The sequence below is a fragment of the Spirosoma humi genome (genome assembly GCF_054776575.1).
In genome coordinates this window covers 908,039-1,023,381 of record NZ_BAAHBR010000015.1, presented here as the reverse complement: position 1 = coordinate 1,023,381, position 115,343 = coordinate 908,039, and the positions used below count along the sequence as shown (strand labels likewise).

The window sequence follows — 115,343 nt, the reverse complement described above, 5'->3', positions numbered from 1 at the left end:
GTCATTATGGATTGTCTGGCTAAGGCAGTTTCAGGGTAAAATTGGTCCTACTCCGTGGTCCGGCAGGGCAAAGAACGCCGATCGTACGGACCACGGAGAGGGTACCTAACTGGACTTATTTCGTGATCGTTACCGTTTGACCAGCTCGGCCAGTGGCGTTGAACACTTTAAATTTGACGGGACCACTGCCGGCAACGGGTTCAGCATAGATCGGGCTCTGGGCCGTCGGCTCCGTGCCATCCGTCGTGTATCGGATCGTTAATCCCGGATATTGAACATTGGCGGCCACCTTCCCATTGATCACTTTGGCGCCAACCGGCGGGATACGGTACTCATAGCCGCCTGCGTAAACATCCAGGCGGGGAAGTTCGTGCTTACCTACTTTACCGATGAATTCAGACCAGGCCTGGTCATATAGCTGTTCGCTTTTTGCTTCGTTCGTCTCCGTTGCCCAGGCCGGGTCCTTGGCCCAGGCCCGCTCGGCAACTGCCAGCAATTTAGGAAACATCTTGTATTCAAACTGCTGCGGTGTTCGGTTCGTTTCTGACCAAAGGGGTGATTCAATGCCCACAATATTGGCTTTCCCTTTAGCTGTCAGAACTTCCCGGCTTTTGATAAGGGACGGGTTGATGCGGTTGCCCGTATTGTCGTCTTTCAAATTCCTCAGGTAATCGTACGGAATGAAATAAAAGGGTTTGTCGATGTCTACATAGCCACCCCAATATTGACCAGGCTCCTGCGACAGTTGGTTGTAGGCCAGGTCCAGATATAGATGGGTAACGCCGGTCAGAATCACCTTATACCCGGCGTTGGCCATGCGATAGGCGAGGTCTTCGGCACCCGATCCGGGACTGTTCTTCCAGACATTCACCCGGAAGTTTTCGCCTGCAAACGTCTCGTTCGGCACCCACGTTACGCGGCCGTTCTGCTTTACTTTCTTGAGCCCGATTTCTTCCCAGCCTGAGAGAAATAATTTACGGGTTTTGAGCAGTTGGTTGACTTTCCCGAAGTAATAGTACCATAAATCGTCCGTGTTTTTAACCGAAGGGTTGCTGGCCATCAGCTTCTGAACGGAAGGCGACTTTTCCCAAACACCACCTGGTACTTCATCGCCACCAAAATGAATCGTTTGCAGGGGCGCATCCGCTTCTTTGTACATACCTCTCAGGTCATCGACTACGCGCTCCAAAAAGGTGTAAGCCGACGGAAGCGACACGTCAATGACGTTATCATCCCAGCCCTGCACCGACCGATATACGGACTTGTCGGCGACGTCTTGTAATAAATACCGCTCCGCTTCGGCTTTGTTGCCGGCTTTCATGAAGCGCTGATAGCGGGCGTTCATGGCTTTGATCGCTGCCCGAGCATGTCCCGGCGATTCAATTTCGGGAATCACGACAATATGCCGCTCCTTGGCATATTTCAGAATCTCGATAAAATCGGCTTTGCTGTAGAAGCCTGTGCCGGAGGGGTTTGATAAATCCGGGCCGGAACCATAAGACGGGATAAGGTTTTTGGTGGGGTCGGTGGTGTGGGCTCGTTTGGCTCCAATATCGGTCAGTTCGGGTAACGAGGGCATCTCTACCCGCCAGCCTTCGTCTTCGCTAAAGTGAAAGTGCAGGGTATTGAGCTTGTACAACGCCATCGCGTTCAGCACTTTGAAGACTTCCGATTTTGGCTGGAAGTTCCGGGCCATGTCCATCATGAACGCCCGGTAGGGGAAACGGGGGGCGTCGGTTACATCCACCCCCGGTACGCTGACCGATCCAACTTTACCGGCCAGAGCAGCCGCCGGAAGCAACGTCTGCAGCGATTGAATCCCGTAGAAAACACCCGCGCCCGATGAGGCTGTCAGCACTATGCCATCGGCACCCACGTGCAACGAATACCCTTCGGCCGCGAGCGATGGGTTTTTGCGGAGAGTAATTGTTTTTCCGCTCCCCTTCGCCTGAATGACCGGTTTTTTACCCAGTACGGGTTTCAGGCTGTTGGCTAAATAGTCCGCTTCCTGATCAAAGGCCTGGTCGGCGATAATCACTACCTGATTGTCCAGCAGAAAGGGCGCTCCTTTCTCCTGATACGAAACGGGCGTCGGGAATACTTTGGGCAGCTTATCATCAGGAATAGCCTTGATTTTCTCGTTCTGGTCGAACATCTTTTCGGCTAACAGACGATCTGATTTCTCGTAGATCGTGCCCGATTTTATGGCCACCTCAACCGGGTAGGCTTGCTCCGGGTTCTTGTCCAGCACCAGATAGAATCCAACCGGAAAATCGGTCTTGTTCCGAATTTTTCCCGCCAGAACCTGTATGGTTGTCGACTTGCCGGGTGCCAGTTCCGGAAACTTCGGTCCCGGACTAATGTAGTGTAGATCGCCGTTGAAGAGCTTCACCTGAGCTACCGAAGCATCCAGACTGCTGGGATTGCCGCCATTAAAATATAGTTTCCAGCCGGTAGCGGGCAGGGCTTCGCTACCGGTATTGGTGAGCGTCAGCACGGAAAGGGACCGTCCTTTATTCTGGTAGTTGTTGTCGGTCAGTTCCAGCGTGATCGTCAACGGCTTCGTGGCAGTCGTCGGCGTTTCACGGGTTTGTGTCTGCGAGCAATTGATGAAGAAGGGTAAGCTAAATAAGAGCAACCGGAAAGAATACGTTCTCATTTTTCTGGAACAGGAAGTGAAGGCAAGCGGAAATGGTCTGTAGTCTACAAGTTATCGTCCTGGCGGAGAGCTGCAACGATAACCTGTAAACTATAACCGTATACTGGATTACTTATAGAAGTCCCTTCTTCATTTCTTTCACGGCATGATCGGCTGCGCGTGCCGTAATGGCCATGAACGTAAGCGAAGGATTTTGGGTAGACGTGGAGGTCATGCAGGCTCCATCCGTGACAAACACGTTTTTGCAGGTGTGCAGTTGGTTCCACTTGTTTAGCATGGACGTTTTAGGGTCGCGTCCCATCCGAACACCGCCCATTTCGTGGATGTCGAGACCCGGCGCTTTATCCGGTTTGTCGTGGGTTCTGATGTTTGTGAAGCCAGCCACTGTCAGCATTTCCGTCATCTGCTCATGGAAGTCGGCGATCATCTTCTCATCATTATCATCGTACCCGACCGAAATTTTTAGCTGTGGAACTCCCCAGGCATCGGTGAGGGCGGAATCGAGCGCTACGTAATTGCTTTCTTTCGGAATAGTTTCGCCCATCATGTGCGAACTCACCCGCCAGTTACCGTATTTGGGCTGCATCAGGCTCGTCTTCAGGTCCTCGCCCATGGCTGAGGTGTCGACGCTGGTAGCCCGGCTGGAGCCAAAACCCGCTGCGTAGCCGCGCAGAAAGTCGGTTTCCTGTTTCGCTACATTGCGGAAGCGGGGAATGTAGCTGCCATTGGGCCGAATGCCTTCCGTGGTTGTATCCTGGAAGCCTTCGTGTTCGGCAGAGATCGTTGTGCGGAAGTTGTGGAAGGCTACGTATTTGCCCAGCAATCCATTATCATTGCCCAATCCGTTCGGGAAACGGTTGGATTTGGAGTTCAACAGAACCAGGTTGGTATTCAGGCAGGCCGCATTCAGGAAGATGATCTTGGCATAATACTCCGTCATCTCTTTCGTATGCGCATCAACCACGCGGACACCCGACGCCTTGCCGAGTTTTTCGTCGTAGATGATCGAATGCACGACCGAATCGGGTCGGAGGGTCATTTTACCGGTTTTTGCGGCCCAGGGTAGCGTCGAGGAGTTGCTGCTGAAATAACCGCCGTAGGGACAGCCCCGCTGGCATAACGACCGATTCTGACACTGAGCGCGGCCCTGCTGGTAGTGGATGGGCTGCGGCTTGGTCAGGTGGGCACAGCGGCCGATGATAACCGGACGGGTGCCGTTATACCGTTGTGCCATCTGATCCGAGAAGTGTTTTTCCACGCAGGATTGCTCGTGCGGAGGCAGAAATTCGCCATCGGGTAAGGTGGCCAGTCCATCTTTATTACCCGAAATACCCGCAAACTTTTCGACGTAGCTGTACCAGGGGGCGAGGTCGGCGTAGCGAATGGGCCAGTCTACGGCAAATCCATCGCGGGCGGGGCCGTCGAAGTCATAGTCTGACCAGCGTTGGGTTCCCCGCGCCCACATGAGTGATTTACCCCCGACATGATAGCCCCGAATCCAGTCGAAGGGTTTTTCCTGTACGTACGGATGTTCGGCATCTTTGACGAAAAAATGCGTAGCGTCTTCCCGGTTAGCGTAACACCGGCTGGCAACCGGATTGGCGTCGATGTATTCTTTTGATAATTGGCCGAGGTGCGCAAACTCCCAGGGCTGCATCATCGTCGTAGGGTAATCGGTAATGTGCTTCACATCCCGGCCGCGTTCCAAAACGAGGGTGCGTAATCCTTTGCCGGTCAGTTCTTTGGCCGCCCAGCCGCCACTAATGCCAGAACCGACGACAATGGCGTCGAAGGTGCGGTCTTTAATGGAATCTATAGTTAAAAAAGACATGCGATAACGTGAATAAGGGTACGTAAGAAACGAACAATTAGGTTATTTGCTGCCGCTGATCGCCAGCTTGGAAACGGGAACGCAGCCATGATAAAAACCAGGAGCCATGTTGAACTTCTCGACATTGACCAGGTAATATTCGGAGTTCATGTAGCCCTGAATAGTCAGTTTCTTGATCATGTCCACAAAAGCTTTACCCGTTGGGTCTGCCAATGCACTTACTTTGGTCAGCACATCCATGCGTTGGGCGGCATCACCAGCCGAAAAGGGTTTGTTATAGGTTTGCTGCGCTGTGGTGTCTGCCAGCGCGATTCCCTTCAGAAGCGTTGTTTGGGCAACTTCGCCGTAACAATCGTTGATCATTCGCATAGCATACTTGTGTACGTTGAGCGATTTGGCACCGGGGGTGGTTGTTTCCGGAATAAAGGTTTCCACGATATCAGCCAAAAGGGTTTCGTTATCGACGGACAAGGTAGAAACATAGCCCAGTGAATCGGGCGTCCAGCCAGAGGCCCAGGCAGGTAAACTGACCAGCCCACCAATGGTCATGGCCAGGTTCTTTAACACAGAACGTCTTTGCATAATTGGAGTAAGAAGTAGTTCAGGATTTATAGGCGAAAACTCCTGAGTAAAGGGTAATCATTAACCGGAATAGGTTAATCAAATGTTAGTCAAAGATACTGCATTATACAAAGCGGATTAGTAAAATTATTTACTAACTGCTGCTCAGGAAACTAAAAAACCGAATTTCCTTTGGGTGAAATTCGGCTTGGGGGTGGAATTTATTGGTAGCAGCGGACGCCGAACAATTTCTGATTGGTTAGCCTTCCTTGTAGTGTCTGACATCCAGAAGGGTCACTGTTTCGTACCAATAGGCTTTGAGGTTATTTAAATAGGTTTTCCAGTCGGTATAGCTGAACGGCTTAAGCGTAAACGACGAGGCTCCAAATGAATAAGCCCGCTCGACCAGGCTAGGTGTCTTACTCGCTGACAGCATCACCACGGGTAACACGCGCCCCTTGGGATGAGCCCTCAACAACGCCAGAAAATCCAGTCCATCCACTTTGTCCTGCAAATCAATATCCAGCAAGACTATTTTCGGTCCTCTCCCTTCCAGTTCTTCAATATATGTCTTGGCATCCTCAAAACTACTTACATGCGTGAAAGTTGCTTCTGGAAAGCTGCTCACCGAAGCTCTCTGCAAAACTTCAGCAATCAATGGATCGTCGTCTACTAATAAAATTGGAAATTGCTGCGACATGAATTTTTCTAGGGCAGTTTTACGGCTATACCTGGATTCGTGAAGTACTTGGATACAACGCCAAGTAAAAGGATTAACTAAGCAGGTGTTATTTTAAATAAAAATAGACACCTAGGTGTTACCGGTTCGCCGAAGGTCTGCAACAGCACTGGGTCAATGTACTGATACTGAGCACGAAAAAGCTATACGGAGTTAACCGAATGTATGGATTCGACGCTAAATAAATTTTGCCTGATTAATTAGAAATGCACAACGAATACCGTCCGAGGATAATACTTTTCCAAGGCTGCCTAACTAAAATTCAGGGTAGCTTTTCAGAGTAGAATTTACATGCCAAAGGTAACATCTGTTCCGCAAATATCATTGTGAATTTGCGAATTTACCGCTCTGGTTTGCCTTCATCTGGTCGAAAATGGCAGGTACACGGCCACCTGGTCATTTCTACCCAGGCTGATCCGAAAAATGGCTATTCATGACCAATGGATAACCTGACTAAATACCAAATTCAACGTTATTCCCGATAGCCGATGATGTCAGGGCATCGGCACAACGGCCTGGTCAAGGTAGTGGGCCTGTATCTCTTCTGTTAACGCAAGGATTCGGTTTCGAAGCATGTCTGGCTGTTCGATTGTTGCTGATTTTCCGTACATCAGCAGCCAACGGGCTAATCCTTCTACGTACGGTGTCTGAAAATACATCCGGACATGGTCGCCTAGATCTTCCTGGCGCTGATAACCGAAGGAATGCTTCTCCCGTTGCAGAAACCGGGTCGAAGCTTTGCGAAACAAAACGGTTACGGCCACTGTCGGCATGTCGGTTGTGCCCATCCGATCAAGGTATTCCTGAAGCGTTAGCCGGTTACGTCGCGAGTAGTACTCGGCTGAGTTGGTCAGTTGCCGAATGCGGTCGACGCGGAAATCGCGATAGTCCTGGCGTGTCCGGCAAAACGCAATCAGGTGCCAGCCCAAATTGTAATGGTAAAGACCTACCGGTTCAACATCGCGCTGCGTTTCGGCATCGTTGTACTGCGAATGATACCGGAGCGTCAGCACCTGATGCCGGGCAATGGCCTGTTGTATGTCGTCGAGCAGTTCATCGGAATAGGGGACCTGAGCAGGCGGTTTGGCCACATCGATATGGGCGTCGAGATCGTCCAGATGTTCCTGATCGGTGCGTTTGAGAACCGACTTTATCTTGAAAAGGGCCGATTCAAATTTTTTCTTTATCGATTGGTCGGCCAATTTTTCTACTAACTTGCCACCCATCAACAGGGCGCTGGCTTCGGCCGTCGTAAACATCACGGGGGGCAGGTGGTAGTCCGTTAGAAAATATCCGACACCCGCTTCTGCGCCAATCGGCACACCCGCTTCTTCCAGTGACCGAACATCACGGTAAACGGTTCGAAGGCTGATACCGAAGCGGTCGGCCAACTCCTGAGCCCGAACCACGCGCTTGGTTTGCAGATGAATCAGGATGGCGGTCAGGCGGTCGAGACGGGTCATAGCAGGAATAGAAAGAAGTCGTTTGCAATTTACACCCCTTGGCGTGAACAAGGAGGTATTTTTTTGCGTAAAAGAAGGATAACCGTTTAACGAACATGAACGAAACCTCCATCAAAAATAATACCCATCGGCATCGCTTCGAGCTGGAGACGGATGGGAAACTTTCCATTGTAGAATACCAACAGGTTGATGACGAAACCCTCGCGTTGACGCATACTGAAGTGGATCCTAGTCTGGAAGGGCATGGTGTCGGCTCCGCCCTGGTAGAAGGTGTCCTGACGTACATCGAGCAGCATGATCAGAAAATCGTGCCCCTTTGTCCATTCGTCAGCGTTTTTCTGAAGCGCCATCCCGACTGGAATCGATTGGTGTCAACAGCTTATTCGATCAACGATTTCTGATACGCACGTGCCCCGCCTTTTACTTTTAGGAATGCTGGCTAGCTGGGCGAATGCAGTCGCATTTGCCCAGCTAACGGCCTATCGGGTATTTTTCGGTATCACAACCCGGCCGCCCCAACAGGTTGTGCTGCGCCAGTGGCGTCAGGCCGGTCAGACTTGTTACCTGACGTTAAATCCGAAAACCCTCGAAACGGCGATTGCCAAGTTTCCAGCGAACCAGGTGAAAGCTTTACCCTGGTCCGCTGTGCTGCAAGCCGTGGGGCAGACTCCCTATGGCCGTGCCTTACGCATGGAAAAACAGCGGGACGCTCATTTGCAGGATGCCGGTATTGAACGTACCGACACCACCGAACGGGGCTTCAGTTTGACCATCGATTTGTGTCCGTCGACCAAGCCCCTGACGCGGTCGGTATTTGAGCAGTTGATCAGTGCCTTCGAGCCGGAAGAGAAACCCATTCCGGTAACGATTACAATTACCGGACTCTGGATGGAAAACCATGCTCAGGATTTAGCTTACCTGAAGAACCTGGTCAATCGGGGCGATCTGGCTATTACGTGGGTCAACCATTCGTTTCATCACCGCTACAATCCACAACTGCCATTGCCGATCAATTTCATGCTCGAAGCCGCTACCAACGTCAGCGATGAGGTTTTGTTGAATGAGCAGGCTATGCTAAAAAATGGGCTGAAACCATCTATTTTCTTCCGGTTCCCCGGTTTGGTTTCCGATAAAGGGGTCTTTGATCGAATCCTGGCGTTCGGGCTGCTGCCCATTGGTAGTGATGCCTGGTTAGCTAAAAACCAGCAGCCCCGACAAGGAAGCCTGGTGCTGATTCATGCCAACGGAAATGAACCGGTGGGGATCGCCGATTTTATTACGTTGATTCAGAAAAAGTCTTCGTTTATCCGCAACAAAACTTGGCTGCTCTACGACCTTCCTGAAAGCGTAGCCAGCGAGAAGTAAGGGGTGGCTAAATGCTAGAGTACAACGTTGGCTATAGGAAACAAAGGATTGGGTTAATTACAACCGGAGTACGTGTTAATACCGTTTAAATGAATTTCATACATTTTGTATAATTAATTGTACTTTTATGTTATAACTGAACATGACATCAGTGGCTGTTGCAAAAGTCCATCAGTCATGTTTTTAAGCAATTTGACCTGCCCATTTAGGACCGAAAACTACCCGTCATCAGGCAGGATAGCGGCTCAAGCAAGTTGACCGAAGACTTTTGCAACAACCACATCACTTATATAACAACAATAAAATAGCTTACAGACCCCATGTCTCAGACGGTTTCAATAGGACCTGATAAAGAAATGAAGTTGCTTGACTTTGACTGTAAAACCAGTTCTATATTAGAATTGGATGAACTTTTAGGTAATTCAAGTGATGCCATAGTCAAGTTCATAGACGCTGAAAATTCGTTAAGACAGTTCTGGAATAAACTAGAGAATAATTGTGTAGCGGGCTGCTGTGGTATTGACGCTTTCGCGTTTTGGCCTGAAGATATCGCTATAGCTGTCAAAGAACTTGGTAGGGAAGATTTGCTAGAGCAACTGGGACAATTAAGAAGTCGAGTACTAGCTACCAATGAGCAAGTTGTCTGCTATCACCGATTTAATTACCTCTTTGTTAAGCAGTCCTTTTTGGAACTACTTGATTATTTAATAACAGAGGTTAAGAAGTAACCACTAAATTGAACGATTTCATTATTGGCTATTAGCTTAATGAAGTTGTTCTCAAAAATAATCTTTTTACATAACGTTAGTGGCTGTTTCAAAAGTCGGAATAAAGTATGGAAGGCCCTTTCGAATACCCAATTTTGGACGAAAGAAGTAGTCTGTATCGCCCCTTTGTTGGCTTTACTCGTGGCCTACATGACTTTTGCAACAGCCACATTAGTTATACCACAGAAACAGGAAAATTCATACAACAAGCTTGAGGACGCGTTTATCCAAAGTGTACTTTACTGAGAAATCAAATAGCTTTCGCTCCCTGCTTCTTCTGCTAATACTCTTCGTTGGAACAGGGGCCAGAGTGGCCCATAAAGAAATCAGGTTAGTCTGGTCGCAAGCCATAATTAATGAGGATTTACTTAAGAGGAAACAGCCTCAACCGTTGCTGCGATCTATATTTTGGTGCTATTCGCAGTCCTGGCCCTTACGTCAGGCATGAGTAAGTGATTGATTATAAGTATTATAGTTTTAACTTGGGGAAGCCCTAAGGTATTCTCTTTTCCATTTCCTCAATTTTATGCCGTAGCTGCCGAACTTCGCCAATGAGCGTCTGCATGTCATTTTCGGTTTGTTCCTGCTCATCTTCGACGAAAAAATTGGCGACGTAGCCGGTAAATGTACCGAACAGGCCTACACCAGCAATCATCAGGACGGCCGCAATCAGGCGACCGAAATTCGTAACCGGAAAGCGGTCGCCGTAGCCAACCGTTGTGATGGTCACGAATGCCCACCAAAGGGCGTCCGACGGGGTTTTGATGTTGGCGTCCGGCACGCGTTCGACGTAAAGAATGGCTATGGCACCGAAAATCATTAATAAAACGGAGCTGAGCAGAACGACGGCCAGCGTACCGTTTGCCCGGTCGCGGAAGAGATAATGCAGAAAGTCGCGGATAGACCGAAACGACCGCACCATGCGCAATATCCGAATGACCCGCACCAGCTGACCCAGCCGGAACCAGTCAAAGGCGGGAATGCTGGCCAGTAAGTCAATCCAGCCCCATTGCAGAAACTTCCATTTATCGTCGGCCTGGTAAAGCCGTAAGAAGAAATCGTACAAAAAATACAGGCAAATGCCGGTGTCGATCTGGTCGAGTAATTGCCGGTTCTGTTCGTACATGGGGACTAACTCCCGAATCAGCAGCGCGATGACGACATACACCGACAAGACCAGCATGATGAGTTGATGCAGGGTTAACTTTGGCGGACCATTCGCTTTCATGGAGTGACCAACGGACGAGGTTTAGGTGGGTGAATCGGCGAAATACGATCTCCTTTTCGCACCCATCGCCAGATGTCGACGGGGAGCGCCGGGTAAATAGACACGCCGATGCTGTAGTAACTTCCGTTGAAATTCTGGTTAATATCGGTCTGAAAAATGGAAATACGATAACCGATCTGCGCCGACAGACCCACCCAGCGTGTTGCTTTCCACTGCGCATACACCCCTAGCTGAAGGGGGGCAAAGAAGCTCCGGTGCGTTCGGTCGATTGGGTTGTCCTGAGCCAGATCCCTCGGCAGGGCATAAGCAATACCACCACCAATGTCGACAGGCACGCTAATCATCCAGCGCCGGTTGTTGGTCATGTTCCACCAATACTGAATGTTCATAAACCACAAATCAGTACGGGTATAGTAATTAAGATTGATTCGCTGGGCCGCATTTCGTCGCCAGTCGATCAGGCGCAGGTACGTGGCATAACCGATCCAGTAATAGCCCAGTGTTAGTTGATGACGTTTAACGCCGTAGGTAATTCCCGCATTGATTCCCCAAACGTTTACATGCTGGCGTTCCAGAAAAGAATCACGGAAGTCGAGGTTAAAAGCCGGCCGGATCGTTGAGCGAACCGAACGAATCGTATCCGTCGGAACCAGGGAATCGGGCCGGACCGTCAGGAGGGAACAGGCGAGTAGGCAAACAGCAACCATAATACAATACTAACCCAAAACCCGCCTAAGAGGTTAGAAGGGAGGTGTGATGCAAGCTCTATCATACTGCCCAGGCAGTATAGTGTTTCAGTTTGCTGACCGCAATAAGTAGCCTACGCCCATTGCCGTATGAATGAGTTTATGGTCGAAGTCCCGGTCAATTTTCTTTCGTAAAAAGTTGATGTATACCTCTACTTTGTTGGTACTGCTGATCGGCGTGTTGTCCCAGACTTTTTCGAGAATCTGTGCTTTGGTGACCACCCGACCTGCATTCTTGATTAAAAATTCGAGTAGTTGAAACTCACGGGCGGTCAACTTTATTCGTTGGTTGGCGCGGTAAGCCACTTTTTCGGCTACGTTGAGTTCGAGGTTATCGATGCTCAGAATGGAAGGGGCGTTAAAACCACCCGTCCGCCGGCGGTGCAGCGCATAAATACGGGCCAGCAGTTCGTCGGAGTCGCACGGCCTTACCAAATAGTCATCGGCTCCGGCATAAAGGGCTTTGGCTTTATCGGCCGATTCGTTTGAATCAGAGAGCAGTAAAACGGGTGTTGAGTCATTCTCCTGCCGAAGTCGCCGGATAACATCCAGCCCATCCATGCGGGGCAAGTGTGCGTCAAGAACAATCAGGTCAAAACGGGCATGGAGGCCCATGGCAAGTCCGGTGTAGCCGTCTGACGCTATCTCGAGCGTATACTGGCGTTCGGCCAGGGTTCGATATAGGAACTCAAGGTAACTGGCGTCACTTTGAATAAGGAGAATTTTCATGTTCTCGTATACAGTTAATTGAAAATCAACTGCAAAGGTGTCAGCCCGACTTTAAAGCTAGTTTAAAGCTTAATTAAAACTTCTTTAAAATTTCACCCGTATATACACGTACTTGCCTATATACAGGGTAGGACAGCGAGAAATCCTACGCTTGTTTGCCGGATTTAACGCCTGGAGGGCTTCCCGGCAGCCGAATAAGGGTACGATTGTTGCCCGAATATTCCTTAAGGAAACTACTTATTTTTTAAGAACTTATTAATAATGGTTTAACCACGCCTTAACAACCTGTTCTGTACTTGCCGCCCAAATCAGCCGGGTTTATTTCCGTCACTTTTTATTATGAATCGGTTTCGCTCATTGAATCAATTGGCACTTTGGCTACTTCTGGGGTGGCTGGGGAGCATTTCCCCCGTATGGGCCCAACGGCCAACGGCCGCGCCTGACACGATCCGGCAAAGCCTTCCTCAACTCGAACAGCTATTTCTGGATCGTAACTTTCAGTTACTGGCCCAGCGTTACCAGATCGATATTGCCGACGCAGCTATTACGCAGGCCGGGTTGCGGCCAAACCCGAATCTGTGGTTCCAGGGAAACCTGTACAACCCGAATACGGGAAAATTTCTGCAATATGGTCCGCCCTCGCAGGTTGATAAAGATGCCGGAAACTACAACAGCGGCTACTACGCCATTCAACTGCAACAGGTGATTTTACTGGCGGGTAAGCGGAGTAAACTAGTGGCACTGGCCGAAAGCAACAAATCACTGTCGCGGCTGGCGTTTAAAGACCTGATGCGTATTCTGCACTATCAGCTCTATACGACTTACACGAATCTATACTATGACTTACAGGGGCTACGGTTATTTGAGGATGAACTGGTGCGCCAGCAACGGCTGATCGAATCGTACCGAATTGCCCTTCGGACGGGGGGCGTGGCCCCTTACGAAGTGACCCGGCTGGAGGTCGCTGTTCGGGATTTGCAAGCCAACAGTGCCAATTATCGGACGCAGATCGCCGACGAACAGGCCACGCTTCGGGTGTTGCTGCGGCAGTCGGCACCAACGTTTATTCTGCCTACTGACCTCCCCCCGTTGAAAACAACGCTGCCTACGGTGGCAACGGCCATTGATTCGGCTTTGACCAATCGGCCGGATGTTAGTCTGTCGCAGGAGCAGATTAACAATGCAGAACGAAGTCTGGCGCTGGAAAAGGCCCGCCGAACCCCGGATTTGACCACAGGTATTTTGTTCGAGAAATACGGGAACGCCTACAATAACTTCACCGGGTTTCAACTATCTATGGATTTGCCGGTTCGCAACCGCAATCAGGGCGCTATTCGGTCGGCCGAAACAACCCTGAAAAGTGTAACCGGGGGGCTGGAAAACCAGCAGACCATCGTGCAAAGCGATGTACTGAATGCATTCGACAAACTGAATACGTTTTATGATCAGTTGAATAGCCGGCCCGACGGGTACCTGGATCGGATCCAAAATATCTCGGTAGAGGCCACTAAAGCGTATAATGCCCGAACGATTGGGTTGCTGGATTATCTGGATAAAATCCGGACGTATCAGCAGGCGCAACTGAATAACATCAACCTGCTGAATAATCTGTACAATACCCAGCAGCTATTAAATTTCACGACCAACACCCGGTTTTTTTAAGTTATGAAGAAGACGTTGTTACCGCTACTGGTTGGCCTGGTGCTGGCTGCCTGTGGACACAAAAAGGAAGAAACAGACAAAGTGCCAACGTCTAATGCCGATTCGAGCAGTAGTTACCTGACTGACTCCGTCCGGCTGATGAATCCTGAAGACGAACTAACTCTGAACGGTACCGTTACCTTCGATCAGGACAATGTGGTGCGGGTGTTTCCGCTGGTGAGTGGTAATGTCGAGAAAACTACGGCATCCTTAGGCGCTTATGTACAGAAAGGGCAGGACCTGGCCCTGATTCGTTCGGGCGACATTTCCACCTATACCAACGATTACCAGTCGGATAAATCAGATCTGGAGGTGGCCCAGCAGCAGTTGAAAAACGTTTCGGCACAATACAAATCAGGTTTCGCGTCAGAAACCGACTTTTTGACCGCCAAAAACAATGTTAAAAAGGCGCAGGATGAATTGAGCAAATCGGCCAATATTCTGCGGATATACGGCGGCAGCACAGCCGGAACCGGGCAACCTTATTTTTCGGTGAAAGCCCCGATTTCGGGCTATATCGTTGAGAAAAACGTAAATACCGGTCAGGATTTGCGGGCCGACAACCAGGATCCGCTCTATACCATATCGAGTCTGCAGCAAATCTGGGTGCTGGCGAATGTGTATGAACAGGATATTCCGGAAATAAAACAGGGCCAGCCCGTTGACCTTCAGGTACTGGCTTATCCTGATAAAACATTCCGGGGTGTTATCAGCAATGTAAGTAGCGTACTCGATGAACAGGCTCGGGTATTGAAAGTGCGCATTGTACTGAGCAATAAAGATGGGTTGCTAAAGCCCGATATGTTTGCCACCATTCACGTGCACCTGCCGAACACCAGTACCGGTGAAGGGGCTGAATCACTGGCCGTTCCGCAGAAAGCCGTTGTCTTCGACCGCGACCATTATTACGTGATCGTCCAGACGGGAAAAGACAAGTACGAAGTTCGTGAAGTGCAGGTGATGAAAAATACGACACGCTTTGCCTTCGTGAAGGGCGGTAATCTGAAACCGGGCGATATCGTCGTGACGGAAGGTAGCCTGCTGGTATACAATGATTTAACGGACTAAATACTAAAGAGCGAAAGAATGAAAGAGTGAAAGAGTGGCTTTCAGTTCGTGCTCCTCTTACGAGTTGGAATCACTCTTTCATTCTTTCGCTCTTTCACTCTTTGATTTTCCCATGAATAAGTTCATCCGTAGTGTTATCACGTTTGCCCTGACAAATCGCTTTGCTGTATTTTTTGGCATTGGCCTGATCGTTGTCGGGGGCGTTGCTGCTTTCCTGAATACACCCGTCGAGACATTTCCCGACGTGACGAATACCAACGTCATTGTGATTACCCAATGGCCCGGCCGCTCGGCCGAAGAAGTAGAACGATTTGTTACGCTGCCCCTCGAAACTGAACTTAATTCGGTGCCCCGCAAGAGTACGCTCCGCTCCGTTTCGTTATTCGGCCTGTCGGTCGTAACGATGATTTTTGAGGATGGTGTCGACAATTTTACCGCGCAGACCAACGTGGCCAACCGCATTGCCAGCGTTGATCTGCCCGACGGCGTAAGTGCTGAAGTTGAGCCTCCTTACGGCCCAACGGGTGAGATTTACCGCTTCACCCTCGAAAGCAAAACGAAAGATATCACCGAGTTGAAAACCCTGCAGGACTGGGTTATTGAGCGACAGATCAAGAGCGTGCCGGGGATCGCCGATGTGGTTAGCTTTGGGGGAAAGGTTAAAACGATTGAGGTTAGCCTGAATCCGACGTTGCTGGCTAATTACGGGTTCACCGCCCTGGATGTGGATCAGGCCATTCAGCAAAGCAACATCAATGTTGGGGGCGATGTGATCAAACAGGGAAACCAGGCGCTGGTGGTGCGCGGCATTGGCTTGCTGACAAAGCCCGACGATGTAGCGGGCATCATCATTGACAACGTAAACGGCGTGCCGATCAAAGTGCGCGACGTGGCTACGGTAAAAGAAGCTTTTCAGCCGCGCCTGGGTATCGTTGGGCGCGACAAGCAGGACGACGTTGTGGAGTGTATTGTTGTGATGCGCAAGGGTGAAAATCCCAACGACGTTATTCCGGCCCTGAAGGCTAAAATCGATGAACTGAACAACCAGATCCTCCCTAAAGATGTCCGCATCAAAACATTCTACGACCGTACGACGCTGAATAATTACACCCTGCACACGGTGGGCGAAAACGTATTGACGGGGATTTTTCTGGTAACGCTTATCCTGTTGATTTTTCTGGCCGACTGGCGTACCACCCTCACCGTTGCCATTGTTATTCCGCTGGCGCTGCTGTTTGCCTTCATCTGTCTTCGGCTGAAGGGAATGACGGCCAACTTGCTGAGTATCGGTGCCTTAGATTTTGGTATCATCATCGACGGAGCCGTTGTGATGGTAGAAGGCTTGTTTGTTATGCTGGCACACCGGGCCGAACAGATGGGCATGATGAAGTTCAATCGCCGGGCTAAATTAAGCTGGATTGCCCAGAATGCTACGGAGTTGGGTAAGTCGATCTTCACGTCGAAAATCATCATTATCACCGCCTTACTGCCAATTTTTACGTTCCAGAAAGTAGAAGGGAAACTATTTAGCCCCTTAGCCTGGACCATCGGTTTTGCCCTCATGGGGTCACTTATCGTTAGCCTTACGCTGATACCGCTTTTATGCAGTCTACTGCTGAACAAGAATGTCCGTGAGCGGCACAATCCGGTTGTATCGGGTGTTGAGAAAGCCTATGTCCCGGCGCTGAACTGGGCCATTCGGCAACCTGCCTCTATCATTGCCATTGCCCTGGGCTCACTGGGCTTTTCGGTTTACCTGTTCCTGTTTCACATTGGCTCGGAGTTCCTGCCGCAGTTGAACGAAGGGTCTATTTACGTCCGCGCCAGCCTGCCTTATTCCGTGTCGCTGGATGAAAGTTATGCCTACACGCGGAAGTTTCGGGCCATATTCGATGAGTTTCCGGAAGTACGGGGTGTTATATCGCAGACGGGGCGGCCGAATGATGGAACGGACCCAACCGGATTTTTTAATAATGAGTTTTTCGTTGATCTCTATCCGAAAGAAGACTGGAAGCGGGACATCACGAAAGACGAATTGGTGGCCCAGATGCAGCAGAAGCTGGCCCGTTTTCGGGGTGTTTCTTTCAACTTCTCACAGCCTATTTCCGACAATGTTGAAGAAGCCGTTTCGGGTGTAAAGGGCTCGATGGCGATCAAGATCATCGGGCAGGATCTGAACGTGCTGGACAAGGAAGCAACGAACGTGTTTAACGTCATGAAGAATGTACCGGGCGTCAGTGACCTCGGCGTATTTCGAAATCTGGGCCAGCCGGAATTCCGGATTCAGCTTGACCCCCAGAAAATGGCCCGCTACAACGTGCCAACCGATGTGGCGCAGTCGGTCATCGAAACGGCCATTGGCGGTAAAACCGTTACCCAATTTTATGAGGGCGAACGCCGGTTCGATATCAAGGTACGGTACGACGAACGATTTCGGTATTCGCCCGATCTGATTGAGAATCTGATGGTTCCTACCCGCTCGGGCTCCAAAATCCCGCTGAAAGAACTGGCTGATATTGGTACCCGGTCTGGTCCGGCGTTCGTGTACCGTGAAAACAACGCCCGCTTTATCGCCATCAAATTTTCGGTGCGGAACCGTGACCTCGGCAGTACCATTGCCGATGCGCAACAGCGGGTAAAACAGCAGGTTAAACTCCCCGACGGATTTCAGATGCGCTGGGCGGGTGAATTTGAGAACCAAACCCGAGCCGAGCGCCAATTGGCCATCGTGGTGCCGATCAGTATTACCATTATTTTCCTGATTTTGCTCTTTACGTTCGGTAGCGCGCTCGATGCCGCGCTCATTATCCTGAACGTACCTTTTGCCCTGATCGGGGGTATGCTGGCACTCTGGCTTACAGGTATCAATTTTAGTATATCCGCTGGGGTAGGATTCATTTGCCTTTTCGGCGTGTCTGTTCAGGATGGGGTTATTCTCATCAACCGATTTAAGGAAAACCTGCATAACAAACTGCCGATTAGCGAAGCCATTCGGGAGGGTGCCCTCACGAGGGTGCGTCCCGTTGTGATGACGGCTCTCATGGCTTCCCTCGGTTTATTGCCTGCGGCTCTTTCGACCGGCATCGGCTCTGAAACGCAGAAACCACTGGCCACCGTTATGATTGGCGGCCTGATGACCTGTACGGTCTTGTCGTTGCTCATTCTGCCCGTTACGTACGAGCTTATTCATAGCCGCCGGGCGCGCAAAGAGCTAGCCCGCAAAGAAGCGAAAGCCGTTAATATGCCGCATCATTCATAGAAAGTAAGCAACCCGTGGGGTAGTAACTTGTCTCCACGGGTTGCTTATTTCTTGCCACTACCCAGCCAGAGAAGTCCGTTAAGAATGAGCTTGTCCTGGACTTTATTACCGAAGGTGAACGACAATTCCTTGTCGGTCTTATGGTCGTAATCAATGTCATTGTGCCCCATGTTCACATATAGCATCCGGTGATTTTTGTTTGTCCAGACCACCGGGTAATAGCCGCTATGCCAGATTTCGTGGGGTTTTGGACCCGTTCCCAGCGGAAAACTAGTTGAATCGATCGATAGCAGAATCTTAATTGCCGGGTTGGTACGCAGATCGTTGGTCCATCGATACCATTCATTGGGAGAGGATTTGAAGGTAGCCGGTAAGTGCTTGGTGGCCGGATGGTTGCGATCTTCTACGCGCAAAATGGCCGACGTAGGATGCCAGGTATTACTGGCATAGGAGCCAGAGCCCAAAAACTCGTTATGATACCAGTCCCAGTTTTGGGGGTAGGCCGATGGCGTGAGGGCAAATGCTGCGAAATGAAATCCCATCCAGGCTCCCCCATTTGCCATGTACTTTTCGAAGGCTTTGCGCTGGTCGGGTGCTTCGGGACGGGTATCTAGAAATAAAACAACCTGATAGCGTGACAGGAAGTCTAGATTGAGATTAGCCCAGTTCGTTGTTGAATCGTACGCGAAATTGTACTGGGTCCCCATTTTGGCGAACCATTTGTTAGCCTCGTGAACGTAGCTGATATGGGCTTTATCGTTCTTAGCGGTATAGAAGGCAATGACCCTGAACGCCGGGTCTTTACTCCTGGCCGTCTGGATAGAACCGATGATCAGAAGAACGAATAGGATAAGTTTGGGGAATTTCTTTACAAACAGAAACATTAGGTCAAGGAGAAGCTAAAGGCTGAGTTGGGGCGATTCTCTCCTTCTTTGGGCCCTTAGGGCATTGGAGACGAGCGAACACCTCTTCTGCCAAAGTTAAAGGATGCCTGCTTCTTACTTACGTTCTTCTGTTAATTTGTAGAAACTAGGTTTGTGGTGCCGATTTCGAAACGTTTGGCTGTTTCGTTCGCAGTTGCCGGGTCGTTTTCCGGGAACCGTCGTGGCTCCAGCCCGGTGGCCCGAAAATATACCCCAAAGCCACCTTCACGGATGGTGCCTTGCGAATGTCCTGCCCGATGGCCACCCACTCGTGAAACGCAATGCGTACGGGATTGTGCGAGTTTACGTTCGTCGTCAGACCATACGTTGGCCGTTGTTTTTCGGGTTCGAAGGTGCCAAATAGCCGATCCCAGATAATGAGAACGCCCGCGTGATTTTTATCCAGATAAGCAAGGTCCGAGCCATGATGTACCCGGTGATGCGAAGGCGTATTGAAAAGAAATTCGATAGGAGCGGGAAACTTGTTGATGTGCTCGGTATGAATCCAGAATTGGTACAACAAACTAATGGACTGCATGGTCATAACGGCCACGGGCGAAAACCCGATCAGGGGTAGCCAGATCCAGAAAATAAAGGCTCCCGACAAATTGCCCGTCCAGGTTTGGCGCAGCGCCGTCCCCAGATTATACTTCATGGAGGAGTGATGCACCACGTGTGACGCCCAGAAATACCGACTGCTGTGGCTGATCCGATGGAACCAGTAATAGCTAAAGTCATCGGCAAAAAAAAGGACTGCCCATGCCCACCACTGGGTCATATCAATCGTGAACAGCCTGAATTGATAAACCAGCGAATAGGTGCCGAAAACAAGCGCTTTCCCCACAAAGCCGATAATGACATTGCCAATACCCATGCTTAGGCTACTGGCCGTATCTTTTGTATCGTAGTAGTCTTTATGCTGAATGGCCGTTACGATTACCTCCACAACGAGCAGCAGAACAAAGCCGGGAATCGCGTATTGGATGAGATCTCTCATAGTTATTCTAACTATTGTGAAAGTTAGAAAGTTATCGGACGCCTTATAACTACTATGTCAACTAGTAAGTCATTAAACAAACAACAGGGAGCATACAGAATAATCATTCCATACACTCCCTGTTGTTTATGGGTTGAGAAGCTTATCGATTCATCGAAATGAGAAACTCTTCATTACTCCGGGTGCCTTTCATATGGCCGAGTAGGAAGTCCATGCCTTCCATGGCATTCATGTCGGCCATGTGTTTACGCAGAATCCAGACTCGTTGGAGCGTTTCTTTATCCAGCAGTAGATCTTCCCGACGAGTGCCCGACGCCATAACGTCGATAGCCGGGTAAACCCGTTTGTTCGCCAGTTTGCGATCGAGCTGGAGTTCCATGTTACCGGTACCTTTAAATTCTTCGAAAATTACTTCGTCCATTTTCGAACCCGTATCGATCAGGGCCGTAGCAATAATGGTCAGTGAGCCGCCATTTTCAACATTCCGGGCGGCTCCGAAGAAGCGCTTTGGCCGGTGTAACGCATTGGCGTCTACACCACCCGACAGAATTTTACCCGATGAAGGAACAACCGTATTATAGGCTCTGGCCAGACGCGTAATCGAATCCAGCAAAATAACCACATCGTGACCGCATTCGACCATTCGTTTGGCCTTTTCGAGTACCATACTCGATACTTTAACGTGGCGATCAGCCTGCTCATCGAACGTCGAGGAAATGACTTCGGCATTCACCGAGCGGGCCATATCCGTTACCTCTTCAGGACGTTCGTCGATCAGCAGCACGATCAGGTAAACCTCGGGGTGGTTCTTGGTGATCGCGTTGGCGATTTCCTTCAGCAGAACGGTTTTCCCGGTTTTTGGCTGAGCCACGATCATACCACGCTGGCCTTTACCAATCGGTGCGAACAGGTCCAATACCCGCGACGAATAATTTTCAGGCCGGTTACTCAGGTGAAGCTGTTCTTCGGGGAAAAGAGGAGTGAGGTACTCAAACGGAATCCGATCGCGGATTTCTTCCGTTGTTTTGCCATTAACCGTCGAGACGCGCAGCAGGGCAAAATATTTTTCGCCTTCTTTGGGCGGGCGGATGGCACCACGCACGGTGTCGCCGGTTTTTAAACCAAATAGTTTAATCTGTGACGGGGATACGTAAATATCATCGGGACTGGCCAAGTAATTATAGTCAGCTGAACGCAGAAAGCCATAGCCGCCATCCTGCATGATCTCCAGAACGCCTTCGTTGTCGATAATGCCATCGAATTCGCGGATGTGCTGGTTATACTGACGGCGAATTCGGTTCTGGTATTCCTGTGCTTCCCGCGAGGCCTGTGGAACCTGAGGCTGAGCCGGTTGATCCGTTTGGCCTGATTCCGATTGAGGCTGCTGGCCTTCCTGCGTTTCAGCAGGTGCGCTGGCTGGCTGGGCCACAGCAACGGTATCAACGGTTGAGTCTGCGCTGGCCGTTTGCATATTAGCCGCGTTATCGTCTGTAACAACGGTAGGCGTCATGAACTCTTCGTCGGGCTGGCCACCGTAGTTGAGCCCGGCCTCGTCCGTCACGACGCGTTGGGTGCGTGGCCGCTGATCCCGACGCTGGTTGTTATCCCGCGTGCCCTCCGTACGGTCGCGATTGGTCTCAAACCGTGGGCGTGCGTCCCGCGGGTTGGATTGCGAACCGTCCGAACGCTGATTTCGCTGCTGGTTTAAATCCTGCCGACCATTGCGGTCGTTGCGCTCATTACGGATATTATTTGTCCGGAAATTACGGTCATTTGGTGTCGACGTGCCATCGCTGTCACTACGATTCCGGGCAGATTGCCCAAACGTATTCGTACGCTGGCCTGGTACTGTCCGTTCGCGGTTTTCGCGGGGCTGGCGAACGATTGGTTGTTCATTTACAGCGTCGGCAACGGGTTCGGCTGGTGTGCTTTCATTAACGACCGGTGCTGACTCAGTGGTTGTTGTGTTGTTCTCTGGCGTAGCGCTGCTTTCATACAACACTGGACTTTCGCTAACGGCGGAAACGGGTGCTTCTACAGGCGCTACTGTTTCAGTTGGGGCTGTTGGCTGTGTCACAGCATCCCGATCCCGGCGGCTACGTAACCGGGGTTTCGTTGTCTCTGGCGTTGTTGTTGCGGCAGGTGACGCTACTGTATCGTCAGCCGGTTGAATAGCCGGCGTATTGGTTACGGCTGAACTAACGGGTTGTACGTCGGGAGTAGTAACCGCTTTAGTGCGACGTCCGCGCTTAGGTGCTTCTTCTGCGGGGACTGTTTCTTCGGCAGCCGGGCCTGGGCGCTCGGATTGCTGCTTTATAATTTCGTAAACTAGTTTTTCTTTGTTGAATTTGCCAATGTTACGAATCCCGAATTGCTCGGCAATGGGGTGAAGCTCCGAGAGAAGCTTCATGTCTAATTCTTCTTTCTTGAACATAAAGGTCAGGTTAGCAATAAACCTTGAAAGGACCGCTGTTGCGGTAGTAATGAAAGTTGGGAGTTGTTATACGAATGTAATGGCCGTTCTGACGGTCAAGCTGGCCCGTTAAAAAGAGCCTATAGAAAAGTTAATTGATGTAAAAGACCCAATTAACCTCAACAAATTCAAGTAATTACGTGATGAAATAAATCAAAAATATGAATTGGAGTGATTTGCTTGATCCAAACACAACCACCTGGTGGGGCCAGATGTGGAGGTTGTCAAAACGTTTGGAAAACGGAGGTCTGCCGTAGCTACAGATTGCTGCTTTGGTAGAAGCACTACTTGCCGACCAGATTGATGGTGGCAAAGATAGTATCTTGTTCCGATTTTATCAACATAACGTTGGTGACTAACAAATGTTTCCATTTCGTCTATATTATTCGAAATTCACCAAAATATAATCTGTCGTTAAAAAAACTTAAAACGGAGCCGCCCGACAAATTTTGTCGTCTAAAGAAGCGTTGACTCTACCAGATACGGATGGAAACGGAACAACTGCATATCAATTCTTCGTCAGAATTGAACCTGGTTATCGACTGGGGGAATTCAAGCCTTAAAACAGGGTGGTTTCGGGGGCAAGAATTGATTGAGGTTAACCGGTATGAATCGCCCGATGCCTTGATGGCTGAGTTCAGGAAACGGCCCGCCAGACACGTACTGGTTTCGTCGACAAGTCGTCCGGGGACCGACATTCGTCGGCAGCTAATTGAGCTGGGTTCCGATTTTTGGGTGTTGGATAGCCAAACGTCTGTACCCATACGTAAAGGCTACGATACGCCAGCTACCCTGGGGGCCGATCGAGTGGCGGCTGCGGTAGGCGCCGTAACCCTATTTCCGGATCAGGCTTGTCTGGTGCTTGATCTGGGTACTTGTCTGACTGCCGATCTTGTCGATCAGGACGCAGTTTTTCAGGGCGGACTGATTTCACCTGGTCTGCGCATGCGTTTTCGGGCTATGCACGATCAAACCGCCCGTCTTCCAGTAGTGGAGCTTCCGGCAAATGTAGATCAGCTCTGGCCCGCGCTGACGGAGAAGAATACGATACAGGCCATGCAGAGTGGCGTACTGAACGGATTGACGTTTGAAATGAACGGTATAATTGAAAACTATCGTCGGGAACGACCGGGGATTGTGGTTCTGGTGTGCGGGGGTGATGCGCCTTCCTTTGAAAGTCGTCTTAAACCGCCGATATTTGTGGTACCTGAATTGGTTCTGATTGGGTTGAATCGAATTTTAAGCTATAATGTTGAGAATTTACAAGCGGATACGCCAGACGTTAACGCATAGTTTGCTGGCTGTTGCCGCGACATCGCCGATGGTATTGGCGCAGGGGTTGGGTAACTCTCCTTATTCTGCCCAGGGCATTGGTGAATTATACAGCCCCGGTAATATAACCAATATGGGCATGGGTGATGTAGGCATCAGTAACGCCAACCCATTCTATCTGAATTTGCAAAATCCTGCCCTGCTGGCCCGTCGGTCACGTTTTACGGTATTTGAGGTAGGCCTGATGAGCCAATCGAAAACCATTAAGCAAAACATCAGCAACGACCTGAAGACCCAGAGTAATTTCGCGGGTAATCTGGGTTATTTAGCCTTGTCTTTTCCGGCCAATAGTCGCTGGAACATCTCGCTGAACTTAAAACCATACACGTACGTAAACTATAACATTGAACGCGTGGAGGCTGTGCCCGGCACACCCTATAGTGCTATCTATAAATACGAGGGCAAAGGGGGGCTGAACAAGGCGACATTTGCCAACGGATTTCGGCTGACAAAAAATATTTATGCGGGCGTAGAGGCTTCCTTTCTGTTTGGGAACATTACAAACTCGTCATCTGCACAGGCAGCTCTCAATAGTTCCGACATTCTCGTAACCCATTTGAACAGAACGAACTACAGTGATATTGTCTATAAGCTAGGCGCTGCCTGGCGGCCCAAGCTGAATGATACATGGACGCTCAACGTCGGCGCTACCTACGATCCTCAAATACGGGTTAAGGCATCCCAAACCGACATTTATCAGCAGACAACCTCATCTGGACAGGCCATCTCCGCTCCGGATACCCTACGGCTTAACTCCAACGCGCTATCGACATTACCGCAGCAAATGCATTTTGGCGCAAGCATTGAAAAGGGCAATACGCTCCTGGTCGGGGTTGACGTTGGTTTTCAGAAATGGAGTGAATACCGCACCGCTGATAACAAACCGGGCAATCTGGCCGATGCTATGAATGTTGCGGCTGGGCTAGAGTATACGCCTAAGCCCACATCGAACCGTTACCGGGATTTGATCACCTATCGGGCTGGTTTTCAGTATAACAAACTTCCTTATCAGACAAACGGCACGCAGCTTACGGATGTGAATGGTAGTCTGGGCATATCCATTCCCCTGGGCGCGTATTATGTCAATCACGTAACGCTCTCACTGGTTGGAGGGCAGCGGGGCGTGCTGACTGGCACACAAATCAAGGAGCAATACGTGCGAATAGGCATTGGCTTCTCTTTAAATGACGTCTGGTTCCGGAAAACAGTTATTGACTAATTGTCCGGTTGCCGGTTGTGAGGGCATACTCGTTCTTGCCAATAAAAAGCAGATGTACGTAGATCATTTTCTGCGGACATCTGCTTTTTGTCTGTGGGCTGGCAAGTAAACAACGGCGAAGCAGGACCGGTTTTGGGTAAAAGATAGTTTATCTGACTGCATCAACTACTTAAATGGAAAACGTAGAAGCCAAAAAGAAAAACAGACGTACTAACGGGTGGGTCGCTGTTTTCTACGCCTTGTTTATTCTATTTCAGGTACTGTCTTTATCGGCCTGCGAGGAAAAAAAACAGGCAAAAAAGGTGAACCCCTATTCAGGGCCAATTGAAGAAATTAATGATGTGAAATTGCTGTATAGTGAAGCGGCTAAACTAAAAGTTAAACTGACTACAGCCAAGCAGTTTCGGTACACGAACGAAAATCGTCGTTATCCAAAACCAGTCTACATTTCTTTTTATAGTCCAACGGGGGAAGAAATAACGACCATCCGATCCGATTCGGGTCAGTATGACAAGGCTAAAGACCTGTACACGGTCATGGGTAACGTGATCGTCGTTAATAAGCAGAAGCAGGAAAAACTGCTCACACCTGAGCTAAACTGGAAACCACAAACCAAAAAGGTGTTCACAGACAAGCGGGTGACTATTTTAAGTCAGTTGACCGGCGAGAAACTCTACGGAATCGGCCTGGATGCCAATCAGGACTTTAGTCAGTATTCGATCCGAAAGCCAACGGGTATCTTCAACATGGAAGGCGGAATTTGAGTTGGCTACTGCCTACTTTTTACATTCATTCAGAATGGGTGTTACCGTCTTAACGTCAGTTAGTTTCGTTTCTCCGGCCCATTCATTATAAATATAGGTAGTTAGCTCGGCTACTTCCAGGTCACTGAGTTGAGGTTGTGCGGGCATTGGCCGATTATACGGCTTGCCATTGACTACAATACGACCTTGCTGACCATACCGGATCAAACAGATTACGCTGTTTTTATTCGCCAAATAATCTGATCCGGCAATGGGTGGATAAAGGGAAGCAACGCCCTGTCCCTTATCCTGATGGCAGTTGGCGCAGTTGTTCTTAAAAAGAAAAATACCTTCTGTAATATACCGTTGCCGCTTAATTTCTTCGTCTGTTTGGCATGAAAGAATAATCACAAAGACAAAAAGGATGCTGACAAATCCGCTCAGGCGTTTGTTCATTGTTTGTACTCGGCTAGCAACCGATTCATGTCGTTCATTAATTTATCGACTCCCGCTTCAGTTGTGCCATCATAAATGCCCCGGATATGCTTGGCTTTGTCGACTAAAATAAAGGCACCACTATGAACAACGCCCCCCGGCGCTGTTGAATCAGCCTGAGCCGTTACCATATAGCTATTCTGACCGATATCGTAAATTTTATCGCGATCGCCGGTAACAAACAACCATTGCCGACTCGTTACGCCCAGGTTTTGCGCAAACTCTTTAAGCACAGGTACCGAATCGTGAGCCGGATCGATGGTGTGCGAAAGCAGCATTACGTCTGGATTTTCCTTGAACTTTTCATACACCCGTTTCAATTGCACCTTCATTTTAGGGCAAATTGTCGGACAACTCGTGAAGAAAAAATCGGCTACGTAAATTTTATTGTCGAGGGTTCTGGCTGTAACCGTATCACCGTATTGGCTAACGAATTTGAAATCTGGAATCGACTGGTAAACGGAATCGGTTACTGATTTGCCATCAACTGTTTTGGTGACGACCTCCCGTTGCCCTAAAATGGGTAGTTTACCATCCGTCGAATCGCATGAAGTAAGGGTAATAAATAAACCGACGATGATGAGCCAATGGTTATTTTTTACCCAAAAACTGGCGAGCCTGTTCAATACTGGTATTAACTTTTGTTTTGACATCGGTAATTTGGTCTTTCTGACCGTTTAAATAGCGTAGTGCATCATCAGATGATAGTTTCGTGAGTGTATCCCCGTTGTATCGGCTCATCCAATCCATCATCAAACTATCGGCAACATCCAGATTGCGGTGCAATCGGCTGGCTTGTTCTTTTTCTTCATCGGTACGGAGGGTAGCCGCTGCTGAGCCGCTGGCTTTAAGGCTGTCGAGCGATGTGATGCGTATTTTTAGCTGTTTTCGTAGCTTCATTATGTCATCAATCTTGGGCATTACCTCGTCGTGAATGGCAAAGACTTCGTTTTCTGTTTCTTTAACCGTTTCATCACCGGAATGGCAAGCGCTCAGAAAAACGGAAAAAGCAGCGAGACTGGCCAGAAGAAATACGCGTGTATGCATTGTGAATAAGGGATTTACTTAATGCGATAGTGTACGATGCGCCGGAATTAAAGGCACCTCGTACATTATCTGGCTGTGGAAGTCGCTCGTTGTTTCAGAATTTCACGAGCATTTTTAAGCGCGCTGGCTGATGGATTCTTGCCACCGATCATCTGCGCAATTTCATTAACGCGCTCATCCAGGGTTAATTTTTTTATGCGGCTGACTGTCTTAGCCGCTGAGTGGTCTTTATAAACAAAATAGTGAGCTGTGCCCTGACCCGCTATCTGATGAAGGTGCGTAATGGCTATGATCTGGTGGTTATGCGCCATATCGCGCATCATGTTGCCCATTTTAATCGCAATTTCGCCCGATACACCCGCGTCTATTTCATCGAAGACGATGGTGGGTAGAGAGCGTTTGCTCGCCAGTATGTATTTAATGGCCATCATCAGACGGGAAAATTCACCGCCCGATGCCACATTTTTCAACTGCTGGGGTTTTACACCTTTGTTGGCGCTGAACAAAAAAGAAATCGTGTCGACGCCCGTGGGGGTAGGCTTGCCGGTTTCTGCATGAATTTTTAAGGATGCATTGGGCATGCCGAGGTCATTCAGCAACTGGCCGATCTGGGTTTCTATCGGATGCAAAACAACGCTTCTGGATTCCGATAAGGCATTGGCACTGGTTTGAAGCTGGGCACGGGCTGCGTCGGCCTGCGCTTTCGCATCTGCCAGGGCATCGTCCAGATTCAACACTTTACTCACCTTCAGGCCAAGCTCATCCCGCAAAGCAATCAGAGCGGCTACGTTTTTGGCCTGGTGTTTGGTCTGGAGTTGATACATCAGATTCAGCCGTTCGCGAATGGTTTCGGCCCGGGTATCATCGATATCGACGCGATCCTGTTCAACACTGATTTCGTCCGCCAAGTCGCGCAATTCAATCAGGCTGCTTTGCGCCCGTTGCAGTAATTGCTCGTACTGATTTGACAGTTTACTGATGTAAGCCAGATTGCTGACGGTTCCTTTCAAAAAATCAATAACCGATTGTTCCGTATTATCCAGGTATTCATACGCAACCTGCAGACGTTCCTTGATATCTTCGGCATTTTCGAGGATCGTCAACTCCTGTTCGAGCGACTCCTGTTCATCGGGTACTAATTGTGCTTTGACAAGTTCTTCGTACAAGAAATTGTTGTAGTCAAACTCCTTGCGCATCGCCGACGCTTCAGTCTGTAACTGATCGTAATGTGATTTTTTGGCCCGGTAGGATTGATAATCAGCTCGGTAGGTACGGAGTTGTCCCTCGTTTTGCGCGTAGGTATCGACAATCTCTAACTGATATTCGTTAGAACCGAGCAATACGGAATCGTGCTGCGAGTGGATATCCATCATCCGGCTGGTGACGCGCCGAAGCGTTTCCAGATTGACAGGCGTGTCGTTGACAAACGCACGTGATTTTCCACTCACGCCAATCTCGCGCCGGACGATGCAGGAATCCGAATAATCCAGCTCCTCTTCCTCAAAGATTCGTTCGATCTGGTAGCCGGAAACTCCAATCGTTCCCTCAATGATACATTTCTGCTCGGGGTTATAAAGCACGCGCGTATCGGCCCGATTGCCAAGCAGCAATCCGATAGCCCCTAAGATAATTGACTTCCCGGCTCCTGTTTCGCCCGTAACGATGTTGAGTTCACGGTCGGGCGAAAGTTCGAGTTCGTCAATTAATGCATAGTTTTTTATGAGTAAATGCGAAAGCAAAATCAGTAATGGTTAGCAGTAAATAGGTAACAGTGGTAAACGCAAATTTACTCCCTGATAACGCTTTACTGGATTAATTTCCGGTAGTTTTCGGTCTTACCTGGATCAAGATAAGAAAGTAAATCGAACGCCTGTTTCCGCTCGGAAGGTGTTCCTTCATACAGTATGTTGTACAACTCCTGCGATTTGGCCTCGAAGAACGAACTGATCAGAACGGAGTTTGGCAACTGCAGGCCAATCGTACGGATAGTAGACAGCAACGTAAGCGTTTGTTTACGTGCCTGTACTGGATTCGCGGCAAAAACGTCCAGCCCTTGTCGGTGGTACGTGTAAAGTCCATCCCGAAAAGGAATCAACTGTTGGTTTTGCATATTCTCGATCAGCCAATACCGGTTTCGGCGATCACCGCCATTCTGCCAGGCACCATTGGCCGATCCTTGCTGGGCCAGGTTGGTGATCGTATAAGCTCGTTGCACGTACGGGTTACCACCCTGCCTGCTAAACGTGTCATAATCGACCGCCAAGATTACATTGGCATAAAAGGCCAGGAGGGAAGTCAAATCGTCCGAAAACTGATTGTCCCGGAAATAGACCGGCGTTGTTGGTAGGTAAACAAAGTTAAAGGCCCGGTCAACATACGTAAAGGTGGTTGTTTCGTAATTGGTGCCATATACGGGCCGCGTAACCGTAATTTGAGCGGTGGCTTCAAACACCCCCTGCGTCAACGATTTCAGCAGGTTTATGTTCATCGAACAGTTAATGCGTTCCGAAACGCCAAACTGATCGTTGCTCCAGCGCCGGTTGTTCATGAATTCACTTATAATACCTTTCAGTTGGTTCAGATAAGCGAAATCAGTTTTTTGTTGAGCAAATAACTGATCGGAGTTGACCGTAACCTGACAATTCAGTTCCTGAGCGTGGACCGAACCAATCAGACAACCCAACAGCAGGAAGATTCGTATTGCTTTCATTATCGCTAGCCTTGTGTGGCTGTGTATCTGTTTATCAGAGTGCTTTGATCACTAATCTCACTAAGTCTTGTGCCACGTCATCTTTCGATTTCAGCGCAAATTCATGGATTTGTTCGTCTTTATCAATGACGGTAATCTTGTTGGTGTCGTGCCCGAAGCCGGCTCCTGAATCGCGAAGTGAATTTAACACAATCCAGTCTAAGTTTTTAGCGTAAAGTTTTTTCAGCGCATTCTCGCGTTCATTATCTGTTTCCAGAGCAAACCCCATCATCAGTTGGTCAGGCCGTTTGCGGGAGCCAAGTGTAGCGGCAATGTCAGTAGTTTTAGTCAGCTCAAGCGAAAAGAACGTTTCTTTTTTCTTTATTTTCCGATCAGCGGGGTGTGCAGGTGTATAATCGGCAACGGCCGCGCTCAGCACGACTATGTCAGCTACGGCAAAGGCCGTTTCCGTAGCTTCGAACATCTCCTGCGCCGTGCGCACATTCACCCGCTGAATAGACGCATTGGGTAGGGGCAAGGCTGTCGGCCCACTCACCAGGACAACCGATGCACCCGCTTTGGAAAAAGCATTGGCTAGGGCATAGCCCATTTTCCCGGTTGAGTGATTGCTAATGTACCGCACTGGGTCAATGGGTTCCTGGGTTGGACCAGCCGTTATTAGTACCCGCTTGCCGGACAAACCGGCTTGTGGAGGAGCCACTGCCCAAAAGTCATCGAGCTTTTTCAGAATATTTTCCGGTTCAGCTAGCCGGCCCTCCCCAACCAGCCCACTGGCCAACTCACCGTGTTCTGCCCGTATAATGTGATTGCCGAATGATTCGAGCCGACGCAAATTGTCAGTCGTCGTTTGATGGTGGTACATATCGACATCCATGGCCGGGGCAAAAAAGACCGGACAGCGGGCCGACAGATAGATGGCGGATAGTAAATCACTGCAAAGACCGGTAGCGCAGCGGGCCAATGTATGGGCTGACGCGGGTGCTATCACGAGAGCATCGGCCCATAAGCCAAGCTCAACGTGGTTATTCCAGCTGCCATCGCCAGGGCGATCACTATGGGCATTCACAAACGTTGATAGAACGGGCCGCTTCGACAAGGTAGCCAGCGTTAGCGGTGTTATAAATTGTTGGGCTGAATCAGTCATGACGACCTGTACCTCAGCACCTGCTTTTACCAGCAGCCGGATGAGTAAGGCCGACTTATAGGCTGAAATGCTGCCTGTAACACCCAACAGAATTCGCTTACCCGTTACTGACATGATGAAGTCCTAATAAAATATGTACTAAGTACTCGGCTGATGGCTTAGAAACCAGCCTGTTAAAACATCAATGACCGCACAGCAAATACCGTGCGGTCATTGAAAAGACTATACAATACGTATTATTGTTGAGCGTCTTCGTCGCTATAACGCCAGTAAACTTTGCCCTCCAGAAACTCATCCGTCGCAATGGAGGTTGGTTTCGGCATACGCTCGTAAAATTTCGAAATTTCGATTTGTTCGCGGTTTTCAAAAACTTCTTCGAGATTATCAACCGCCGAAACAAATTCTGACAATTTGTTGCTTAACTCCTCTTTGTTCTTCGTTGCAATCTGACGAGCGCGTTTCGAGATGATCGATACCGATTCGTATAGATTCCCGGTTTGACCCGCGATTTTATCGCTATTGCGGGTAATAATCGATGGATTTGTTGCCATAATGATTAAATCTCGGTATTTAGTTTAAAGTGTACGGGACTTGTGTTGCTGAGGTTGATTACGCAAAGCCTCGCACCGTACCTTGTGTTAATTAGCTGCCGTCACCTTTGCCGGGCGGTTGGCATCTTTTAAGCGTTCTTTTTCCTTTTCTCGTTCTTGTTCCAGCTTATCCAGACGGTCAATTTCTTTCTGGCTGGTTTCAAACATCTTTTCCGACTGCTTCAGGAACTGGCTGTTGGGATATTTATCAATAAATGCCTGGTGATAACTGATCGCTTCCTGATAACGTTCCTTCTGCTTGGTTTCCAGACTGTTTTGAGCCAGGCTGAATTCCGCATCAACTTTTAAAAATGCCAGCTCTTCGTTGTATTCCGAATCCGGAAACTCCTTCTGGAAGTTATTAATGGCAATAACGGATGACTTGTAGGAAGCAATGTTAAAACCGCTGGTTTTGTAATATAGCTTCGCTTTTTCGTATGCTTTCCGCTCCAGCTTTCCACGTAGTTCAAGAATCAGTTTGGTCGATTCTTCTTTGTACTTGCTATCGGGATACGCATTGATAAAGTCCTGAAGAGCCGATGTTGCCGTTAAGGTATTCGATTGATCAAGGTTAAACGAGGGCGTGTCTTTATACAGTGAGTAAGCGTACATGTACATAGCTTCCTGAGCGTAATCAGACCGGGCAAACGTTTCATAAAATTTCTTGAACAGCGTAGCGCTAAGCAAATACTGCTGTTGCTGATACTGTGTGTAGGCATAGTAGAACTGAGCCATTTCTGACTCGGTGCTGCCTTTTAATACGGGAATTAATTCTTCGAACAGCAGCCCTGCCCGGTACCAATCTCCTTTTTTATAGTATTGTATGGCACCTTTGTACTTTTCGTCATCGCTCCCACTTTTCTGCAGTTTTGAAAACGGGCTACATGATCCAAGCAGAAACGCTACCCAGATCCCCAACAGAATCTTACCAATATGACGGTGTTGCATATGTTTGCAAAGATACAAAAAAAATAAGGGCTACACCGTTAAAACGACGATGTAGCCTGGTATAGTCTTAAAATGAGCGCTGACCTGGTCCGTTTAGGCTATTTTAACATAATCAGCCTACTTATTGGTGACGAACGAGCAGTCGTTTCGTGGCAACTTTTTTGCCATCTACCGAGAGTTGGTACAAATAATAGCCTGTATCCAGCAAACGCGTCCCAATCCGAACTCTATTGGCATTTCGCTCAAGTTCATATTCTGCGATCGGTGCGCCCAGTACATTTAACAGAACCAGTTTTGCGTCGCCCGGTCCGGTAAACTGATAATCCAGTTCAGCAACGTCGTCTGCAGGATTCGGATAGGCGTTGGATACCCATAGCTTGTCAGCCGTATATAACCTGTTTTCTGCTTTTCCTTCTTGCACTGAAGCCGCTGGTCGCGCTGCACTCTCAACCGCTGGCGTATTATCGATAGTTGCTGCTTTTGTACCCGAATGAGCCATCAACAGGGAACGGTAATGCTCATTGATCGCGCTGTTTTTGTGCAACGTCATTGATCGGTCAAGCCCTGATAAGGTTGGAGCCGGGCTTGGCGCAATCGAAAAACGTTGTGCTGGCAAACCCGCCGTTGTTTTGCGTACTGACGAGGTACGACCCAATTCGAGTCGGCTTCCTTTACGAGCATCCGAATCTCGCTGGGCGACTTGCGCCTGGAGCGGGATCGTTGCCGTTAGCAAGCCCATCAATACACCAATAAGTATAGTTTGTTTCATGTAAGTCTACTTCATGTACGCATGTATTCACCACAAACCTATTCATCTTGAAAGACAAAGTCAACGGGCAATTATCTAAAAAATTGTTAAATAGGTCAATTAATAGTCTTTTGAACCAATTTCTGAGCTAAAGGTTTAATTAGCCCTTTGTTTTTTAATGGTTTTCTAATTACCGGTTGTTCAACGGGTGGTTTTTCAAGCCACAAAACCTGATTTTTTGTTGGTTTTTCCTGCTCGCGCCAACGGAATCCATCCAGTTGCTGAACCTCCGGCGTTAATTCTTTTGGTGGAATCAACTGTGAATCCGGATGGCCATAAAACCGAATCTTACCAACTTTGTTATCGTTGAATTCAATGTTCATTCGGCTCGATTCAACGTGATTCAGCCCGATTAATTTATTCTTTTCATCGACCGCGTAATAAAGGCTCTGCCCGTTTCCTTCGACAAGAACCCGATCCAGCACGGTTTGCTCCTGCTTCAAAACGGTAGTCGATGCTGGTGATCCCTCTTTTGGAGTTGATACGCGTTTAAGGGGCTGTTTCGTTGCAACGGATGAAGCAGACCGCGGAACAGTGCCCGAAGCGTTCGTCGTTGAGACGGGCAATTCAGCCGCGGTAACGGTTGTTGATACAATTTTTGTGGCGAAAAAAGCGGTCACTGTTCGCCCTTTGACCTGGTTGTAATTCTTAAGCGTGTCGAGAGAAATAACGAATGATTTTGTCTTCAAGAACAGCGTATGAATTTTATTATTTTTCATAACGGCCCGCATTGAATCGGCTTCCATCTGGTATTTATTCTGGCTCCAGACAATTGGTTTTTTATAGAAATAAATAGTCGAATCGGCGGTGTCGTAAATGAGCGAATCACATTTGCTCTGAAGGTCCGATTTATAAAGAAAAACATTTTTCTGGCCTAGTAACCGGCGGGTATTGGTTACTTTATTATCGAACGAAAATAAGGTATCGGCCCGCAAATAGAGGGTGTCTTTTGTGGTTTCGTTCGCTAGGCTTTTAGCCACCGGGTGGCCTGTTGCCCGCGAAATACCCGCTTTCCCATTGTACCGAACATGGTCGCCCAGAATCACCGCCTTGCGGTCTTTGGCAACCATAATGACGTTGCCTTTGGCAATGCCCAGCTCTGTAATGTTATCATAGTAAAGGCTGTCGCCCGTGAGCCGGTATTTAGGCGTTTCGACGGTTGCCCGGCGCTGGAAATTTGAAATACCCGTGGTTGTATTGTATTGGCCCTCAACGGCCGTCAGGACCCCATCTTTATTGGTAATGCGGGTTGGCCCCTGAAAGATGGCCATTCTGGTCAGGGAGTTGTAGAGCAGCGAGTCAGCCGTGAGTGTACCTTTGGGATTCACCAGCCGGACGTTCTGACGGAACGTGAACAGCTTGCTGCGGGTGTCGTAATACCCTTCCCGGCTAGTCAACACATTTTCTTTATCCACAATGCGACCAGGCGTTGGGTAATGAGCAATGCCTGATAGCATGTCGTAATCGAGCTGAGCGGTGGTTAGCGTCATTTTTCGGTCACGCATACTGACGCGGCCACGCATATTTGCTTGACGGACATTGCCATAATAAAACATGGTGTCACCCTGAACCGTAATTGTATCGCCTTGTACGATCTTTACATGACCATAGGCCTCGATGACGTTGGTGGTTGCGTTTTGAATGGCGAGGTCACAGAACATGAGCACCCCTTTTTGCCGAAACCTGACGTTGTTGTATATTTTACGAACAACCTGTCCGGGAACAGTCATTCCCACTAAACTGTCCGCTCCTGGTAGTAGCTCAACTTTGTCGGCTACACTACCCGTCGCTACCGGACGACCGGGCGCTGGAGGTCTGACCTGCGCCAGCGAATCAACTGAAACAAGCCATAAACAGAGGAGAAGAAAAGCGGCAAACAAACGAATCATACTGACAAAACTACGGCTTAGCGCCGACTCCATATGGTTGAAACGGATTTTTTAGGATTTATTAACGACAACGGCCTGTTCGAAGTTACGGATCAGGTGTTGCTGGCCGTCAGTGGTGGACTGGACTCCGTAGTGATGGCGGAGCTTTTCCATCGAGTTAATCAACCGTTTGCGATTGCTCACGTTAATTTTACTTTACGGGCCTCAGATTCCGACGAGGATGCGCTTTTCGTTGAAAACATGGCAAAACGCTACGGGGTTCCGTTTCATCTGGTTCGTTTCGATACCGCGACTTTTGCGCAGCAGCGAGGAGTATCTATTCAAATGGCTGCCCGCGAACTGCGCTATACGTGGTTTGATCAACTGCTTCAGCAACATGCGTACGCCTGCCTTGCCACGGCGCATCACAAAAATGATGTCCTCGAAACGCTGTTAATCAACCTGACGCGTGGAACGGGCCTGGCAGGTTTACACGGGATTTTGCCTCGTCAAAACCAGATCGTTCGCCCCTTGTTATTTGCTACCCGTGAACAGTTAGCGGCTTTTGTAAACGAAGCGGGTTTACTGTATCGGGAAGACAGCTCGAATGCAAACGATACGTACGCCCGTAATCGGATTCGTCACCATGTGGTTCCCGTACTCCATGAACTGAATCCGGGTTTATGGCAAACAGTACCCCGCACGATTGATCGGCTTCGATCGGCAGAAGTGCTTATGCGTGCCGAACTCGACCGATCCTGGCAGGCCGTTGCTGAGGTCCAGGACGAAGGAATACTGCTGCCAACCGAAAAGTTGTTGGCCTTGCCTGAGTTAGGGTTTCGGTTGATGGAATGGTTGAAGCCGATGGGTTTTACGACCGATCAGGCACGGCAGGTAGCCAGTATGACAGGCAAACCCACTGGGCAAGTGATACAATCGAAGACGTATCGTGTTGTGCATGAACGGGATGGTCTGCTTATTGAGGCTATCCAGGAAACGGTTCCTGTTGACCTCGTATTGACTGATTGGCCCAGCGCGGCATTAGTGGTAGCCTCAGCGTTTACGTTACGTATTGACCTGATGGATAAGCCCGACGGATTCGAGCCTTCCACTGATCCAACGCTAGCGAGTCTGGATGCTGACCGGCTGGTCTTTCCGCTCCATATCCGGTTGTGGAAACAAGGAGATAAATTGCGGCCTTTGGGGCTGAGAGGTCATAAGTTGGTCAGTGATTTATTGAATGACTTAAAGCTAAGCCGGACGGAGCGGGAGCAAACCGTTGTCCTGGTATCGGGTGGCGAGATTGCCTGGGTAATGGGTCGGCGGATTGATCATCGGTTTAGAGTAAGCGCCCAAACCCGGAAAGTCGCCTGCTTCAAGTATAGTAAGAAGTAAAAAAAATGCCTTTAACTAGGCCCGAAACAAGTAAATTGCCTGGTGTTTAAACCGAATCGAATTGATCATTTAGAAAATTGGCATCTTATTTGTTGAGATTTGAACGAGCCTCCAAATTTATTAATTAACTACTATTCATGAACCGAATTGTATGTGTCTTGCTAGTGGCAGGACTGGCCTTCTGGAGCCTGACTACTCAGGCACAAAGTGCGCGACTACGAGCGGCAAACAAGCAATTTGATAACCTTAGTTATGTCAGTGCGGTGCGGGCCTATGAGGAGTTTCTGCGAACGGATAAAAAGAAGGACCCTGCCGAAACACGGGATGCAATGATTAAACTGGGTTATGCTTATCGCAAACTGGAGGACACACGAAACGCCGAGCGTATTTATAGTGAACTGATACAATCAAATACGGATCTTGATAGCGAGATATACCTGTATTATGCCCAATCATTGGCTCAGAATGGCAAATATCGGGAGTCGCAGAAGATGTACAGTCAGTATGGCGAAAAGCAAAAAGAGGACCTGCGCGGACGTCGGTTTACGGTCTCTTACATGGATATGAGTCGATTCTATCAGGATTCGTCGTCTTATCGTATCTCGAGCTTGCCTATCAATTCGCGTCAGGCTGATTTTAGCCCAATGTACTACAAGAATGGTCTGGTTTTCGTGTCGGCTCGCGATGAATCCGGACCGGTAAAACGGGTGTTTACCTGGAACCAAACGCCGTTTCTGGACCTCTATTTCCACCCCGATACGAATCAACTGCGCGTTCCGGGTTCGGAGCCGACTCGATTGCCTAGTTCGGCAGTACTAGGCGGTGGCAGTGAAAGTAAAGCACAAGCGCCTGACGTGACAGCGGAAAATACGCCCCTGACGAAAGCTGAACTATTTAGCCGTACCCTCAATACAAAGTACCACGAAGGGCCAATGACGTTTACCAAAGACCAGAACTTCATTGTGTTTACCCGCAACAATTCCAGCAAAGGGAAATCGGGCAAAAGCTCTGATGGCGTGAAAAAATTGAAATTGTACTCTGCCGTAAACAGAGATGGGAAATGGGTTGATATTCAGGAGCTGCCTTTCAATAGCAATGAATACTCAGTTGGTCACCCAGCTTTTTCCTTCGATAACACAAAAATGTACTTCGTGTCGGATATGCCCGGTGGGTATGGCGGTACCGATATTTACGTAGTTGAATACAATGACGGCCAATGGGGAACGCCCGTCAATATGGGTAAAGAAATCAATACGGAAGGAAACGAGATGTTTCCGTTTGCTGCCGAGGGGGACAATCTTTATTTTTCGTCTGACGGACACGAAGGGCTGGGTGGTCTGGATGTATTTGTAGCCGAGCTTAAAGATGGAATTGCGTATAAAGGCGTTCAAAATGCCGGGGCACCGATCAACTCCGAGAAAGATGATTTTGGCTTCATCACCGATAAAGGCCGTACGACGGGCTACTTCAGCAGCAACCGTAAAAAGGGAATCAGCGACGATGATATTTATTCATTCCGGCGTACCTGCAAGCAACTGAATATCTTGGTGTACGATGCTAAAACGAGTACACCCCTCGAAAATGCCGACGTTCGTATTTTGCGGAATGGTGTCAATCAGGAATTGCGGATTACCAGTGCAAAAGGTCGGACCGACTTATGCGTCGATTCAAATACGGAATATGAGTTCAGGGCCATCAAAGAAGGGTATGCTATGAATAGCGTTCGGTTTTCAACCCTGACACAATCGCCGAAGCCAGTGTTGAATGTGTCCATCTATCTCGAGCGATCAGAAAATACAGTTGTCAAAGGGGTTATTAAGACAGAAGTGAATCAACAGCCGGCAACAGGTGTAAAAGTGACGTTGCGTAATGATAAGGACAAATCGGAGCAAACCGTTACGACAGGCCCGGATGGGGGATATGAGTTCGATATGAAGCCCGGTGCACCCTATACCATCACCGCCCAGAAAGATCGTTACGCCACCAAAAAAGCACAATACAGCAAAACAAAACGCAAAACACAGGTCATTACCGATTCGCTTGGTTTATATGGTGTTGGTGATGTGTTTCAGCTGAAAAACATTTATTACGACCTGAATAAATTCTTTATTCGCGCGGATGCGGCTCGTGAACTTGATCATGTTTTGGCCATTCTGAAGGAATACCCAAAAATGAAGATTGAGCTGCGTTCTCATACAGACGCTCGGGCTACAGATACCTACAATATTCGCTTGTCGGAGAACCGGGCCAGAGCCGCCATGGATTATCTGGTTTCGCGCGGAATCGAAGCTAACCGGTTGATGGCCAGAGGATATGGGGAATCGGAGATTATTAATGGTTGTGTGGATGGGGTCAACTGCTCGGAAGGTGAACACCAGCAAAACCGCCGGACCGAATTCAAGATTTTAGCCGTGCAGTAAGAAATCAACACTGTAGATAAAAAAAGACCCTGCTCAGCAGGGTCTTTTTTTATCTACAGTGTAAGGCTATTCCGATGTCTTGACGTGCTTTTTATGCGTCGTTTTGGTGGTTGTCATCGTCGCTTTGCTAGGGGTCGATTTCTTCATAGTCGTTGTCGTCGTTTTGCTCACTGGCTTATCTTGCGAAGGCGTATTGGCAAAAACGGTATTTCCACAGAAAGCGGCTACAAGGCAGGCAGTCAGAATGGACTTTTTCATAAAATTGAGAATGGTTTAAGGTGATAGCCCACCACCGTGACGGGCTTTTCGGTTGAAAGGTCGGCTGATCTTGTTAAACGCCGATGAATGATAACTTAAAAAAAGGTTAAACTGTTATCACCCGGACCGTTACCGATAATTGCCCAACATGCCGCATGGTGTGCTCGGCTGCGTGCGTCAACAAGCCAATAACCGTGGATGGGAGTTGTGCCCGGCCCACACCACGAAAATCCGTCAGTCGGTTTTCATCTGTACGGCGCAGTTGAGCCAGCGCCTGCTCAACCTGTTTATCAAACTGATAGACCAGTTCCTGCGCGGATATTGTCGTTCGATCCGGTTTCCCTTCGGATGCCAGGGCCGTCAACTGGTCGGTTGAGAGGGCTTCATGGCGAGCATAAGTAAACAGGCGATCAAGCACACCCCTCAAGTGCTGCAAATGGAAGCCAACCGAAGCGACACCCGCCGGACGTTCCCAAAGCAACTGTTCCGGGAAATTGTGCATGAGCGCAGTTACTTCTTCACGAGCCTGCATCAGTGCATGCGCAATCGGCTGCACCAGGAGAGGCATATCGGAAAGAGGACCCCGCAGCCAAACTTCACGTGTTTCGAGAGACATAGTCGTGTGTTAAATGATGGTACCGCCATCTGCGTAAAATAAACTGCCCGTACTGTAAGACGAGGCATTTGACGCCAGAAACAGCGCCAGTGGACTAATTTCATCCGTTGTACCCATACGGGCGATAGGCAGGCGACTGGTGAAGTGATCGAGAATTTTTTCGTTCTGCCAGAGCGCCTGACTGAACTTGGTTTTGATCAGACCGGGACAAATCGCGTTGACCCGAATGCCATCAACGCCCCATTCTTTGGCCAAGACTTTCGTCAGCATGTTGAGCGCTGCTTTACTGACACTGTACATGCCCAGGCCGGGGTCCGGTGTGTGTCCAGCAATGCTGCTAATCATAATGATACTGCCCCCGCCACGGGCTTTCATGCTTGGGTAGCATCGTTTGCTCAACTCAAAAGGGGCTTTCACGTTTGCCTGCATAATCTTGTCGAACGCAGCACCATCGCAGTCGAGGGAAGGGCCAAAAACCGGGTTCGAGGCTGCATTATTCACCAGAATATCAAGGCCGCCGTAGGTTTCGATACTCCTGTCCACCAACTGCTGAAGCTGAGCCATGTCGCCCACATGAGCCGCTATACCGGTTGCTTCGCCCCCTTGTGTCTTGATCTCGTTGGCAAGGGCATCACACGCATCCTGTTTACGACTGCTGATGATAACCTTAGCGCCAAAACGGGCAAACACACGGGCGATATCTTCACCAATGCCTTTACTAGCCCCGGTAATCAGGGCTACTTTGCCGGTAAGGTCGAAAATAGCCTTTTCAGCACCATTGATCGGTTGTGTTTCCATAGGATAAGGGAAGGGGTAAACGCCAAAGGTCGTAACCGATTCACGAAGCAGGCAAAATTATGACTCTGCGCGCCCTTCAAACCCTTTATGACCTTTAGGTTGAAAACGTATTATTTTTCAAAAAAACAGACGGTGCCACCTACCCAATCTTTGTTCTTATTAAAATTGACACCAATCATCTCGCCCCGGCTCAGGCGACTCAGGTTCGTAATCAACGTAGGCTTCGCGTCGCCCTTTGGCCAGATGAACAGCATCCGGATTTCGCATTTTACCAATCCGTCGGGCGATTGAATGACGGGTTCATATTTTACCTTTCGCTGAAGCAGATAACCATCTCGCTGGTGAGCCGGAATGGCATCGAGATCGGCCGCGGTGATGTTTAAGTTCACGCCACTACCCGCAAAAGAAAACAAGGGTTTGAGGACGTAATTCTCCAGATCAGTTGGGTAGTTGCTCAGGTCCGACAGGTAGTAACTGGCTGGTACATAAGGGCTCTTGAGCAGAGGCAGGGTGTACTTGCTGATTCGGAAAAACCAGTTCGGATGACCAACCCATTCCACATCGACGTCGTCGGTCAGGTGAAACTCACTTTGTAAGTCCGGGAAGTTCTGTAAATCGTCAAAAATCAAGCGGTTATAAATTCGCTTAATGCGAATTTGACGTCCATCTTTCTCATAATACAGCGCTCTACCGTCTTTCCTTATTTTAGTCAGGCAGACGGGCGCCACGCCCAGATACTTCTCCGTCAGAACAAAATCAATGCGGGTTTTTTGCTTTTCAGGATAAATTTCCAGCAGAATCACCTCTTCCGGTTGGCAATTACCCACGATCATCTGGCGCAGCCGTTCGATATAATCCGCATTGCTGTCAACCGTGAACAGATGGGAGAGGGTATCCGGAATAGGGTAGAGTTCGCGAAATGTACTGGCGAGGAATGCCTGAAATACATACAAAGAGGGAAATCCCTGTAATTCAATCAGTTGGGGGGTAAGTTCCCCGTTGGCGTCTTGGCAAACCGCAAAATCGATAGCCATAAACTGCGTATGGTCATCTTCATTCGGAACGCGTTGCTCCGCCGGAATGGCCTTATCGGTCAGGGCCTTAAAATCGTCGCGGGTGATCACGGCAATAATGTCGTTGCACGCTGCCACGAGTTTATCCGTCAGCACTTTGGGCACAAAAACGGGTGTTTCCGCTACGCGAAAGTCCAACTGGCCAGGAAAATCAGTGTCAATTTTATCCAAAAAAGCCCGGTAATTTTCCGGGCTGAAGGCTTGATTGTACGTTTGACGAATGGCTTCGATCATGAAAGTAGGAGTTGAGAAAAACGTAGCGTATGTGAATGGCCGTGAGTTTAGGTTAGGAAAATCACGGCCATTCGATGGTCTAATCCATGATAAGCTCCGGTGATAGAGCCCGAATGGCCTGCTGCAGGAAGCCCGGTAAAATAACGGATTCAGTTAGGGCAATCTTGTCAGGGTCCTGCAAATAAGCTACCATGTCGTCGTACTTTTCCTGCCCAAAATTAGAAACGATGTGGTTGCGTTTTTCGGGTTGCATGAAGTAGCGCAGCATACCTTCGTTATCGGCTTCGGGGTGGAACTGCGTACCGATGATTTCGGGTGAGAAACGCATCGACATCACCGCCCGGTCGAGCAAGACATGCGGTCTGATTTTCTCAAGGCAAAGAATTTCCGCGCCCAGTTCATTCATCAGTTCGGCATCTGGTTCCGTAATCTGGTAATCACGGGAATCGACCGCGTAGAATGGGTCGGGTAGCCCTTCCAGTAATGCTTCCGAGTCACCTTCTTCGGTTTTATGCACCGGGAAAATCCCGAACGAAGTGGATTTACGCCGACTCAGTAAACCTAGGTTCAGGTGGCGAACCACCAACTGAAACGAATGACAAATCAGAAATACGAATTTCTTCCGTTCATTCGTCCGGTTCCATTCGAAGATTTGGTCGATCAATGAAAAGTAGCTCGCTTCCCAGGCATCCGATGAAGCCATCGGGCTACCGGGTCCACCCGACGAAATGTAAACATCATAACTTAAGTCAGGAATTTCGTTATTGGCCCGAACGTCATATACGTCAAACTCCAGTTCCGTATTCAGTTCCGCCACCTGGTTACTACCCTGTACGTTTCGAATTGTATGCAAAATACAACGCATGCCTTCATTCGCATGGTTGTTATTCATATCAAGAACGGCAATTTTTACTAAGCTCATAGACTGTGTATTACGGCTAACTATTAATCATGGTGCCCAAAAAAATAACTACCTGATGCCAAAAGAAGTTTCTTCGACAATGTAATTCACCACCTGTTTCAGATCGTTGGTCTGCTGAAAAACCGCCAGTTGACGGTCGGCACCCGTACCCATTTCCAGGATTTTCAGGACGTATTCGCACTCGGCCCGGCTACCCAGTTCATCCACGACATCGTCGATAAACGTCAGCAATTCGTGAATTAACTGGTGGGTTGGTACTTCTTCCTGTTTGCCAAAGTCGATCAGTTTTCCCTCGATACCATAGCGGGCGGCCCGCCATTTGTTTTCATTGATCAGGATTCGGCGGTAGGGTCGAAAATTAAGATTCTGTTTATGTAGCTTGTCAATTTTGGCGACCAGCGCCTGCATAATGGCGGCCAGACAAATAGTCTCATCGACCCGCATTGGCACATCGCAGATTCGAAACTCGATGGTGTCGAAGAACGGATGCAGCCGGATGTCCCACCATATTTTCTTGCCATTGTCGATACAACCGGTCTTGACCAGTAGCTCAATATATTCGTCATATTCAGCCGCTGATGAAAAGTAATCGGGGATGCCCGTTCGGGGGAATTTATCGAATACTTTCGAGCGGTACGACTTGAACCCGGTATTGCGGCCTCGCCAGAATGGTGAGTTTGTTGACAGAGCGTAAATATGGGGTAAAAAGTACCGGACGGCGTTCATGATCTGGATGCCTTCGTTCCGGCTTTCGATGCCTACGTGGACGTGCAAACCAAAAATTAAGTTCGATCGGGCCACATCGCGCAGTTCTTCGATAAGTCGGTCATACCGTTCATTGGGTGTAATCAACTGTTCTTGCCAATCCGAAAAGGGGTGTGTACCGGCAGCCGCAATCTTAAGGTTTTGTTTCTCCGCCAGTTCGATGATCATCTGCCGCAGATACGTTACCTCCTGACGGGCTTCCTGAATGTTTCGGCAAATATTTGTTCCGACTTCAACAACCGCCTGGTGCATTTCGGCCTTTACGCGTTCGTGAAGAACTATCTGCCCACCGTCGACAATCTTCGACATGTGTGAGCGTAACTCGCCTGTGTTGGGGTCAATTGTTTGAAACTCTTCTTCAATTCCTAAAGTGAAAACGGGCATAGGTAATATGAGTTAGTGTCAGGTTGGCAAGCAGAATGGCTAAAACTATGGGATAAGATACATTTTTTTTGTAAACCTCATGCAGCGTCAATGGTTTTCTCTAAATAATTGCACGCAGATCAGGTATATTATGAGAAGTCAACGCGAAAAGAAGCTGATCACCAAGTATTGGCTGTTTGGAGGAAGTGGAGCAATGCTCCTGGGTAGTGGGTTGGCGGTGCTTTTGCACGGGTCGAAACTTCGTGAGGTGAATGCCGACCCCTGGTTTTGGGTCAGCACAGGTGGTTTTGCACTTATTATGACGGGATTGGGTTTCATTGGCGACGCCAATCGTTTCCGTACCATGGCCGACGTATTGCAGGAGTTGGACAAGCGCGCCGGTAGGTAGCCTGACAAATCTGTATGAGTCAGGTCTGACGCACGAGCAATGTGGGTGACCAGCTCATACAGATTTTTTGAATTCAGGTTTACAGAATGGCTGAAACGCCCAGACGCAATATACTTGAGACAGTTAAACAGTACGGAAGCCGACTGTCGCGGTTTATTCGTGGGCAGGTAAAATCAGACGAAGATGCCGAGGATATTTTGCAGGATGTCTGGTATCAGCTAACGAAAGTGGTTGACCTCGATGGCATCGAAAGCATGAGTGGCTGGCTTTTTCAGGTAGCCAGGAATCGAATTACAGATGCCTACCGAAAGAAAAAAGAAGATTCGTTGTCGGACTTGATGAGCGAGGATGACGACGAGGATTTTCGATTTCGGGATATTCTGCTGACTGATGCCGAAACGCCCGAAGATCAGTTTTTCAAAGATCTATTCTGGGACGAACTGGTGAAGGCACTCGACGAACTTCCCGAAAATCAACGTACGGTATTTGTTCAAAATGAGCTGGAAGACCGGACCTTACAGGAAATTGCGGATCAAACGGGCGAAAACCTGAAAACCATTATATCCCGAAAACGATACGCCCTTCAGCACCTTCGGAAGCGACTGCAACGCCTATACGACGAACTTGATAATTTATAAGCTTATGAAAACTTCTCACCGACGGTTCCGCTTCTTCATACCGCTGGGCATATTGCTGGTGTTGCTGGCCGTCTCGTACGCTGTATTCTGGCTGTGGAACACAGTTCTCGTCGCCGTTGTGCCCGTAAAGCCGGTTACAATCTGGCAGGCCGCCGGCTTGTTACTCTTATCCCGTATACTGTTTGGTGGATTCAAGTTTGGCCCGTCGGGTGGCGGGTATGGCCGTGGCGAAGGCCCACCGCCCTGGCGCAGCCGATGGCGTCAGATGAGCGATGAAGATCGTAGCAAGTTCAGACGGGAATGGCGAAAACGCTGTAACGACAAACCCGACGCGTCTAACTGACCGATTCCGAACGAAATGAAATTGAGGGCTTATTGTATTTTCGGCTCGACCCATAACGCCGTAAAACAACCAATAAACAACAGCAACCATACCCAGTTTGGTACTTGAGCCGTCGTTGTTCGCGCAGTTTGTTCGCTTGTCGATTGAGGCAATGCATGGGCTGAGACAAATCGGCGGATGATTTCCTGCTCGGCCAGAGGGTTGTTTCCGGCACGCGCGTCGACATATAGCGCCAGCGAATCCTGGATGGATTGCCAGCCCGCCTGTCTGAATAACGAAGAGCCAGAAGCTGCGTGTTCGTTCATAGGCGATTTTACAAACGATACGGTATCCTGCCCAATGGGTAAAAAGGGCGGCAGGTTTCCTGAGTTGCTTAGCCCGATTTCCTGTTGCAGTCCGCTAAACAGGGGCGCATCTACCTGAACCGTGTTTTTATCGGAGGTTGACAAACGGGCCAGTACCGCCGTCCAAAGTCGGGAATAGGCCACGCTGTCGCCACTGAGGGATAGCGGAAAGGTTTCATTTAACAGGCTTGCGCCAATGCGTCCGGCGAGTTTACGCTGAACCGCTACCGGATAGCCTGACACGGCAACTTGATTGATGTTGTCGGCAAAACGATAGGGGAGTGCGTTAAGGCCACTACCAACCGAAACGAGGGGCTCACTGGACATCTTCCTGACCTGCCATTTACTACCCAGTGCCTGATTGATGATCCGAAAATCACTTTCGGGATTGGTGAAGTTGATGAACAACACGGCTTTCCCGTCAGCAAGCGCTTTTTTTACAGCAGCAGTAGCTGCATTGGCAGGATCGGTGATCAGCAGGTCAGGCGTTGTTTTATCGATTGACTTCCCGACTTTGTTAATGCTCACATGGCTGTTGATTCCTTTCGACAGCGTTGTTACGACTTGTACCGTATGCCCCTGTTTCCCCAACCAGCTCGCCAGTGTATTGCTTTCAAAATCAGGGCTGTCGAGTAGAAACTGCACCTTCAAAGGCTCCAATGGCCGGGAAAAAAAACGAATCGTATCGAGCGTAGTGCCATCCAGCGTCAGTTCTGCCTGACTGCGACCACGGACAAAAGTTGGAAACTGGAGCGAAAAGGTATTGTCGCCTTTGTGCACCGAAACGCTGTCCAGCGTCCGGCTACCAAACCGCAAGCGCAGGTGCTTTTTCTCCGAGGAATGCACCCGACCCGTTACCCGCTGCATTTCTCCCTGACGGACGACACCTTTCCAGTGAAGACTCTCCAGTTGATCAGGCTGGGAATAGGGAATCCAATTGACCGACGAATTGCTCAGTTTTGTTAGGGTTTCGATCGGGAAGCGCTGGCCGGCTACGGTGACCGAATCATACTCGTCTTTCAGATTTCGGCTGGTAAAGCTATCCTGAATGTGTAAGCTGTCTTTAACCTGACGGGCAACGGCAGAGGGCACGTCATCACCGACAAGCAACGCATGGCTGGAAGGGCGTTGACTCAGCCAGTTGAACTGCCCAAAATAACCCGCCACCAGCAGCCACAGAACTACATTCAAGCCCGCCTTGATCCATTTACGACTAGTGGATAGGGATTGATTGCGGCCAATCAGCCAAAGTTGACCCGCCAGCAGGAGCAGTAACGCCAGCGCGATAAACCAATTAATGGGGCTAGTCCAGTTTATACTTGTTTGCATTCGAATGAGCAGATCGTCTGTCGGGCTAGTTAATGTGCCGCCAGAAAGCTTGTTGTAAGGCACGGTCACTGGCATACGAAGGCCCCGTTCGTTCCGACGCCCCAGTCAGGCTGTATAGTTTTGTTTTCAACTGCGTTTTCTCAACGCTGGTCAGCGATTTGCCCCCGGCTAGTTTTTGCAACGAGGTCAGCATCGACCAGTTCTGAAGGCCGCTATTGACTACCCCATTCGCCAACGCATTTCCCAGTTGCTGCACTGTTTGCCGCTGTTGGGCATTCAGTTTTGGGATATCCAGATAACCAAGGGCTTCGGCAACTAGCCCCTGGATTCGCTGTTGGTTATAGGTCCGCTCCTGGTTAAAAGCCGTCGTCACGTTTTTCATTTCGCCCGTCAGCCGGGTTTCTTTCTCCTTGGTCTGGGGCGGGTCAAAGCCGGTTTTCTTCACATAAGACCGGGCTTTCTGCTGCGACATTTTTAGGTATTTGAGCGCTTCCTGCTCAAACGGCAGGGCTTTCTCGGGTTCGTATAACCGCAAATGGAGTTCCGACTGCCACATGTTTTCCAAAGCCATCTTCAACAGCGACCGGGTCGATTGCTCGTGAAAGGTGTTCGTTTCGGCGTTGTCGTGCGAGTGAACATACTGCTCCATCAACGCGGCTACCGGGTCCTGATTATCGGCGGCCTGGGCTGCGGGGCTTCCGTGATCATGGTGATGTTCTTCTTCGTGATGCCCCTCGGCATGTTCTTCGCCCTTATCATGGTCATGAACAAATCCTTTAAGCGGGTCGCCGTCTTCGTCGGTGGGTTCGATGTGTCCACCCCCGGCCGATGTTTCGAACTCTTCGCCCAAAAACTGCCCATACCGCAACCGAAGCACTTTCTGATCGAATCCAATTTCGTTGGATTGACTTTTAAAGGCGTGGCTTACTTTCGATCCCATTTTCTTTCGGCTCGCTAGTAGTTTTTCGGTGTCGATAATGATCTGCCGCTGGCTTCTGAAGTACTCGGGCATGATGTTCACCGCCATTGTGGGCAACTCACTTTCCTCAACCTCGGTCGTGTCTTTATACACCAGAAAATAGGTGTCTGATTTTGTGAAATTTGGCTCAGGCTGGCGATTGTCGAAAGCCGCCCAGTAATAGTATAACTCGTCGCCTGGCGCGAATTTCAGCTCATCGAGATCCAGAGTCTTGGTGAGTTTGGCATCCTTGAAATTTGCCTGGCTCAACGGTAAGCGGACTTCCCTGAACTTAACATTCTCGCCCGAACCCCGGGCTACGGTCGCGACAAGAAAGGTCTTGGATACCAAAAAATCATCCGAAATTCGGGCACCAATTGCCAGCGTTTTCGGGTCTCTGATGGTATGGAAGCTGTACAGTTCTTTTGAATTCGGCTCGATCTTGGGAGCCAGATCGGGTTGGGCTTCGAGCCGATAAAAATCGGATTGATAGATAATGGAGTCTTTCTGCTGGTGGGTGCGCCAGTAGGCTTTGATAGCGTATAAACCCGAGTTAACCAGTTTGTCCTGATACGTATAGGCGTTACCGGTTTTTCGAAAGATAAGCTCTTTCCCCTGGCTGCTCACAAGCCGTACCGATACCTGATTCGTTGTACTAAACTGCAATTGCCAGGTCAGAACGGCACCCACAACGCTCGACGCATTCAGGTTCGACGAGTTTATTTCCGGAAGCCGGGTGTATGCTGGTGGTTGAATGCGTAGCCTGGCGGATTCAAACGTTGGTACAACTGGCTTACTTTCGGGCGTAAACGTTGCCAGCAAACCTTGCTTTTCAGGCCTGTTTGCCAGGTCATTCTTTAACAAAGGATACCCGAAATAAACAGCCAGCGCAGCAATGAAACATAAGCCGTATTGACCGGCTTTCGCCAGAAAGACAACGGGCACCCGAACCGTTTGTATGTGCGTACTCAGACGGTCGAGTTGAAGTTGCTCGGCCAGATTAAGCTGAGGCTTTGTTAAAAGGGGCAAGCTGTATTCTACATCGCCAACCGTCTGGTGAATAAGCTGAATGGCCTGTGGCTTTTTGTCCTGATAAAGCTTACTCAAAACGGCTCCGAGGCCAAAGCCAGCCACGCCAAGCAGCCATGGCCAGACGGTCGGTCCGGTAAACGTAGCCGTGATCAGATAGGCTGAGAGAGCCAGCAACACGCAGCGTAGCAGGGCGTTGGCGTAAAGTTGGTACGTGACCGACGAGACAAGGCGTTTCAGTTCGTTCATGCGTTTTTGGTCAAGGCCAGCCAGCGTTCAACGAGTAACAGAACGATAAAAAATAGCAAAAGTGCATCCTGAACACCCGCTTGTTGCGCTGTCGTTGGTTTGGCTGACGAAATAAATAGTGACTTGATATCGGGCTGGCGCAAGGGTTGATGAGTCGAAACAAGACCGTAGTGACGCATTAACTGGCTGCCGAGCCATTCCGGCAACTGACCCGTTGCTACCCGCTCCGACGTCTGCGGAGTTAGCGACTCGTTCGTAAATAATACGTTTGTCGGCTTTGCTGCCGTTTCGATTCCTGAGACGACGTAAAGGGTTTTCGGTGAGGGCTTTGTCGGCGGCTGGTCGGTGAGCACCCAGGTATAGAAGCGGTTTGGCTTCGGGGCTTCGTCAATGATCAGATCAATGGCGTAAACGTCCGTTAGGGCATTGAGGGCAGCTTTAACGGTTTGGCGTTCCCGCTCATTCCGGTAGTTAAGCAAAACCGCGATTGGCTCTGTGTTTAGGGGAGCAGACTGGAATTTCAATATCGGATCGAGCGCTGAAGCGCTGCTAAACTTGCCCGTCCGATCGATAAATAGTTTCCGGCCATTTTTGCCCATCAGATAGGGGCGAGGCTGGCTCGTTGAATCAATCACCGTGTGCAGGCGAAAGCGCTCCGGCACCATGATGGCTGGCAGAGTAGCCAGATCCTGACTGTTCGTGACGTATAGGTGAAGTTCGGTAGCCCCGCTGGCAAGTTTGTTGATGGCCGTCTGCAAGGGCAACGGGTTCAGGTGCGGGGCTTTCTGAAAACTGTAGGGCTTGTCGTCCAGCGTGCTCAGTTGTTCGTCGGCCCAGACGACCCGTTCGCCCTTTTTCTGCGCATCCGTTAGCTCGAACTTGAAATTTTCGGAAACGGCCGGGCTGGGCTGCACCAGGTGAAGTTTCTGAATGGCTGGTGGTTTCGCCAACCAGGCTAGAATGGGTTGGGCCAGTAAAAGGGCCAGTAACACCAGCAATAAACACCGACAAATGAGCAGCGGGATATTGTCGAGTCGAAGCCCGCGGCTTTGTTGCTGTTGCTTCTCAATGAGCCATTGGGTAGCCGCCCAGGGCAAGGGTTTTCCCTGCTTCTGGTGCCAGAAGTGAATCCCCACCGGAATCGCAATGGCTAATGCACCCCATAGTAAAAATGGCTCAACAAACTGCATTATGGTTTATGGGATTAGGTTGACCGTGGTCAACTCATCAAAAACTGTTTTAAAACAAGGGCGATTGGATCACTCAGGCGAACGCGAATCAAGCGGACATGAGGAATGCGTAAACTTTCTTCCAGTTTCGTCAGGTAAGTAGTTGCCCGCTCCCGAACAATGTCCCGAATGGCATCGGCCTGTAATTCAATCTCTTTCCCCGTTTCCAGATCCTGAAATCGATAAAAACCATTCATCGAGAAATTAATTTCCTCGTCGCCCAGTACTTGGAAAATGACGATTTCCCGACGTGGTCCGGCCACTCCCTGAATCAAGTTGACCCACTCATCATCCACCTGCAAAAAATCCGATGCGATAATCAACACCTCTGCCTGCTTGCGACCGAATTCGGGAACCGCTGGGTTTCGATTTTCCCACGCACCCACTGCGGGTGTGGCTTCGAGCATAGCTACAATTTTCTGAAACGCCTGCTTCCCGGTAGGAACCAGCGTTTGAACGTTGCCATTTTGTAGGGCATACAAGCTTAATTGATCGCCCTGGCGGTTGCTTAGATAAGCCAGCGAAGCCAGCAGAATTCGGGCATACTGCAACCGGCTCACAGCCCCTTCCGTGTAATTCATGGAGCCCGACAGATCGATCAATAGGCGGACTTGCTGATTGCTTTCCGTAGCAGATTCCCGGACCAGGTAATGCCCGGATTTGGCGAATAGCTTCCAGTCAATTCGCTTTGGATCATCGCCGGGCGTATAATGCCGAAATTGCTCAAATTCGGTCCCGATACCCGACCGCCGACTGGTTTGAATACCCAGCAGCATCTCATCACTAACCAGTTTGCTGGCCAGTTGCAGGTTGTTGAGTTTTATGAGTTCGGTGATGAGCATGTATATACCGGTTTACGAATTGTGGTTGCACAACCGTAACCCACAAATCATAAACTAGTTAATGACCTTTATTAACTCCTGGATCACCTGATCCGTAGTGATGCCTTCGGCTTCGGCGCGGAAGTTAAGGGCGATTCGATGGCGAAGGATCGGGTAGGCAAGAGCCTGTATGTCGTCGGGGATGACCGAAAAACGTTCGTTCAATACCGCCCTGGCCTTGGCACATAGCACGAGTGCCTGTCCGGCACGGGGCCCCGCGCCCCATTCGCCCCACTGTTTCACAAAGGCCGATGGCGAGTCAGCTGGTCGTGATGCCCGCACCAGCCGATTTATATACTGAATTAGTTCGTCGCTGATGTAAACTTCACGCGTGAGCTTCTGCAACTGAATAATATCCTGGTCGGAAAGAATGGTTTGCAGGGTTGGACGCGATGTGCCCGTTGTACTTTTCAGGACGTCGAGTTCTTCCCGCTCCGATGGATAGCTGAGCTTAATGTACAGCAGAAAACGGTCTAACTGCGCTTCCGGAAGGGGGTATGTGCCTGCCTGCTCAATGGGGTTTTGCGTCGCAATGATCAGAAAAGGCTTGGGCAATTCGTAATCGTTACCGCCATAGGTAACCTTATACTCCTGCATGGCTTCGAGCATAGCAGCCTGCGTTTTCGGTGGAGTTCGGTTAATTTCGTCGGCCAGTACGACATTGGCAAATAGCGGTCCGCGGTTAAAAACAAACACTTTATGGCCCGTTTCATGGTCATCCTCCAGAATTTCCGTTCCAACAATGTCACCGGGCATCAGATCGGGCGTAAACTGAATGCGTTTGAATCGCATCGCCAGCGCATCCGACATGGTCTTGACCATCAGCGTTTTGGCAAGCCCGGGTACCCCTTCCAGCAGGCAATGACCACCGGCTAATAGCGAAATAAGCACTTCGCTAATGGCTTCCTGCTGGCCGATAATAACCTTTCCGATCTCCTTGCGTAGCTGCGGTAGCTTGGCCACCAGCGCTTTATAATGAGTTAAGTCTGTTGTTGAATTCAATGGTCTATCTGTCAGGTTGTATGAAGAGGAAATGTTGATGTAAGCTACATAATGTAGGGTTTAGCTACACGTCGTATCGTTACTATAAATCAGGCAGTTAGTGCGTAGGTTACGATATTGACGCCAAACTTGGTATTGTCTTCGGCCAGAAACCGTTTGTTTCGAAAATCATAATCCCACTCGCAGCCATAATCTTTGTTGCTGTACAATACCCCGATTCGGCCGTTGACGGTGATGGCTTTCAGGTAATCGTGGACAAGGTCGTCGCCCCAGCCGTTCAGTTCAAACGACGTGGTGGGTGGTCCTTCCTCAAACTTGAAAAAACAAGTGTAGAGTGGGTGGTTATTAGGTATCTTCTGAAGCGCTTTGGGGCCAAACGTGCGGCCCATTTCCTGCTCGAAGGACTTGGCAAACAGACCGTCGAGGTCGTGGTTACAGTCGTCGACAAATACGAAGCCGCCATTCTGTACGTAGCGTTTGAAATGGTCACGTTCCTGGGTTGAAAACTCAACTAATTTATGGCCACTCAAATAGCAGAACGGACTTTTGAATAAATCGGGACTACTCAATTGCACCACTTTTTCCTTCTGATCTACCGGCAACGTTGTGTACTCGACCAGGGAATGCAGCAGGTTGGACGGCATCCGTTGGTCGGTATCCCAATCGCCGGAAGTATATTGAATACGGGTGAAGAAAAACGGTTTCAAGTGCGTTTGTTGAGAAAGAAATTAAACCGGTACAAGGCACAAAGGCTATTTGGGTCGCCGTCGATATTACTTTTACAGGTTATGATTACATTCATTTTAGAGCCGTTTCCGTAAATGTCGAAAATCAGCTGAAAAGGCGAGTTTTATGCTTAAAAATAGCTGTTTCGCCGTTATTTTACTAGGCATTCAGCGGTTTTTCCATGATGTAGTCTTCCATCAGAAAACCTTCGCCAATGTCAATTGTCTCGGTATCAACCGTAGTAAAACCCATCCGTTCGTAGAACTGAATGGCTTTGTTGTATTTGTTCACGTTCAGCGACAGACTTGAATTTGCCTGGTCAATCGCCAGCGTCGCTACTTTATCGATGAGCAGTCTGCCGACACCTTTGCCCTGGCTGGCAGGCAGCAGATAAAGCTTGTGAATTTTGGTTTTCGACTGATTCTTATAGTCAAACTCGTAGGAAATAAAGCCCAGATGCTCCTGACTATCCTCGTCCTGAGCCAGCAAAAAAACATGATTCTTGTCTCTGATCTGTGTGGTGAGTGCATCGGGACTGTACATCATATTCAGCATGTAGTCAATCTGAGCGGGCGACAGAATTTCTCCAAACGTGGCAGGCCAGGTCTGGTAAGCAATAGCACGAATGATGGGTAAGTCCTGCTCGGTGGCTTCGGTAATGGCAATCATCTGGCTATGAATCAGTCGGGTTTTGTCAGGAGCGCTCGCAGGGTATCCAGATTCGTTTGCTTATCGAAAATGGCCAGAACTGGAATCTGAAACCCAGGTACGGTTATGGCACTCAGCGTATCATTTATGTACAGGACGGCTACAGAAGCAAATGCCATCGTTCCCTCGTCTAACTGATACTGCTCCACCGATTTACGAACGGGGTCAATAATCCAGTATTCCTGAACGCCATGAGCGGCATAATCTTCGAACTTAACGCCCCTATCGCGTCCTGTCGTACTTTTCGACAGAATTTCAACAATCAGATCGGGAGCTGGATGCTCCATCTGATCATCCTCGAAAGAATCCGCTGTTTCGCTGTTCCAATAGCATATGTCTGGTTCGTAATCATTGCGAGTCAGGCCAATGAGTGCTTTCTCTGAGTCGACTGCGCCTAAATGATGGAGATGAACATAAATCCGAAGTAAGGTTAGTAGATTGGCCGTTGCATCCAAATGTCGACGCTTAACGGGCGAGTGCATAATGACTTCACCATTAATAAATTCGGCTTTGATATCATCACGCAGCCATTCGCGAAAGGCCCGGCGACGTTGCGCTTCATCGGCCAGAATAGCCTGCGCTCGTTCGATGACTAATTTGGCATCGGGGGCTTCCAAAAGTTCAGCAACACGGGTGTCGAGCATTTGACAATAGATAGTTTACCGGTGAAGTTACGGAGAATTCTGCCTTATTGAGTAGTCAGATCTACGTTTACACTACCTTCCGACGGGTAGTCATCGTCAGTCATAACGAGGTTCAGCACCCGATACACCAGCGCCAGATAATAAATCCGGCGCTGGTGGCATAACCTACTGCTTAACCCGGTCATCTTTAGAAAACCGATGATTTTACACCGCGTCTGACAAACTGGTAAAGGTAAACTCCCGAATTTTCATCGGTGGAATCAGGTAGTTCTGGTCCGATTCCGTGCTGAGCACACGCTCGGGTTTTCCCAATGACTCAAGGTTATTGAGCATAATGACCGGGCTTTCGTTGAACCTAAAGTTCTTGACCGGGTGCTTGATCTTACCGTTCTCGATGTAAAAAGTCCCGTCGCGGGTGAGGCCGGTCAGCAAGATAGTCTGCGGGTCAACTTCACGGATATACCAGAGTTTCGTGACCAGAATACCGCGTTGAGTAGTTTTGATCATGTCTTCCAATGAAGCCGATCCACCCAGCATAATGAAGTTGTTTGGAAACGGCGTGGCTTTCTTTCCCTGCTTTTGTGCCCAATAGCGTGAATAGGCCAGGTTTTTGACGACTCCTTTCTCAATCCACATCGTTTTTTCCTGCGGCCGCCCGTCGCCCGACCAGGGAGAAGCGGGTAATTCGGGGTTGGTTGGGTCGGAATAGATCGTGACGCGCTCGTCGACAATTTTATCGCCCAACCGTGATTTGCCGCCCGACTTGCTGAAGTACGACCGGCCTTCATCGGCTGAGCGGGCATCCATATTGTAAAAGATGTTCTCGAGCAGGACGACAGCCGCCGTCGGCTCCAGAATAACCGTGTATTTGCCCGGTTCGATGGCACGCGCTTCAGCCGACCCTTTCGCTTTCTGAATCGCAATTCGGGTGGCGGCCGCTGTATCCAACTTGGTGAAATCGCTGTAGCCGCGCGCTACATAACCCGACCCCTTCCCGTCGTTGGTGCGGACGGTCAACGAAAAGTTTACGTTGGTGCTTGGATAATAAGCGAACAGGCCTTTCGAGTTCATCATGGCTGAATAGCCGTAATTGTCCTGCAAAAAACCGGCGGCTGCCAGATTCTGGGCACGGGATAGTTCGAGGCTCTTTGCCACAACTTCGGCCCGCGTATCGGGCGTCACGTTGGCTGTCGAATCAAAAAAACCAGTCGATTTTTGGTATTGCTGTGGTCCCAGAACACCGACGTATTCCGGGTTTTCGGGAGCCAGTTTGGCCAGCTCTTCGGCCCGACGCACTACTTTTTCGAGCGATGCATCATCGAATTCATCAATCGTGGCAACACCAACTTTTTTACCAAAAGCCGATTGTACCTGTAGATTCTGATTGACTAACGAGCCACTGGTCGATACTTCGTTGCGGGCGTAGCGCAGATTTCCCCGCTCTTCAACGATCAGATTAACTTCGCATTCGTCGGCTTTCGAATAACTGAGAACTTTGGTGAGCAGGGCTTTGGCTTCTGCTTCAGTAAGTTTGATTGGCATAGTGGGTCTGTGGTAGGGGTTCATTATTTAGGGTTGATGGTGTGTGGTCAGCCAACCATCAACCGTAAACAATGAACAAACTTAGATCTTCCGGGCTGTATTGATCACATTAACGCCGTTGAAACGGGCCGTGCTGCTGCCGTGCGAAACGGCGCTCGATTGGGAAGGCTGTCCTTTGCCGTCGAAGAACGAACCGCCAAGGCGATAGTCGCGTTCGTCGCAAACCTGCGCACACGAGTTCCAGAACTCCTGCGTATTCGATTGATAAGCCACATCTTTCAACATGCCCGCAATCTGACCGTCTTTGATTTCGTAGAACAACTGGCCGCCGAACTGGAAGTTATAGCGCTGTTGGTCAATAGAGAAGGACCCATCGCCGATGATGTAAATCCCTTTTTTTACATCCTTAATCATTTCCTGAACGGACAAAGGCGTTTTGCCAGCCGCCAGCGATACATTGGCCATGCGCTGAAACTGCACCGAGCTCCAGCTATCGGCGTAGCAGCAACCCTGCGATTCTTTTTCGCCAATGATATGAACCTGATCACGAATGGCCTGGTAGTTCACCAGTATACCGTCTTTCACCAGGTCCCATTTCTTAGTCTTTACGCCCTCGTCGTCATAGCCAACCGCGCCTAATGACCCAACCTGGGTTTTGTCGGCGATCAAATTGACCTGCTTGCTGCCATAGTTGAAGTTCTTGGACTGCCACTTGTCGAGGGTCGCGAAACTGGTTCCGGCAAAGTTGGCTTCATAACCCAACACGCGGTCGAGTTCGAGCGGGTGACCAACCGATTCGTGAATGGTGAGCCAGAGGTGTGATGGGTCGAGTACGAGATCGTATTTACCTGCTTCTACGGACTTTGCCGAGTGCTTGGCACGTGCCTGTTTGGCGGCTGCCGTTACGTCCTCCAGCATATCGTAACCCATATTGTAGCGGGTCGTTATCCCCGTTACTTTATCGGCCGGGTTCACTTGCAGGTAGTCGTATCCCATCCCCATCGGTGCGCTCAGGGTATTGCGGGTTTCGAACTTACCTGTTTTGGGGTCGATAGCCGTCACGGTAAAGTTAGGCCAGATGCGGTGAATATCCTGATCGGCATAGGTGCCGTCGGTCGAGGCAAAGTATTTTTGCTCATTAACCATAAACATCACCGAGTTCACGTAGTTGGCGCCATTTTGGAGAGCCGCACTGTTCACCGAAAGAAGCAGATCGACTTTCTCCTGAATGGGCACCTCAAAGGCATTCCGTTTGATGGGCGCTTTCCAGGAAACTTCGCCATAGCCTTTCTGAGGAGCCAGTTGGACGGGTTCTTTCATCAGGCGGGCGTTGGCTTTAGCGATGGCTACGGCTTTTTCGGCGGCTCTGGCCATATCGGCCTCGTTTTTCGCATCGACAACAGCGGCAAAGCCCCAGCAACCATCCGCGATAACACGAACGCCAACGCCGTAGGATTCGGTGTTGACGATGTTCTGCACTTTATCTTCCCGCGTAATGACGAACTGGTTCAGGTATCGGCCAATGCGTACATCGGAATAGGTGGCTCCTTTGCTTTTGGCTGCGTTGAGGGCGGCATCGGCTAAGCGCTTTTTCTGGGAAACATCCATGCCCACTTCCAGCAGGGCTTCAGGACTTACGGTGCGCGAAAAGGCGGGTAAACTAGGCAATAGGATACCAGCGGTTCCCATTCCCAAAAGCTGATTAAAATCTCGACGGTTCATGGTTGTAGTGTACTATTAAAATGTTATTACACAGAGACATCTCTGTGGCTATCTATACGGCATCCGACAAGCTCGTGAACGTGAAGTCCCGAATTTTCATCGGCGGTATCAGATTACCACCCGCCCGAACCGGTTTGCCTAATGCTTCGACGTTATTGAGCATAATGACCGGACTTTCATTGAACCGGAAATTTTTGATTGGAAACTTGATCTTTCCATTTTCAATATAGAATGTACCATCCCGCGTCAGGCCGGTGTAGAGCTGCGTTTGGGGATCGACCGCCCGGATGTACCAGAAACGCGTTACCAGAATACCCTTATCGGTGCTCTTGATCAGATCAGCCAGCGACTGCGTTCCACCCAGCATGATAAAGCCACCGGGAGCTGGAATGGGCGCAACGCCCTTCTTATCAGCCCAGAAGCGTGTATAGAACATATTTTTGACAACGCCATTCTCGATCCACGTTCTTTTCTCCTGTGGAAGACCGTCGCTACCGCCCCCACCGAAACGGCCGCCACCTCCGCCACCACCACCTCCTCCGCCGAATGGCGATAAGGGAAGTTCAGTGTTCATGGGGTCGCTGATGATGTTGACCCGTTCGTCGAAGAGTTTTTCGTTCAGACGTGTACCGCCCCCTTTTTTGCTCAAAAAGCTCCGGCCTTCATCGGCCGAACGGGCATCCATACTGCGCATCATGTTTTGCAGTAATTCAACGGAGGCCGTCGGTTCCAGAATGACCGTGTATTTGCCCGGCTCCAGGGCTCTTGCACTGGCCGATGCCAGCGCCTTCTGCATGGCTACCTCGGTAGATGCTTTGGTACTGAGTTTGCTGACGTCCGTGACGTCAGGATTCGCATAGCCTGAACCCAGGCCATCGGCGGTGCGCACGGTGATTGAGAAATCAACGTTTGTGGCCCGATTGTAGCCGAAAAGGCCTTTGCTGTTCCCAATGGCCGCAAAACCAGTTGAATCTTCCATGTAGCCCGCAGCTGTCAGGTTTTTCTGGCGACAGGGGTCCAGACTATCGAAAGCGGCCTTCGCCCGAAACTCCGGGTCGATTTTGGCTGTATTCTCGGAATACGTGCTGGTCTCCAGGTATTTTTGCGGACCCAGCATGGGCATGTATTCCGGGTTTTCGGGAGCGAGCTTGGCAATTTCTTCGGCCCGACGAACGGTCTTTTCGAGCGATGCGTCGTCAAACTCGTTGATGGTCGACGTGCCGGAACGCTTGCCGAATACGGCCGTGACCGCCAGGGCCAGGTTATCGGATTCACCACTGGTCGAAACGGAGTTACGGGCGTATCGAATGTTGCCTGTCCGGCCACCCGTTAAACTCACGCTCATTTCATCGGCTTTGGAATAAGCCAACACCTTATCAATTATCTTTTTTGCTTCTTCTCTGGTTAAGATTGCCATCTTTTTTGGGGTGATACTGAGTTGTATATGGTTTGTGGTTGGCAGACGCATCCAGCGTGCATGTACCAGCCAACCACAAACCCAAAACTTAAATTTTCCGTCCTGTATTAATCACATTGACCCCATTGAAACGGGTGGTAGCGCTGCCGTGCGAAACGGCACTGACCTGCGAAGGCTGCCCTTTGCCATCGAAGAACGAACCGAACGTACGGTAATCGTCTTTGTCGCAAAGTTGTGCGCAGGAGTTCCAGAATTCCTGCGTATTCGACTGATAGGCTACATCGTCCAGCATACCAACGATTTCGCCATTCTTGATTTCGTAGAATAGCTGCCCACCGAACTGGAAATTGTAGCGTTGCTGGTCGATGGAATACGACCCGCGGCCAATGATGTAGATCCCTTTATCGACGCCCTTGATCATGTCAAACACCGACCGTTTTTCGGTGCCTGCCTTCAGGGAAACGTTTGGCATTCGCTGAAACTGGACAGAATCCCAGTTATCGGCATAGCAACATCCGTTCGATTCTTTCTCGCCCAGAATCGCTACCTGATCACGGATCGCTTGGTAGTTTACCAGAATACCATCTTTAATCAAATCCCACTCTTTGCAGGGAACGCCTTCATCATCGTAGCCAACGGTGCCGAGGGTGTGGGGCTGGGTTTTATCGGCGACAATGTTGACCAGTTTGCTGCCATAATTGAAATTCTTGGTTTTCCACTTGTCGAGGGTTGCGAAACTGGTTCCGGCGTAGTTGGCTTCATACCCTAATACGCGGTCGAGTTCGGTCGGGTGACCAACCGATTCGTGAATGGTTAAGCCGAGGTGATTCGGGTCGAGCACGAGATCGTATTTGCCGGGCTGTACGGTTTTGGCCGTTAATTTTTCTTTGGCCTGTTTGGCACCCAGAATGGCATCTTCTACCATATCGTAGGAATTTCGGTACCCGACAAGGCCGTTGGGGGCGGCAATTTTTTCCGACGCCAGGCCATCCAGGTATTCGTAGCCCATGCCCATTGGCGAGCTGAGCGCGTCACGGGTTTTAAACTTACCGACGGTCCGGTCAACGGCCGACACCGTAAACGTAGGCCAGATGCGATGGACGTCCTGGTCGATGTAGGAGCCATCGGTCGAGGCAAAGTATTTCTGTTCGTTAACGAAAAATAGGTTCGAGGTGACGAAAGCTGCTCCGTTTTTCATGGCCTCACTGTTCACCTTCATGAGCAGATCGATCTTTTCCTGAACGGGAATCTCGAAGGCGTTTTTCTTGATCGGGGTTTTCCAGGTGACCTCACCAACACCCTTTTGCGGTGCCAGTTGCACGGGTTCTGTTTGCAGACGGGCGTTGGCTTTAGCGATGGCTACGGCGGTTTCGGCACATTTGGCGATGGCTTGGGGGGTTACGTCACTGGTGGCTGCAAATCCCCAGGTTCCGTTAGCAATGACCCGAATGCCCACTCCAAACGATTCGGCATTGGCAATGTTTTGAACCTTGGCCTCACGGGTAAACACGAATTGTTGAAGGTAGCGCCCGATACGAACGTCGGTGTAAGTAGCCCCCTTACTTTTGGCGGCATTCAGGGCAATATCGGCAAGGCGTTTTTTGGCAGCATTGTCAATGCCAACGCCCCGGCCGCTTGCTTCGAGCAGGTATTCGGGCGACACCGCGTTTCCCAAAACGGGAATCGAAGCTGTTAACAAACCGCCAATGCCTAAGCCAGACAACTGGATAAAGTCTCGTCTTTGCATGTACTAAAAAGAAGATGAGTGTTGATGATTGAGGCTAAACTGTTCTCTAAAAACACGAATATGGCTGAAAAAGCCGAATCAATAAGTATATAAGCGCCTTTTTGTGACGAACGGTAAGCGGATACTGTGCATAAATCCCCAATATTATTCGGGAAAAATGCTTAGTGACAGTTGATTCTTTAGAAAACGATTGAGTGATAAATTCCGGGAGAAGCAACTGGTCCGCCCGCTGTTGTAAGAATAAAATGGCCCAGCCCGTATAAGGGATAGAAAAGCTGACTTTATTGATGAGCTGCGCTGGAATGCTACAAGCGAACGAGCGTTCGGGTGGCCGTGGCGGGTTGATTCGACCCTAATTCAAAGAAATTATCAATCAATAACTTTTTATCACGTTGTTCAATCCAGTAATCGGTGAGTTGTGACGAACTGGAAAACATATTTCGTACGCTGATGCGGTTGTTGAGCAGGCTATATTGGTAGATGCCACTCCCAATCTTAGGAACCAGAGACCCGCCCTGGTTGATTTCCCTGCCGCGTTTGACCAGTATTGAATTTGGGAGTGGTTTACCCGACTGGTCGAGGTTAAAGAGCAGCGTATCCCGTCGGGCGGTTTCCTCCACCCAAACCCCGGTCAGTGCATCGGGTGTAACCGCTTCTGGTTTCGAACAAGCCGTAAAGCCACATAGAAAAGCTAGTGAATAGACAAGTAAGCGCATAAACAGTTTTTTCTTTAAGATAACGTTTAGGATCAAATCGTTGGAAAGATAGACGTCCTTTTTTTACTGACCGAATTCGTTCAGCGACCGACTCGCCGACTTGTAGATGCGTTTTATACCTTCCCATAATGCAGATGCCGTGGCTAGTTTCATACCAGCCACGGCATCTGCATTATGGGAAGTTGATAAACCTATTTCTTATCCTTTTTGGGCTTCTCTGGTTTGGCTTCTTCTTTTCCGGCCTTTTTCGGTTTTTCGCCTTTGGGCTCCTTTTTCGGCTCTTTCTCCTCTTTCGGGGCCTTGGGCTCTTTTAATGGGGCAGGTGCTGAATGCGTCACGGAGTTGCGGACGAATGTGCCCCAAGTCAGGTTGTCCTGTCCTTTTTTTGCCTTCCTGGCCCGATCGATCGCCATGTTAGCGGCCGCTTCGACCACCCACTCGAAGTTTTCCTGCCCAACCGAGTGAACATCCGCGTCGGGGGCAGGGTTGCAGAAATCAATGGCAATGGGAATGCCATCCCGTACGGCAAATTCAACGGTATTGAAGTCGTAGCCAAGTCCGTGGTTCAGCTTCAGCACATAGTCGGTCATGGTTGCCAATAGCTTTTTCCCCGCATCACCGGTTGTCTGCATTTGGGCCGCATAACGCAGGTGGTGTGGGTTGCGGGGCTCGTAAGGCATAATCCGCACATCTTTTCCGCCGATACAATAGCACCGGAAATAGTCCGTGAAATCAATGGCTTCCTGATACAGCATAACTAATTGAGCTGTTTCGTCATACGCCTTGAACATCTGGTCGGGATTATCTACTTTATACACGCTTTTCCAGCCGCCACCCGCGTGGGGTTTCATGAAAGCCGGGAAGCCAATATGATTAAAAATACGATCCCAATCCATGTGTTGCAGGTTGCGGAACGAATTGTGGTTGGTATCGTCGGGTCGCTCTTTGGACGGAAGCAAAATCGTTTTTGGAACGGGAACGCCTAGTTGAACCGCCAGCGCATTGTTGAAAAACTTCTCATCAGCGCTCCACCAGAATGGGTTGTTGACGACGGCCGTACCCGTCAGGGCTGCATTTTTAAGAAATGCTTTATAGAACGGTACATCCTGCGAAATCCGGTCGATAATCACCGCATAATCGGTTGGTACACTTTGTTCAACCTGATCAATGCTAACAAACTCAGCCGGAAACTGGCTTTGCTTTTCATTGACGCGATCCACAAAGGCTTGTGGGAACGTATTTTCCTGGCCGAATAAAATGCCTATCTTTTTTTGTGTGCTCATAATAAGATAGTTAGAGGGGGCTTTTAGTGTTGTCGATTAATAAGACGATAGTAAGTCGAGTTCAAATCGGCTATTAATGAGGTAAACATACCGATTTATAGTTTGTTTGTCTTACTCATCTGTTTGTCGAACCCGAACCTGACAATAAAAGCCCACGAGTAGAGTAGCTATGAGGTCTGATTCTGTAACTAACCGGGTTGGACCGTGATGGTCTGTGGCGTCATATGCTTACAGCTGACGCAGCGAGGTTTTGAGAAACCTCGTTAATACTCAACCGCACGAGGTTTTAAGAAATCTCACTATATCGGTTTTGAGAAACCGACATCACACCCGGATGGCCTTATGAAAAAAGCGGCTTTCAGGCCGCTTCAATCAATTTAAATCATACTCAGATAGCGCGGAAATTGATCTTTCCAGACAGGCCAGTCGTGGTTACCCCAGGGCGTTACATCCAGTTGGTGACGAATGCCTTTTTGGCTAAGAATGCCCGATATTCTGTAATTTGAGTCTTTACAGAAATCATATGCCGAGGTTCCCAGCACGATATTCATGTGGTAGAACTCGTTATTCTGGGCATTGGGCAAAAAATCGGGTGGATTGTTGAGATACACGTTTTCGTCGTAATACCCACCCAGAAACGAACGAATGTCGAAAGCTGCCCCCATTGTGAGTAGATGACCGACCTGTTCGGGATGCCGGAAGGCAAAATTAAGCGCATGGTAACCGCCGAAGGATGCGCCCGAAACCCCGATTTTCTGAACGTTACACTCCCGTTGGATACTCGGGACTAGCTCTTCGTGCAGAAAGCGGTCGTAGAGTACGTGATTCCAGATACGCGTACCTGGATGCAGGTGTTTAGCATACCAGCTATCGCGGTCGATACTATCGATACAATATAACTTAACTTTGCCCGTCTCCACAAACCAGCGTGCCGTTTCGGTCAGCCCAAAGTCTTTATATTCATAATAGTGCCCCATCGACGTTGGAAAGAGCACGACTGGATAACCCCAATTTCCATAAACCAGCATCTCGATGTCGCGCCCGAGATGGTGTGAATAGAATTTTCTATAATCTTCCTGCACGAGTGTGTTTGTTTGATGAGATCCACGCAAATTTCGTGTGAAAATAGCCGAAATCGCTAGTGCTGGCAAAAAAACGAGTCCGTAGGCGTTGAAAAAATCTCAATTTTGTAGATCGTAAGTAGACGTATCCTGATCTTATTTTCTTTTATGGCTGACTCTTTACAGGCTCATAGCCACGCTGAACAGACAATTATGACGATTCTGCAGCCTGATTCGTTGCAGTCCGTTCCGCTCAACCGAACGGTCTATCTAACCATTATTCTGCCGCCCGATTACCAGACTAGCGATGCCGCGTATCCAACGCTTTACCTCAACGATGGACAGGATTTGCCCCGCCTGCACATGACCAGCGTTCTGGATTCGCTGTATCGGAACATGGCCATTCGCCCATTTGTACTGATCGCTATTCATGCTGGCGACCGGATTCAGGAGTATGGCACGGCTGCCAGGGCTGATTACATGAACCGGGGCAGTAAAGCCGCCCTTTACACTGATTTTGTCCTGACAGAATTGTTGCCTTACGTAAAAAAGCACTATCGGGTTTGTACGGAACCAGAGCAGTCAGTGTTTGCCGGGTTCTCGCTGGGTGGATTGTCGGCCTTCGATATTGTTTTTCATCACCCCGAGCGGTTTGGTCGGGCCGGGGTTTTTTCAGGCTCATTCTGGTGGCGAAGCAAAAGTACCGAGGCTGGGTACCGGGACGAAACCGACCGGATCATGCACGATCTGGTTCGGCAAGGAGCCTACCACGAAGCGCTTAAATTCTGGTTTGAAACCGGAACCGAAGACGAAACCAGCGACCGCAACAACAACGGTATCATTGATGCCATTGACGATACAACTGACCTGATGGATGAGTTGGTCAAAAAAGGATACCAGTGGGAGCAGTCAATCCGCTATGTCGAAATAAAGGGGGGAAAGCACGATCAGGAAACCTGGAGCGCGATTATGCCGGATTTTTTAACCTGGGCCTTTGCCAATGAGTAAGTTGCTAACCATGAACACTTTGCCGTACTAAGCAAAAGCAGTGAACTTTTGGTCGATCAAACTAACCTGGTAAGACATTTCTCAACGAATCAATTATGGATGGAATCAAACTACTGACAGCGTTGGCTATCGTGTTTCTGCTGGCGTGCAAAAGTCCTGATATGTTGGTGCCAGTGGGTTCTCCAACCCCGCCCCCTGGCCGCAAGCTTGTTTGGAGCGATGAGTTTGCCAAGGCAGGTTTGCCCGATTCAACAAAGTGGAGCTATGAGGTCGGAGGCAATGGTTGGGGCAATAATGAATTACAATATTACACCGCCCGACGTCCCGAAAACGCCCGCATCGAAAACGGGAAATTGATTATTGAAGCCCGAAAGGAAGAGTACAAAGGTCAAAAATATACCTCGGCCCGTTTGGTAACCCAGAATAAGGCGACCTGGACCTACGGTCGGGTCGAAGCCATGGCCAAACTGCCAAAAGGAGTAGGCACCTGGCCCGCTGTCTGGATGTTGGGGAAGAGTATAGCGACCGCAGGCTGGCCCAGAGGTGGTGAAATAGATATTATGGAACACGTTGGTTTTGACGAAGGCGTGATTCATGGAACTGTCCACACCGAAGCCTACAACCATGCCAAAAAGACGGAGAAAGGAAAGGCCGTATCGGTCAACGATGTAACCGGCTCCTTCCACCTCTACGCAATTGAGTGGACCGCTGATCAAATTGATTTCTTTGTCGATGATCAGAAATACTACACTGTTCAGAAAGCAGTTTTAGGCACTAGTGAAGCCCAGTGGCCGTTTGAGCAACCGTTTTTCCTGCTTTTAAATGTAGCCGTTGGGGGCAACTGGGGCGGGCAGAAAGGAGTTGACGAAACCATCTGGCCGCAACGCATGGAAGTTGATTATGTGCGGGTGTATCAGTAGAAGATAAGCGAGCTAAACACAAAATTGGTATCTTACCTGCTGACAACCAACCTGATCAGCCGAATGAAATACCAGCTACTTCTTCTATTTGGGCTATGGGCAACCGTTGCGTGCGCCCAGACTACATTTTCTATCTCCTTCTCTAACCCCCAAAGCCAGCAGCCGCTCGACGGACGTGTGCTGTTAATTCTCGCGAAAACCAATAAGCCCGAACCCCGCCAGCAGGTGGGCGACGGCGTGGAAACGGCACAACTGTTTGGTGTCGACGTAAATGGTCTCAAGCCTGGCCAGGCAACGCTGGTGGATGGAGCGGTCTTTGGCTATCCGAAACGCAGCTTGAGAGACCTGGCACCCGGCGACTATTATGTGCAGGCCGTTCTGCACAAGTACGAAACGTTCAAGCGAAAAGACGGGCATACGGTGAAGCTGCCCATGGATAGGGGCGAAGGCCAGAACTGGCGCACGGCTCCGGGTAATTTAGTCAGTAAGCCGCAAAAAATACGTATTAAAGCTGGGACGAAACAGGCGTTTGCCGTCGTCATGGATCAGGTGAATCCAGCCCTTGAGGAGCCAAAGGATACAAAATTCATCAAGCACATCAGGATTCAGAGCCAACGGCTGACCGAATTTTGGGGACGGCCTATGTACCTGGGTGCCCACGTATTGCTACCCGCCGGTTTCGACGAGCATCCCGAAGCCCACTATCCGCTCTGTATTAACCACGGCCACTTTCCTGACAATTTTGATGGATTTAGCGAAACGCCACCACCCGCCAACATGGATACGACCGACTACGTCGAGCGGTTCCATATACACGGCTATAAAAAAATTGTGGCGCAGGAAGCCTATGATTTTTATAAAAAGTGGACCAGCAGCGATTTTCCAAGAATGCTGATCGTCGAAATTCAGCACGCGAACCCGTATTACGACGATTCGTACGCGGTGAATTCCGAAAATTTGGGTCCGTATGGTGATGCTATCATGTATGAACTCCTGCCGGAAATAGAAAAGCGTTTTCGTGGCATTGGTCAGGGGTGGGCACGATTTACGTACGGCGGTTCAACTGGCGGTTGGGAGGCACTGGCGGCCCAGGTATTTTATCCCGATGATTTTAATGGGTGTTTTGCCGCCTGCCCAGATCCCATTGCGTTTGATGCCTACACCGTTTTTAATCTTTATAAAGACAAGAACGCATACTATGCGGAAGGTCCTTTTCGGCGGACTCCCCGGCCGGGTCAGCGGAATTACCTCGGGCAGGTGAAAGTAACGCTGGAAGAGACGAATCACCGGGAGCTTGCGCTCGGAACGCATTCTCGCTCGGGTGATCAATTCGATATTTGGGAAGCCGTTTATTCACCAGTAGGGGCGGATGGCTACCCTAAACGAATCTGGAACAAACTCACCGGCGAGATAGACTCCACGGTGGCTGCTTACTGGAAGGAGCATTACGACTTACTGCACATTCTGCGACGTGACTGGAAAACCCTTGGTCCGAAAGTAACGGGCAAAATCCATATCTACTGCGGGGATATGGACAACTATTACCTCAATAACGCGGTCTATCTGATGGAGGACTTTCTGAAAAGTGTGCGGAATCCGGCGGCCAGTAGCGAAGTAGCCTACGGTGACCGTGCTGAACACTGCTGGAACGGCGATCCTACCCAGCCCAACTACATCAGCCGGTTGCGTTACAATACGATGTACATTGACAAAATTATGAAGCGCATCGATGAATCCGCCCCAAAAGGGGCCGATTTGAAAAGTTGGCGCTACTGAGTGACTGATGAAGTACGCATGACGGGTGATGGCTATCTACCAGATCACCCATCATGCGTACTTCATCACTCATCTACAGGTCTTTCAAGAACGCCATCGTATCGATGCCATCGGCGTAGTCGGTCAGGCCGGGCCGTTGCGTGCTGCCAAAGGCGACGCTGCCCGGATACCAGCCGTTGGCAGAAGCGACTACCTGAATTTGTTCCGCACGGCTGGTAAGCCAGGCGGCTGCCTCGGCCTGAGTCTTGTAGGTCTGGAAATACACGACCGAAATTGGGGAGACTAACGCGTCATTTTCTGTCAGTAATAAATACCCATTATCCAGATGCGGAATGGCATTGATCAAGTAAATCGACTTATTGTAGTCGTAATTATTCTGGTATTTGTGGTTGTTCAGATAGATGGATACCTGTGGCTCCAGCGTACGTAACAGGGGCGTGAAGTCATAGCCATCGGGTACCAGAATGGTCGAGACATTTCGGCAGCCTAGGCCGTAATAGTCAGACATATCGTGGCTGAGTTTCAGAAATTCCTCTTCACGTTCTTCCCCCATCAACAAGCCGACCGATGTACGGTTCTTGCGAATAATATGCGGCTTTTTAGCGAAGTAGTACTCAAAATAACGAGCGGTGTTGTTACTGCCCGTTGCGATATAGGCCTCTGCTGCGTTCAACCGATCAGCCTCTTCGATCAACTCAGCAAACCCGGGGTTAATCTCTTTTAATTTTTGTATTAAATAATGGATTAGTACAAAATCCTGGCTACTCAACTTGGCCAGCAATTTGTGGCCGCTTACCAACACGCAGAGCATGTCCTGGAAACCAACGGCTGGTATGTTGCCAGCCATGACGACGCCTACCGTCCGGGGGGTATTTGTGGGCTCTCCACTTGAGTTGTCGACGTATCGATTGACCCACGTCTGGAGTTTGTCCGCTACCAGAAACTCACTGGCAATTGCCTGAAGAGCATTCAGGGAGTTTTGAATGGTAAACCAGTTATTTTTATAGTTGGCTTGTTGAGCAATCTGGGCAAGTTCGGGTTGAGCGTCGGCCGAGCGCAGGAAGTCGCCCAGGGCCACAAACGTTTGCAGTCGTTCTGATAAAAGCATGAAATAGATAAACAAATGGAATACTCCATCAACTAATGTAATGAAATATTAGTTTGTTGCCAACCTTTAAATAATTATATTTGTTGTTCAATTTAAGAGAACTAGTTTTTACTATATAAAAATATACACTGCTCATGGCAATCATGATCACCGATGAGTGCATCAATTGTGGTGCCTGCGAACCCGAATGCCCCAATACAGCTATCTACGAAGGTGGTGTTGAATGGACCTGGGGAGGGGGAACTGAACTGGACGAAGTCGATTTCGGCGATGGCACGATTGTGAGTGGTAAAGCTCCGCAAGCCCCTGTCTCGAACGAGTTCTATTACATTGTTGCTGACAAATGTACGGAGTGTATGGGTTTTCACGAAGAACCTCAGTGCGCGGCCGTGTGCCCGGTCGACTGTTGTGTTCCCGACCCCGACCATGTGGAGGAGGAAGAAATTCTACTGGCTAAAAAAGCCTGGCTACACGCCGAAGCTTAACCGACAAATACAGAAAATGCAATAAGGCCTATCCAGTTCGCTGGATGGGCCTTATTGCATTTTAGCCATATACGACGGTAAAACGGTCGATAATTAGGCCGAAAATAGAGTATCGTAGAGAGAATAAAATTTGGTTAATAAGCTTGTGAACAAAATATAATAAAAAATATTATTAAGAGCGATTTTGTTTAATTATCATAGAATAAATAGTATAATTTTAATTAAACTGGCTTATTTTTAACTAAGTTCATAATTATTTCGGGTTGACTATTGCGTAGGATAATTTATTAAACAAAATTTGCTTCGAAATAAGACCACAGAAACCGTTATCTACAGCCAAATAAAGAGTATGAAAAAAACAATTTTACTTATCAGTTCTTTGTTTTTGGGTTTTGCCGCACAAGCACAGGATACCACAGCTACACCAGCACCTGGGAAATTCACTTTCTCCGGTTACATGGACACCTACTACTTCGGTAACTTCAATAATCCGAAGAGCCAGTCGAACTTAGGGTTAAACGGGCCTGGTGTCGTTGGCAATGCCCGGGCATTCGACCAGCGGGCTGGTCAGTTCGGTATTGGTCTGATTCAGGCAAAAGCAATTTATTCGGCCAGTAAGGTTGACGCGGTCATGGATCTGACATTTGGGCCATACTCGGATCTGGGCAACTATGGTAACTACATTGGGCCGCTCGGACCAGGATCTACGGCGCTGGCGATTAAGCAGGCGTACATCACGTATAAAGCGACCAGTAAATTATCGTTTACTGCCGGTCAGTTCGGTACACACATTGGGTATGAGGTTATCGATGCCCCGGTCAACTACAATTACTCCCTATCTAACCTGTTCAACAATGGTCCTTTCTATCATATTGGTCTGAAAGGACAGTATGCCTTCAGTGATCGGGCTTCGTTGATGATCGGTCTGGTTAACAACGTCGATAACCTGAATGATAATAATAAGAAGAAGGGCCTGATTGGGCAGTTCTTTTTCGCGCCGGTTACGGGCTGGAATGTTTACCTGAACGCGATTATGTCAAACGAAGCTTCTCAGGCGGTCGATGCGGTTCCAACAGACAAAGCCATGTATCAACTGTTCGATCTGACGACGACTTATCAGGTGACATCTAAATTCTTCCTGGGGCTGAATGCTGCTACTGGTTCACAAAAGGGTGATTATCAGGGAGGTGGTGGTCCATCAACGTCGCAAAGCTGGGGCGGTGTTGCCGTGTACTCTAACTACGCCTTCACGGATAAGTTTGGCCTTGGCGTTCGGTACGAAACATTCGATAACAAAAAGAATGTTCGCGCGCTGAAAGATGCTGCCGGTAATGGAGCCAGTGTCAATTCGATAACGGTAACGGGTAATATCACCGCTGCTGATGGTCACTTACTGTTGAAGCCTGAACTCCGGATTGACAGCTACTCAGCCAACAAATTTGAGAAGAACGACGGTTCATTGACGACCTCTCAGACTACGCTGGGTATGGCTGCCATCTTCAAATTCTAATTGTATATCCTCATTTTCTTAACCTCAATGTTTTACTAGTACAACAAAAACCCCTCATGTACCATGCAAAAACCTAATTACATTCCTCTTGCCATTCTGCTGATTATTAGTGTGGTGGCTGTTCTGATGCCTGCTGTACCTACACAAATCGTGACAGAAGGTATTAACTCTGGCGATACGGCCTGGATGCTCGTTGCTACGGCGCTGGTTTTGTTGATGACACCCGGTCTGGCGTATTTCTACGGCGGTATGGTAAACAACAAAAACGTGATTTCGACCATGCTGCAAAGCTTCGTGGCTATGGGCGTTATCAGCATTCTTTGGGTAGTTGTTGGCTTCAGTCTGGCCTTCGGTACATCGATCGGTGGTTTTGTTGGCAACCCAATGGATCACTTCATGTTCAAAGGCGTGCTGGATGGCAAGCCCTGGTCGCTGGCAGCTTCGATTCCGTTGGTTGTCTTCGCGTTCTTCCAACTGAAATTCGCCGTTATTACGCCTGCGCTGGTAACGGGTTCGATGGCAGAGCGGATCAATTTCCGGTCGTATGTTCTGTTCATGATCCTGTTCAGCCTGTTCGTTTATGCACCACTGGCACACATGACCTGGCATCCAGAAGGTATCCTGTTCAAATTGGGCGTTCTTGATTTTGCGGGTGGTACGGTTGTTCACATGTCGGCTGGCTGGGCTGCCCTGGCGGGTGCTTTGTATCTGAAGCGCCGGAAGTCGCACCTTGAAGCAAGCTACTTCCCACCTGCAAACATTCCTTTCGTTTTGCTGGGTACAGGTCTGCTGTGGTTTGGCTGGTTTGGTTTCAACGCTGGTTCGGCCGTTGCGGCCTCGCCATTAGCGGCTTCAGCTTTCGCAACGACCAACACGGCGGCAGCAGCGGCTGGTCTGGCCTGGGTATTGTTTGACGCGGCTAAAGGCAAAAAAGTATCGGCTCTTGGTTTCTGTATCGGTGCCGTAGTGGGTCTGGTGGCTATTACGCCAGCCGCTGGTTTCGTAACGATTCCTACGGCTATCTTCATCGGTACGGTCGGTGCTATGGTATCAAACTACGTAGCCCACCTGCGCTCGAAATCGACGCTCGACGATACCCTCGACGTGTTCCCCTGCCACGGTGTAGGGGGTATGGTAGGTATGGTGATGACGGGTATTTTCGCCAGCAAAGGCATCAACTCAGCCGTTGTTGACGAAGGTCTGGCCTTTGGTCAAACGAAACTGTTCATCAACCACATGATCGCTTTGGTAGGTGTGTCGGTCTTCGCTTTCGTAATGTCTTACATCATGCTGAAAGTAACGGATCTGATTCTGCCCCTGCGCGTAACGGAAGAAGACGAGAAGTCTGGTCTGGACGTAAGTCAGCACGATGAATTCCTCATCGAAGCGTAAACGTATTGATAAGATGTATGGTGAAATTATACACCATACATCTTACTGCATATATTAATTTATATCAACAGAGCCACAGGCACCCTGTCTGGCCTACAATGTCTGACAGCTTTATCTGTGGTTTTGTTGTACTCATGGAGCCGTTCCCGCTTGGGGGCGGTCTCCTGCTTTTAGGGGTTCAGTGATTTAGGGTGAACAATGACTTGAGTTGATCAAAAATCTAGTTTGCCCCCGTCATCATTCACCTTAGCTAGCAAGTCGACCCAAAAGAATTTAACCACAGAGGCACAGAGCACACAGAGATTTATTGGGTTACTATCTCCCCGAATAGACCTCTGTGTGCTTTGTGCCTCTGTGGTTAAAGTAGTATCAACAAGGGTAGTTTTTATTTATAAATAGGCGAAGTTATTCAACCTGTAGCTAGATCGACCCAAAAGCTAGCCTAGGCAAACGCAACGGCAAGTAAGGCGAGAATTGCCGGTAGGGCCTGCACAAAAAAGATAGATCGCTGGGCTGTGAGTGCTCCATAAACGCCGGCAACGACGACACAACCTAGAAAAAAATAGGCCACGTTTATGCTCCAGGCAGCGTCGTCGATTAACAATGACCAGATAAGACCAGCCGCCAGAAAGCCATTGTACAGCCCCTGATTAGCCGCCAGTGATTTGGTCTTTTCGAATAAATCAGGAGGAAGCGATTTGAAGGTTTTGCGTCCCTGGGTGGTCCAGGCAAACATTTCCAGCCATAGAATATAGATATGCTCAACGGCTACGAAGCCAATCAGGAGTTTAGCAATCAGGCTCATTCGGATAGAAATAAGGGTTGGAGGTGATGTCAGCGCTAAAGCTACCAGATTTTTTGATAAATAAATCACAGAGCAACAGCCAGTAACTCCCGGGCACTAAAGCTGAACACTACCCCATAAAAAAGGCCAGTATGACTACCGGCCAGATTATTTAGATAATCAGTGCGTTTCGAAAATGCCTTCAGGTTCACTCACTTCCATCAGCCCCTCCGCATTCACAGTCGTCAGCTGTACGGGTCGGGTTTCGTTGATGAGTAAAGGGTCGTATTTGGCTACCACACGAACGTAGTTTTCCGTGAAACCCTGCATCAGCCCATCGGCAATATCCTCTTCGAACAACACGGTAGCTTCCCTGCCAACCTGCGAGTCATAGAACGCCCGGCGTTTCTTGTCCGACAGAATATGCAGCATCTTCGAACGCTCGGCCCGAACATGGCCCGGAACAACGGGTCTGATCTGAACGGCCAATGTGTTTGGTCGTTCAGAATAGGTAAACACATGCAGATAGGAGATCGGCAGTTCGTTCAAGAACAGATACGTTTCCTTAAACTCCGTGTCTGTTTCGCCGGGATGACCCACAATAACATCGACCCCAATGCAGGCATGGGGCATCAGTTCTTTTATTTTCTGAACCCGGTCGGCATAAAGTTCGCGTTTGTATCGGCGACGCATCAACCCTAATACCCGATTGCTGCCCGACTGGAGCGGAACATGAAAATGCGGTACAAACCGCTTTGACTGAGCGACAAATGCAATGATTTCGTTCGTCAGCAGGTTCGGTTCAATACTCGAAATGCGGAACCGCTCAATGCCCTCAACTTCATCCAGGGCGCGAACTAAATCCAGAAAAGTTTCCTGTCGCTCGTTATTCACGAGGCCGAAGTCGCCGATGTTGACGCCCGTCAGGACAATTTCCTTCACGGCAGCGGCCGACAGTCCCCGTTCTGCAATCTCACGGGCTGCCCGAACAACGTTCGCAACTGTATCGGAACGACTTTTGCCGCGCGCCAGCGGAATGGTGCAGTACGCACACGGGTAGTCACAACCGTCCTGCACTTTTAAAAAGGTGCGTGTGCGGTCGTTGAGCGAATAGGCCGCGTGATAATCGATGGCTTCCTCAATGGGAGAGTTAAATACCTGAGCCGGTTGGCCCGAGGGTACCTTCACGAACGTAGGCATGAGTTCGTGCAGACGAAACTTCTCCGCTGCGCCCAAAACCGCGTCGACGCCGGGAATCTCCGCAATCTCGCTGGGCTTCAACTGAGCGTAGCAACCCAGGATAGCCACGTAACCATCAGGGTTTATTTTCTGGGCTTCGCGGACTATTTTCCGACATTTTTTGTCGGCATTATCCGTTACGGAGCAAGTGTTGATGATGAAAATATCAGGCTGCTGATTGAATTCTACGCGCTCGTAGCCGTTCTCTTCCATTAGCCGAGCCAGCGTCGAGGTTTCCGAGAAATTCAATTTACAACCGAGCGTATAAAAGGCGACTTTTTTCACAGTAAGAAATCTATCCAGCAAAATTACAAAAAAATGACGGGGTGGGTTCCTTTCCGCTAAGATGCCGTGGTGGCTGTGTACTTTTGCATTACGTATGCATTTATTTTATCAACCCGACATCGTTCCCAACGAGCCCGTTCAGTTGTTGACTGAGGAGGATTCACGACATGCCATTAAAACACTTCGGTTGACTGTTGGCGATTCAATTGCTGTGACCGATGGGCGTGGAAACCGACACCTTGCGCTTATTCATGCTGCCGATGCCCGGCGTTGCACGTTTCGTATTGCCGACACCCAAACAACTCCCCCACGACCGTTTTCCATCCGAATTTGCGTGGCACCGACGAAGAATATTGACCGAATCGAGTGGTTTATTGAGAAGGCAGTCGAAATAGGCATCGAGCGAGTCAGTTTCTTTTTTGGGCAGCATTCCGAACGGCGGGTGCTGAAGCTGGAACGCCTGGAAAAAATTGCTGTGGCCGCTATGAAGCAGTCGTTACAGTCGTACCTGCCAAGGCTGGACGAACCGTTGCCATTCGGTGAGCTCGTAAAAACCATTGGCGAGGAGCAACGATTTATTGCTCATTTGCCTGCCGATGAGCTACCGCAGAATTTAATGAAACAAGCCACGGCTGCCGGTCAATACGCTGTATTGATTGGCCCGGAAGGTGATTTTTCCGATAAAGAAATCCAACAGGCAATTGCGGCTGGCTTCCAGATGGCGACGCTGGGGCCAAATCGCTTACGCACCGAAACCGCGGCACTTGTGGCCTGCCATACGCTTACTTTAGTCAATACCGATTAAGTGCGATGGGTCTGGTGTAGTCGCTGGACAAAGATAAGATTTACATTCCTGAAAGGAACGGAACTGGCCAATGCCAAACCCCGAGCCGTCTAGACGGCTCGGGGTAGAGTGAATACAGATGTACTTGCCGACAGTGCAAATCACCGTTGAACGCTGGTATTCAACAGACTATTGGGAAGAACGGCCTACGAACAAGGGTTCTTATTTTAGGTGTGCCCGCAGCATCCAGGCAATTTTCTCGTGTTTTTCCATCAGACCGGTGATGTAATCGCTCGTGCCTGCATCCTTGTGCGCATCGGCAAACTCATCGATATTACCCCGAAGAAATTCGATGATGCTCTCGTGGTCGCCCAATAGTTTCTTGATCAGGCTGCGACTATCGTTGCCCGATTCGGCTTGCTCGGTAAGGTGGGTGAGCTGCAGAAAGTTTTTCAGGGTAGCGGGCGCATAGTGACCCAACTGCCGGATGCGTTCGGCTACATCATCGACAATGTTGGCAGATTGTTTGTAGAGGTCTTCGAAATAAAGATGGACTGAATGAAAATCCATTCCCTCCAGGTTCCAGTGTGCGTTGAGCGTTTTGGTGTACAGCACAAATTCGTCAGCCAGTAGCTTAGCCAGTTGGTGTGCGACAACTTCTCTGTTTTCGGCGGAGATCCCAATCATTGTTTGCATACAGGTTACTGTTGAAAGGTGTAAAAGAAATAAACGTTATTTACTCGATTCAATCCGTTCGGCCAGAAATGCCGCTACTTCGGCCAACCGGTTTGAAAATCCCCATTCATTGTCATACCAGGCTGCTACAGACAACAGGTTTCCTTCTTTAGCCGTCAGCGGCAGATCAATGATTGATGAGTGTGGATCGGCAACGATTCGTGAAGAAGCCCACTCGTCTTCCAGAACATCCATAACGCCTTTTAGGGGGCCTTCGGTGGCGGCTTTGCGAAAAGCGTCATTGACTTCCTGTACCGTGCACTCTTTTTCGGTAATCAGGTTCAGCTCTGCAATACTGCCCGTTCGTGTGGGTACTCTGTAGGCTTTGCCGGTAATTTTTAGATCTTTCCAGATAAACTGTAGGGCCCGGGCGGCTCCAGACGAAGAAGGAATAATATTCTCGGCAGCCGCCCACGAATCACGCCGGTCTTTCATCGGTTGATCGGTAAGCGATTGCGTGTTGGTATAGGAATGAACCGTGGAGAACAGCCCGTATTGAATACCGAAATTTTCCAGAATTACTTTGACCACCGCAGCCAGCGCATTGGTCGTACAGCTTCCCATGCTGACGATGTGGTGGCTGGCCGGATCGAACGTTTCCAGGTTGATGCCTTTGAGCAGCACCGCATCGCAGTCGGCCAGCGATTTGCTGGGCGCACTGATCAGCACGTATTTTGCGCCCCGGTCAAGGTGCACCTGCGCGCCAGCGCGGGTAGTGGCCCGTCCCGTACAATCCACGACCAGATCGACGCCCAGAGCGGCCCAGTCGGGTACTTCTTTAGCCGAATTGATGTACGGAATCGTGCGCTCACCAATCGTCAACTGGCCTTCACTTCCCGAAACAGGCTCGGGCCAGCGACCGTAGTTGGTATCGACGGCGAACAGGGCCGCCAGCGTGGGTTCATCTCTGATATCAGAAATAGAGACCGGTACAAACAAGTTGTGTTGTAAACCAACACGCAGAAATTGCCGTCCGATACGGCCGAATCCATACAAAGCAATTGTTGCCATAATAAAATAGGAATAAGTGATTCTTTACCTGTTGAGTACGTTTCGTTTTTGCGACTTACTTTACGAGCACTAGGCACCGCAAGTTACATTAATCAGGCTTTTGCCAGATGTCTGAGTAGGCTTCGGGATGGTGCCGGAACTGGGCATGTACATACGGGCATAAAGGAATAACCATCAATCCATTTTCCCGGACATAAGTGACCATTTTATCTAGTAACTGTCGGGCAAAGCCTTTTCCCTCCTGATCGACTTCGGTATGATAAACGGTGAGGTTGCGGCCGGAAATACTGACAACCATTTCGCCAATTCGAACACCATCCTCATACAGGTTGAAGGCTCCGTGCTTTTTTTCATTAAGTTCCAGCTTTATTTCGGTCATTGCTGATTTGGGTAAACGGCTACAGTGATAAGGAAGGTAATGATTTCTCGATTTTTACTCTCGACGGATAGACCGAACAGGCTTGCTAAAGCCAGGGCAAACGTAAGAGGTGGCAAGGCTATGGAAACGGTATAAATCGACGATTTTGCGGTAATTTAAACGTTTTTTGTGAGGCAGGGATTTCGCAATTCGCGGTCGGCCTGCCGATGCAATGTTCCTTTTTTCGTATATTGTATGGTTTCCTGCAGAGTGCAGAGCCGGCTTCCACCAAGAGCAAAATACTCCGGCATGATTCATGAAGAAAGGCAGTTTGTTGGCTAGCGAAAAACCAAAACCGGACCTGTCTTCGTTTTAACAATATCCTGATTTACTTTATGAAAACTGTAGCTTTTACCCGCATGCTGCTGATGGGGCTCCTGTTGAGTCTTCCTTTATCCAGTACATATGCTCAATATGCGTACAAAATTGCTAAACTAAAATACAATGGTGGGGGCGACTGGTACGCAAACAAAACCTCGCTGCCAAACCTGATCAAGTTTGCCAACGCTAACTTACGCATGAATATCTTCCCGGAAGAGGACATTGTTGAGCCGGGCAGCCCCGATATTTTTGGCTATCCGTTCGTACACATGACAGGTCACGGAAACGTAACGTTCAGTGATGGCGATGTGCAGAACCTGCGCCGATATCTGATGTCGGGTGGTTTTCTGCACATCGACGATAACTATGGGCTGGACAAGTTTATCCGTCGGGAGATGAAAAAGGTATTCCCCGAACTTAACTTTATCGAGCTGCCGTTCAACCATCCCGTTTACCAGCAGAAATTCAGGTTTGCCAGTGGGCTGCCCAAAGTGCATGAGCACGATGCCAAAGCACCGCAAGGTTTTGGGCTGATTTATCAGGGACGATTAGTGTGTTTTTATAGCTACGAATGCGATCTGGGCAATGGCTGGGAAGATCAGAGTGTATACAATGACCCGGAACCCCTTCGGCAGCAGGCATTGCGAATGGGGGCCAACCTGTTACAATACGCGACGACGACAAATTAATTAAAGTATTATTTAAGGAAGGCAAGGCAAAGCGCTCTAAATTTCGTTAGTTTTGTAGGAGTATTCTTATGTTACAGTAATCTTCACCCTTTAATAATCATTATTGTGATTGTACTGGCCGCGTTCATTGGACACTGGTATTTGTCATTGTTCTGCCAAACGTTCTTTTTGCACCGCTATTCGGCCCATAAAATGTTCTCGATGAGCAAATTCTGGGAGCGGTTTTTCTATGCGTTAACGTATGTATCGCAAGGTTCGTCGTACTTAAGCCCGCGTGCTTATGCGGTACTACACCGGATGCACCACGCCTTCAGCGACACCGAAAGAGACCCTCACTCTCCGCATCATACCAAAAATATCTTCACCATGATGTGGAAGACGAAAGACATTTATAATGCCGTTCTGCACCGTAAACAACCCATCGAGCGGCAGTTTGATCGGAACTATCCCGAATGGAGCTTCATCGAAAAAGTAGGCGATTCCTGGGCATCACGCGCTGGTTGGGCGGTATTGTACAGCCTGTTCTACGTCTTTGCGTTCATCTACCTAGACATGCACTGGGCCTTTTTCTTCCTGTTGCCTGTTCACTTTGTCATGGGACCCGTACACGGTGCCATCATCAACTGGAGCGGTCACAAGTACGGCTATTCGAACTTCGATAACCAGGACCAATCGAAGAATTCCCTGATTCTGGACGTAGTGATGATGGGCGAGCTGTTTCAGAACAACCACCACAAACGGCCGAATGCCGCTAATTTTGGGGCAAAATGGTTTGAGTTCGATCCCACTTTCCCCGTCATTGGCCTATTGCACAAGCTTCACATTGTGCGGCTGAGACCGTCGGCAGAAGCCAAAAAAGCTCAGCAGGAATTGGGGCACGACCGACGTGTTGAAGTCGAAATAGAAAAAGAGGTAGAAGCTTAACGTCTAGCCAGATAGATAAAAAAAGCGCCGATCAGTCGGCGCTTTTTTTATGCAGGGCGGAGCCGCTTGTTGGCCATTAGAGCAGGTGGCGGGCAATGTCCTGCCAGCTCTTCATGCGTTTGAATTGACTGTCGTCCCGATTGTGGAGCGCATCGAAAAGTAGGCCTTCTCCCTGAAAGGTGTGTAAATTCCGGGGTAAGTCATCAATGAGGTAGTCCGTATTAAGTACGCTCTTGTCGCCCAGGAAAATGTAATTATGCCAGGTGATTTCGGGAAAGTGCTCCTGAAGCCAGTCCCACTTTTCGCGCAGTGAGTTTGGGAATTCCTGAGCCGCCGAAGCGACAAAAACATCATACTTCTGCATCAGTTCGCTAATAACCTCTTTAGCGCCTTCCATAACCGGAATATCCCGGAAGAAGCCCGGTTCATAAACCCGTTCGGATATTACTTTGTATTCGTTTTCGTCGAATAACTCGTGAAACGACTTTTCTTTCAGTTGTTCAAGCGTGTAGCGGGGTGTTTCGCCTTCCAGATATAACTGGATAAACTTGGCGTGGGTGTCGGCCATAACATCATCCATGTCAATGGCAATGCGTTGTTTCATACGGTCAGAAATTGAATTTTTAGACGCTGATAAACCCTGAATGCTGGTCAAGACCTATCAGCGTACGCAATGGAATCAGTTAAATCCTGGTTTAAATTGCTCCAGGTAATCGGCTACACGGCGCACAAACTGGCCGCCCAACGAGCCATCAACAACGCGGTGATCGTAGGAATGAGACAGAAACATTAACTGCCGAATGCCAATGAAATCGCCTTGTGGCGTTTCAATGACGGCGGGCTTCTTGACAATAGCGCCAAAAGCCATGATGGCGACCTGTGGTTGAACAATAATGGGCGTTCCCATCAAGTTGCCAAATGTGCCAATGTTCGAGATCGTGTACGTTCCTCCCGCCAAATCGTCAGCCGTAAGTTTATTCTCCCGGGCGCGTTTGGTTAAGTCGTTAACTTTTTTGGTCAGACCAATGAGGTTGTACTGGTCGGCATCATGAATGACGGGAACAATTAGGTTGCCGCTCGGCAAAGCGACCGCCATGCCAATGTTAATGGCTTTTTTGACAATGATCTTATCGCCTTCGACCGATACGTTGATCAAGGGAAAGTCTTTGATTGCCTTCACAATGGCTTCGACCAGAATAGGTGTGTAGGTCAGGTTTTCGCCGGTTTGCTGCTTAAACTTATCTTTTACGTTCGTTCGCCACTCCACAACGGGGGTCAAATCGGCCTCAACGAACGAGCTAACGTGGGGAGAAATTTGCTTCGATTCCACCATCCGCTGCGCGATCATTTTCCGCATCCGATCCATCTGTATAATATCGGACTGGCCGTTCATCGAGCCGTTGGATGATTTACCTGGCTGCGTCGGACCGGTTGGTAGGGGGAGGGACGTGGGTTGAGCCGCCGATGAAGAATGCTGCTCTACCCGTTGTTCCTTATACTTCGCAGGCTGAAGTCGGCCTTCAGCCCGATCAATTACATAGGCGAGAATATCCTTTTTGGTGATCCGGTTCTCGGCACCGGAACCCGGAATGCGGTCGAGCTCATCGCGCGAAACGCCCTCCTCTTTGGCAATATTCAGGACTAAAGGTGAATAGAAACGATTGTCGAAAATCGGCGTATCACCCGCCAGTGTCGTTGCCGAGGTGGCCACTGCTTTCGCTGCCGGTATTGGGCGGGTACTCATGGCCATAATGCTAGCCTCCAGATCGTGGGCAACCGCAGATACTTCCTGGTCATCGGGTTCCAAAGGAGCCGGAACGTTGGCTATATCCCCTACGCCTACGGGCGTCTGATCGGCGTTGGCTAGCTGTTCTGTGGGTGGTGCTCCGGCAGAGTTCGTGTCCTGACCGACGATCTCATCAACCTCAATGCGGGCAATGGGCGCTCCCACGGCTACAATGTCGCCATCGTTTACCAGGATTTCCTTTAAAATACCATTGTGCGAGGCCGGTACTTCGGTATCCACTTTATCCGTGGCCACTTCCAGAACCGATTCGTCGGTCTCAATACGATCGCCCGGCTGCTTTAGCCAGGTGATGACCGTACATTCCATTATACTTTCGCCCATTTTGGGCATGACCATGTCAATAAGAGCCATATTCGTTAAGTGAAGACCGGGTCGCCGGTGCGATGAAGAACGATGAGTGAAAAACAAATTGGTTGGCGTCCCTTCATTTTTCGCTCATCATGCTTGACTATTGTAGAACTTCTTCCCGCAGCATATTCAAGAGATATGTTGTGGTGAGTTGAATGTTTTGATCGCGGTACTGGCCCAGTTTGAGCAATCTGGTAACGGTTCGCTGATCGGTGGCGCAGGCAATCCAGACTGTGCCGACGGGCTTGTCGGGTGTGCCGCCACCAGGACCGGCAATGCCGCTGGTGGCAATGCCTATGTGGGTGCCCAGCGCTTTACGAACGCCCTCCGCCATTTGCCGAATGGTTTCTTCGCTAACGGCTCCGTACTGTTCGAGGGTTTCGGGTTTCACCCCCAGTTGGGCTATTTTAACATTGTTGTTGTAGCTAACAACGCTCCCCCAAAAATAAGCCGATGAGCCGGGTACTTTTGTAATTTGAGCCGAAAGATAACCACCCGTACAGCTTTCGGCCGCAGCCAGCGTCAGCTTCTTATCGGTTAGCAACGTACCAACGACCGTTTCCAGTTCGTCGTTGTCAAAGCCGTAGACGTTTTTCTGGATGAGCGGCATAACCTTGGCTACCTGCTCAGCTAATTCCTGGTCAAGTCGGTTGTTGTCGTCTCCGGTGGCCGTTAACCGTAATTTTACTCCGCCAAAACTTGGTAGATACGCCAGCTTGATGTGATCGGGTAGAGCATCTTCCCAGGCTTCGATGCGCTCGGCCAGAAAGGATTCACCAATACCGACGGTTCGAATCATTTTGTGCTTGATAATGGGCGTTTCGAAATGCTCCGTCAGCTTTGGTAAAATCCGATTCGACATGAGGTGTTTCATCTCGAACGGTACACCCGGCAATGACACATACACGCGCTGATCATGTTCGAACCACATGCCGGGAGCGGTGCCCCAATCGTTCTGCATATAGACAGCATTGGCGGGTAAGTCAGCCTGTGCGCGGTTGAGGTCGGTCATCTCACGACCTCGTTTCTCAAAGAAACTGCTTACCAGGGCCAGTGCCGTCTCGTTGCGTACCATGCCGACGCCAAAATAAGTGCAGAGCGTTTTTTTGGTAATGTCGTCTTTGGTTGGCCCTAAACCACCCGTGATGATGATGACATCGGCGCGCTGATGCGCTTCGTGGAGACTTTGTAAAATAGCATCGGCCTGATCGCCAACCGATGTTTTTCGAACTACTCGAATACCAATGTTGGTTAATTCGGTTCCTATCCAGGCAGTGTTCGTATCGGTGATTTGCCCAAACAATATTTCGTCGCCAATCGTAATTACTTCGGCGCGGACGGAGTTGGTCATGTTGACTGAGTAATAAGGGAAGAGTTAGGCAAAGCGTGACGTTTGTGGTACCGGTTCGTCAAGGTACCATAACAAATTTTTAGCGTCTACTTTACTTTAGCCATTCAGTGCTGTCAAAAGTACGAAAAAACGATTTAGGGCCATTGGCCGTTATGACATGGCAACCTGATTAATTCAATCCTATGATGAATAAAAAAGTTTTCGCAGCCGCCCTGTTAGCTCTTGTTATTAGCCAACGCGGTTTCGCTCAGGATTCAACCACAACGAAGAGTAGCCCGGAGCCATCGTCAGGTGGGATATTTGGTAAGGTGCTTAAGGCCGTTACAGGTGCAGCTGCTGGCACGGCGGGCGGCCTGACCAGTAGTGACATTGCCACTGGCTTGAAAGAAGCCTTACAAATTGGTATTAGTAAGGGTTCCGATCAGGCATCGGCTCTGAACGGTTACTTCAAAAATCCGTTGCTCAAGATCGCCTTCCCGCCCGAAGCCCAGAAAGTAGCGTCGACACTTCGGCAACTGGGCCTGAACAAACAAGTCGATCAGTTCGAGCTGTCCCTGAACCGGGCTGCCGAAGATGCGGCCAAAAAGGCAAAGCCAGTATTTATCAAGGCGATCACGTCGATGACGATTCAGGATGCGGTTGGTATTTTACGGGGCCAGAATGATGCGGCTACGCAGTATCTACGCCGGACGTCGGGCCAGCAACTGGTAACTGAATTTTCGCCCATCATTGACAGTACCCTGAAGAAAAACAACGCGACCCGGTACTACAGCGACCTGGTCAATACGTACAATAAAGTGCCTTTTGTTCAGAAGGTTAACCCTAACCTTACGGAGTACGCGACCAATAAAGCCGTCGATGGCCTGTTCATTTTGGTGGCGCAGGAAGAACAAAAAATTCGGGAAAACCCGGCAGCACGGGTGACCGATATTCTGAAGAAGGTGTTTAGCAAGCAATAGTCATGGCGAGTGATCATCACGTTGGTTGCTGTTCGAGCATTTTGATATAATTAAGCAAACGTTGCTCACGATCAAGGCTTTGGGCGCGCTCCTGTTCAAGTTCAACGATTTTCTGACTTCCTTCTTTAAGTTGTTGCTTTTGTTGAGCTATAATTTTCTCGCAGTCGTCAGTAGTCTTAACCTTATCGTCTGCAAGAAGCACGGATACCGGTAATTGCAAAACATGGGCAATTTGCTGAAGCCGCGTAGTTGAGAGACTTGTTTTTCCATTCTCGATTTTTGAATACGTTGCCGGACTCACCCCAATTTGTTCGGCAACGTATTCCTGTTTCAGGTGTTTCGACTCACGCAACATGCGTATCCTGATGGCAAGGGATTTGTTATTCATGGGTTGAACGGGTCTATGGATAAAAATAGATGGTAGATGGCTTTCGAGACGGGCAAATACACGGAAAGTCACTTTCTGTGTATTTGCCCGTCTCGAAAGCCAGTTGCCGATTTTGAAAGATACATTCCTGCCTATCCGGATACATTTGTCAGGCCAAAGCGAAACAACCCGCTAGTGTGGTTGTGGAATGTGGAGGTCTAAACCGAATGAACCGTTTATCACTCGCCGATTTGAAGGCCAAAGCAAACGTAGTTGCCAATGTTGAAGCTATTAAAGGAGGAGCGGCAGAAGCATGTCATTTAGGGTCTTGTGGAGATGCTACAATGCCAGCTGATGGTACTCGGGTAGCACCAAAAGGAAAAAGTATCTAGTCTAGTTAGAACCCTAATTTGACAATCATCAAATTAAGGTTCTAACTCAATTACTGAAAGTAATGAATATGAAATTTAGTATAATGCTAATGCTAATGCTAATGCTATCATGGTTTGTAGCCTGTTCTCAGTCTAAAGAAAATCGAGATAAACTGGCATTATTCATCAATCCATCAGTAATCAATCAAGATGAATCTGAGGTGAAGCAGGTTTTATCTGTTTGGCGAAAATATTTACAGACAAAAGACTCTATATATCAACTTAATCCGTACTGGTCCCCAAAGGAATATAGTAAAAGAAATATTCCTGATTATTTTTATAAACGTATAAATCATTCTGGTTTTTTTAATAAAATAAATTTTTATAAGCCAACGATTTTGTCTGTCGAGAAAGAAGATAGCTCTTACATTATAAAAACCATATTTGCCACTGGAGAGAAAGATGATAATTTTAGTCGTGTCTCTGGAATTATTAATGTTGAGGTAATTAGAGAAAATAATGAATGGAAATTAAAGTCAATGTTAGATCGAAATCTGAAAAATGGTTTTGACCAATATCGCGTAGATATGATTAATTATTATTACCCTAAAGGTAGAATTATAGATACGCTGTTGTGTCGAAAATTTGTTAATAAAAATAATTTAATTGCCGATAAATTTTCAATTAAGCCTATATATGTTACATACTATTTATGTAAAAGCAATAAAGAGCTTCAACGCTTAAAAGGATTTGACTTTGAAGTTTCTATGGCTTACCCAGTTCAAGTGAGTGGAATTGCTGATATATTTAATAATGTAATTTACGCTGGTAACGATAGTGAATGGTATCCTCATGAGTTGGTACATCTATACGTTAATAAAATTTATGGTGCTAATGTTAATGAATGTCTCAATGAAGGGGTAGCTACATATTTAGGGGGAAGCGTAGGCTATCCCTTGGAATATCATTTGCGTAAAACCGCAAATTATACTAAAAATCACTCTATTGATTATACTAAATTATCTTCGCTGGAAAGAATTGATGATGAAACGAACTTCCAATATACGATTGGAGGATTACTATGTAAAATAGCTGATGAAAAATTGGGATTTGATGGCGTTAAGAAACTTCTTAATGCTGGAAAAACTGATGAAGAATTACTTCAAGCAGTAGAGTCTATAATTAAAGTTAAATCAATAGATTTTAATAAATTTATTAATAATGAACTTAAAAAATATATATAATGAAATGCTTTCCTTAAGAGTAGATGTTCAGCTAATTAAATTCAATCAGATTGAATTGGCTGATACTATTCGTTTACTCTTACACCAACACTATCCTGAATGGTTCGAACGATTGTCATATGAAGATGATCGCTCATTTTTAGAACCAGCTTTGTTTTATTTGTTTTCTGAAAAATCAAGCTTAAATATACCAATTGGCCAGCTATTATTTGGCCATATAAGCAAGCGCCAACGACCAGACCATGTGATTAGTTTAAGCGACCCTTTTGGAGAAATTTATTTAGGTAATTATGGATCATGTAGTGGTAATCCTGTAGTTGATTTTATGGATCAGCTACGAGGACCAATAAAAGAGATGAATTGGCTATCAGATAGTATTCAGTTAAATGAACATACCCCCTTTATACTCTATATTGATAAGAGCGGAATTGTGAATTTTACTGAACCAGTAATAGCTTCTTCTAGAAGAAGTGAAAAGTTTTTAAGAAATGCGATTTCTATTTTGCAGGATAATGTACCTGAATTTTGGGAAATTGTTGAGTTGGTTACCCGTGAAATTTCACTATTTAATAGTAAAACAAGCCGCTCAATGGCGGCAATATCTTATCATGGAACTGCTTTTATCAATACAGAAGGCCAGCCTAATGATGAGGTTTTTTTTATAGAAGACTTAGCACATCAATGCGGGCACATTATTTTTTATGCCTTAACTTTGCAAACGCATAATTTCCTTAAACCTGCCAAAGATACTCTTTTAAAAAAATGGACAGGTCTTTCTTATGATACTCGTTCTATCTATGGGGCTTTGCACGGGCTTTTTACATATACTACGATTCTCCATTGCTTAACTCGATGTCTCAAATTAGATGCTTTCAATGCATCTCAGCGGGTGGAAGCTCTTGCTCGTGTTGGTTTTTTTATGAAAAAATTCGAATTGGATTTGCAACACATGCATCTACCCGAAATTTTTACTCCGCAAGGGCAACAAGTGTATGATGCGGCTTTCTCAAGCTTCGAATATGTGAGAAATGAATTTGGAGCCGATTATAAAGGCTATCGATATCATAATCAACCCTATATTTTCAACTATGATTTATTTCGACAGGCTAACGCTTAAAGTATTACTAGTTTTTTTGCTGGTTAGCTTCCCATCTACCTTATTGGCTCAAATTGAAAAACAATCAGAATATCTAAATTTTGAAAAAGCAAAGACAATTCTTGACCGTGCTGTTAATTATAGTGGGTTGCAGTCAGATAGTCTAAACATAGGTATTTCTGCATCGGGTATGATGCACGAATCCGGGCATTTCGCAACACCAGATGAGCGAGTTGATATGCCTGAGAGCTACACGCTTCGGTTATTTAATGGAATCAATAATTTTTTTATTGATGGTGAAGTAAACTATCGGGGACAAACGCTTATCCGGCAGCTCTATGTGAAACAGGATAGTATATTTTACCGTGATCATTTCAGCCGAAACGTAAACCGAGCATCGTTAACGCAACGTATATCGCTTTACGATGAAATACTGACATTGCATCCAGTTCTTATTTTAAATATAGCCCGGTTGTCATTACCTTCTCTCCGATACCTGGGAAAAAGTGGTTTGGCCGATTTAGTCTCGTTTTCTGCGAATCAAACGACATTTACCCTTCATATTCTACCTACTGGTCAGGTTACTCAAGTGTCCTATTTGGCAACTCATGATTACTATGGAGATAATACGCATAGGTATGATTATCTGGATTATAAATCAATAGCTGGCTACAAGTTGCCAACTCGTTTTACGGAATATGAATTTGGTGCTGTGCGTAAGGAGCAAACGTTTACGTATGATCTTAATTCTGTGGCTGTTTTGCCAGCCAATCAGGTATGCCCTGGCTGCTTATTGATTCCGAAGAAAAATGAAGCCGAAGGGGTAACGGTAAAAAGCTTGGGAAGTGGTTTATACGCTGTCGACTTGAACGATTATAATAATCGTTCATTGTTTTTGATAGGTGATAGAGGAATTACCGTTTTTGAAGCGCCAAAGAGCTACAAAGCCAGCTTAAATGTTATTGAAGCAGTTAAGAAAACAGCGGGAGGTAAACCTATAACGCACCTGTTCGTAAGTCATCATCATCCCGACCATGCAGGAGGTTTGCGGGCATTTGTTGAGGAAGAGGCTACTATTATCACGACAAAGGGCAATACAGATTTTTTCAGCCGATTTGTTAATTACTCCCACCGATTGGAAGGACGTAAAGAGGGCAAGGTTCTAAAACCATCATTCCAGATAATTGACTCTCTACAAACGTTCGATGCAGGGATGAGCGAGCCCTTTACTGTATATTTTGTCGGCGATACACAACATACAAAAGAATATCTGCTGGCTTATTTTCCAAACCAGAAGATACTGTTTCAGGGCGATTTATGCTTTTTTAAACTTGACGGTGAATCTGCGGCTTCAGTTCGAGAACAGGCGGTTGGCAAATTAGTTAGCCAGTACAAACTGGACGTAGAGAAAATATATGGCTCCTGGCCATTGAGAGGCTATAAAGAGTTTGGCACCAAAGCAGATCTGGATCGTAAACTTGAGTTGGCCACAAAGTGAAGCTATGAATTGACATGGTGAAAAAGTTTCCCTTCTACAAACAGTTAGATCAGCGCGACTGTGGCCCTACCTGTTTGCGAATGGTAGCACAATACCACGGGCGGATGCTGTCTCAGGAGTATCTACGTGAAAAGGCATTCCTCACTCGGGAAGGGGCGTCGCTGGGTGGGTTGGCCGAAGCCGCCGAAACGATTGGACTTCAATCGTTGGCTGTGAGTGTTCCTTTAGAAACTTTGCAACAGGATGTGCCGTTGCCTTGTATTGCTTACTGGCGGCAACGGCATTTTGTAGTAGTTCATGCTATCAAAAAAGGGCGTATTCAAGTGGCCGATCCGGGCTATGGTTTGCTCGATTATTCGTCCGAGGAGTTTTGCCGGGGTTGGCTCAACAGCAAACACCCTAAACCCGGTGAGGAAGGTATTGTACTGGTCCTGGAGCCATCGCCCGCTTTTTATGAGGAAACCGATGATGTCAGCACGGCTAAACAACTTAGTCCATCGTTTTGGCTACGTTATTTCAGGCCCTATCGTGCCCTTATTGGACAATTGATGCTAGGGTTAGGTCTTGGTAGTTTATTGCAGGTGGTGTTTCCATTCCTGACCCAATCGCTCATTGATTATGGGATTAATTTCAATAACCGCAGCTTCATTTATATTATCCTGCTGGCACAACTGGTATTATTTTCGGCTCAGACACTGGTGCAGGTATTTCGGGACTGGTTGTTGATTCACATGACCAGCCGGATCAATATTCGGATGCAGTCGGATTATCTTATCAAGCTGATGCGACTATCGGTTGGCTTTTTCGATTCCAAAAACATTGGTGATCTGCTTCAGCGCATTCAGCGCGACCACGCCCGTATTCAGAATTTCATGTCGGCGGTTACGCTTCGAGCTATTTTTTCACTGCTGGAAATTCTGGTTTTTGGCAGCATACTCGCCCTGTATAATCTGACTATTTTTGGTATCTTTCTCGCTGGGGCTGTTTTCTATATTGGCTGGACATTTCTATTCCTAAAACGTCGGCGGCTGATCGACTACCGCTATTTCGATGAAGGGTCAGGGCAGCAAAGTAGCTTGGTACAACTCATCAATGGCGTGCAGGAAATCAAGCTGAATGGCTCCGAACGTCGCCGACGCTGGGAGTGGGAAGCCATTCAGATTCGGCTGTTTCGCATTAATATAAAGGCCCTAGCCCTGAATCAGACACAAACGCTGGGCGGGTCGGTAGTGAATCAGTTGACCAGCATTCTGATCACGTTTATTGCTACAAAATCGGTACTTGACGGCCAGATTACCCTTGGCATGATGCTGTCGATTCAGTTCATGCTGGGTCAATTAAACGTTCCGCTCAATGACCTGATTCTGTTCATTCAAAACGGGCAGGATGCCTTGTTAAGTTTAGAACGTATATCCGAGGTTTATAAAAAAACAGACGAAGATACGCCTGAACAACTAAGTGAATTGGCTACTGATAAGTCGATTCGCATCGAAAATCTGTCATTTCGCTATGGCAGTAGTACATCGCCATTGGTATTGGATAATATATCTGTCAATATTCCCGCTGGAAAAATCACGGCTATCGTCGGTACGAGTGGCAGCGGAAAAACTACCCTGATTAAGCTTCTACTCAAATTCTACGAACCATCGGCGGGTGGTGTTCGTATTGGCAATCGAAACCTGAAGGACATTAACAGTTCTTTTTGGCGGTCCTGCTGCGGATGTGTGATGCAGGACGGTTATTTGTTTGCCGACAGCATTGCCCGCAACGTGACAGAATCAGCATCTGATGGATTTATTGATAGAGGTCGGCTGGTGGACGCGGTACAAATGGCTAATCTGGAAACCTTTGTCGATGAACTGCCCACGGGCTTCAATACGCGGGTGGGTAGCAGTGGTATGAATGTAAGTGGCGGACAAAAGCAACGGTTACTAATTGCCCGCGCCATTTATAAAGACCCGGCCTATTTGTTTTTTGATGAAGCCACCAGTGCGCTGGATGCCAACAATGAGCGAACCATTCAGGATAATCTGGATCAATTTTTCGAGGGCCGCACAGTCCTCATTGTGGCCCACCGGCTCAGCACCGTTCGGAATGCCGATAACATCATTGTGCTGGAGAAAGGCTGTGTTGTGGAGCAGGGTACCCATGAGAATCTTATAGGCCAGCAGGGAGCTTATTTTACCTTGGTTAAAAATCAGTTGGAACTGAGCGAATAATGGCAATTACAGACCGCGTTGAGGAATTGGCTGATTATAGTGAACAGGTACGCGATGTATTGACTAGGCCGCCCTCTGGTCTGGTTCGGAGCGGAACAGGAATTGTGGTTTTAGGAATTGGATTTCTAGTTGGAACAGCCGCTCTAATTCGTTACCCCGACACTCTTGTTGGTCCGGTTGTACTCACTACTGACCCTCAGCCGCAACAGATCGTTATCAGAGCGAATGGGCGATTAGGTCGTTTATTGGCAAAAAATGGACAACTTGTCGGGAAGGGGCAGCCACTGGCTGAAGTTGAGAATACAACCCGATTGGTTAATATACCCCGGCTTCACCAACTGACAACGGAAGTATATCAATTTCTTAAACGTCCACATGTTTCATTGCCAACCCTGGAAAAGGGTACATTTGGTGATATTCAAGATGAAGTGAATGCATTACGCGCAGCGTGTATAAATTATCATCGCCTAATATCGGATGGGTACCTACTAAAGCATTTAGACCTGTTAGATCGGGAGATTCACCAGTATCATCAGCTACTAGTAGTGAATGAGCGACAATCAACAATTAATAACAGCGAGTTTGACAACGCTGAGAAAAAATATCGCATAGACAGGCGATTGTTCACCGAAAAAGTCTATTCACAGGCCGAATTTTTAGGCTTGGAGAATGAATACCTTCGTAGAAAACGAGAAAAAGAAGACTATCAGAAAACGTTGTTACAGAATAATTTGCTTCTGGTTGCCAAAGAAAAGGAACGTCTTGATTTGCAGCAGCAGCAAACACAACAATTGCGGATAACGTCTGGTGATATCCAACAGGCATTGCGTAATATCGAAAACCAATTACAGACTTGGCAGCAAAGTTATTTATTGACATCTCCGCTTTCCGGCCGTTTGCATTATTTGCAAACGCTGTCAGAATTACAATCGCTTCGATCAGGTGATAGCTTATTTGCTGTTGTTCCTTTACATACGCCCCTTATAGGCGTTGCCAATTTGTCTGTTCAAAACCGTGGTAAATTGCGCATTGGACAGGCGGTTATTATCCGGTTGGCTGAGTACCCATTTGCTGAATATGGCGTTATACGCGGTCAGGTGAGTGCAATTTTCCAATCGGCTAACAATACTCGTTGTCGGGTTCATGTTAGGCTATCGAACCAACTTCTGACATCTTACCAACTGAAGCTAAACTATCGATATGAAATGCCTGGTACTGTCGAGGTTATAACGGATGATCTTTCGCTCTTGCAGCGTACTTTGTTTGGCTTGCGAAAACTACTGGTGCCTAAACAATGAAATTCTTACCTATAGCTTATCCTTCCATAAAGGAGTCGTTATTAATGTAATCGAGCTTGTTGTTCCAGACAAGCGCTATCTGCATAGCCCGCTGTCGTACCTGGTCCGCAGCTTCGCCCGTAAACTTTTCGGAGAGTGTCGCGGAGAACAACTGGAGCCAGCGTTCAAAATGCTCGATGGTCAGCGTGTGTTTTTGATTGACGAGCAGGTGCGGGCGAAACGGATGTCCGTCGTACGCGTTGTTGCCCAAGATCAGGGATTCCCAAAACGCATACATTTTGGGCAAATGTTTCGACCAGTCAACCTGAGCTACATCGGTGAAAATAGGGCCAATGAGTGGGTCGACCTGCACTTTTTCGTAAAATGAATCCACCAGAAACCGAACAGCTTCCGGTGAATCCAGCGTTCTCTTTGCCATAGCGATCGTGTTATTTCTGAAGTAACCCCGGCTTAGATAGAAAACGTTTCCTCGTAGGTAGGTGCGTTGAAGCCAAGGGCAACAAGTTGACCGTCTGCTTCGATCAATGGCCGACGAATGACAGAAGGCTTCTCCATCATCAACGATACAGCGCCTGCAGCATCGGTGGGCTTTTCTTCATCAGGCAGCTTTTTCCAGGTCGTTCCCGTCCGGTTCACCAATTCTTCCCATGGCTTTTGGGTTAGCCAGCGTTCAATCGTTTTCTGGTCGATGCCTGCTTTTTTATAATCGTGGAATTGATACGCTATGTTGTGTTCAGCCAGCCAGACGCGGGCTTTCTTTACCGTATCGCAGTTAGGAATGGCGTATAAGGTGTACATAAGGGCCGTTAATTTGGGACGAAAATACCTAAAATGTGGTTTTGCGGAGTAGCGAGGATGAATGTTTGTTCCGCTTCACATCACGGGTTTCCGCCCGGCTATGTATTTTTGTCCCTATGAAAAAATCAGACATCCACTTTTCGGTTGAATTAGACAGCCAGAATATCCCCGAAAAAATATATTGGGAAGCTACCGATAATCCAAACGAAGGACTCAGCGATACACGAGCTATTGCCATTTCTCTCTGGGATCATTACCACAACAGTACGCTCAAAATTGACCTCTGGACAAAGGACATGGAGGTGATCGATATGAAGCGGTTCATGATCGAAATAATGAGTGGCATTGCGGACACGGCGCTGAATGCAACCGGCGATCAGCGTATGGCTGACGACATCGAGAAGACCTGCCAGGTGTTAAGTAAGCGGCTGGAAGAGGAAATAAAACAGCAAAAGCAGCAGCAACAATAACGAATACCGGCCTGGCAATTTTGGTCATTAATTTGCTAAGACGTACTCGTAACGATTGCCCTTATTTATGAAGAAGATACTTCTGCTACTCCTGGTAGCTAACATTGCGCTCGCCCAAAAGGCTGGTATTCAGTTTAAGACAACCCCCATTGCCAGTGTATTTCAGGAGGCTCGCCGGGCTGGAAAGCCAGTGTTTGTTGAAATTTTCTCGCCTACCTGCCATACCTGTCAGAGCTTTATTCCGACTCTGGCCGACGGCCGGGTTGGCAAGTTCTACAATGCAAAGTTTCTGAGTACCAAACTGGATATTGGTTTGCCAGCTACGCAGGCTTTCTTAACCAGCCACCGGTTGTTTGTGCCTTCGTTGCCCTTGTTTCTGTATTTCGATCCCCAGCAGAACCTGATCCACTTTGCCATGAGTAATAACACGACTGATGAAGTGATTCGGCATGGGACCAATGCGCTGGACCCGCAGGCACGGAGTCAGAATATGAAATCACGGTATCAGCAGGGTGAGCGGTCAGCGAATTTCCTGATCGACTACGCGATGTACGCGCGCGTTACGAAAGATACGGTAGCCAATATGGCGGCCATGAACGAGTATGCCCGTCAGCAATCGCCGGCGACCTATGCCAATCAAACTAACTGGCTGGCGCTGCAAAAGCTGGTGCTGGACTTCGAAAATCCGATGTTTCAATACATGCTTGGTCACCTGGATGCATACCGGAAAGCGTATGGGGCCGAACAAACATTTCAGGTCGCTGAAAATATTCTCATGTCGTCTTTGTTTAGCGGACGTGGAGCACAATTTCCTATCGCTAAAATCGTACAGGTGAAGCAGGATTTGATTAAAATGGGGGTTGATCCAAAAGTGGCAGCCAACCGCACCCTGTTGCCGGAAGTCAACGCGTATTTTCGGGCTCGTCAAACGGCCAAAGCGGTTGAACGGATGGATAACCAGGTTAATTCAAACCAGTTGACGGTACCGGAATATATGTATATTTCCCGGTTGTTTAACCGGTCGAGCCCCGACGCCGTCGATGCGCCAACGGTGGCTAAATGGGTGAACAAAGGACTCGCTCTGAAACCAGGTCCTAAAGAACAGGCTGATTTGTACTTTGAATTAGCCGAAGCGTATCGTCGGGGCGGCAAACTGGCGGATGCTCAGAAAGCAGCCCAAAAGTCGATGGAGCTGGCGCAGGCCAGTCGCTTGGATACCCGTCGCAATGTTGAGCAAATGGGGAAATTAAAATAGGTTGTGTGTGGTTCGTAGCTGGCCGTAAGCCGATCAACTACGAACCACACATAACCTATTTTTGAAACACCGGCCTGGTGAAAGGCGGTTGAAGTAGAAGATGAAACGAATTTTCGTCGCCAAGGGAAACCGCCCGACGGAGGTCATTTTCGGCTTGCGGCAACTGACGAACCTGAATCCGGGCTAACGCCCTCCAGCGGTAGGCATCGGGTTTTTCGTCCCGAAAGTGCCAGACCGCTTTGTCGAATTCCCGAAAAGCCTGTTGGTACTCGTTGGTATTGTAATACGCAATGCCCCGATCTAAGTAGCAATCGGCCAGGGTATTATCCCGATTGATGGCCTGGGTTAAATCATAGATGGCCGAATAGTAATTCTCCTCTACCAGTTGGCATTTACCCCGGTAAGCATAGGCAAGCGCCGACTTGGGGTATTGCCGGATAATTTCATCAAAATACCGATGTGCTTCCGTGAACTGTCGGTTCTGAACCAGGTCTATTCCCTTCTGAAATCGTTTTCGGTCTTTGTCGGCTGACGTATCATGGTCCATCAGGAAATACCGGATGGTCAGATACAGTACGAACAACAGACTTAACAGCACAACTTCCATAACCCAATCTGGTTTTCTTCCTGCTTTGCTAAATTAACCGTTCAGATGAATCTGAGCAAGTAATTCAGTTAGATTAGTTCGTCCCGAATAGCCTTCGGCAAACTCTTTTTGACAAGCTCATACGAGTGGTCGATCCACGCCTGAATATCAGCTGTTCGAACATGCCCATTTAGCGTGATCGTGTTCCAATGGGTCTTGTTCATGTGGTAACCGGGTGTTACGGCGGTATGTTCTTCCCGTAGTTGAACGGCTCGTTCCGGATCACATTTCAGGTTGATTGTTGTTGGCTGACTTTCGGTCGCCAACAACGCAAACATCTTACCGCCTACCTTGAATACCAGGGCATCGCCACCAAATGGAAACGACTCCGTAGCGCCCGGTTTACCAATACAATAGTCGCGCAGGGTTTCTGTATTCATCGAACACAGTGGCGAACAGTGTAAACAATAATAGCCATCAGAAACATAAGTATCGAAATCCGATTAATGCCGTGCATCATCCGTAAGTTCGTACTGGTCGGGTGGTTTGGATCTGGCTTACGGAATACCCGGAGGAAGTAAGCGAAAACAGGTCCTATTTTTAGGTAATCGATGAATTTGTTCACAGTAGTTTGGTTTTAGTTTTTGGTCTACGTTTGGCTGCGGCTGGTGTCATTCACCAGACAGGTCGTTAGCCGTGAACTCAAAAACCGGAAACAGATTATACAGTTTCTAGCGGAGGCTCCAGCCACCGGCTATCCTCCCGGATTAGCTCAATTAATTCGTCAACGGCACGATCGGCAGGTACCGATTTTTTGATGACTTCCTGGCCTCGGTAAAGCGCAATCTTGTCGCGCCCGATACCGACATAGCCATAGTCGGCATCCGCCATTTCACCCGGCCCATTGACAATGCAACCCATAATACCAATTTTAACCCCTTTCAGGTGATCGGTGCGCTGGCGTATTCTGGCCGTTGTTTCCTGCAAATCAAACAAGGTCCGCCCACAGGATGGGCAGGAGATGTATTCTGTTTTGGTAATGCGTGTGCGGGCTGCCTGCAGGATGCCAAAGGATAAGCTGTTCAGCCGTTTCAGTTCATCAACGGAGGTATCAGCACTCGACAGCATAATGCCGTCGCCCAATCCATCAATGAGTAGACCACCCACATCAGTAGCTGCGTAAAGAGATAAGTCTGCTTCCGGAATGGTCGCGTAAATTCTCATAACAACCACGGGAGTCGTGAGTTCACGGTTCATCAGTTCGACAACTAACCGGCGCAGTTCGGGCATGGCGTGGGCATTCTCCGTTGAAATGATCAAGACTACCGTCGTATCGTTCTTCAACGTGTCGACAAACGCATCCGATAAGGCTGCCAATGATACCCGAACGAAATTCAATCGTTCCTGTAAGGGTACCTGACTTGTGCGCGCCGATACATACTCCTCAGTCGTCAGGATCGGGAAGGTATTGATCTGATCGGAAAGGGTTTGCCAGACCGTATAATTCAGAATCTGTTTCAGGCCGTTGGGTAACATGAACGGAGCAGGTTCCGACCCTGTATAGATGTAGTCAGCACCAAGGTCATTCATCCGCCACTTGTCGGGTTCGGGCAAATAAAAATGGCCGATCGGGTGGAGCGCATTAACGTCCGTAATAGGTACCTGACTAAAGTCGGCAATAACGCGCGGCACATTTTGCCCCCCGAAATTGACCACTTCGTGGGTGAGCCGACGACTGTACTGAAATGGATTGACCGGATACTTGGTAATAGTCGGAATAGGGGTGCTGCTGGCCGCCCGATTGGTGTATCGATCAATTAGTGCTCTGGCAACGGGCGCTTCGCGTTCGGGTTCTTCCGTTAGAGACACACGAACCGTATCCCCAATTCCATCTTCGAGTAACGTACCAATGCCCAAAGCTGACTTAATCCGTCCGTCTTCAGCTTCGCCAGCTTCGGTTACGCCGAGATGCAGTGGATATGGTTGTAGGCCCTCTTCGTCCAGGCGTTGAACCAGCAACCGGTAAGCCTGTACCATAACCTGCGGGTTGCTGGACTTCATGGACAAGGTTATATTGTAATAATTCTCCGCTTCGCAGATACGGAGAAACTCCAGTGCTGACTCAACCATGCCTACGGGTGTGTCGCCGTAGCGGCTTAAAATCCGGTCGGAGAGGGAGCCGTGGTTGGTGCCAATGCGCATGGCCGTTCCATATTCTTTACAGATGCGGATAAGCGGTAAAAACTTGGCTCGAATTCGCTCCAGCTCAGCGGCATACGCATTATCGGTATAGTCGATAAATTCGAAGCGTTTCCGATCCGCATAATTGCCGGGATTGATACGGACTTTTTCGACAATGCGGGCTGCCAGTTCGGCTGCATTGGGTGTGAAGTGAATATCGGCCACCAGCGGGGTCGTATATCCCTGCAACCGTAATTCTTTACGAATATTCTCCAGATTCTGAGCCTCTTTTACACTCGGCGCTGTAATACGAACGTATTCGCAGCCCGCTTCAATCATCCGGATCGCCTGCTCCACAGACCCTTTCGTATCCATTGTGTCTACGGTCGTCATAGACTGAACACGAATGGGGTAATCGGAGCCCATCGGCACATCCCCAATCGTAACCGTACTGGTCCGTCGGCGTGTGTATTGAGTAAGCGAAGGCGTATAAAGAACGGCGGCATCAGGGTGCTCCGGCGTACCGGTTACCACAGCTAAAGAAGGAGAAAGCAACGAATCGAGCATACAGATATCGGCTGGGCCGGTTGACCGGGCAAAGGTACGGAAAAAGCAATTTCCGGTACCTAACCCGTTTGTTTTGAAAACGTAAGGGTAAAGATAAATGTTCGCTGCGCTGAATAATATCTACAAAAGGTAGATTCCTGATTGTGAGTTCATTGAATACTTTTTAGAAAACAAAAAGCCGGATTGGGTCGTTAAAAACGCAACCGTTTAGCCTGTTATATTGTAGGGCAGCTGGACAACCTGGTCATTAACGAAGAATGGATATGAAAAATAAACTGATAGGTGCTTGTGCCCTGACGTTGCTGCTTGGTGTTGGAGCTTACGCTCAGGACACAACGGCGTTGAGTAAAAAAGAAATTCGGCAGCAGGAGCGTGCCGAACGAAAAGCGCGCGTAAAAGAGGATTTGAAAAATGCCGCTTCGGAAACGGGGCAAACGATCAAAGAAAAGGCAAAAGTTGCCGATGAGGCCGTTAGCAAGGGAGCGAAGAAAGTAGGTAGCACAGTCAACAAAGGATTGGATAAGGCTGAAAACGCCATTGTCACGGAAGGCGACAAACTAAAAGCAAAGCGCGATTCGTCGCGTGCCGAAAAAGCCCGCAGGGACACGTTGTAAAAAACTGAGTTGCGAGGAATAAATGCCAATCGGCCACCCTTGGGTGGCCGATTGGCATTTATTCCAGTTTAACGCTGATACTGGCATATTTGCTCCGCCAGTGCTTCCAGCGCTTGTGCGACCATAACCAGTCTGATGGATTCCGGCGGATAGAGGCTTCCAGTACATCCCGATACCCTTCCATAATAGCACCTAACGGGAGATTGTCGTAAGGGGGCTCCGCAATCAGCCGGAATGTTACCTCGTAATAACTTCGGCGAACACGAACGATGTCGAAGAAGAAGACGGCTAATTTCCGACTCCGGGCCAATCGCTCGGAACCGGGGTAGAAAGGCGAGTCCCGGTGTAAAAAATCGGTCCAGTAGGCTTGTTCTGGTACATCAGGCACCTGATCGGAGATGAGCCCGATAATGCGAGGGATGTGTTTACGCATCACCATCTGACGGGGCAGCAGGTTCATGGGTGTGGGAACCGGGCCCAGGTGCGATCGGATGTGGAGCAGTAGTTTCTCGAAAAATGGATTGGTCAATGTTTTATAGATGCTGTCTACCGGCATCTTGTTGAGTACCAGCGCTGCTGGAATCCACTCCCAGTTTGCCTGGTGAGAACTCATTCCGATAATGGTTTGGCCGGCTAAAATTCTCGACTGGATCAGATCAATGTTCGGGAAATGGATATGCTGCCGAAAGAATTCAGGTTTCAGGCTTGGCTGTTTGATCGTTTCAACGATCAGATCTGATAGATTTCGGTAAAATTTCCGGGCAATCTGGTTGATCTCAGTCGGCGATTTTTCGGGAAAAGAAAGACGCAGATTTTCCAGTATAACGGCTCTGCGATAGCGAATTACGTGCAGCAAAAGAAAAGACAAAACATCGGAAATGCCATATAATACAGGAAGTGGCAAACGCGATAGCAGTCGGAAAAAGATCATTTGACGAATATAGGGCGAACGTGCGGCAAAAGGCCGGTTTGCCGGAAAATTAAAAAAATACTAAAATCAGTTGATAGTAACGCTTTTTTGCGTTACTTGTGAACGGATACAATGTTAGCGTTATTGGAAAAAAATCAACCAGCGCTTCTGAAACGAGACTTACTCATTGATCTGCATTATTTACCGTGCATCGACTTCTTTTCGGGGCTAATGCAGTTTGACCGGGTGCAGCTTGAAGCCCAGGAGCATTACCAGAAGCAAAGTTACAGAAATCGCTGCTACGTTCAGACAGCAAATAAAGTGGAAGTCCTTACGGTGCCTGTACAACAGGGAACGCACCACCAGCCAATTCGTGATTTACGGGTGGCCAACAATCAATCCTGGCAGCAGCATCACTGGCGATGCTTACAGGGCGCTTACGGCAAGGCACCTTTTTTTGAATACTTTATACCCGATTTTGAGCCTGTTTACCGGAAAAATTGGGCTTTTTTATTTGATTTGAATCTTGAGTTGCTGACAATTTGTCTGAAACTAATCCGTCTGAAGGTGAATCTGAACCTGACAGAATGGTACGATAAAGCTCCGCCGGTCGGCCTAATTGACGCCCGTTCGAAGTTAAATCCGCGAAATAAGCCGGAAACGTATGTATTCCATCAGCCAGTAGCTTACCTCCAGAATTTTGGCCAAGAATTTGTACCAAACCTGAGTATAATAGACCTGTTGTTCTGCCAGGGACCGGCCACTTCGGACGTGTTGTTGGCTGGCCTTCGGGAGTGAACAAATCCTTAAAACTCTTCGTTAGGCCTATAGTACGGTTACCTAAGGAGACCCCAAAACGAATGGAAGCAAAATTCTCAAACCGCGTTAAGGAAGTTATCACGCTGAGTCGGGAAGAAGCCTTGCGCTTAGGCCACGATTATATCGGTACAGAGCACCTGTTGCTGGGTATGATTCGTGAGGGTGAGGGTGTAGCGGTCGGGCTGCTGAAAAAACTTGGCATCTCGCTCGATGAACTCCGGGTTACGATCGAACAGGCAACGAAAGGAACAGCCACCAATAATGTGAAAAACCTGGCGAATATTCCGCTGACCCGTCAGTCGGAAAAAACGCTGAAAATCACGTACCTGGAAGCGAAAATCTTTAAGAGCCCGCTCATTGGAACGGAGCACCTGTTACTATCGATTCTGCGCGATGAAGACAATGTCGCCACGCAGATCCTCAATAAGTTTAATGTTAATTACGAAGTCATTAAAGAGATGCTGGAATATCAATCAACGGGAAGCCGCCCCACTATGGCAAGCGATACCGACGATGACGACAATGACCGGGGGATGTTTGGTGGCAGCAGTAGTTCCAGCTCAGGGAAAGATCCTAAAGGCACCGAGAAATCGAGAACGCCCGTGCTGGATAACTTCGGCCGTGATCTTACTAAGCTTGCCGAAGTTGGCAAACTCGATCCCATTGTTGGTCGCGAAAAAGAAATTGAACGGGTTGCTCAGATTCTGAGCCGCCGGAAGAAAAATAACCCGATTCTGATCGGTGAGCCCGGCGTTGGTAAAACAGCCATTGCCGAAGGTCTTGCCCTGCGCATCGTGCAGAAGAAAGTATCGCGGGTGCTGTTCGGTAAGCGTGTCGTTACCCTTGACTTAGCTTCGCTGGTGGCTGGTACCAAATATCGGGGTCAGTTTGAAGAGCGGATGAAGGCCGTAATGAATGAGCTGGAAAAATCACCGGAGGTTATTCTGTTTATCGATGAGTTACACACAATCGTTGGAGCAGGTGGAGCATCTGGTTCGCTTGATGCATCGAATATGTTCAAGCCGGCATTAGCGCGGGGCGACATTCAATGTATCGGTGCAACAACGCTTGATGAGTACCGTCAGTACATCGAGAAAGATGGCGCTTTGGCCCGTCGTTTCCAGATGGTGATGGTCGATGCTACATCGATTGACGAAACCATCGAAATCCTGAATAACATCAAGGATAAATACGAAGATCACCACCACGTTAACTACACCAAAGAAGCCATTGAGGCTGCTGTGAAGTTATCGGAACGGTACATTTCGGATCGTTTCCTTCCTGACAAAGCCATCGATGTGATGGACGAAGTTGGGGCACGCGTACACATCTCGAACATCACGGTTCCTGAAGATATCCTGAAACTCGAAGAGCAGATTGAGAACATCAAGAAGGAGAAAAACCAGGTTGTCAAGAGCCAGAAATACGAAGAAGCCGCTCAACTCCGCGACAAGGAAAAACGCCTGATCGATCAGCTCGACCGCGCGAAGCAGTTGTGGGAGGAAGATACCAAGAAACGCCGTTACACGGTCAACGAAGAAAACGTTGCCGAAGTCGTAGCGATGATGACAGGTATTCCGGTCACGAGTGTTTCAAACGATGAAGGCAAGAAACTTGTCAATATGGGCGAAGAACTGAAAGGCCGGGTTATTGGTCAGCAGTCAGCCATCGACAAGCTGGTGAAAGCTATTCAGCGGACCCGCGTTGGTCTGAAGGATCCCAAAAAACCAATCGGTTCGTTCATCTTCCTGGGCCCAACGGGTGTCGGTAAGACGGAGCTTGCCAAAGTGTTAGCTACTTATCTATTCGATAAAGACGATGCGCTGGTGCGGATCGACATGTCGGAGTACATGGAGAAATTCAGTGTAAGCCGCTTGGTAGGCGCACCTCCAGGATACGTTGGTTACGAAGAAGGTGGTCAGTTGACCGAGAAAATTCGTCGTAAACCTTACAGCGTTGTCTTGCTGGATGAAATCGAGAAAGCGCACCCGGATGTGTTCAACATTCTGCTGCAAGTGCTGGACGATGGTATTCTGACAGATGGCCTGGGCCGTCGGGTTGACTTCCGGAACACGATCATCATCATGACCTCCAACATTGGGGTGCGTGACCTGAAAGATTTCGGTGCTGGTATTGGTTTCGCCACGAAGAAAAGCGCCGAAAGCCAGGATGAGTTGATGAAGAGCACGATTCAAAGTGCGCTTCGGAAAGCGTTCTCGCCGGAGTTCCTGAACCGTCTGGACGATGTGATTGTGTTTAATTCGCTGCTTCGCGAAGACATTCACAGAATCATTGACCTGATGTTAGGTAAGCTATTGAGTCGTGTTACCAACCTTGGCTATACCGTTGAACTGACTGAGAAGGCGAAGGACTTCCTGGCAGAGAAAGGGTACGACCCTCAATATGGAGCTCGTCCGCTGAGCCGTGCTATCCAGCGCTACCTTGAAGATCCCGTCGCAGAAGAAATTCTGAAGGGGGAACTGAAAGAAGGCGATGTTATCATGGCCGACTACAGTGGCGAAGGTGAAGCCCTGACCATTACGGTGAAAAAGCCTGAGGTAGCTGTCGAATAGCTCTCGGATAATACATATGAAAAGGGGCCTGACTGTCGAAGTCAGGCCCCTTTTGTTTGTAATGCCGCTCCACCGCGTTACAGACTTTTCTGTTTCACTTGGTCAATGTAGTACTGTGACGTGCGCATTGAGCTGGCCAGAATTGTCCAGGTTACGTTTTTGTCACCCTGGGTAACGAAAGGGGCTGCGTCAACGACAAACAGATTTTTAACATCATGCGCCTGCTGGTACTTGTTAAGGGCTGACTTCTGCGGGTCGTTTCCCATACGAACGGTTCCTACTTCGTGAATAATGCGTCCGGGGGCGGCTAATCCATAGCCATGTGCCGTGTTCGGGCCGGGCTTTGCACCGAGGGCAATGCCGCCCATCGAGTGGATAATTTCCTCGAAAGTATCCTGCATGTGCTTAGCCTGCTTCACCTCGTAATCTGACCATTTGTAATGGAAGCGAAGGGTTGGAATGCCGTATTTATCAACCGTGTTAGGGTCAATTTCGCAATAATTTGTTTCGAGGGGGACGGGCTCGCCCCGGCCCGACATACTAATGTAGGCACCGTAGAACCGTCGGTAATCATCTTTCAGGCTGGCTCCATAACCGCCACCCGGTTTCATTTTGCCATCACGACCCGGAATGGTGCCGTTCAGGGCTTCAATACCACTGCCAAAGCCGTAGCCTGGCATACCCATTCCACCACCGTACTCGATATGGTAGCCACGGGGGAAATCCAGTTTCTTATTATCAAGCCACCAGGGCGTAAACACGTGCATACCGCCAACGCCATCTTCATTGTACCGTTTACGATCCATCAACGCTGGGATGAATCCAGAACGACTGGCCCCGGTGGAGTCATTCAGGTATTTGCCGATCACGCCACTACTGTTAGCCAATCCATTAGGGAAACGGGAAGACTTTGAGTTAAGCAAAATACGGGCTGATTCGCAGGTGCTTGCACCCAGCATCACCGCTTTTGCCCGCACCGTTATTTCCTCTAAAGTGCGGTTATTTACGTAACTCACTCCCGTAGCCAGGCCGGTTTGCGGATCGGTCAGAACCTCGCGTACCATGGCCCCGTTGATCAGGGTTACGTTGCCCGTCTTAACAGCCGGAATGCACAAAACGGATGAGGCCGAAAAGTCGGCATAAGCCTGGCAACCGCGGTTGCACTGATGGCAATAAAAACAGGAGCCCCGCTCGTTGTTGATTGGTTTGGTCAGGATACTTAGTCGCGAAGGAATAACGGGAATCCCAATGCTCCGGGCTCCTTTCCGAATCATCAACTCATGCAAACGAGGCTTGGGCGGTGGCAGAAAAATACCATCGGGTTCGTTCGGAAAGTTTTCGACTGAGCCGAAGACGCCAATAAGCCGGTCCACCTTATCGTAATAGGGTTTGAGGTCGTCGTAGCTGATTGGCCAGTCATCGCCAACGCCCGACAGCGAACGACGCCGGAAATCGTCGGGGCCAAAGCGCATGGAAATACGGCCCCAGTGATTGGTGCGCCCCCCGAGCATCCTGGACCGGAACCAGCCAAATTCAGTGCCTGACTTGGTAGAATAGGGTTCACCGTCAATATCCCAGCCACCCCAGGCTGCATCGAAGTCGCCACCAGACCGCGCTGCCGTGCTGGCGCCACGGCGGGGCGACTCATAAGGCCATTTCAGTTGAGTAATGTATTTCGGGTCAGCCGGATCGTAGTAGCCGCCGGCTTCGAGCAGAATAACTTTGGCGCCTGCTTTGGCAAGCATATAAGCGGCCATGCCGCCCCCGGCGCCCGAGCCTACAATTGCTACGTCGTAGGTGAGTGGAGCCTTTTTGATTTGTGGAATGTCCATCCGATGAGCAGTGGTTTAGGAAGTTAACAAATGCTGGTAAACCTATAAGTTAAGAAGTCGGAAGGTTTACTGTTTTGCTCTACCAACCAGCGCTATCAGAAAACTCCTTCTTCTTATCGGATCGCTCCGATAGCCTCGGCTATTTTATCGGTGTTAATGATATCGACTCCTAATTTTCGTAACTGTTTCCAACCGTTAGGCGTATCGGGAATTGCCCAGAAACGAAACGGTTTGTTATCGTTATGGGCTCGTTTGATAACGCGCTTGAGCTTGTCCCGGTCTTCACTGGATAGATCACCGGTGCCATCCCAGCGCGAATACGACTGGAAGTTATCGCTGATCAAAGCTACATGCTGAAGCGTTTCCTGGTCATATACTTCGCTGGGCCGACCATCGAACTGAAGTAGCGGAAAGTCCAGGTATGTATCAATTCTGGGTCGGCTTCCGCTAATGATTACCTGCACTGCTTTTGGGTTAGCCATGCGGTTGAAACAAACCAAGTTCGACTGCAGCATGGCCATGAGCTTGGGAAGCACTTCGGTTGGGTTTTCTTTTATATCGATAACTAGTGAAAAGGTATAATCGCGATCCGGGCCAGGTCGGTCTTTATACTGTTGAAACAGATGGACAATGGGTTGAAGATACAACGAGTCGAGCGTCGGTGGTTTTTGCGGAGACTCTTCTGGCTTCTCATGAGAAATCACCAGTTTACCATTCCGTAACCATACATCGGCTTCGATAAAATCAGCTCGTTGTTCATACGCTTCGGCAAACGGTCGTGCTTTGGCATAATCGTTGTGTGAAAAAAATTTTTGCGCCCGTGTAACGGATACGGACGCGAAGAGAAAGACCAAAAGAAAACAATGGCGCATGGTGGAGTGCTTGATTTTTGACAAAGTAACGCAGCTTATCCACGAAACCAAAACCTATGCGTACCTTGTCCTTTCAGACCAAACTACTAATTTTGACTAAATTTATTATGTGATTATGCCTAATAAATTGGGTGGAATGGCTTTTATGTTTTGTTCATCATCCATTCTTCGTCTTTTATCAATTATTACCCCTTATAATGGATTTACTGAAAGGAAAAGTTGCGCTGATTACGGGTGCGTCGCGTGGGATTGGTCGGGCTATGGCTCAAAAATTTGCTCAGGAAGGGGCCAGTGTCGCCTTTACCTACTTGTCGAGTGTTGAGAAAGGACAGGCCCTGGAAGACGAACTTCGGGCGTTTGGCGGACAAGTAAAAGGCTACCGCTCCGATGCATCGGATCATAAAGCCGCCGATGATCTCATTGCCCAGGTGCTGGCCGATTTCGGCAAACTCGATGTGCTCGTGAATAATGCCGGTATTACGAAAGACGGACTGTTAATGCGCATGACCGAGGAACAATGGGACACCGTAATTACCGTTAATCTAAAGTCGGTCTTCAACCTCACGAAAGCGGCCATTAAATCCATGATGAAGGCAAAGTCGGGTTCCATTATCAACCTGACATCGGTCGTGGGCATTCGGGGCAACGCGGGGCAGGCCAATTACGCAGCCTCGAAAGCAGGGATCATTGGGTTTACCAAGTCGGTTGCTCTTGAACTGGGCTCCCGTAATATCCGGTCCAATGCCATTGCACCAGGCTTCATTGAAACTGAAATGACCGGCGAAATTAATGAAAAGGCGCTTGATGAATGGAAACAGCAAATTCCAATGAAACGTGGAGGCCAACCCGAAGAAGTAGCTGATTGCGCTGTCTTCTTAGCCTCCGACCTCTCCCGCTACATCACCGGTCAGGTGCTGCAAGTGGACGGAGGAATGTTAACCTAGGAGTTAGGAGCGAGGAGAAATGTGTGCAATGCATGCCTCACTCCTCACTCCTCGCTTCTCACTCCTTAATCGAATGAATTTCATTTTCCAATCCTCTCCCTGGTGGATTCTGGTTTGCCTGTTTGTGGGAGCAGTCTATGCGTTTGCCATGTATCAGCCACTACCGCGTTTGGCAGGTAGTGGAACGGCTACCAGTGGATTCGATAAGCGAACAACCTATGGGCTGGCGGCATTACGCTTTGTCGTTGTTAGCTTCCTGGTCTTTCTGTTGCTGAACCCGTTGATCCGTAGCCTGCGTACGCTTACCGAGAAACCCAAAGTTGTCCTGGCGATCGATAATTCTGAGTCGGTAGCGGCTGCGGGTCGACCAGCCCTCACCAGGGCATTGGCAAGCCTGCAAACCCTGCAGCAGCAATTGACCGAGAAAGGGTTGGATGTATCCATTCATACATTCGGCAATGCTGCCTCAACGGATCAGGAGGATCAGTCGGATCTGACGCAGATTCCGTTCACCCATCGGACAACCGATTTGTCCGGCCTACTCTCGGGTATTCGATCTGATTATGAAGGACGCAATCTGACCGATGTCGTGCTGGTGTCGGATGGTATTTTCAATCAGGGGCTTTCTCCGACATTTGGCCAGTACCCGTTTGCGTTGCAGACGATCGGATTAGGCGATACCATACCCAAAAAAGATATCCAACTGAAAGGCATTATTGCCAACCGGATCGCGTATCTGAGTAACCAGTTTCCTATAAAGGCTGAAATTGTTAGCAACGGCTATCAGGGGCGCAGCGCTACGGTTGTATTGCGGCAGAATGGCAAAGAGTTGGGTCGACAATCGATCAACTTTGCCGGCAAAGTTGGCGGACAGGGTGATTCGTTCAATCAATTGACCTTTCAGACCACAGCCACTCAGAAAGGGGTTCAGCATTATGTCGTGGAGGTGCTGCCCCAACCCGGCGAATTCAGCACGCGCAATAACCGTCAGGATGTGTACCTGGACGTTATCGACGGGAAAGAGAAAGTGCTCTTGCTGGCCCTGACTCCGCACCCGGATGTAAAAGCCCTGCGGAATATTCTGGAGAAGAACCAGAATTACGAACTCGATGTGCGTATTCTGACCGGAACTCCGGCCGAAGCCACTCCAACGGCGGATAAAACCTATGACTTGGTCATTTTCCACCAGATTCCTGACAACGGCGGGGCTGGAAGCCCATTGCTTCAGAAATACCTGTCCAAGAATACGCCCGTGCTGTTCGTACTGGGCAATCAGTCATCACTGGGGCCGTTCAACACATCTAACCCTGTGATGCAGGTGAACGCCCAGCCGAACCAGAGCGATAAAGTTACGGGCGTATTCAATCCCGCGTTCAAACAACTCAATCTTGATCCGGAGCGGCTTGCGATTTTATCTAAACTGCCGCCCATGTCGGTACCGTACGGCGAGTTCAGGTTGCAGGCGGGTAGTGAAGTGGTACTTTGGCAACAGGTTGGCAGCGTCCGGACAACGAAACCGTTGCTGGCTCTGAACGTAACCAGCCCACGCAAAACGGCCGTGCTGGCGGGGGAGGGTTTGTGGTCGTGGCGACTGGAAGAATACGCCCTGACGGACAAACAGGAAGTAGTTGATGAGCTGATCCAGAAAGTGATTCAACTCATCTCCGTGAAAGAAGATCGCCGTAAACTTCGGGTTTATCCAATTCGGAATGAGTTTGTAGCAGGCGAAAAAGTCATTTTCGAGACGGAGCTTTATAACGACATTTATGAGCGGCTGTACGATAAACCCGTTCGGCTTGAGATCAGCGATGAGAAAGGGTTGACCCGTTCGTACAACTACACGCCGACAGAAGCAAACAGCCGCTTCGAGATCAGCCGTTTGCCCGAAGGCTCGTATCGGTTCAAAGCCAGTGTGACGGTTAATAACAAAGCCGAGCAGTCGACAGGGCAATTTGTTGTGCGTGACCTGCAGCTCGAAGCGCTAAACACAACCGCCGATCACGGCTTACTTCGCCAGCTTGCCAAACAAACGGGTGGCCAGTTCTATACGGTCAATCAAACGGATGAACTCGTACGTACGCTGACCAACCGCCCGCACCCCGCCCGCCTGACCAGCACCGAAGAAATGAACGAGCTCATCAACTGGCGCTGGTTATTCTTTGTCGTGCTGACACTGGTCTCGATAGAGTGGGGCCTTCGGAAGTTTTACGGAGGGTATTGATAAGGGTGAAAAGACGTACAGACAGAGCTTTCTAGTGAACTACATCTGAACGATTAAAGACCAAGCGAAGAGACAGCCAACAGCGAAAAAACGTTGGTAGAAATCAAACTGATTTTTATCCGTTTCTTCAGGCCCCGGCTTCACCTGATTCCGCCCGCATGGCATACTGCACAAACCGAATGTCGCTGAACGATACGTCGTTGCCCAAGCCCTGTCGGATGGAACTCAGTGGTTCGGAAGGGTACTGTTCGAGGTAGGACCGGATGCTGGCTACCTTTTTAGGAGGTATCAGTGCGTTAATGGCTACTTCGCCGGTTTTGACATAAGGCAATAAATGGCTTTCGATAGTCGAAACGGCTAGACCACGTTCGGCAGCAATCTCATCGACGGCTTTCCCGGCCTGGAAGAGAGCGTACGTAATGGCGGGTGACAGCTCTTTTGGCTCTTTGGGTTGCTTGGGCGCTTTTACCTTTGGCGTAGCCGCACTGCTAGTGGAAGCACGACCAATGGGCGTTTCCCGAATAATGCGGAGGATGTCTTCGCCGATCTGTTTCACTTTAGTCTTGCCAAATCCTTTGATAGCCAGTAGCTCGGCCTGGTTCGTCGGACGAAGGCGGGCCAGTTCGACGATGGTTTTTTGGGGCAATACCATAAAGCCGGATGTGTTGTGTTCACCCGCCATATCATTCCGCCATTTCATCAGGGCACCGTACAGGCCACCCCGTGCCGGACCATCCGAATCCGTCTTTTCGGGAATCTGGGGCTCGTGTTTTTTGCGTTCCGGCTGAAAATCCAGTTCGGCCCGGTTGCGAGCCTGCAGGTAGTTTAAGGCGTTAAACCCTTCCCGACAACTCTCGAAACTTCGCAGTTTGCTAAATAACTCCTTCTCTAATTCGTCCATCACTTCCAGCAGCAGATCCCGTACTTTTTTATTGTCGCAGTCGGTTGGGAAGCGGTGTAGGAGCGGGAGTAATTCAGTCCCCAACAGCGTCTGGAAATAGGACCCCGCTTTGCTGACCCGCTCCTGAAGAGCCTGGTTATGTTCGGGTAGATTTTCGCTGGCGAAGTAACTCGGCAACTGTTGCTGAAAACGCCCCGACACATCGCTCGCTCGTTCCCGCACCAGATTCGTTAACTGCGTCAGAATAGAGGAGCCTTCAGCATCCAGACTGCTGGCGTGCTCATTTACGACGCGCCGACACCGGTAGAGCAGGGAGGTGGCACGTTCAAACGAAAACAATTCCCGAAGCAGGTGTTGCTGGTTGGTTAGTTTCGCCTGGTGAAGGTGCTGTTCGTTGGGCGTTTGCTGCTGAACCTGTTCGTGGAAATCTTCCAGTTCCAGCTCTGTTTTGATGCTGTGGGCCGGAATCGGTGAGCGAAGTACCAGTCCATCCAGGGTTTTGCAGCGGCTGAGCGCCACGTATACCTGCCCGTGGGCAAAGGCCGACGATACATCGAGAATCGCCTTTTCGAACGTAAGTCCCTGACTTTTGTGCACGGTAATGGCCCAGGCCAGCTTAAGCGGAAACTGCCTGAATGTGCCAATGGGCTCACTTTTAATTTCCTTGGTAACGGGGTCCAGGGTATACTTGATATTCGTCCAGTCAACGGGGTATACCACTATCTCCTCCCCATTCTGATGGCTCGTTACATAGATGGCCGAATCGTCCATGTCGGTAATCCGGCCAATTTTGCCATTGTAGTAGAGTTTATCCCGACTAATGTCATTTTTGATGAACATTACCTGAGCGCCCACTTTCAGGTCAAGACTGGCCTCGGTTGGGTAGGTGTGTGCCGGGAAGTCACCTTCTACCGTAGCCGTAAATGTGCGGGGCTTGCCTTTCAGCGCCAGCAGCTTCTGGCTGTTAATTTGTTGCGCTGCTGAGTTATGGGTAGATAGGGTAATGTAGCCTTCATCCTCTTTCGGGGAGAAGTCGGGGATGTACCGCTGATTCAGATTGTCCAGTTGTGCTCGGGTTACGGTTTTCTCGCGAATGCTGTTAAGCAGACCAATGAAGCGTTCGTCGGACTGCCGGTAAATATGCGTTAGCTCGATGGGGACGTAGGACGTTTGCCGGAGGGCTTTGCTGCCAAAAAAATAGCCCGTATCATAATAAGGCCGCAACAGGGCCCAGTCTTCATCTTTAATGACGGGCGGCAACTGCTGCATGTCGCCGATCAGCAACAATTGTACGCCACCGAAAGGGGCCGTACTGGTACGATACCGCCGGAGCACTTCGTCAATACCGTCCAGCACATCGCTTCTGACCATACTGATTTCGTCGATCACCAGCAGGTCCAGAGTACGCAATAAGTTAATTTTCTCCTTGTTGAATTTCTTGCCTTCAAGCTGCGTGGCACCCGGCACCAACGGCCCAAACGGAAGTTGAAACAGCGAGTGGATCGTGACGCCCCCGGCGTTTATCGCGGCCACACCCGTTGGGGCCACAACCGCAAGCCGCTTGGCACTCAGTTGTTTGATCTGCTGAAGGAACGTTGTTTTTCCGGTTCCGGCTTTACCGGTCAGGAATATATTTTGGTTGGTGTGCAGAACAAAATTGTGGGCAAGGTCAAGTTTTTCGTTTACGGCAACGGTCATAAAGCATACAGGAGATAATAAACAAAGATACTTTATTTATAGACGAGTTCTTCTCCCTGATGTCATTCAACCCGGGTCGTCTACTCCTTTGTCACGGCAATAATGACGGCTCCGGCAACCATCAACAGGGCTCCCAAAACGACCTGCCAGCTTACTTTTTCTTTAAGAAAAACGGCGGCCATAATAACGGAAAAGAGTAGCGACGCGTTGGTAATGGGCGATACCTGCGAGGCATTGCCTAGCTTTAAGGCCCGAAATGAAAACAGGGACGACAGGCAGGTAACGACGCCGGCAATGATCAGGTAAATCCAGACCCGACGCTCAATGCGCGAGACATCCGGTAAGTTTCCCTGGGCGATAACCACGCTCCAGGAGACAAGTAAAATCAGAACTGACTGAATCGCAAAGGCCAGACTCGAATCGACATCCTTAATGCCGGCTTTTGACAACGTAACGACAATGGCAGCCGAGAGAGCAGCCAGTAAGGCAAAAAGAATCCACATAGGTGTTGGGGGTTTATGAACCGAGTAAGCGAACGAAACATGTATAACGTGTAAAGCGCCAAGTGAAACAAAATGATTTAATAATCTGATAGAAAGGTTTTTTGATGTCAGGTAGCTTATTTTTGGGGTTCATATCAGAAGACCCCTGCCGGATCAATCAGTACACGTATGGATTCCAGAAGAGACTTTATCAAAAAAGCTGCGCTGTTATCAACGAGTCTTTCGGGTATTCTTCCCGAGTCGATTCAAAAAGCCTTTGCTATTGATCCTCAGCCCGGCACGAGCTATCTCGATGCCGAGCACGTCGTTATTCTGATGCAGGAGAACCGCTCCTTCGATCACACGTATGGGACGTTGCAGGGCGTGCGCGGGTTCAACGATCCCAGGGCTATCGATCTGCCTAATAAAAATAAAGTCTGGCTTCAGACCAACGCGGCTGGCGAAACCTACGCGCCCTTTCGCCTGAACATGCACGACACGAAAGCGACCTGGATGAGTTCGTTACCGCACTCCTGGGAGAACCAGGTCGATGCCCTCAATGGCGGTAAACACGACAAATGGCTGGATGCCAAGAAATCGGGCAATGAAGAATACGCCGACATGCCGCTGACGCTGGGTTATTACAACCGCGAAGATTTGCCGTTCTATTACGCGCTGGCTGATGCCTTTACGGTCTGCGACCAGAACTTCTGCTCCTCGCTGACGGGCACCACACCCAACCGGCTGTTTTTCTGGACGGGCACGCTCCGCGATCCGAACGACCCGAAGGCCATGGCCAATGTGCGCAACGAAAACGTGGATTACGGTTCGGAGGTGAGCTGGAAAACGTTCCCGGAACGGCTGGAAGAAAACGGCGTTTCCTGGAAAATCTACCAGAATGAAATTAGTTTGCCAACGGGGCTGGTAGGTGAGGCCGACGGTTGGCTTGGGAACTTCACCGACAATCCCATCGAATGGTTTTCGCAGTACCAGGTGCGCTATCATCCGGCTTATTACCGGCATATCCAGCAGGAGGAAAAGGCGATTCCTGAGCGGATACAGCGGCTGGAGGCCAAACTGACGGGTTTGAGCGAAACCGATAAGGAATACGCGGCCAGTAAGCGGGAGTTGGCTCATCAACGGCAGTGGCAAAAAATGGTCCAGTCTGATCTGGTGACTTACACGCCTGCCAAATTCAATCAACTGCCGGAACGGGAAAAGAATCTTCATCGGAAAGCTTTTACAACCAATTCCCGCGATGCCCGTTACCATGAACTAACCACGCTGACCTACGACGATGGCTCCACCAGGCGGGAGGTTCGTGTTCCGAAAGGGGATGTACTACACCAGTTCCGGGAGGACGTAATGAGTAAGACGCTGCCGACGGTATCCTGGGTTGTCGCGCCCGAAAACTTCTCCGATCACCCTTCGGCGCCCTGGTATGGTGCCTGGTATATTTCGGAAATGCTGGACATCCTGACCCAGAACCCCGACGTTTGGAAGAAAACGATCTTCATTCTGGCCTATGACGAAAACGACGGCTATTTTGATCATGTACCTCCTTTCTTACCCGCTCACCCGGACAAACCCGAAACGGGCCTGACGAGTAAAAACATTGATACGCGCTCTGAATTCGTTACGCAGGAGCAGGAGAATAAACGAAAAAGTCCGGGTCGAACCGGCCCGATCGGACTGGGGTTTCGTGTGCCACTGGTCGTGGTATCGCCCTGGAGCCGGGGTGGTTACGTAAACTCGGAACTATTCGACCATACGTCGACGCTCCGGTTTCTGGAAAATTTCCTGAGTCATAAAAAAGGTAAGGAGATTCGTGAGTCGAATATTGGTTCCTGGCGACGTACGGTCTGTGGGGATCTCTCATCCGTGTTCAGGCCCTACAACGGCGAAGCAATCAAATTGCCCAAATCACTGGAGAAAGAAGCCTTCATCGAAGGAATCCACAAAGCGCAATTCAAAGCCGTTCCCTCCAACTACAAGCGCCTGTCTGAACAGGATATTCAGCAGTGCGCTACCAATCCGGCTGCTTCACCTTATTTGCCGCGCCAGGAGGTGGGCATTCGGCCATCCTGTGCATTGCCGTACGAGTTGTATGTCGACGGTCGAATGGTGGGTAAACAGTTTACGCTAACGCTTGCGGCTAAAGCAGATGCCTTTGGCAAGCAGGCGCTCGGTGCTCCTTTTCAGGTTCATCATCGCCAGGGGGATGGGGTGACCATTCGTTCGTATACCGTCATGGCTGGTGATGAATTGCAGGACGCCTGGCCAGTCGACCAGCCCATGCGGGTGAGTGTACAAGGGCCTAATGGCTTTTACCGGGCGTTCAACAGTGGCCCGGCCAATCCGCCGGTTCAGGTAGTGTGCGATTATGAGCGGGATGCCAAAAAGAAGTACACGGGAAATGTCGTGGTCAGGTTGAAGAATACCGATCCGGCGCGGACCTATTCGATTCAACTGCTGGACAATGCTTACCAGACGAAAAAACAGGCGATAACCCTTGAAAAAGCCGGTATGGCCGGTGCACAGCAGGCTGTGGTCCTTGACCTGAAAAAGAGCCACAACTGGTATGATTTCTGCGTGAAGGTTACTGGCTTCGACCTGTTCGAACAACAGTACGCTGGTCGGGTCGAAACGGGCAAAGCGAGTTTCAGTGACCCGTTTATGGGGAAAATCAGTAAGACGTAAGGTGAAGTGATTTATGGAGTAACTGCCTTCAGTTAGCGCACTAGGATGGATGGCCGTTGGGTCGGAACCAATCGCGTACTGATTTCATTTTAAAGTCAATACAGGTGACCAATGAACCGTAACGACTTTTTAACCATCCTGATGGCAACGCCCCTCGTATCAGACTTTACCAAATTCACAAGTTCACTACCCGAACAGGGACCGGAAATGCCCGTGCTGTTTGTGGGGCACGGGTCGCCCATGAATGGCATTGAAACAAACGAGTTTAGTCAGTACTGGAAAAAACTAGCGGGTGAAATTCCCGTTCCAAAGGCGGTACTGGTTATTTCAGCCCACTGGTTGACTCGGGGCACCCACATTACAGCGATGGAATCACCCAAGACGATTCATGATTTTGGTGGGTTTCCGCAGGCCTTATTCGATGTGCAGTATCCCGCGAAGGGTAGCCCTGAGCTGGCCAGGGAAACCGCTGGCCTGGTTCACTCGACGGTTGTCGGGCTAGATCACGACTGGGGGCTGGATCATGGAACCTGGAGCGTCGTGCGCCAGATGTACCCGGAAGCTAACATCCCCGTGTTGCAGTTGAGCATCGATTATACGAAGGATGGGCAGTACCATTATGATCTGGCCAAAGAACTGGCGGCTCTACGCCGGAAGGGCGTTTTGATTTTGGGGAGCGGCAATATGGTACATAATCTGCGGATGATGACTTTGCCGCCCTCCCGCGATTTCAATGCGG

Annotated in this window: 104 protein-coding genes (2 of these 104 running past the window's edge); 39 read left to right on the top strand and 65 right to left on the bottom strand. The window is 49.0% G+C overall.

The window, feature by feature from the left end; genetic code table 11:
* From ACYU8Y_RS20625 to ACYU8Y_RS20600, 6 genes are all read right to left on the bottom strand, one after another.
* A protein-coding gene (locus ACYU8Y_RS20625; RefSeq protein ID WP_460939971.1) for an acyltransferase family protein crosses the window boundary here: on the bottom strand, window positions 1–5 show its 5' portion. It extends 1,132 nt beyond the left edge of the window; 5 of the gene's 1,137 nt are visible here — the first part of the coding sequence; its start codon is at window positions 3–5; its stop codon lies off the left edge, out of view.
* A gap of 110 nt (window positions 6–115) precedes the next feature.
* Window positions 116–2,659, bottom strand: a complete 2,544-nt coding sequence (locus ACYU8Y_RS20620) for a family 20 glycosylhydrolase (RefSeq protein ID WP_460939970.1) — start codon at window positions 2,657–2,659, stop codon at window positions 116–118.
* A gap of 112 nt (window positions 2,660–2,771) precedes the next feature.
* Entirely contained in the window at window positions 2,772–4,490 is a 1,719-nt protein-coding gene (locus ACYU8Y_RS20615) for a GMC oxidoreductase (RefSeq protein ID WP_460939969.1), read from the bottom strand.
* Window positions 4,491–4,532: 42 nt separating this feature from the next.
* Window positions 4,533–5,072: a gluconate 2-dehydrogenase subunit 3 family protein gene (locus ACYU8Y_RS20610; RefSeq protein ID WP_460939968.1), complete on the bottom strand. Its 540-nt coding sequence runs from the start codon at window positions 5,070–5,072 to the stop codon at window positions 4,533–4,535.
* Window positions 5,073–5,310: 238 nt separating this feature from the next.
* Window positions 5,311–5,751 carry a response regulator gene (locus ACYU8Y_RS20605; protein ID WP_460939967.1) on the bottom strand — a complete coding sequence of 147 codons (441 nt, stop codon included), beginning with the start codon at window positions 5,749–5,751 and terminating at the stop codon, window positions 5,311–5,313.
* A 533-nt stretch (window positions 5,752–6,284) separates the two neighbouring features.
* On the bottom strand, window positions 6,285–7,253 hold the full coding sequence (locus ACYU8Y_RS20600; protein ID WP_460939966.1) for a helix-turn-helix transcriptional regulator: 969 nt from the start codon (window positions 7,251–7,253) through the stop codon (window positions 6,285–6,287).
* 95 nt (window positions 7,254–7,348) lie between these two features.
* Between ACYU8Y_RS20600 and ACYU8Y_RS20595 the strand changes: the two genes are divergently transcribed.
* From ACYU8Y_RS20595 to ACYU8Y_RS20585, 3 genes are all read left to right on the top strand, one after another.
* The gene (locus tag ACYU8Y_RS20595; RefSeq protein ID WP_460939964.1) at window positions 7,349–7,654 is read left to right on the top strand and encodes a GNAT family N-acetyltransferase; all 306 of its coding nucleotides are present in this window, start codon (window positions 7,349–7,351) and stop codon (window positions 7,652–7,654) included.
* A gap of 7 nt (window positions 7,655–7,661) precedes the next feature.
* Entirely contained in the window at window positions 7,662–8,618 is a 957-nt protein-coding gene (locus ACYU8Y_RS20590) for a polysaccharide deacetylase family protein (protein ID WP_460939963.1), read from the top strand.
* A gap of 320 nt (window positions 8,619–8,938) precedes the next feature.
* The gene (locus ACYU8Y_RS20585) at window positions 8,939–9,346 is read left to right on the top strand and encodes a DUF6331 family protein (protein ID WP_460939962.1); all 408 of its coding nucleotides are present in this window, start codon (window positions 8,939–8,941) and stop codon (window positions 9,344–9,346) included.
* A 532-nt stretch (window positions 9,347–9,878) separates the two neighbouring features.
* Here ACYU8Y_RS20585 and ACYU8Y_RS20580 read toward each other — a convergent pair.
* The 3 genes from ACYU8Y_RS20580 to ACYU8Y_RS20570 all read right to left on the bottom strand — a co-directional run bounded on the left by ACYU8Y_RS20580 (window position 9,879) and on the right by ACYU8Y_RS20570 (window position 12,088).
* Window positions 9,879–10,613: an ion transporter gene (locus ACYU8Y_RS20580; RefSeq protein WP_460939961.1), complete on the bottom strand. Its 735-nt coding sequence runs from the start codon at window positions 10,611–10,613 to the stop codon at window positions 9,879–9,881.
* Window positions 10,610–11,320, bottom strand: coding sequence for a hypothetical protein (locus ACYU8Y_RS20575; protein WP_460939960.1), 711 nt, complete (start codon window positions 11,318–11,320; stop codon window positions 10,610–10,612). The genes ACYU8Y_RS20580 and ACYU8Y_RS20575 overlap by 4 nt, the downstream gene beginning before the upstream one ends.
* A gap of 87 nt (window positions 11,321–11,407) precedes the next feature.
* Window positions 11,408–12,088, bottom strand: a complete 681-nt coding sequence (locus ACYU8Y_RS20570; protein WP_460939959.1) for a response regulator transcription factor — start codon at window positions 12,086–12,088, stop codon at window positions 11,408–11,410.
* A 339-nt stretch (window positions 12,089–12,427) separates the two neighbouring features.
* Between ACYU8Y_RS20570 and ACYU8Y_RS20565 the strand changes: the two genes are divergently transcribed.
* From ACYU8Y_RS20565 to ACYU8Y_RS20555, 3 genes are all read left to right on the top strand, one after another.
* Window positions 12,428–13,750, top strand: coding sequence for a TolC family protein (locus ACYU8Y_RS20565; protein WP_460939958.1), 1,323 nt, complete (start codon window positions 12,428–12,430; stop codon window positions 13,748–13,750).
* A 3-nt stretch (window positions 13,751–13,753) separates the two neighbouring features.
* A complete protein-coding gene (locus tag ACYU8Y_RS20560; protein ID WP_460939957.1) occupies window positions 13,754–14,857 on the top strand; it encodes an efflux RND transporter periplasmic adaptor subunit in 1,104 nt (367 codons plus the stop codon).
* Between the two features lie 112 nt (window positions 14,858–14,969).
* Window positions 14,970–18,116 carry an efflux RND transporter permease subunit gene (locus tag ACYU8Y_RS20555; RefSeq protein WP_460939956.1) on the top strand — a complete coding sequence of 1,049 codons (3,147 nt, stop codon included), beginning with the start codon at window positions 14,970–14,972 and terminating at the stop codon, window positions 18,114–18,116.
* Window positions 18,117–18,160: 44 nt separating this feature from the next.
* On the opposite strand, the gene ACYU8Y_RS20550 is transcribed toward ACYU8Y_RS20555, so the two are convergent.
* The 3 genes from ACYU8Y_RS20550 to rho form a co-directional block, all read right to left on the bottom strand.
* The gene (locus ACYU8Y_RS20550) at window positions 18,161–19,000 is read right to left on the bottom strand and encodes a ThuA domain-containing protein (RefSeq protein WP_460939955.1); all 840 of its coding nucleotides are present in this window, start codon (window positions 18,998–19,000) and stop codon (window positions 18,161–18,163) included.
* Window positions 19,001–19,145: 145 nt separating this feature from the next.
* The gene (locus ACYU8Y_RS20545; protein WP_460939954.1) at window positions 19,146–20,036 is read right to left on the bottom strand and encodes a sterol desaturase family protein; all 891 of its coding nucleotides are present in this window, start codon (window positions 20,034–20,036) and stop codon (window positions 19,146–19,148) included.
* A 142-nt stretch (window positions 20,037–20,178) separates the two neighbouring features.
* Complete coding sequence (gene rho / locus ACYU8Y_RS20540) at window positions 20,179–22,470, bottom strand: transcription termination factor Rho (RefSeq protein WP_460939953.1); 2,292 nt, start codon at window positions 22,468–22,470, stop codon at window positions 20,179–20,181.
* Between the two features lie 525 nt (window positions 22,471–22,995).
* Here rho and ACYU8Y_RS20535 point away from each other — a divergent pair.
* The 3 genes from ACYU8Y_RS20535 to lptC all read left to right on the top strand — a co-directional run bounded on the left by ACYU8Y_RS20535 (window position 22,996) and on the right by lptC (window position 25,824).
* Window positions 22,996–23,802 (top strand): type III pantothenate kinase, encoded by an 807-nt coding sequence (locus ACYU8Y_RS20535; protein ID WP_460939952.1) that lies wholly within the window; start codon window positions 22,996–22,998, stop codon window positions 23,800–23,802.
* Window positions 23,759–25,060 (top strand): hypothetical protein, encoded by a 1,302-nt coding sequence (locus ACYU8Y_RS20530; RefSeq protein ID WP_460939951.1) that lies wholly within the window; start codon window positions 23,759–23,761, stop codon window positions 25,058–25,060. The genes ACYU8Y_RS20535 and ACYU8Y_RS20530 overlap by 44 nt, the downstream gene beginning before the upstream one ends.
* Window positions 25,061–25,233: 173 nt before the next feature.
* The gene (gene lptC / locus ACYU8Y_RS20525; protein ID WP_460939950.1) at window positions 25,234–25,824 is read left to right on the top strand and encodes an LPS export ABC transporter periplasmic protein LptC; all 591 of its coding nucleotides are present in this window, start codon (window positions 25,234–25,236) and stop codon (window positions 25,822–25,824) included.
* A 12-nt stretch (window positions 25,825–25,836) separates the two neighbouring features.
* On the opposite strand, the gene ACYU8Y_RS20520 is transcribed toward lptC, so the two are convergent.
* From ACYU8Y_RS20520 to ACYU8Y_RS20475, 10 genes are all read right to left on the bottom strand, one after another.
* Window positions 25,837–26,259 carry a c-type cytochrome gene (locus ACYU8Y_RS20520; protein WP_460939949.1) on the bottom strand — a complete coding sequence of 141 codons (423 nt, stop codon included), beginning with the start codon at window positions 26,257–26,259 and terminating at the stop codon, window positions 25,837–25,839.
* A complete protein-coding gene (locus ACYU8Y_RS20515; protein ID WP_460939948.1) occupies window positions 26,256–26,924 on the bottom strand; it encodes an SCO family protein in 669 nt (222 codons plus the stop codon). Before ACYU8Y_RS20515 ends, ACYU8Y_RS20520 begins: the two co-directional genes overlap by 4 nt.
* Complete coding sequence (locus ACYU8Y_RS20510) at window positions 26,890–27,345, bottom strand: viral A-type inclusion protein (RefSeq protein ID WP_460939947.1); 456 nt, start codon at window positions 27,343–27,345, stop codon at window positions 26,890–26,892. The genes ACYU8Y_RS20515 and ACYU8Y_RS20510 overlap by 35 nt, the downstream gene beginning before the upstream one ends.
* Before the next feature lie 65 nt (window positions 27,346–27,410).
* A complete protein-coding gene (gene recN, locus ACYU8Y_RS20505) occupies window positions 27,411–29,084 on the bottom strand; it encodes a DNA repair protein RecN (protein ID WP_460939946.1) in 1,674 nt (557 codons plus the stop codon).
* Between the two features lie 65 nt (window positions 29,085–29,149).
* Entirely contained in the window at window positions 29,150–30,055 is a 906-nt protein-coding gene (gene porD, locus ACYU8Y_RS20500; protein WP_460939945.1) for a type IX secretion system protein PorD, read from the bottom strand.
* Between the two features lie 34 nt (window positions 30,056–30,089).
* Entirely contained in the window at window positions 30,090–31,313 is a 1,224-nt protein-coding gene (gene coaBC, locus ACYU8Y_RS20495; RefSeq protein ID WP_460939944.1) for a bifunctional phosphopantothenoylcysteine decarboxylase/phosphopantothenate--cysteine ligase CoaBC, read from the bottom strand.
* A gap of 122 nt (window positions 31,314–31,435) precedes the next feature.
* Window positions 31,436–31,750: a DNA-directed RNA polymerase subunit omega gene (locus ACYU8Y_RS20490; protein WP_046575226.1), complete on the bottom strand. Its 315-nt coding sequence runs from the start codon at window positions 31,748–31,750 to the stop codon at window positions 31,436–31,438.
* Between the two features lie 87 nt (window positions 31,751–31,837).
* The gene (locus ACYU8Y_RS20485; RefSeq protein ID WP_460939943.1) at window positions 31,838–32,737 is read right to left on the bottom strand and encodes an outer membrane protein assembly factor BamD; all 900 of its coding nucleotides are present in this window, start codon (window positions 32,735–32,737) and stop codon (window positions 31,838–31,840) included.
* Window positions 32,738–32,858: 121 nt separating this feature from the next.
* Window positions 32,859–33,506, bottom strand: a complete 648-nt coding sequence (locus ACYU8Y_RS20480) for a T9SS type A sorting domain-containing protein (protein ID WP_460939942.1) — start codon at window positions 33,504–33,506, stop codon at window positions 32,859–32,861.
* A gap of 95 nt (window positions 33,507–33,601) precedes the next feature.
* On the bottom strand, window positions 33,602–35,467 hold the full coding sequence (locus ACYU8Y_RS20475) for an OstA-like protein (RefSeq protein ID WP_460939941.1): 1,866 nt from the start codon (window positions 35,465–35,467) through the stop codon (window positions 33,602–33,604).
* Between ACYU8Y_RS20475 and tilS the strand changes: the two genes are divergently transcribed.
* On the top strand, window positions 35,468–36,808 hold the full coding sequence (gene tilS, locus ACYU8Y_RS20470; protein ID WP_460939940.1) for a tRNA lysidine(34) synthetase TilS: 1,341 nt from the start codon (window positions 35,468–35,470) through the stop codon (window positions 36,806–36,808).
* Window positions 36,809–36,945: 137 nt separating this feature from the next.
* On the top strand, window positions 36,946–39,228 hold the full coding sequence (locus tag ACYU8Y_RS20465) for an OmpA family protein (protein ID WP_460939939.1): 2,283 nt from the start codon (window positions 36,946–36,948) through the stop codon (window positions 39,226–39,228).
* A gap of 66 nt (window positions 39,229–39,294) precedes the next feature.
* On the opposite strand, the gene ACYU8Y_RS20460 is transcribed toward ACYU8Y_RS20465, so the two are convergent.
* The 6 genes from ACYU8Y_RS20460 to ACYU8Y_RS20435 form a co-directional block, all read right to left on the bottom strand.
* Window positions 39,295–39,486 carry a hypothetical protein gene (locus ACYU8Y_RS20460; RefSeq protein ID WP_460939938.1) on the bottom strand — a complete coding sequence of 64 codons (192 nt, stop codon included), beginning with the start codon at window positions 39,484–39,486 and terminating at the stop codon, window positions 39,295–39,297.
* A gap of 106 nt (window positions 39,487–39,592) precedes the next feature.
* Window positions 39,593–40,102 carry a DinB family protein gene (locus tag ACYU8Y_RS20455; RefSeq protein ID WP_460939937.1) on the bottom strand — a complete coding sequence of 170 codons (510 nt, stop codon included), beginning with the start codon at window positions 40,100–40,102 and terminating at the stop codon, window positions 39,593–39,595.
* A gap of 9 nt (window positions 40,103–40,111) precedes the next feature.
* Window positions 40,112–40,900: a glucose 1-dehydrogenase gene (locus tag ACYU8Y_RS20450; protein ID WP_460939936.1), complete on the bottom strand. Its 789-nt coding sequence runs from the start codon at window positions 40,898–40,900 to the stop codon at window positions 40,112–40,114.
* 110 nt (window positions 40,901–41,010) lie between these two features.
* A complete protein-coding gene (locus tag ACYU8Y_RS20445; protein WP_460939935.1) occupies window positions 41,011–42,207 on the bottom strand; it encodes a hypothetical protein in 1,197 nt (398 codons plus the stop codon).
* 79 nt (window positions 42,208–42,286) lie between these two features.
* The gene (locus ACYU8Y_RS20440; protein ID WP_460939934.1) at window positions 42,287–43,129 is read right to left on the bottom strand and encodes a type 1 glutamine amidotransferase; all 843 of its coding nucleotides are present in this window, start codon (window positions 43,127–43,129) and stop codon (window positions 42,287–42,289) included.
* A gap of 48 nt (window positions 43,130–43,177) precedes the next feature.
* A complete protein-coding gene (locus tag ACYU8Y_RS20435; RefSeq protein ID WP_460939933.1) occupies window positions 43,178–44,278 on the bottom strand; it encodes a carboxylate-amine ligase in 1,101 nt (366 codons plus the stop codon).
* Window positions 44,279–44,408: 130 nt separating this feature from the next.
* Between ACYU8Y_RS20435 and ACYU8Y_RS20430 the strand changes: the two genes are divergently transcribed.
* From ACYU8Y_RS20430 to ACYU8Y_RS20420, 3 genes are all read left to right on the top strand, one after another.
* Window positions 44,409–44,666, top strand: coding sequence for a hypothetical protein (locus ACYU8Y_RS20430; RefSeq protein ID WP_460939932.1), 258 nt, complete (start codon window positions 44,409–44,411; stop codon window positions 44,664–44,666).
* 86 nt (window positions 44,667–44,752) lie between these two features.
* Window positions 44,753–45,304, top strand: coding sequence for an RNA polymerase sigma factor (locus ACYU8Y_RS20425; RefSeq protein WP_460939931.1), 552 nt, complete (start codon window positions 44,753–44,755; stop codon window positions 45,302–45,304).
* A 4-nt stretch (window positions 45,305–45,308) separates the two neighbouring features.
* A complete protein-coding gene (locus tag ACYU8Y_RS20420) occupies window positions 45,309–45,647 on the top strand; it encodes a hypothetical protein (protein WP_460939930.1) in 339 nt (112 codons plus the stop codon).
* A 29-nt stretch (window positions 45,648–45,676) separates the two neighbouring features.
* Here the strand turns inward: ACYU8Y_RS20420 and ACYU8Y_RS20415 are convergent, their stop codons facing one another.
* The 16 genes from ACYU8Y_RS20415 to ACYU8Y_RS20340 form a co-directional block, all read right to left on the bottom strand.
* The gene (locus ACYU8Y_RS20415) at window positions 45,677–47,320 is read right to left on the bottom strand and encodes a hypothetical protein (protein WP_460939929.1); all 1,644 of its coding nucleotides are present in this window, start codon (window positions 47,318–47,320) and stop codon (window positions 45,677–45,679) included.
* Window positions 47,321–47,345: 25 nt separating this feature from the next.
* Complete coding sequence (locus tag ACYU8Y_RS20410; protein ID WP_460939928.1) at window positions 47,346–49,556, bottom strand: hypothetical protein; 2,211 nt, start codon at window positions 49,554–49,556, stop codon at window positions 47,346–47,348.
* A complete protein-coding gene (locus ACYU8Y_RS20405; protein WP_460939927.1) occupies window positions 49,553–50,746 on the bottom strand; it encodes a BatA domain-containing protein in 1,194 nt (397 codons plus the stop codon). Before ACYU8Y_RS20405 ends, ACYU8Y_RS20410 begins: the two co-directional genes overlap by 4 nt.
* A 29-nt stretch (window positions 50,747–50,775) precedes the next feature.
* On the bottom strand, window positions 50,776–51,627 hold the full coding sequence (locus ACYU8Y_RS20400) for a DUF58 domain-containing protein (RefSeq protein WP_460939926.1): 852 nt from the start codon (window positions 51,625–51,627) through the stop codon (window positions 50,776–50,778).
* Window positions 51,628–51,681: 54 nt separating this feature from the next.
* Complete coding sequence (locus ACYU8Y_RS20395; RefSeq protein WP_460939925.1) at window positions 51,682–52,668, bottom strand: AAA family ATPase; 987 nt, start codon at window positions 52,666–52,668, stop codon at window positions 51,682–51,684.
* 89 nt (window positions 52,669–52,757) lie between these two features.
* Window positions 52,758–53,375, bottom strand: coding sequence for a DUF4159 domain-containing protein (locus tag ACYU8Y_RS20390; RefSeq protein WP_460939924.1), 618 nt, complete (start codon window positions 53,373–53,375; stop codon window positions 52,758–52,760).
* A gap of 178 nt (window positions 53,376–53,553) precedes the next feature.
* Window positions 53,554–54,063, bottom strand: a complete 510-nt coding sequence (locus ACYU8Y_RS20385; protein WP_460939923.1) for a GNAT family N-acetyltransferase — start codon at window positions 54,061–54,063, stop codon at window positions 53,554–53,556.
* A gap of 11 nt (window positions 54,064–54,074) precedes the next feature.
* A complete protein-coding gene (locus tag ACYU8Y_RS20380) occupies window positions 54,075–54,746 on the bottom strand; it encodes a Uma2 family endonuclease (RefSeq protein WP_460939922.1) in 672 nt (223 codons plus the stop codon).
* A 44-nt stretch (window positions 54,747–54,790) separates the two neighbouring features.
* On the bottom strand, window positions 54,791–54,931 hold the full coding sequence (locus tag ACYU8Y_RS20375; protein WP_460939921.1) for a hypothetical protein: 141 nt from the start codon (window positions 54,929–54,931) through the stop codon (window positions 54,791–54,793).
* Window positions 54,932–54,950: 19 nt separating this feature from the next.
* The gene (locus tag ACYU8Y_RS20370; RefSeq protein WP_460939920.1) at window positions 54,951–56,288 is read right to left on the bottom strand and encodes a TldD/PmbA family protein; all 1,338 of its coding nucleotides are present in this window, start codon (window positions 56,286–56,288) and stop codon (window positions 54,951–54,953) included.
* 81 nt (window positions 56,289–56,369) lie between these two features.
* Window positions 56,370–58,010: a TldD/PmbA family protein gene (locus ACYU8Y_RS20365; protein ID WP_460939919.1), complete on the bottom strand. Its 1,641-nt coding sequence runs from the start codon at window positions 58,008–58,010 to the stop codon at window positions 56,370–56,372.
* Window positions 58,011–58,062: 52 nt separating this feature from the next.
* Window positions 58,063–59,427, bottom strand: coding sequence for a TldD/PmbA family protein (locus ACYU8Y_RS20360; RefSeq protein ID WP_460939918.1), 1,365 nt, complete (start codon window positions 59,425–59,427; stop codon window positions 58,063–58,065).
* Window positions 59,428–59,515: 88 nt separating this feature from the next.
* The gene (locus ACYU8Y_RS20355) at window positions 59,516–61,174 is read right to left on the bottom strand and encodes a TldD/PmbA family protein (protein ID WP_460939917.1); all 1,659 of its coding nucleotides are present in this window, start codon (window positions 61,172–61,174) and stop codon (window positions 59,516–59,518) included.
* A gap of 305 nt (window positions 61,175–61,479) precedes the next feature.
* Window positions 61,480–61,890 carry a hypothetical protein gene (locus ACYU8Y_RS20350; RefSeq protein WP_460939915.1) on the bottom strand — a complete coding sequence of 137 codons (411 nt, stop codon included), beginning with the start codon at window positions 61,888–61,890 and terminating at the stop codon, window positions 61,480–61,482.
* A gap of 191 nt (window positions 61,891–62,081) precedes the next feature.
* Window positions 62,082–63,173, bottom strand: a complete 1,092-nt coding sequence (locus tag ACYU8Y_RS20345; RefSeq protein WP_460939913.1) for an ATP-grasp domain-containing protein — start codon at window positions 63,171–63,173, stop codon at window positions 62,082–62,084.
* 377 nt (window positions 63,174–63,550) lie between these two features.
* Window positions 63,551–64,255, bottom strand: a complete 705-nt coding sequence (locus ACYU8Y_RS20340; protein WP_460939912.1) for an esterase family protein — start codon at window positions 64,253–64,255, stop codon at window positions 63,551–63,553.
* A 147-nt stretch (window positions 64,256–64,402) separates the two neighbouring features.
* Here ACYU8Y_RS20340 and ACYU8Y_RS20335 point away from each other — a divergent pair, with 147 nt between their 5' ends.
* The 3 genes from ACYU8Y_RS20335 to ACYU8Y_RS20325 all read left to right on the top strand — a co-directional run bounded on the left by ACYU8Y_RS20335 (window position 64,403) and on the right by ACYU8Y_RS20325 (window position 67,938).
* The gene (locus ACYU8Y_RS20335) at window positions 64,403–65,242 is read left to right on the top strand and encodes an alpha/beta hydrolase (protein ID WP_460939911.1); all 840 of its coding nucleotides are present in this window, start codon (window positions 64,403–64,405) and stop codon (window positions 65,240–65,242) included.
* A gap of 95 nt (window positions 65,243–65,337) precedes the next feature.
* Window positions 65,338–66,162 carry a glycoside hydrolase family 16 protein gene (locus ACYU8Y_RS20330; RefSeq protein ID WP_460939910.1) on the top strand — a complete coding sequence of 275 codons (825 nt, stop codon included), beginning with the start codon at window positions 65,338–65,340 and terminating at the stop codon, window positions 66,160–66,162.
* Between the two features lie 63 nt (window positions 66,163–66,225).
* Window positions 66,226–67,938, top strand: a complete 1,713-nt coding sequence (locus ACYU8Y_RS20325) for an alpha/beta hydrolase (protein ID WP_460939909.1) — start codon at window positions 66,226–66,228, stop codon at window positions 67,936–67,938.
* Window positions 67,939–68,011: 73 nt separating this feature from the next.
* Here the strand turns inward: ACYU8Y_RS20325 and ACYU8Y_RS20320 are convergent, their stop codons facing one another.
* Window positions 68,012–69,046: an acyl-CoA reductase gene (locus ACYU8Y_RS20320; RefSeq protein WP_460939908.1), complete on the bottom strand. Its 1,035-nt coding sequence runs from the start codon at window positions 69,044–69,046 to the stop codon at window positions 68,012–68,014.
* 134 nt (window positions 69,047–69,180) lie between these two features.
* Here ACYU8Y_RS20320 and ACYU8Y_RS20315 point away from each other — a divergent pair, with 134 nt between their 5' ends.
* The 3 genes from ACYU8Y_RS20315 to ACYU8Y_RS20305 all read left to right on the top strand — a co-directional run bounded on the left by ACYU8Y_RS20315 (window position 69,181) and on the right by ACYU8Y_RS20305 (window position 72,433).
* A complete protein-coding gene (locus tag ACYU8Y_RS20315) occupies window positions 69,181–69,531 on the top strand; it encodes a 4Fe-4S dicluster domain-containing protein (protein ID WP_460939907.1) in 351 nt (116 codons plus the stop codon).
* 349 nt (window positions 69,532–69,880) lie between these two features.
* Entirely contained in the window at window positions 69,881–71,041 is a 1,161-nt protein-coding gene (locus ACYU8Y_RS20310) for an outer membrane beta-barrel protein (RefSeq protein WP_460939906.1), read from the top strand.
* A gap of 63 nt (window positions 71,042–71,104) precedes the next feature.
* Window positions 71,105–72,433 carry an ammonium transporter gene (locus ACYU8Y_RS20305; protein ID WP_460939905.1) on the top strand — a complete coding sequence of 443 codons (1,329 nt, stop codon included), beginning with the start codon at window positions 71,105–71,107 and terminating at the stop codon, window positions 72,431–72,433.
* A 442-nt stretch (window positions 72,434–72,875) separates the two neighbouring features.
* Here ACYU8Y_RS20305 and ACYU8Y_RS20300 read toward each other — a convergent pair whose 3' ends face one another.
* Both ACYU8Y_RS20300 and mtaB read right to left on the bottom strand, forming a co-directional pair.
* The gene (locus tag ACYU8Y_RS20300) at window positions 72,876–73,238 is read right to left on the bottom strand and encodes a DUF1304 domain-containing protein (protein WP_460939904.1); all 363 of its coding nucleotides are present in this window, start codon (window positions 73,236–73,238) and stop codon (window positions 72,876–72,878) included.
* 159 nt (window positions 73,239–73,397) lie between these two features.
* On the bottom strand, window positions 73,398–74,741 hold the full coding sequence (gene mtaB, locus ACYU8Y_RS20295; RefSeq protein WP_460939903.1) for a tRNA (N(6)-L-threonylcarbamoyladenosine(37)-C(2))-methylthiotransferase MtaB: 1,344 nt from the start codon (window positions 74,739–74,741) through the stop codon (window positions 73,398–73,400).
* A gap of 94 nt (window positions 74,742–74,835) precedes the next feature.
* Between mtaB and ACYU8Y_RS20290 the strand changes: the two genes are divergently transcribed.
* Window positions 74,836–75,546: a 16S rRNA (uracil(1498)-N(3))-methyltransferase gene (locus ACYU8Y_RS20290; RefSeq protein ID WP_460939902.1), complete on the top strand. Its 711-nt coding sequence runs from the start codon at window positions 74,836–74,838 to the stop codon at window positions 75,544–75,546.
* 201 nt (window positions 75,547–75,747) lie between these two features.
* On the opposite strand, the gene ACYU8Y_RS20285 is transcribed toward ACYU8Y_RS20290, so the two are convergent.
* The 3 genes from ACYU8Y_RS20285 to ACYU8Y_RS20275 form a co-directional block, all read right to left on the bottom strand.
* Window positions 75,748–76,221 carry a Dps family protein gene (locus ACYU8Y_RS20285; protein ID WP_460939901.1) on the bottom strand — a complete coding sequence of 158 codons (474 nt, stop codon included), beginning with the start codon at window positions 76,219–76,221 and terminating at the stop codon, window positions 75,748–75,750.
* Window positions 76,222–76,257: 36 nt separating this feature from the next.
* The gene (locus ACYU8Y_RS20280; protein ID WP_460939900.1) at window positions 76,258–77,271 is read right to left on the bottom strand and encodes a type I glyceraldehyde-3-phosphate dehydrogenase; all 1,014 of its coding nucleotides are present in this window, start codon (window positions 77,269–77,271) and stop codon (window positions 76,258–76,260) included.
* 88 nt (window positions 77,272–77,359) lie between these two features.
* A complete protein-coding gene (locus ACYU8Y_RS20275; RefSeq protein WP_460939899.1) occupies window positions 77,360–77,650 on the bottom strand; it encodes a GNAT family N-acetyltransferase in 291 nt (96 codons plus the stop codon).
* A gap of 398 nt (window positions 77,651–78,048) precedes the next feature.
* Between ACYU8Y_RS20275 and ACYU8Y_RS20270 the strand changes: the two genes are divergently transcribed.
* Both ACYU8Y_RS20270 and ACYU8Y_RS20265 read left to right on the top strand, forming a co-directional pair.
* Complete coding sequence (locus ACYU8Y_RS20270; RefSeq protein WP_460940329.1) at window positions 78,049–78,699, top strand: DUF4159 domain-containing protein; 651 nt, start codon at window positions 78,049–78,051, stop codon at window positions 78,697–78,699.
* Window positions 78,700–78,804: 105 nt separating this feature from the next.
* Window positions 78,805–79,623, top strand: a complete 819-nt coding sequence (locus ACYU8Y_RS20265; RefSeq protein WP_460939898.1) for an acyl-CoA desaturase — start codon at window positions 78,805–78,807, stop codon at window positions 79,621–79,623.
* A 76-nt stretch (window positions 79,624–79,699) separates the two neighbouring features.
* Here ACYU8Y_RS20265 and ACYU8Y_RS20260 read toward each other — a convergent pair whose 3' ends face one another.
* The 3 genes from ACYU8Y_RS20260 to ACYU8Y_RS20250 form a co-directional block, all read right to left on the bottom strand.
* Window positions 79,700–80,227 carry a 5' nucleotidase, NT5C type gene (locus ACYU8Y_RS20260; protein ID WP_460939897.1) on the bottom strand — a complete coding sequence of 176 codons (528 nt, stop codon included), beginning with the start codon at window positions 80,225–80,227 and terminating at the stop codon, window positions 79,700–79,702.
* 75 nt (window positions 80,228–80,302) lie between these two features.
* Window positions 80,303–81,781, bottom strand: a complete 1,479-nt coding sequence (locus tag ACYU8Y_RS20255) for a dihydrolipoamide acetyltransferase family protein (RefSeq protein WP_460939896.1) — start codon at window positions 81,779–81,781, stop codon at window positions 80,303–80,305.
* A 97-nt stretch (window positions 81,782–81,878) separates the two neighbouring features.
* The gene (locus ACYU8Y_RS20250; RefSeq protein WP_460939895.1) at window positions 81,879–83,129 is read right to left on the bottom strand and encodes a competence/damage-inducible protein A; all 1,251 of its coding nucleotides are present in this window, start codon (window positions 83,127–83,129) and stop codon (window positions 81,879–81,881) included.
* A gap of 182 nt (window positions 83,130–83,311) precedes the next feature.
* On the opposite strand from ACYU8Y_RS20250, the gene ACYU8Y_RS20245 reads away from it, so the two are divergent.
* On the top strand, window positions 83,312–84,088 hold the full coding sequence (locus ACYU8Y_RS20245) for a DUF4197 domain-containing protein (RefSeq protein WP_460939894.1): 777 nt from the start codon (window positions 83,312–83,314) through the stop codon (window positions 84,086–84,088).
* A gap of 16 nt (window positions 84,089–84,104) precedes the next feature.
* Here the strand turns inward: ACYU8Y_RS20245 and ACYU8Y_RS20240 are convergent, their stop codons facing one another.
* On the bottom strand, window positions 84,105–84,476 hold the full coding sequence (locus ACYU8Y_RS20240; RefSeq protein WP_460939893.1) for a helix-turn-helix domain-containing protein: 372 nt from the start codon (window positions 84,474–84,476) through the stop codon (window positions 84,105–84,107).
* Between the two features lie 206 nt (window positions 84,477–84,682).
* Between ACYU8Y_RS20240 and ACYU8Y_RS20235 the strand changes: the two genes are divergently transcribed.
* From ACYU8Y_RS20235 to ACYU8Y_RS20210, 6 genes are all read left to right on the top strand, one after another.
* Window positions 84,683–84,847 carry a hypothetical protein gene (locus ACYU8Y_RS20235; protein WP_460939892.1) on the top strand — a complete coding sequence of 55 codons (165 nt, stop codon included), beginning with the start codon at window positions 84,683–84,685 and terminating at the stop codon, window positions 84,845–84,847.
* A 62-nt stretch (window positions 84,848–84,909) separates the two neighbouring features.
* Window positions 84,910–86,070 carry a hypothetical protein gene (locus ACYU8Y_RS20230; RefSeq protein ID WP_460939891.1) on the top strand — a complete coding sequence of 387 codons (1,161 nt, stop codon included), beginning with the start codon at window positions 84,910–84,912 and terminating at the stop codon, window positions 86,068–86,070.
* The gene (locus tag ACYU8Y_RS20225) at window positions 86,048–87,187 is read left to right on the top strand and encodes a hypothetical protein (RefSeq protein ID WP_460939890.1); all 1,140 of its coding nucleotides are present in this window, start codon (window positions 86,048–86,050) and stop codon (window positions 87,185–87,187) included. Before ACYU8Y_RS20230 ends, ACYU8Y_RS20225 begins: the two co-directional genes overlap by 23 nt.
* Entirely contained in the window at window positions 87,159–88,664 is a 1,506-nt protein-coding gene (locus tag ACYU8Y_RS20220) for an MBL fold metallo-hydrolase (protein ID WP_460939889.1), read from the top strand. The genes ACYU8Y_RS20225 and ACYU8Y_RS20220 overlap by 29 nt, the downstream gene beginning before the upstream one ends.
* Window positions 88,665–88,678: 14 nt before the next feature.
* Window positions 88,679–90,883 (top strand): peptidase domain-containing ABC transporter, encoded by a 2,205-nt coding sequence (locus tag ACYU8Y_RS20215; protein ID WP_460939888.1) that lies wholly within the window; start codon window positions 88,679–88,681, stop codon window positions 90,881–90,883.
* On the top strand, window positions 90,883–92,181 hold the full coding sequence (locus ACYU8Y_RS20210; protein ID WP_460939887.1) for an HlyD family secretion protein: 1,299 nt from the start codon (window positions 90,883–90,885) through the stop codon (window positions 92,179–92,181). The genes ACYU8Y_RS20215 and ACYU8Y_RS20210 overlap by 1 nt, the downstream gene beginning before the upstream one ends.
* A 16-nt stretch (window positions 92,182–92,197) precedes the next feature.
* Here ACYU8Y_RS20210 and ACYU8Y_RS20205 read toward each other — a convergent pair whose 3' ends face one another.
* Window positions 92,198–92,599 (bottom strand): group III truncated hemoglobin, encoded by a 402-nt coding sequence (locus tag ACYU8Y_RS20205; RefSeq protein ID WP_460939886.1) that lies wholly within the window; start codon window positions 92,597–92,599, stop codon window positions 92,198–92,200.
* A gap of 32 nt (window positions 92,600–92,631) precedes the next feature.
* Window positions 92,632–92,979 (bottom strand): ArsC family reductase, encoded by a 348-nt coding sequence (locus ACYU8Y_RS20200; RefSeq protein ID WP_460939885.1) that lies wholly within the window; start codon window positions 92,977–92,979, stop codon window positions 92,632–92,634.
* Window positions 92,980–93,095: 116 nt separating this feature from the next.
* Here ACYU8Y_RS20200 and gldC point away from each other — a divergent pair, with 116 nt between their 5' ends.
* Entirely contained in the window at window positions 93,096–93,449 is a 354-nt protein-coding gene (gene gldC, locus ACYU8Y_RS20195; protein ID WP_460939884.1) for a gliding motility protein GldC, read from the top strand.
* A gap of 67 nt (window positions 93,450–93,516) precedes the next feature.
* Window positions 93,517–94,704, top strand: a complete 1,188-nt coding sequence (locus ACYU8Y_RS20190; RefSeq protein WP_460939883.1) for a thioredoxin domain-containing protein — start codon at window positions 93,517–93,519, stop codon at window positions 94,702–94,704.
* A gap of 55 nt (window positions 94,705–94,759) precedes the next feature.
* Here the strand turns inward: ACYU8Y_RS20190 and ACYU8Y_RS20185 are convergent, their stop codons facing one another.
* From ACYU8Y_RS20185 to ispG, 4 genes are all read right to left on the bottom strand, one after another.
* Complete coding sequence (locus tag ACYU8Y_RS20185) at window positions 94,760–95,311, bottom strand: tetratricopeptide repeat protein (protein WP_460939882.1); 552 nt, start codon at window positions 95,309–95,311, stop codon at window positions 94,760–94,762.
* Between the two features lie 68 nt (window positions 95,312–95,379).
* The gene (locus ACYU8Y_RS20180; protein WP_460939881.1) at window positions 95,380–95,730 is read right to left on the bottom strand and encodes an MmcQ/YjbR family DNA-binding protein; all 351 of its coding nucleotides are present in this window, start codon (window positions 95,728–95,730) and stop codon (window positions 95,380–95,382) included.
* Window positions 95,727–95,915 (bottom strand): DUF6728 family protein, encoded by a 189-nt coding sequence (locus tag ACYU8Y_RS20175; RefSeq protein WP_460939880.1) that lies wholly within the window; start codon window positions 95,913–95,915, stop codon window positions 95,727–95,729. Before ACYU8Y_RS20175 ends, ACYU8Y_RS20180 begins: the two co-directional genes overlap by 4 nt.
* Before the next feature lie 95 nt (window positions 95,916–96,010).
* On the bottom strand, window positions 96,011–98,038 hold the full coding sequence (gene ispG / locus ACYU8Y_RS20170) for a (E)-4-hydroxy-3-methylbut-2-enyl-diphosphate synthase (protein WP_460939879.1): 2,028 nt from the start codon (window positions 98,036–98,038) through the stop codon (window positions 96,011–96,013).
* A gap of 263 nt (window positions 98,039–98,301) precedes the next feature.
* Here ispG and ACYU8Y_RS20165 point away from each other — a divergent pair, with 263 nt between their 5' ends.
* Complete coding sequence (locus ACYU8Y_RS20165; protein ID WP_460939877.1) at window positions 98,302–98,652, top strand: hypothetical protein; 351 nt, start codon at window positions 98,302–98,304, stop codon at window positions 98,650–98,652.
* A 58-nt stretch (window positions 98,653–98,710) separates the two neighbouring features.
* Here the strand turns inward: ACYU8Y_RS20165 and ACYU8Y_RS20160 are convergent, their stop codons facing one another.
* Window positions 98,711–99,583 carry a lysophospholipid acyltransferase family protein gene (locus ACYU8Y_RS20160; RefSeq protein ID WP_460939876.1) on the bottom strand — a complete coding sequence of 291 codons (873 nt, stop codon included), beginning with the start codon at window positions 99,581–99,583 and terminating at the stop codon, window positions 98,711–98,713.
* A 111-nt stretch (window positions 99,584–99,694) separates the two neighbouring features.
* Between ACYU8Y_RS20160 and ACYU8Y_RS20155 the strand changes: the two genes are divergently transcribed.
* Both ACYU8Y_RS20155 and ACYU8Y_RS20150 read left to right on the top strand, forming a co-directional pair.
* The gene (locus ACYU8Y_RS20155) at window positions 99,695–100,360 is read left to right on the top strand and encodes a WbqC family protein (RefSeq protein ID WP_460939875.1); all 666 of its coding nucleotides are present in this window, start codon (window positions 99,695–99,697) and stop codon (window positions 100,358–100,360) included.
* Window positions 100,361–100,422: 62 nt separating this feature from the next.
* Window positions 100,423–102,954: an ATP-dependent Clp protease ATP-binding subunit gene (locus ACYU8Y_RS20150; RefSeq protein ID WP_460939873.1), complete on the top strand. Its 2,532-nt coding sequence runs from the start codon at window positions 100,423–100,425 to the stop codon at window positions 102,952–102,954.
* 77 nt (window positions 102,955–103,031) lie between these two features.
* Here ACYU8Y_RS20150 and ACYU8Y_RS20145 read toward each other — a convergent pair whose 3' ends face one another.
* Both ACYU8Y_RS20145 and ACYU8Y_RS20140 read right to left on the bottom strand, forming a co-directional pair.
* Window positions 103,032–104,786, bottom strand: a complete 1,755-nt coding sequence (locus tag ACYU8Y_RS20145; RefSeq protein ID WP_460939872.1) for a GMC oxidoreductase — start codon at window positions 104,784–104,786, stop codon at window positions 103,032–103,034.
* Window positions 104,787–104,899: 113 nt separating this feature from the next.
* A complete protein-coding gene (locus ACYU8Y_RS20140) occupies window positions 104,900–105,658 on the bottom strand; it encodes a phosphatidylinositol-specific phospholipase C/glycerophosphodiester phosphodiesterase family protein (RefSeq protein ID WP_460939871.1) in 759 nt (252 codons plus the stop codon).
* A 197-nt stretch (window positions 105,659–105,855) separates the two neighbouring features.
* Between ACYU8Y_RS20140 and fabG the strand changes: the two genes are divergently transcribed.
* Both fabG and ACYU8Y_RS20130 read left to right on the top strand, forming a co-directional pair.
* Entirely contained in the window at window positions 105,856–106,602 is a 747-nt protein-coding gene (fabG, locus tag ACYU8Y_RS20135) for a 3-oxoacyl-[acyl-carrier-protein] reductase (protein ID WP_460939870.1), read from the top strand.
* A 73-nt stretch (window positions 106,603–106,675) separates the two neighbouring features.
* Window positions 106,676–108,823 (top strand): vWA domain-containing protein, encoded by a 2,148-nt coding sequence (locus ACYU8Y_RS20130; RefSeq protein WP_460939869.1) that lies wholly within the window; start codon window positions 106,676–106,678, stop codon window positions 108,821–108,823.
* Between the two features lie 127 nt (window positions 108,824–108,950).
* Here ACYU8Y_RS20130 and ACYU8Y_RS20125 read toward each other — a convergent pair whose 3' ends face one another.
* Together ACYU8Y_RS20125 and ACYU8Y_RS20120 are read right to left on the bottom strand one after the other, a co-directional pair.
* Window positions 108,951–111,422 carry a helix-turn-helix domain-containing protein gene (locus ACYU8Y_RS20125; protein WP_460939867.1) on the bottom strand — a complete coding sequence of 824 codons (2,472 nt, stop codon included), beginning with the start codon at window positions 111,420–111,422 and terminating at the stop codon, window positions 108,951–108,953.
* Window positions 111,423–111,502: 80 nt separating this feature from the next.
* Window positions 111,503–111,925 (bottom strand): EamA family transporter, encoded by a 423-nt coding sequence (locus ACYU8Y_RS20120; protein ID WP_460939866.1) that lies wholly within the window; start codon window positions 111,923–111,925, stop codon window positions 111,503–111,505.
* A 168-nt stretch (window positions 111,926–112,093) separates the two neighbouring features.
* On the opposite strand from ACYU8Y_RS20120, the gene ACYU8Y_RS20115 reads away from it, so the two are divergent.
* Both ACYU8Y_RS20115 and ygiD read left to right on the top strand, forming a co-directional pair.
* Window positions 112,094–114,604: a phosphocholine-specific phospholipase C gene (locus ACYU8Y_RS20115; RefSeq protein ID WP_460939865.1), complete on the top strand. Its 2,511-nt coding sequence runs from the start codon at window positions 112,094–112,096 to the stop codon at window positions 114,602–114,604.
* Window positions 114,605–114,715: 111 nt separating this feature from the next.
* Window positions 114,716–115,343 carry the 5' portion of a 4,5-DOPA-extradiol-dioxygenase gene (gene ygiD / locus ACYU8Y_RS20110; protein ID WP_460939864.1) on the top strand. Its footprint extends 254 nt past the window's final position, so 628 of the gene's 882 nt are visible here — the first part of the coding sequence; the start codon lies at window positions 114,716–114,718; the stop codon falls past the right edge of the window.

Coding starts and splice junctions, on each gene's coding strand:
- ACYU8Y_RS20200 (WP_460939885.1), bottom strand. CDS start 92,979: ATGTACACCTTATACGCCATTCCTAACTGCGATACGGTAAAGAAAGCC.
- ACYU8Y_RS20365 (WP_460939919.1), bottom strand. CDS start 58,010: ATGAACCGTCGAGATTTTAATCAGCTTTTGGGAATGGGAACCGCTGGT.
- ACYU8Y_RS20205 (WP_460939886.1), bottom strand. CDS start 92,599: ATGGCAAAGAGAACGCTGGATTCACCGGAAGCTGTTCGGTTTCTGGTG.
- ACYU8Y_RS20345 (WP_460939913.1), bottom strand. CDS start 63,173: ATGAGCACACAAAAAAAGATAGGCATTTTATTCGGCCAGGAAAATACG.
- coaBC (WP_460939944.1), bottom strand. CDS start 31,313: ATGTCAGTAACGGGTAAGCGAATTCTGTTGGGTGTTACAGGCAGCATT.
- ACYU8Y_RS20595 (WP_460939964.1), top strand. CDS start 7,349: ATGAACGAAACCTCCATCAAAAATAATACCCATCGGCATCGCTTCGAG.
- ACYU8Y_RS20370 (WP_460939920.1), bottom strand. CDS start 56,288: ATGCCAATCAAACTTACTGAAGCAGAAGCCAAAGCCCTGCTCACCAAA.
- ACYU8Y_RS20155 (WP_460939875.1), top strand. CDS start 99,695: ATGTTAGCGTTATTGGAAAAAAATCAACCAGCGCTTCTGAAACGAGAC.
- ACYU8Y_RS20260 (WP_460939897.1), bottom strand. CDS start 80,227: ATGAAACAACGCATTGCCATTGACATGGATGATGTTATGGCCGACACC.
- ACYU8Y_RS20460 (WP_460939938.1), bottom strand. CDS start 39,486: ATGAAAAAGTCCATTCTGACTGCCTGCCTTGTAGCCGCTTTCTGTGGA.
- ACYU8Y_RS20165 (WP_460939877.1), top strand. CDS start 98,302: ATGAAAAATAAACTGATAGGTGCTTGTGCCCTGACGTTGCTGCTTGGT.
- ACYU8Y_RS20415 (WP_460939929.1), bottom strand. CDS start 47,320: ATGCAAACAAGTATAAACTGGACTAGCCCCATTAATTGGTTTATCGCG.
- ACYU8Y_RS20455 (WP_460939937.1), bottom strand. CDS start 40,102: ATGTCTCTCGAAACACGTGAAGTTTGGCTGCGGGGTCCTCTTTCCGAT.
- ACYU8Y_RS20355 (WP_460939917.1), bottom strand. CDS start 61,174: ATGCAAAGACGAGACTTTATCCAGTTGTCTGGCTTAGGCATTGGCGGT.
- ACYU8Y_RS20240 (WP_460939893.1), bottom strand. CDS start 84,476: ATGAATAACAAATCCCTTGCCATCAGGATACGCATGTTGCGTGAGTCG.
- ACYU8Y_RS20160 (WP_460939876.1), bottom strand. CDS start 99,583: ATGATCTTTTTCCGACTGCTATCGCGTTTGCCACTTCCTGTATTATAT.
- ACYU8Y_RS20430 (WP_460939932.1), top strand. CDS start 44,409: ATGAGAAGTCAACGCGAAAAGAAGCTGATCACCAAGTATTGGCTGTTT.
- ACYU8Y_RS20180 (WP_460939881.1), bottom strand. CDS start 95,730: ATGAATACAGAAACCCTGCGCGACTATTGTATTGGTAAACCGGGCGCT.
- ACYU8Y_RS20130 (WP_460939869.1), top strand. CDS start 106,676: ATGAATTTCATTTTCCAATCCTCTCCCTGGTGGATTCTGGTTTGCCTG.
- ACYU8Y_RS20620 (WP_460939970.1), bottom strand. CDS start 2,659: ATGAGAACGTATTCTTTCCGGTTGCTCTTATTTAGCTTACCCTTCTTC.
- ACYU8Y_RS20305 (WP_460939905.1), top strand. CDS start 71,105: ATGCAAAAACCTAATTACATTCCTCTTGCCATTCTGCTGATTATTAGT.
- ACYU8Y_RS20125 (WP_460939867.1), bottom strand. CDS start 111,422: ATGACCGTTGCCGTAAACGAAAAACTTGACCTTGCCCACAATTTTGTT.
- ACYU8Y_RS20280 (WP_460939900.1), bottom strand. CDS start 77,271: ATGGCAACAATTGCTTTGTATGGATTCGGCCGTATCGGACGGCAATTT.
- ACYU8Y_RS20555 (WP_460939956.1), top strand. CDS start 14,970: ATGAATAAGTTCATCCGTAGTGTTATCACGTTTGCCCTGACAAATCGC.
- ACYU8Y_RS20585 (WP_460939962.1), top strand. CDS start 8,939: ATGTCTCAGACGGTTTCAATAGGACCTGATAAAGAAATGAAGTTGCTT.
- ACYU8Y_RS20420 (WP_460939930.1), top strand. CDS start 45,309: ATGAAAACTTCTCACCGACGGTTCCGCTTCTTCATACCGCTGGGCATA.
- ACYU8Y_RS20235 (WP_460939892.1), top strand. CDS start 84,683: ATGAACCGTTTATCACTCGCCGATTTGAAGGCCAAAGCAAACGTAGTT.
- ACYU8Y_RS20405 (WP_460939927.1), bottom strand. CDS start 50,746: ATGCAGTTTGTTGAGCCATTTTTACTATGGGGTGCATTAGCCATTGCG.
- ACYU8Y_RS20330 (WP_460939910.1), top strand. CDS start 65,338: ATGGATGGAATCAAACTACTGACAGCGTTGGCTATCGTGTTTCTGCTG.
- ACYU8Y_RS20275 (WP_460939899.1), bottom strand. CDS start 77,650: ATGACCGAAATAAAGCTGGAACTTAATGAAAAAAAGCACGGAGCCTTC.
- ACYU8Y_RS20450 (WP_460939936.1), bottom strand. CDS start 40,900: ATGGAAACACAACCGATCAATGGTGCTGAAAAGGCTATTTTCGACCTT.
- ACYU8Y_RS20425 (WP_460939931.1), top strand. CDS start 44,753: ATGGCTGAAACGCCCAGACGCAATATACTTGAGACAGTTAAACAGTAC.
- ACYU8Y_RS20490 (WP_046575226.1), bottom strand. CDS start 31,750: ATGGCAACAAATCCATCGATTATTACCCGCAATAGCGATAAAATCGCG.
- ACYU8Y_RS20300 (WP_460939904.1), bottom strand. CDS start 73,238: ATGAGCCTGATTGCTAAACTCCTGATTGGCTTCGTAGCCGTTGAGCAT.
- ACYU8Y_RS20385 (WP_460939923.1), bottom strand. CDS start 54,063: ATGATTGCCATTACCGAAGCCACCGAGCAGGACTTACCCATCATTCGT.
- ACYU8Y_RS20380 (WP_460939922.1), bottom strand. CDS start 54,746: ATGCTCGACACCCGTGTTGCTGAACTTTTGGAAGCCCCCGATGCCAAA.
- porD (WP_460939945.1), bottom strand. CDS start 30,055: ATGAAAGCAATACGAATCTTCCTGCTGTTGGGTTGTCTGATTGGTTCG.
- ACYU8Y_RS20440 (WP_460939934.1), bottom strand. CDS start 43,129: ATGAGCTTAGTAAAAATTGCCGTTCTTGATATGAATAACAACCATGCG.
- ACYU8Y_RS20510 (WP_460939947.1), bottom strand. CDS start 27,345: ATGCATACACGCGTATTTCTTCTGGCCAGTCTCGCTGCTTTTTCCGTT.
- ACYU8Y_RS20475 (WP_460939941.1), bottom strand. CDS start 35,467: ATGGAGTCGGCGCTAAGCCGTAGTTTTGTCAGTATGATTCGTTTGTTT.
- ACYU8Y_RS20550 (WP_460939955.1), bottom strand. CDS start 19,000: ATGTTTCTGTTTGTAAAGAAATTCCCCAAACTTATCCTATTCGTTCTT.
- ACYU8Y_RS20220 (WP_460939889.1), top strand. CDS start 87,159: ATGATTTATTTCGACAGGCTAACGCTTAAAGTATTACTAGTTTTTTTG.
- ACYU8Y_RS20610 (WP_460939968.1), bottom strand. CDS start 5,072: ATGCAAAGACGTTCTGTGTTAAAGAACCTGGCCATGACCATTGGTGGG.
- ACYU8Y_RS20325 (WP_460939909.1), top strand. CDS start 66,226: ATGAAATACCAGCTACTTCTTCTATTTGGGCTATGGGCAACCGTTGCG.
- ACYU8Y_RS20315 (WP_460939907.1), top strand. CDS start 69,181: ATGGCAATCATGATCACCGATGAGTGCATCAATTGTGGTGCCTGCGAA.
- ACYU8Y_RS20565 (WP_460939958.1), top strand. CDS start 12,428: ATGAATCGGTTTCGCTCATTGAATCAATTGGCACTTTGGCTACTTCTG.
- ACYU8Y_RS20400 (WP_460939926.1), bottom strand. CDS start 51,627: ATGCTCATCACCGAACTCATAAAACTCAACAACCTGCAACTGGCCAGC.
- ACYU8Y_RS20615 (WP_460939969.1), bottom strand. CDS start 4,490: ATGTCTTTTTTAACTATAGATTCCATTAAAGACCGCACCTTCGACGCC.
- ACYU8Y_RS20530 (WP_460939951.1), top strand. CDS start 23,759: ATGTTGAGAATTTACAAGCGGATACGCCAGACGTTAACGCATAGTTTG.
- ACYU8Y_RS20570 (WP_460939959.1), bottom strand. CDS start 12,088: ATGAAAATTCTCCTTATTCAAAGTGACGCCAGTTACCTTGAGTTCCTA.
- ACYU8Y_RS20520 (WP_460939949.1), bottom strand. CDS start 26,259: ATGAACAAACGCCTGAGCGGATTTGTCAGCATCCTTTTTGTCTTTGTG.
- ACYU8Y_RS20580 (WP_460939961.1), bottom strand. CDS start 10,613: ATGAAAGCGAATGGTCCGCCAAAGTTAACCCTGCATCAACTCATCATG.
- ACYU8Y_RS20605 (WP_460939967.1), bottom strand. CDS start 5,751: ATGTCGCAGCAATTTCCAATTTTATTAGTAGACGACGATCCATTGATT.
- ACYU8Y_RS20535 (WP_460939952.1), top strand. CDS start 22,996: ATGGAAACGGAACAACTGCATATCAATTCTTCGTCAGAATTGAACCTG.
- ACYU8Y_RS20255 (WP_460939896.1), bottom strand. CDS start 81,781: ATGGCTCTTATTGACATGGTCATGCCCAAAATGGGCGAAAGTATAATG.
- ispG (WP_460939879.1), bottom strand. CDS start 98,038: ATGCTCGATTCGTTGCTTTCTCCTTCTTTAGCTGTGGTAACCGGTACG.
- ACYU8Y_RS20435 (WP_460939933.1), bottom strand. CDS start 44,278: ATGCCCGTTTTCACTTTAGGAATTGAAGAAGAGTTTCAAACAATTGAC.
- ACYU8Y_RS20335 (WP_460939911.1), top strand. CDS start 64,403: ATGGCTGACTCTTTACAGGCTCATAGCCACGCTGAACAGACAATTATG.
- ACYU8Y_RS20225 (WP_460939890.1), top strand. CDS start 86,048: ATGAACTTAAAAAATATATATAATGAAATGCTTTCCTTAAGAGTAGAT.
- ACYU8Y_RS20410 (WP_460939928.1), bottom strand. CDS start 49,556: ATGAACGAACTGAAACGCCTTGTCTCGTCGGTCACGTACCAACTTTAC.
- ACYU8Y_RS20285 (WP_460939901.1), bottom strand. CDS start 76,221: ATGCAAACAATGATTGGGATCTCCGCCGAAAACAGAGAAGTTGTCGCA.
- ACYU8Y_RS20210 (WP_460939887.1), top strand. CDS start 90,883: ATGGCAATTACAGACCGCGTTGAGGAATTGGCTGATTATAGTGAACAG.
- ACYU8Y_RS20350 (WP_460939915.1), bottom strand. CDS start 61,890: ATGCGCTTACTTGTCTATTCACTAGCTTTTCTATGTGGCTTTACGGCT.
- ACYU8Y_RS20290 (WP_460939902.1), top strand. CDS start 74,836: ATGCATTTATTTTATCAACCCGACATCGTTCCCAACGAGCCCGTTCAG.
- ACYU8Y_RS20250 (WP_460939895.1), bottom strand. CDS start 83,129: ATGACCAACTCCGTCCGCGCCGAAGTAATTACGATTGGCGACGAAATA.
- ACYU8Y_RS20270 (WP_460940329.1), top strand. CDS start 78,049: ATGCTGCTGATGGGGCTCCTGTTGAGTCTTCCTTTATCCAGTACATAT.
- ACYU8Y_RS20120 (WP_460939866.1), bottom strand. CDS start 111,925: ATGTGGATTCTTTTTGCCTTACTGGCTGCTCTCTCGGCTGCCATTGTC.
- ACYU8Y_RS20245 (WP_460939894.1), top strand. CDS start 83,312: ATGATGAATAAAAAAGTTTTCGCAGCCGCCCTGTTAGCTCTTGTTATT.
- ACYU8Y_RS20575 (WP_460939960.1), bottom strand. CDS start 11,320: ATGGTTGCTGTTTGCCTACTCGCCTGTTCCCTCCTGACGGTCCGGCCC.
- ACYU8Y_RS20190 (WP_460939883.1), top strand. CDS start 93,517: ATGAAGAAGATACTTCTGCTACTCCTGGTAGCTAACATTGCGCTCGCC.
- ACYU8Y_RS20480 (WP_460939942.1), bottom strand. CDS start 33,506: ATGAAACAAACTATACTTATTGGTGTATTGATGGGCTTGCTAACGGCA.
- ACYU8Y_RS20310 (WP_460939906.1), top strand. CDS start 69,881: ATGAAAAAAACAATTTTACTTATCAGTTCTTTGTTTTTGGGTTTTGCC.
- ACYU8Y_RS20360 (WP_460939918.1), bottom strand. CDS start 59,427: ATGGCAATCTTAACCAGAGAAGAAGCAAAAAAGATAATTGATAAGGTG.
- ACYU8Y_RS20185 (WP_460939882.1), bottom strand. CDS start 95,311: ATGGAAGTTGTGCTGTTAAGTCTGTTGTTCGTACTGTATCTGACCATC.
- rho (WP_460939953.1), bottom strand. CDS start 22,470: ATGTTCAAGAAAGAAGAATTAGACATGAAGCTTCTCTCGGAGCTTCAC.
- ACYU8Y_RS20375 (WP_460939921.1), bottom strand. CDS start 54,931: ATGACCGGGTTAAGCAGTAGGTTATGCCACCAGCGCCGGATTTATTAT.
- lptC (WP_460939950.1), top strand. CDS start 25,234: ATGGAAAACGTAGAAGCCAAAAAGAAAAACAGACGTACTAACGGGTGG.
- ACYU8Y_RS20485 (WP_460939943.1), bottom strand. CDS start 32,737: ATGCAACACCGTCATATTGGTAAGATTCTGTTGGGGATCTGGGTAGCG.
- ACYU8Y_RS20560 (WP_460939957.1), top strand. CDS start 13,754: ATGAAGAAGACGTTGTTACCGCTACTGGTTGGCCTGGTGCTGGCTGCC.
- ACYU8Y_RS20230 (WP_460939891.1), top strand. CDS start 84,910: ATGAATATGAAATTTAGTATAATGCTAATGCTAATGCTAATGCTATCA.
- ACYU8Y_RS20215 (WP_460939888.1), top strand. CDS start 88,679: ATGGTGAAAAAGTTTCCCTTCTACAAACAGTTAGATCAGCGCGACTGT.
- ACYU8Y_RS20445 (WP_460939935.1), bottom strand. CDS start 42,207: ATGATCGAAGCCATTCGTCAAACGTACAATCAAGCCTTCAGCCCGGAA.
- gldC (WP_460939884.1), top strand. CDS start 93,096: ATGAAAAAATCAGACATCCACTTTTCGGTTGAATTAGACAGCCAGAAT.
- ACYU8Y_RS20150 (WP_460939873.1), top strand. CDS start 100,423: ATGGAAGCAAAATTCTCAAACCGCGTTAAGGAAGTTATCACGCTGAGT.
- ACYU8Y_RS20140 (WP_460939871.1), bottom strand. CDS start 105,658: ATGCGCCATTGTTTTCTTTTGGTCTTTCTCTTCGCGTCCGTATCCGTT.
- fabG (WP_460939870.1), top strand. CDS start 105,856: ATGGATTTACTGAAAGGAAAAGTTGCGCTGATTACGGGTGCGTCGCGT.
- ACYU8Y_RS20145 (WP_460939872.1), bottom strand. CDS start 104,786: ATGGACATTCCACAAATCAAAAAGGCTCCACTCACCTACGACGTAGCA.
- tilS (WP_460939940.1), top strand. CDS start 35,468: ATGGTTGAAACGGATTTTTTAGGATTTATTAACGACAACGGCCTGTTC.
- ACYU8Y_RS20320 (WP_460939908.1), bottom strand. CDS start 69,046: ATGCTTTTATCAGAACGACTGCAAACGTTTGTGGCCCTGGGCGACTTC.
- ACYU8Y_RS20465 (WP_460939939.1), top strand. CDS start 36,946: ATGAACCGAATTGTATGTGTCTTGCTAGTGGCAGGACTGGCCTTCTGG.
- ACYU8Y_RS20115 (WP_460939865.1), top strand. CDS start 112,094: ATGGATTCCAGAAGAGACTTTATCAAAAAAGCTGCGCTGTTATCAACG.
- ACYU8Y_RS20545 (WP_460939954.1), bottom strand. CDS start 20,036: ATGAGAGATCTCATCCAATACGCGATTCCCGGCTTTGTTCTGCTGCTC.
- ACYU8Y_RS20600 (WP_460939966.1), bottom strand. CDS start 7,253: ATGACCCGTCTCGACCGCCTGACCGCCATCCTGATTCATCTGCAAACC.